We start from the raw sequence: 115343 nt of genomic DNA, 5'->3' as shown, positions 1-115343 counted from the left end.
CCGGGTCGTCCCGGCAGGTTGTCGTCGTCCACGCCGACCGCTCTCCGGCCGACCACGCGCACCGCGACGAACTGCGCCGCCTGGTCGGCACTCTGCCGCATGCCTCGCTGCACCTCTGGTACGAGGAAGCGGCTCAGCAGGCATCCGCGTCCGCGCCGCCGGTGGCGGTGTCCGCGGGCCGAGCCGACATCGGTGGAATGCCCCTGCCCGAGGGCATCACCGCCTTCCTCTGCGGCCCCCTGCCGTTCATGCGCACCCTGCGTGGCGACCTGCTCGGCCGCGGTGTCCCGCCCCAGGCGATCCACTACGAGGTGTTCGGCCCCGACCTCTGGCTGGCGGAGCAGTAGGGCCTGGCCGTGGGAATCGTGCCTACGGGCGAACGGGAAGAGGGGCCGATGATCCTCGGCCGTTCCCGACGGTCCGGATGCTCTGCGAGCGAAGCGAAGGGTGCGAAGGGTGAGCGTTTTCGTCTTGATTCCCGGGGCCGGGGGAGCGGCCTGGTACTGGCATCGTGTGGTGCCCGAGCTGCGGGCCAGGGGGCACGAGGCGGTGGCTGTCGATCTGCCCGGGGCCGACGAGTCCGCGGGGCTGCCTGAGTACACCGACGCGGTGGTCGCCGCGGTCGGTGACCGTGATGACGTGGTGTTGGTGGGCCAATCGATGGGTGGCTTCACCGCCCCGATGGTCTGCGCCCGCGTGCCGGTGCGCCTGCTGGTGCTGGTCAACGCGATGATCCCGCTACCGGGTGAGACGCCCGGACAGTGGTGGGGCAACACCGGAGCCCCGGCGGCCCGGGTTGCGGCAGCCGAAGCAGGCGGGTACACGACGGAATTCGACCCGGCGACCTACTTCCTGCACGACGTGCCGACCGAGATCGCCGCGGCCGGCGCGGAGCATGAGCGGCCGGAGGCCGACGTGGCGTTCGGCCAGCCCTGCGCCGTCGAACGATGGCCGGACGTGGCCACACGCGTGCTCGCCGCGGCCGAGGACCGGTTCTTCCCGCCGGAGTTCCAGCGCGGAGTGGCCCGCGACCGCCTCGGGATCGACGCCGACGAGGTCCCCGGCGGTCACCTGGTTGCGCTGTCGCGCCCGGTCGACCTGGCCGACCGTCTGATCGAGTATCTGCCCTGAGCGGTGCCGGACGCTCCCCGAGTGGGGGCACCGAGCACCCTGCGCGGCGCCCGTCGGGTCGCCCGACTTCGCTTGTGTGGCACGTAGGCTGCGCCCGAACTGACTATCCGTCATGAAAGGGGTGTTTTGTGGCCTCTCGTCTCAATCCATACATCAGCTTCGCGGGTGTGGCGAAGGAAGCCATGGAGTTCTACAAGGAGGTCCTGGGGGGCGATCTGGCCGTCCACACCTACGGCGACTTCGGCTCCGAGACCCCACCGGGATACGCGGACAAGATCATGCACGGCATGCTCGAGACTCCCAGCGGCTTCACGCTGATGGGCGCCGACAATCCTCCCGGGATGGAACACAGACCCGGAAACAACATCTCGATGAGCCTGAGCGGCGACGACGCGGACGAACTGCGCGGGTACTGGGACAAGCTGTCCGACGGCGGCACCGTGTCCGTCCCCCTGGAGAAGCAGATGTGGGGCGATGTGTTCGGCATGTGCACGGACAAGTTCGGTATCACGTGGATGGTCAACGTCAGCGAGCGGTAGACCTGGTCCGGACGTCGGCGCGTCGGTGGTTCTACAGGCGCGCCGACGCGCCCGGGTGCGGGAGCCTCGTCAGTGGATGACGTCGAAGACGTTCTTCTGCAGGCCGTTGGAGTAGGCCTCGTGCTCGACCAGCTTCAGCTTCTGGGTGTCCTTGTCCGTGGTGCTGAAGAGGCGCTTTCCCGCGCCGAGCAGGAGTGGGAAGACGAGGAGGTGGTAGCGGTCGATCAGGCCGGCGTCCGAGAGGCCCTGGTTCAGGGTGGCGCTGCCGTGGACGATGATCGGGCCGCCCTCGGTCTCCTTCAGTGCGGCGACCTCGTCGAGCGAGCGCAGGATCGTGGTCTCGCCCCAGTTCGACACCAGGTCGTCCTCGGTGAGACTGCTGGAGACGACGTACTTCGGCATGACCTTGTAGTCGGCGAAGTCCTCCATGGCCGGCCACACGTGGCTGAACGCCTCGTAGCTGACCCGGCCCATCAACATCGCCGTGGCTTCCTTCTGCTCCCGGCCCTTGATCTCGAACGCTTCGGGAAGGAACTCGACGTCCTTGAAGGTCCACCCGGAGTTCCGGTAGCCGGGCTCACCGCCCGGGGCCTCCACGACGCCGTCGAGCGAGATGAAAGCGGTGCTGATCAGGGTGCGCATCTTGAGGTCCTCGGTGTCTCGTGTCCGGTTGCGGGAAAGTTCAGTCGGTGCACGCTGTGGTCACACTCGCTGCTGCAGCGCACCGACCGTGGTCTTGACTGCCGACCACGGAGAAACTCATCGGTCGTTCCCGCCCCCAATAAAAGCGTCGGGCGGTTGACGGCCTCCTTGTGTGCGGTGTCCGTAACTGGAGGGTGCGTCGATCCGCGCCCCCGAGTGATCATTCAGGAGTCTAGGCGACCTAAGTGGATGCTGTCCACATTGGGGTTGGCGGCCATGGAAGCAGTCGGTGCTTGCCGGCCCCGAGTACGACCGGAAGACAGTGAGCCGCAGTTCGTCGACGAGGTCGTGCTCCATCAGCAACTGCGCCCATGTTTCGCGGTCCTTGTCGCCCATCTTGAGGAACCAGCCGCAGTCATGTCGAGGTAGCTCCAGAGGCTCCCCATCGCCTCGTCGCCGCGGGCGTTGATGAAGTACGTGCGGAACACACGGTCGCCGTCGCGGATGAACGCGTTCGTGCCGTGCCACTCGTCCACACCGAAGTCGGTGTCGAAACCGTCGGTGAGCGTGTACCAGGGCATCGCCCAGCCCATCCGCGCCTTCACGCGTTCGATGTCCGGCTGCGGCGCACGCGACACGAAGACGAGAGTGGTGTCGCGGGCGTTCACATGGGCAAGGTGGCCGACCTGGTCGGCCAGCATCGAGCAGCCGCGGCAGGCATGGTCGGGCCAGCCGAACACGCCGGCCTCGAAGAAGGCGCGGTAGATGATCAAAGGGGCGCTGCTCAGCAGGACCCCTGCGTCCGTCCGCGGTCGACCGCCACACGGCACGGTGTGCACACCGGGGCGGGTGCACGCCGGGACACCGGTACGTCGCACAGCTCTGGCAGGGCCTTGTCTCGGTCCGGCTTGTCGACCGTCACCTTTCCTGTCTACTCCTGCCCCCACATCGAGGCACCTCCTGGCAGGGCCCTTCAGCCCGGAAACGGGCACATCAGGGGGCAGGGTGGTCCGTGCAGGCCGGCTGCGGCACGGATCTCCGACACGGCCGATGTCAGGCTGTACGCCCATGCCGCGATTGCACTCCTGCCGAGTCTGCGCGGCGGCGCGCCACCGGGCGGACACGTTTCGTGATTCAGACGACCGGCGGCCCCGCTTCGATGCGGCGCAATACGGGGGGCAGGCGGTCCAGGTCGGGGCCCGTCTGGATCTGTCGCTCGTCCCACCAGGTGGCGCCGGCGTCGTGCAGCGGACCGATCACGTCCTTGGCCTTGGCCGCTTCCAGGGGAGTGGCACCGCCGAGCACGAACTCGAAGGGATGACCGGTCCGCTCGGCCTCGGCCGTACGGTGCTTGCGCACATACTCGACCAGCTCCCGTACGTCTGCCGCATCCGGCACATGACCGTGCCGGGCCGTCTCGAAGAGCGGCACCGCGCCGTCCCACCGCGCTGCCCGCCGCATGGGCGGACGACTCGGCCAGAACCCGCCGATCCACACCGGCGGACCGGGCCGCTGCACGGTGGCGGGCAACAGCGTCACGTCCCGGGCCTCGTAGTGCCGGCCGTGGTGGTTCACCGGCTCGCCGGACCAGAATCGCCTCAACAGCTCCAGTCCCTCGTCCAGCCGCTCGGCGAGGAGGCGTGGCTCGGCGGTGTCGCCGAAGCTGCGGTATTCGTCCTCGATGGGACCGCCGAGACCTGCGGCGAAGATCGCCCGGCCGCCGCTGAGGTGGTCCAAGGTGGCCACTTGGCGGGCGAGTTGCTGCGGACGGTAACGGGGGACCGGCGTCAGCAGGGTGCCCAGCCGGATCCGGGAGGTCGCCAGCGCGGCAGCGGTCAGCAGCATCCAGGGGTCGCCGAAGGGGCGCCCCTGGTGCTGTCGGTGCAGTACGTGGTCCCAGACGAACAGCCCGTCCCAGCCGGCCTGTTCGGCGGCCACGGCCGCGGTCGCGACGTTACGGGGGTCGGCGAAGTCACCGAAGTTGGGAACGTTGATGGAGAAGCGCATCACAGCAGGATGCGCAACTGGCCGGGAAGGGGCAATGGGGCGTTGAGCCAGGCACCTGCCGACGGCATAGCGGCAGCCTGACCGCCGTGCCCTGGGGGCTATTTCCCCCGGGGTGATCCAGCGCAGCGTCATTTCACCGGCATTTCATTCCCTGCGGCCAGGGTTGATGGGTCAGTTGCTGAGACCGCGCGACCGGAGTCAGGTCTGTCAGTGAGAAATGGATGGACGAATTCGAGAACTCTCAGCCTGGCAGAGCAGGTCTTTTGCCGGTCGTGGCCGAATCGTCCGCCCGTGTTGATCTGGAGGTGCTCACCATGAACGAGACACAGGACATCGAGACCGCTGACGTGTACGAGACCCCGCTGCTGACCGAGGTCGGCGACTTCGCCGAACTCACCCAGGGCAACACGGGGCTGTACCCCGAGGCGGGCGCTACCTGGTACGTCTGGTCGTGACCCGGTGTGCGGGTGCCGATGCGTGACCGCCATGCGGCGCGGGCCGGCACCCGCACGTTCCGGTAGGGGGGCCTCGCGGGAGAGCCGCCAGGGGGAGGAGTCCAGGGGCCGGCGGACCGGGCGGCCAGAGCCCGTTCGCCTTTCGGGGCAGGAGCGCCAGGTAGTGGGCGGGCCGGCGCGAGGCGTTAAGGGGGCTGCTGAGTGAGTGACATGGTGGCGAGCTGGTTCGTGGCGTTCCCGGATCGGGAGACGCGGCAGAAATGTGCGGCGCGGTCGCGGGAGAGGGCCGTCGATGTGGTGTGTCATCCGTCGGGCCGGCCGTGGCTGATGGGTTCCTGGCCGCCGGAGCGGATGGTGCTGGCTTCGCAGGGCGGGCGGATGCTTGCGGTCGTGGGCACCTCGTCAACGACGCCCGCGGACCTGACGGCTCGTCTGAAGAGGGTCCGTACGGTAGCGGACGTCGAATCCGCGCTGCATGGGGTGCACGGCAGTTTTCATGTGGCCGCCTCCGTGGACGGCCACATGTACGTGCGCGGGAGCGCCTTCGGGGCCCGGCGTCTGTACCGGGCGGCAGTTGAGGGAGTGACGGTGTGTGCGGACCGGGCCCGTACGCTGGCCCACCTCGCCGACGCCGACCTTGATCCGGTCCGAGTCGCCGCCCGACTTGCCGCGCCCTGCCTGCCGCACCCATTGGCCGACGCCGGGATGTGGACGGGGGTGGAGTCCGTCGAGCCCGGCCACGCCCTCCGCGTCGCTCCTGACGGACGGACGAGCACCATCGCGTGGTGGCGACCACCGTCCGCGCACCTGCCCATGTCGGAGGCCGCCGGCCTGTTGCGTGAGGCGCTGCGAGCCGCCGTGGCGCTGCGCGTGCGTCCGGGCCGGTTGCTGGCCGCGGATCTGTCCGGCGGTATGGATTCCACTTCGCTGTGCTTCCTGGCCGCGGAAGCCGGCGCCCATCTGGTCACCTCGACCCAGCACTGGAACAGGCCCGGCAACCAGGACCACCACTACGCCCGATTCGCCGCCGACCATCTGCCCCACGTCGAACCCCTGGTCTTCGCCTCCGCCGACCTGCCCGCGTGCTTCACCGGTCTCGACGAACGCCGCGAGCCCCTGGAGGAGCCCTCGGGGCTCCTTCGCGACCGAGCACGGCACTGCCACACGGCCGACGCGCTGCGCGCCCGGGGGGCCGCACTGCGCCTGTCGGGACACGGAGGCGACCACGCCATCGTGCCCCCCGACGCCTACCTCCACGCCCTGTGGCGCCGCAGCCCTCTCACCGCGCTGCGGGTCACGAACGGCTTCAAGGCCCGCGGCCGTTGGAGCCTGCCGGCCGCCGCGCGGACGCTGCTGGGCACCGGCTCCTATTCGGCTTGGCTCACCGGCGCCGCCGCACGCCTGCGCGAAGGCGCCGGGACGAACCAGGGCCCCGCCCCGTGGGGGCCCCGGCCGGCCCTGCCGCCCTGGGCGAGCGACCAAGCGGTGGACCTGGTGGCCACGGCGCTGCGTCACGCGGCCGAACACACCGAGCCGCTGGACGCCGACGCCGGCCGGCACGCCTGGCTGCTCCAGATGCGTGAGGCCGGTCGCGGTGCCGCCCTCCTCCATGAGGCATCCACCACTCACGGGTTGCCGACGGACAGCCCCTTCTGCGACGACGCCGTCCTGACCGCCTGCCTGACCGCCCGCCCCCATGAGGCGGGCCACCCCTGGGCCTACAAACCCCTGCTGGCCGCCGCGATGATCGGCCTGGTGCCCGAACACATCCTGCAGCGCACCACCAAGGACCACTGCGGCCCCGACTGGTACCTCGGCCTGCGCACCCACCGCCGCCACCTGTCCGACATCGCCGACGCCTCACATCTCGCCGCCGCCGGCCTCGCCGACCGGGAACTCCTGCGCCGCGCCCTGATCAGCCCCGACCTGAACATCGGCGGCGCCCCGGAACTGGAGAACACGCTGGGCGCCGAGGTGTGGCTGCGCGACCTCGCCGCCCACCCCGACCCCGCCCACCTCGTCCCCCGCCACCACCCACACGAGGGAGTACCCCGTTGACACGGCTGCGCACTGACGTCGCCTGCTGCCCCACCGACGAAGGCATGGTCCTGCTGGACGAACGCGACGGCCGCTACTGGCAACTCAACGCCACCGGGGCAACGGTCCTTCAGGCGCTCCTCGACGGCGCGAGCCCTCAGCAGATCGCCGACCGGCTCACCGCCACCCGCCCCGTCCCCCGCGATCGCGCCGCGGCCGACGTCGCCGCCCTGCTCGACCGCCTCACCCGCTGCGGACTGGTGGTCGACGCCCCGTGAGCCAGATCCTCGACACCGACCACAACCGTCCCCCGATCGGTCGCCGGGCCGCCGCCCGCACCGCTGTCGCCGGCGCACGGCTACTGGCCCACCTGCCGCCCAAGCGTCTCCAGGCCGTCCTGCGGGCCGCGCGCCATGGAGCGCGGCCCGCCGACCACGCCACGGCCCTGCGGGCCCGGCAGGACGTCACGGCCGTCAGCGTCCTGTGCTCCGGGCACTACTGTCTCCAACGCTCCCTCGCCACGGCCCTGTTGTGCCGCCTCGGCGGCACCTGGCCCACCTGGTCCACCGGAGTACGCACCCCGCCCTTCGCCGCCCACGCCTGGGTCGAGGCCGACGGTCGCCGCGTCGGCGAACCCGACGACGCCACCACCTACCGCACCCTGCTCACCATCCCCCCGCTCAACCGCCACCGCCCGTAGCGTGGGCCTGCAAGACGGAGTGCAGCTCGACCCTCCTTGCCCCCCTGAACTGCTGAAACACCCCCAGGGCAGGGCGTGTGCAAACGATCGACCGCCTGGCACCCACGTCACGGGATCGGCGACAGAGCCGTGTTTCGACTATTCCCATTGGTCATAGACTCGGCGCGTGACTGCTGAAGATTCCGCATTCGCGGTGCTGGGTGTGTTGGGTGATCCCGTGCGCCGTCGGCTCTATCGACACGTTGCCGCCGCCCCGGATGAGGTAGGGCGCGATGCGGCCGCGGAAGCGGTCGGGATCTCCCGATCGCTGGCCGCCTTCCATCTGGACAAGCTCGTCGAGGCAGGGCTGCTGGCCGTGTCCTTCCGGCGACTGTCCGGGCGCACCGGCCCCGGGGCGGGGCGGCCGGCGAAGGTGTACCGGCGCGCCGAGGGTGAGCACGCCGTGTCCGTCCCGCCGCGGTCCTACGACGCGGCCGGCCGGCTCCTCGCCGAGGTCGTGGAGAACGCCGGCCTGGACCGGGAACTGCAGGCCGCGGCGAAGGCTGCGGGTGCGGCACATCCGGATGCGGTTGCCGATGACCTGGTCGAGGTGCTGCGGGCCCGCGGCTACCAGCCCTTTTGGGACGGGGAGACGCTGCGGCTGCGCAACTGCCCCTTCCACGCGCTGGCCGAGGACTTCCCCGCCTTGGTCTGCGGGATGAATCTCGGGCTGCTGGAGGGACTGGCGCCCGAGCAGTGGTCGCCGACGATGGACCCGTGTCCCGGCGGATGTTGCGTGGCACTGTCTAAAACAAAGAATCATTGACTATAGAAGCAGGGGCGGGCCATGCTGGGCTCATGACTGCCTTTCACCTTGCGCAGGTCAACATCGGCCGCATCGTCGCTCCGCTGGACGGCCCCGAGTTGGCCGACTTCGTCGCCCAACTGCCCGAGATCAACGCGCTTGCCGAGCGCAGCCCCGGTTTCGTGTGGCGCATGGTCGACGATGAGGGCGAGGACGCGACCGGTTTCCGCCCCGACGAGCGTGACGACATGCTCCTGATCAACTGCTCGGTCTGGGAGTCGGTGGAAGCCCTGCGGAACTTCACCTACCACACCGATCACCTGCGCGTACTGAGTCGCCGCCGCGAGTGGTTCCATCGCATGGCCGAGGTGCACCAGGCCCTGTGGTGGATCCCGGCCGGCCACCGCCCGAGCATCGCCGAGGCGATGGAGCGGGTCGCGAGGGTGCGCGAACACGGCCCCGGACCGCTCGCGTTCACCTTCCGCGATCCCCACCCGGCACCTTCCACGACCGCGCAGGTCCAGGGGCATGTACTCGAATGCCGCGCAGCCGTCGATCTGCCCTGAGACGCAGCCGCACGACAACTCCCGCCGAGTGTCAGTCCCTCAGCGCCTGCCGGACGAGCCAGGCCCGGTCGGGTTCGTCGTCGCCGTCGGGCCAGGAGGCGACGAGGCCGCGCACGAGGTCGCGGTGCTGGTCGATCAGGTGGCCGTAGGTGAGGCCGAGCGCGCCCTCGACCTGGACGGGCAGGACGTGGGAGTGGGCGGCGCGCAGGAGCACGGCGGTGACCTGCGGTCCCGGCACGTCGAACAGGGCGATGACGGCGAGCGTGCGGTCGTCCATGGCAGCCGAGGGGTCGAAGATCAGCTCTTCCAGGGCGGCGACGACCCGGGCCTCCGGCTCTTCCCACCGGTCGAGGCAGTCCTGCGCCGCACGGAGCGCACGCTCACGGACCAGCGCTTCGACGTCACGGCGACGGAGCGCGACGGTGAGCGGCATGGCGTCCTCGGGCTCGGCGAGCAGCGCCAGGACATCCAGCGCGCTGGCGTGGCCGGCTCCGGTGCCGGTCTCGAAACCGCGCTCATCGTCCGGCCAGGAGGCGTCGAGATCTTCCAGCAGGGCGCGGTGGTCGTAGAACCGCTCACCGATCGACAACGCCCACGCCGCCTCCTGCTGGAAGCGGTAGTCGTCCTCCCGCGGCCTGCAACTCGGCGTCGTCGAATGCGCAGTCCCAGTACCAGGACTGGAACTCACGCAGGAAGGTCATCATGAACACCCGGGAATCAGATCATTCGAACTCCACCGCCGCCACCTGCTCTCGCGAATCGCGGTCCAGTAAGACCACCGACGCCGCCTCCCGAATCGGGGCACGGCCTGGGGTCGCCCCACCGAGCCCGGACAACGACCGCAGGAGCCGGTCGAGCCCCCTGCGGTGCCGGGCGAAGGCACTTTGCGGAGCCCACCGGCCCCGGGCCGCCTGGCCCGCCAAGGCCTCGGCCATCCCCACATCCAGGAGGACCAGGTGCAGTTCGCGTCCCTGGGGCCCGACCCTTCTGGCGAGCCAGCGGCGCATCCACGGCCGACCGCCGCAGTCGTGCACCAGCAATGGCCCGCCGCCGCGTACTGCGGAACGCAGCCACCGGAAGTACCTCCACCGTGCCCAGGGCCGGTACACCGCGTACGGCAACCACGTCGGCATCACCGCCTCACAGGCGACATGGACCACCCGCGGATCAATGACCGACGCGACTTTGGACCAGCGCCACAGCAGGGTGCTCTTACCGCTGCCCGGCAATCCGGAGACCACCACCACCGCGCCCACGGGATACGACAACACGGCCGGAACGTCCCCTGAGCCGCGCAGATCCACCAGCCCGCGCGGCCGGAGCGCCGCCCCCTCGCCCACGACGAAGGACGTCTCCGCCGTACGCGGCCCGACCGAACTGCCCACTACCCGCCCTCTGCCCCGACTGACCACCCGCACCCCGCGCCGAGCGAACGTTGCCTGGAACGTTCACCCGATCTCGGTTGACGTGTCCTCGCTCAGGCGGCGGCCGGAACTTCTACTCTACTGTAGAGGTTGTTCGTGATCGGACTCCGTGGACAGGTCGGCGCACGGCACGATCGGCCGTTCGGCCCTCCGCGGTGCCGGCCACTCCTCGCGGGCGGTTCTGGCGAAGGCCCCTCGCTCGCCGTCGAGGAGCACGGGTGGACCGCCAGGAGTGAGCCACGCCCCGGTCCACTACCGGCGGGGCGGCCCCGAACACCCCAGCCCGGGTCAGTGCCAGATGGCGACCGACGCCCGCCCGCATCGCGCTCGGGCGGATTCGGGACGGAGCGCGCACGGCCGCAGGCGATCCGGTGGGCCGTCCACGCGGCGGCGGCCGCGTCCAGCACATCGTCCGGCGGGGTGCGCCCGGCGTCCCCGAGGCCGTCGGGGAGGACCCCGGGCAGGAGGGAGCGCAGGGCGGTGACGACCCGTGCCGCCGCGAAGCGGCCGTCGTGGAGCTCGACCGCCAGCCATCCGGACGGGCACGCGTCGACGCCGATGACGGTCACCATGTCAGCCAGTGTCGTGGAACGGGGCCGTCGGGGGATAGCCGTACTCGCCGTAGAGGCGGACGAAATGAGCGAGGGCGACGGTCCGCCGGCACACGAGTCCCCGGTCGGTCTTCTCGTACAGCTCGACCCGCTCCTGGCCGCCCGGCCCGATCGGCTGCACCAGTCGGCCGCCCGCGCGCAGTTGTGCGGCCAGCGGCGGCGGCACCTCCGGGAACGCGGCGGAGACCACGATCGCGTCGAACGGACCCCGGTCGGCCGCGCCCAGGGTGCCGTCGCCGACGACGATCTCGGCGTTCCTGATGCGCTGGCCGGCGAGGTGGGTCCGGGCCTGCTCGGCCATGTCCGCGTACCGCTCGACGCCGACGACGTACCCCGCGAGGCGGGCCAGCAGCGCGGTCTGGAAGCCGTAACCACTACCGATCTCCAGCACGCGCTCGTCCCCCGTGAGGCCGAGTGCGGCGACCATCATCGCCACGAGGGAGGGCTGCGTCGTCACCTGGCCATGGTCGATCGCCACCGGCACGTCCGCGTACGCCGATGCGCGGCAGGAGGCCGGTACGAAGGCCGAGCGCGGGGTCACGCGCAGGGCGCCCAGCAGGCGCTCGTCCGTCACGCCGGCGGTCCGCGCGGCTGAGACCAGATTCTCGGGGCCCGGAGGCCGAGCGCCCGGGTCGTGGCGGGGATGGGACATCGTGACCGCCTCCCGTCCAGGCTAATCGGACGCCACCGGCCCCTCCAACCGTGGAGGGATCTGCCCTCAGGCAGCACGGCGGCACAGCGTGAAGTGACCGCCCAGGAGGGAGGCGGCCGTCCAGGCCACCAGGATCACCAGCGAGCCCCATGGGCCGTAGTCATGGCCGAAGCGTGGGTCACCCTGCGGAGGTGACGGCGGTCTTCCTGCGCGCGCGGTAGGCGGCGGCCTTGATCTTGTTGCCGCAGGACTCCATGCCGCACCACTGGCGCCGGCTGCCGCGCGAGCGGTCGAGGTAGACGCGGGTGCACTCGGGGTTGCCGCACTCCTTGAGCAGGGGTACGTCCGGGCCGCTCAGCAGTTCCACCGCGTGCCGGGCGACGGTGGACAGCGCCTCTCGCTGCGTCGCCGTCGTCCAACGGCCGGAGTGGGTCAACTGCGGTGCCGCGGGAGCCCGGCGAGCCGCGTCGTTGACCACGGCCAGCGCCTCGTCGTCGAAGTCCGAGTCGAGGCGCCGGGCCGTGATCAGCTGGTAGACGGCCTCGCGTACGGTCGTCGCCCGCTCCACGTCGGCCTGCCGGGCGGGCGAGACGGAGTCGACGATGCCGGACTCCCCGTACCACGCGTCCAGGCGGTCCGGTGCCGCGAACATCTCGAACCGCGCGCTACGGCGTGCCCGCAGCGTGGCCGCGAAGTCCAGGGCCGGATTGCCGCACACAAAGACATGATCCAGATTCACGTCACCATCTTGACGGGTGACTATGGCCCTCGCAAGGCTCGCCGCTCGTGGCCGCCAAGTCTCCCCTCCGTGGCGCTCAGCCGGGTCTCACGGCCCGGCCGGCGCCGCCGCAGCCAGTGGTCGTGGCCGGCCGGGACGATCGCGGCGCGCCGGTCGGCGTCCCACACCTCGCGCTGCTGGGCGGCTTCGAGCTGCCGCGAACGGCGGCACGGGGGCGGCTCAGGCGCGAGCTGCCCCCGTCTCCGTCAGCTCGCCGTCGGCGACCCGCAGCCACCGGTCGACGCCGATCCGTTCCAGGAACCGCTCGTCGTGGCTGACCACCACGAACGCGCCGCGATAGCAGGCCAGGGCGCTCTCCAACTGGCCCGCGCCGACCAGGTCGAGGTTGTTCGTCGGCTCGTCCAACAGCAGCAACTGCGGGGCCGGTTCGGCACACAGGACGCAGGCGAGCGTGGCTCGCAGGCGTTCGCCGCCGGAGAGCGCGCGCACGGGCAGGTGCGCCCGGGGGCCGCGGAACAGGAAGCGCGCGAGCAGATTCATCCGCTCCGCCTCCGACCGGTGCGGGGCGAACACCGCGAAGTTCTCGGCCACGGTGCGGTCGGGGTCGAGCAGGTCCAGGCGCTGCGACAGGGAGGCGATCCGTCCATCGGCACGCTTGATGTTCCCCCCGTCCAGGGCGAGTTCACCGCCGATCAGCCGCAACAGGGTCGTCTTGCCCGCACCGTTGGGGCCGGTGAGCGCGATGCGTTCGGGCCCGCGGATCGTGAGGTCGACACCGTCCCCCGCGAACAGGTTCCGCTCGCCGTGGCGGATCTGCATCCCCTCGCCCAGGACGACGGTACGCCCGGCGGGGACGTCGGTGTCGGGCAGCTCCAGGACGAGTCGCTGCTCGTCCCGCAGCGCGCGTCCCGCTTCGTCGAGCCGGGCCTGCGCCTCGTGGACGCGGGTGGCGTGCATCTGACCCGCCCGGCCGGCCGACTCCTGGGCGCCGCGCTTCATGTTCCCGGCGAAGATGCGCGGCAGACCGGCGTTCTTGAGGTTGCGGGCGGCGTTGCTCGCGCGGCGCTCGGCCCTTTCGCGGGCCTGCTGCCTCTCGCGCTTCTCCCGCTTCAGCTCCTGCTCGGCATTGCGCACGTTCTTCTCCGCGACCTCCCGCTCGGCCCGTACGGCCTCCTCGTACTGGGTGAAGTCGCCCCCGTACAACCGGAGTTCACCACGATCGAGTTCGGCGATGCGCTCCATACGGTCCAGCAGGGCCCGGTCGTGGCTGACGAGCAGCAGACTGCCGTTCCAGTCCGACAGCACGTCGTAGAGCCTGTGGCGGGCGTCGAGGTCGAGGTTGTTGGTCGGTTCGTCCAGCAGCAGCACGTCGGGACGCTTGAGCAGCTGCGCCGCCAGACCGAGGCTGACGATCTGGCCGCCGCTGAGCGTGCCCAGGGTCCGATCGAGAGCGAGATGGGCGAGGCCGAGCCGGTCGAGCTGGGCACGGGTGCGCTCTTCGACGTCCCAGTCGTCGCCGATGGCCGTGAAGTGCTCCTCGCTCACGTCGCCGGACTCGACGGCGTCGATGGCGCGGATCACCGTATCGACCCCGAGGACCTCGGCCACCGTCGGTTCACCGGTCAGGGGGAGGGTCTGCGGGAGATAGCCGATCGTGCCGTGCACGCTCAACGACCCTGCTGCGGGGCGCAGTTCACCGGCGATCAGCCTCAGCAGCGTGCTCTTGCCGGAGCCGTTGGGCGCCACGAGGCCGGTACGGCCGGCGCCGACGGTGAAGGACAGGCCCTCGAAGACGGGGGTGTCGTCGGGCCAGGAGAAGGACAGCTGGGAGCAGATGACGGAAGCGTCGGACATGGGGATGACCTCATGAGGAAGAGAGGGCAGAGCGCTCCCACGGCGAAAACCGCTGCACGAAAACCGCTGTACAAAAGCTGCTGTGCGGAAACCGCCGTGCGAAGGGCACTGCGCCTGAGACAGGGAAAAGGGGACGACGAGATCACCACAACGGCGGCACTGCCAAAGGGCCAAGGGTGCGCCTGCCGATGGTCGATCAGGTCCGGGTATCACCCGGAGATGTCGTCGTCACCCGCCATGTCTGGACTCCTCTACGAAGGATCACTACCGCGGTCACCGTACCAGGCTCCGCGAGGCCGTCCGAAAGCCTTTTCCTCCGCCGCGCGCCATGGGCCGCCGACACGAAGGCCCGCGGCTCGTGGCGCGCGGCGGAGGAAGGCACGCCTCAGAGCACCAGGTCCCACGCCAGGCAGGTGAGGAGATTCCTCGCCCCGGGGTCGCCGGTGTCCCGCTCCGGGGCCCTCGGCGAAGCCGGCTTCACCTCGACCATGTCCTCGTAGGCGATCCGCTCGGGCAGTGCGCCGAATCGCGCATGACGCACCGCCGAGTCGCCGTCCTGCGTACTGCGGTCCTGCATCGTCAGCCTCCCGCTCTCTCGAAGGGGATCCCGCGCGCACCGGGGTTCCGATGAGCGCCGTGGGCGCGCCAGATGACTGTGACACAGCATCCGTCACCGGTCAAACAGGTGACGTTCGGCAACTCGTCGCACATCAGGGGTGCTTGTCCTGGTCGACAGGCAGGGGAGTGGTGTGCCAGCGCCGGAGGCGGGAGGAGTTGGTGACCACGGAGAGCGAGGAGAGGGCCATGGCGGCCGCGGCGATCATGGGGCTGAGGCGGATGCCCCACAGCGGGTAGAGGGCACCGGCGGCGAGGGGGACGCCGACGGCGTTGTAGACGAGGGCGAAGAACAGGTTCTGGCGGATGTTGCGCATGGTGGCTCGGGAGAGTCGGATGGCGGTGACGACGCCGCCCAGGGAGCCGGAGACGAGCGTGATGTCGGCGGCTTCGATGGCCACGTCGGCTCCGGTGCCGATGGCGAGGCCGACATCGGCGGCGGCCAGGGCCGGGGCGTCGTTGATGCCGTCGCCGACCATGCCCACGGTGCGACCCTCCTGCTGCAGGCGGCGGATCTCATCGGCCTTGTGCTCGGGCAGGACCTCGGCCAGTACGCGGTCGACGCCGACCTGACGGGCGATGGCCTCGGCGGTGCGGGCGTTGTCGCCGGTGAGGATGACGACCTCCAGGCCGAGCCGGCGCAGTGCGGCGATGGTGGCGGCGGAGTCGTCCTTGACGGTGTCGGCGACGGCGAGGACCCCGGCCGGTCGGCCGTCGACGGCCGCGAGGACCGGGGTCTTGCCCTGGGCCGAGAAGTCGGCGGCGAGGAAGGTCAGTTGGGTGGTGTCGAGTCCGGCTTCGGCCAGGAGGCGCGCGGTGCCGACGTGGACCGTTCGTCCCGCGACGGTGGCCTGCACGCCCTTGCCGGTGACGGAAGCGAAGCCGTCCGCTCTTGGCGGCGTGAGGCCGTGGTCGTGGGCGCCCGTGACGATCGCCGTGGCGAGAGGATGCTCGCTCATCGCCTCGACCGCGGCGACCAGGGCCAGTAGGTCGTCCTCGTCGAAGCCGTCGGTTGCGCGTACGTCGGTGAGGACGGGTTCGCCTTTGGTGACGGTGCCGGTCTTGTCGAGGACGACGGTGTCGAGTTTGTGGGCGGTCTCCAGGGCCTCGGCGGAGCGGATGAGGATGCCGGCCTGGGCGCCCTTGCCGGTACCGACCATGACCGACAGCGGGGTGGCCAGGCCGAGCGCGCAGGGACAGGCGATGATCAGTACGGCCACGGCGGAGACGAGGGCGAGGGTGAGGGCGGGTGTCGGGCCGAGGGCGAACCAGAGGGCGAAGGCGCCTACGGCGATGGCGATCACCACCGGCACGAAGTACGCGGAGACCGCGTCGGCGAGCCGCTGGATCGGGGCCTTCGATGCTTGCGCCTGCTGAACGAGGCGGATGATCTGCGCGAGCATGGTGTCGGCGCCGACCTTGCTCGCGCGCACCGTCAGGGAGCCGGTGCCGTTGACCGTCGCGCCGACCACGGTGTCCCCGGCGCGTTTGGTGACCGGCATCGGCTCGCCGGTGACCATGGACTCGTCCACCGGAGAGGCACCCGAGAGGACTTCGGCGTCGACCGGCACCTTCTCTCCGGGACGGATCAGCAGTTCGTCACCCACGACGACGTCATCCACCGGGACCTCGGTCGGGGTGCCGTCACGGATCACCCGGGCGGTTCGGGCCTGTAGGCCCAGCAGGGCGCGGATGGCTTCGCCGGTGCCCGCTTTTGCGCGGGCCTCCAGCAGTCGGCCGAGCAGGATCAGGGTGAGGATGACCCCGACGGCTTCGAAGTACACCGCGCGTACCTCGCTCGGCAGCAGGCCCGGGGCGAGGGTGACGAGCAGGCTGTAGCCGTAGGCGGCCGTGGTGCCGAGGGTGATGAGGCTGTTCATGTCGGCGCCGCGGTGGCGCAGGGTCAGCCAGCCGGTGGAGTGGATCGGCCGGCCGGTGTAGAACATCACCGGGGTGATCAGGGCCAGTTGCAGCCAGTGGTTCAGCAGCCACTCCGGCACCCAACCGGCGCCGAACAGCTCGTGTGCCATCACCGCGAAGAGGACGGGAACGGTGAGGACCACGCCCACGGTCACGCGACGGGTCAAGTCCGCTATCTCCGCCCAACGTTCGGCTGTCTCGGCTGCCTCCTCCTCGGCCGCATCGCCTCCTCGTGTGGGCGCGGTGGCCGTTGTGGCGGAGGGCGGCGTGCCGGCACCGGTGTCCTGCACGGCGACAGAGGCCGCCTCCTCGACGCCGGTGCCGGCGTCGGGCTCCACCAGCAGCGTGCCGTGGATCATGTTCATCCCGCAGGCGAAGCCGAAGGTTCCGGCCCGGTCGGGGCTGACGCGTACGGTGGTCCGCGCGAACGCGGGCAGCCCCGCGTTGACCCGCAGGTCCGGGAAGACGACGCGGGAGGTGCACTCCCCGCTCTCCTGCCGGTCGAAGACCAGCTCGACGGGCACACCCTGGCGTACGCGGATCACGTCTGGGCGGTAGCCGCCCCGTACGGTCACCTCGACACGCTGCACTCCGCCTTCCAGCCGTGCGGTGTGGGCCCGGCGCGGGCTGAAGAAGAACCAGCCCAGCCCGGCGATCACCGCGGCCGCGGCGACGATCACGATGACATCGGCGACATCCATGGCGGACGTCCTCTCGTGCCCGCTCACGTGGGGATATTCCCAGCGTGTGCCCCGAGCCTGTACGCCGCTACCCCTAGGGGGCAGTACTGGGACGGCGCCGGCTGGGCCTGGATGGCCTTCATGCCCCTTGTCTGGATCGTGCTGCTCGGGAGGCGAAGAATCGGCTCGCCGAACATATAAGGGCTGTCCCGTAATCCCTGGCAGTCGCCGGCCAAAGCCCGGCGGCCGCACCCGGGAATCGCCGGGTGCGGCCGCCTCGTGCGAGCTTCCCTGCCTGCCGCCTACGTGAAGCGCCGGAGCCGGAGGCTGTTGGTGACGACGAAGACCGAGGAGAAGGCCATCGCCGCTCCGGCGATCATCGGGTTGAGCAGGCCGGCCGCCGCGAGGGGGAGGGCGGCGACGTTGTAGCCGAAGGCCCAGAAGAGGTTGCCCTTGATGGTGGCCAGGGTGCGGCGGGAGAGCCGGATGGCGTCGGCGGCCACGAGGAGGTCGCCGCGGACGAGGGTGAGGTCGCCGGCCTCGATGGCCGCGTCGGTGCCGGTGCCCATGGCCAGGCCCAGGTCGGCGGTGGCCAGGGCGGCCGCGTCGTTGACGCCGTCGCCGACCATGGCGACCGTACGGCCCTCGGCCTGGAGGCGCTTGACGACGGCCACCTTGTCCTGCGGGAGGACCTCGGCGATCACCTCGTCGATGCCCACCTCGCGGGCGACGGACTCGGCGACGGCCTTGTTGTCGCCGGTCAGCAGGACCGGGGTCAGTCCGAGGCGGCGCAGTTCGGCGACGGCCTCCGCGCTGGTGTCCTTCACGGCGTCGGCGACGGTGAGGATGCCGCGTGCTTCTCCGTTCCAGGCGACGGCCACGGCGGTGCGGCCCTCGGCCTCGGCAGCCGCCTTGGCGGCGGCGAGTTCGGCGGGCAGCTCGATCGCCCACTCGCTCAGCAGCTTCTCCCGGCCGACGAGCACCGCGTGCCCGTCGACGACACCCTGCACACCGAGGCCGGCGACGTTCTCGAAGCCTTCCGGTGTGGGCAGGGCGCCGGTGCGCTCGGCGGCGCCGTCGGCGATGGCGCGGGCGATGGGGTGCTCGGAGGCGTGCTCCAGGGCGCCGGCCAGTCGCAGCAGCTCCTGATCGGTCACGCCGGGGGCGGTGATGACGTCGTGGAGGGCCATCCGGCCGGTGGTGACGGTGCCGGTCTTGTCGAGGACGACGGTGTCGACGCGGCGGGTGGACTCCAGAACTTCGGGGCCCTTGATGAGGATGCCGAGCTGGGCGCCGCGGCCGGTGCCGACCATGAGGGCAGTGGGGGTGGCCAGGCCCAGGGCGCAGGGGCAGGCGATGATCAGCACGGCCACGGCGGCGGTGAAGGCGGCGGCCGCGTCGCCGGTGGTCAGCAGCCAGACGAGCAGGGTGCCGAGGGCGATGAGGAGGACAACGGGGACGAAGATCCCGGAGATGCGGTCGGCCAGGCGCTGCACGGCGGCCTTGCCGTTCTGGGCGTCCTCGACCAGCTTGGCCATCCGGGCCAGTTGGGTGTCGGCGCCGACGCGGGTGGCCTCGACGACCAGTAGGCCCGAGGAGTTGACGGTCGCGCCGGTGACGGCGTCGCCCACGGTGACGTCCACCGGCACGGATTCGCCGGTGAGCATGGCGGCGTCGACGGCCGAGCTGCCCTCGACGACCGTGCCGTCGGTCGCGATCTTCTCCCCGGGCCGTACGACGAACCGGTCGCCGACCACCAACTCGGCAGTGGGGATACGTACTTCGCGCCCGTCGCGCAGCACGGCCACGTCCTTGGCGCCCAGTTCGAGCAGGGCGCGCAGCGCGGCGCCGGCCTTGCGCTTGGACTTCGCCTCCAGGTAGCGACCGGCGAGGATGAACGTGGTCACCCCGGCCGCGGCCTCCAGGTAGATGGAGGAGGAGCCGTCGGCACGGGAGATGGTGAAGTCGAAGCCGTGGCGCATGCCCGGCATGCCCGCGTGACCGAAGAACAGGGCCCACAGCGACCAACCGAGCGCGGCGAGCGTACCGATCGACACCAGCGTGTCCATGGTGGCGGCCCCGTGCCGGGCGTTGGTCCAGGCGGCCCGGTGGAACGGGAGGGCTCCCCAGACGACGACCGGGGCGGCCAGGGTCAGGGACAGCCACTGCCAGTTGTCGAACTGCAGGGCCGGGACCATGGCCATCAGCACCACGGGCGCCGAGAGCACGAGCGAGACCAGCAGCCGCTGCCGCAGCGCACCGGCTTCCCCACCGTCGGCCTCCGGAGCCCCTACCGGGGCGGCCGCTTCCTTGTCCGCGTGGGGCGCCGGCTCGGGCGGCTCCTGAGCGGTGTAGCCGGTCTTCTCGACGGTGGCGATGAGATCGGCGACCTCGACTCCGGTGCCGTAGGCGACCTTCGCCTTCTCGGTGGCGAAGTTGACGGTCGCGTTGACCCCGTCCATGCGGTTGAGCTTCTTCTCGATGCGTGCGGCGCAGGAGGCGCAGGTCATACCGCCGATGGAGAGCTCGATCTCGGCGACGGGGAGGGCGGGTGTCGCCGTCTCTTCGGGGGCGATGCTGGTCATGCGGGTTCTCCAGGGAGGAGGGCCGAGGCGTACTGCGTCCATATCAGTGGAGCGGCGGGACCCGGCAGGGGTATGTGGGGAGGGCTTGCCTCAGATGCGGCCGGCGAGCTCGTAGCCCGCCTCGTCCACGGCGGCCCGGACGACCTCGTCGTCGAGCGGGTTGGTGGAGGTCACGGTGACCAGGCCGGTGGCGGCCACGGCCTGGACGGAGCCGACGCCGGATATCGCGGAGATCTCGGCGGAGACGGCGCCCTCACAGTGGCCACAGGTCATGCCGGTCACCTTGTAGACGGTGGTCGTGCCGGCCTGCACGTCGCCGGTGGCGGCGGTGCCGCGGGAACCGTCCGGGGTGCAGCAGGAGCCGGGCTTCGTCTGGGACGTCATGGCTACTTCCTTCGACTGTGGTGTGCGTACGAGCGATGCCTGGCGCGGGGGCGAGCCGATGGTTCCGGCGCTCCCGACGAGTGAGACCATATACCCCCGGGGGGTATATACGGAAGGGGGGTATCGGGCCCGACGCGTCCAGGGCGCGGGGGAGTGCGGGCGGCGCATCAGGGTGATCGGCGCGTCGGCCGGATGCTCCCGGGTCGATGATGCTGCTGCCCCTGTACTTTCAGCAGGTCCGCGGCGAGGACGCCCTCGGCGCCGGACTGCTGCTCATCCCGCAGGGGGTCGGCGCGCTCCTCGCACGCAGCCTGGCAGGCAGGTATACCGACCGCATCGGCTCCCGCCAAGTCGCCCTCGCCGCCTTCGCCTTCGTCGCCGCGGCCACCGTGCCGTTCGCCTTCGGCAGGCGGTCGTGCTCGACGCGCGCCCGGACGTGGTGTCGATCCTCGTCGGCGTCAACGACATGGGCTGGCACACTCTCGTCGCGGCGGACGGCATGTTCGCCGAACTCGCCGCGGCGACCGGGCCGGAGTACTGGGCCGCGGACGGCGTGCACCCGACGCCGGCCGGTCACGCCGCACTCGCGTCGGCCTGGCTGCGCCTGGTCGCGTGACGGTGTGCGCCTCACCTTGCTCCCGGCCCGGCCGTAGTGGTCCGGATCGACACGGATCGGCCGATCGCGTGGTCGGCACACGAGGTGTACCCGGTCGAGCTCGCCGACCGCCGCTCTCGCCCTCGCCGCGGTCTCGCCTGACGTGAGAGAAGACGGGATCGGTGTGAGACTGAGGACGGAAGGGGTGATCCCCTTGTCGGACCCACCGCATGCGCCCTTCGGTCCCGACACCGCCGTCGACGAGAATCGGCTGGAAGAGCTGATCATCGAGGCGCAGACGGCCCTGCCCTTCGAAATGCCCGACCTGGCGAAGCGGTGCGCCTCGGCCCTCGGCCTGGAGACCGCGCTGATCTACCTCGTCGACCTGCAACAACGGCTGCTCATCCCGCTCGACGAGGCCTTGGAACCGCTGCCGGTGGACGGCTCGCTGGCCGGCTGGGCGTACCGCACGGTCTCCCCGCGGGTGGCCGAGGCCGACGACGGCCTGATCGTCTGGATGCCGCTGGTCGACGGTGCGGAGCGGCTGGGCGTGCTGGAGGTACGGACCGCCTCGCTCGACGGGATACGGATGCGCCGGAGCCAGATCCTGGCCCATCTGTTCGCCATGCTGACCACCTCCAAGCGCGGCTACAGCGACTGGCTCGCCGCCCGCACCCGCACCGCGACCATGCAGTTGCCCGCCGAGATGCTGCGGGCCTTCCTGCCGCCCCACACCATCGGCAGCAGCAAGTGCGTCTCGACCGCGGTCCTCGAGCCCGCGTACGAGATCGCCGGCGACGCCTTCGACCACTCGGTGGTCAAGAACGTCCTGCACACCATGATCCTCGACGCCATGGGCCACGATCTGACCGCCGGCCTGACCACGTCGGTCGCCATGGCGGCGGCGCGCAACGCCCGCCGCGGCGGTGGCGACCCGGCCGACGTCGTCAGTTCCGTCGACCGGGCGCTCGCCCAGTGGGTGCCCGACCAGTTCTGCACCGGCGTGCTGTGTCGGCTCGACGCCGATACCGGGGTGCTGCACTGGGTCAATTGCGGTCACCCCCCACCGCTGCTGATCCGTGCCGAGCGGGTGCTCGCCGGGGCGTTGGACAGCCCCCCGCAGCCGCCGATCGGCCTGGCCGGCCCACTCGCCCCGGCGGCCCGGAAGGTCCACGAGACGACGCTGGAACCCGGTGATTGCGTCCTGCTCTACACCGACGGTGTCGTGGAGGCTCGTGACGCGGACGGCGCGGAGTTCGGCCTCGACCGGTTCACCGACTTCATCATCCGCTCCAACGCCGCCGGCCAGCGCCCGGCCGAGGTGCTGCGGCTGCTCATCCACGCCATACTCGATTACCAGCGCAACCGACTGCGGGACGACGTGACCATCCTGCTCTTCGAATGGCGCCCGCAGCTCCGGTGACGCGGTTGCGCCGAGCCTCGCTGCGCTGGTGGGCTGCCGTCGGCCTGGGTCGGGTACCCGACCGGTAGCTCCGCCCCTGGTGGCCCGGATGGGGAATCCGACGCCAAGTCGACGCGTCGTCGTGCGACGGACTCTACCTGCGGAACGGGACCGGCCGACCGAGCGGATCTGCAAAGATCAGGCACGGCCGCGCCCACGAACGCCCCTCCGTACGCGAGGCGTATCTCCTCGGGCCGACCGAGACGCCGCAAGAAGAACCGATGGCCCGGCTGACCATTCCCATCCAGGAGAACACGGCATGACGAAGGTGCTGGACATCGACGATGCCCGCGGTATGCGGCACTGCGAGACGACGGCTTTGGGGGTGCTGCTGCGGCACCAAGGAGTCGATCTGTCCGAGCCCATGCTCTTCGGCCTCGGCTCCGGTCTGTCCTTCGTCTACTGGGACGCCAAGAACATGGGCTTCCCCTTCCTCGGGGGACGGGTCAAGCCCTTCGAGCTCACCAGAAATCTGGCCACCCGACTCGGGCTGGAGCTACTGGTCCAGGAGACCACCTCCCCCCGCAGGGCATGGGAGCACGCGTCAGCCGCCGTCGACGCCGGCCATCCCGTAGGACTGCAACTCGACAGCTACTACCTGGACTACTTCACGTCGAGGGTGCACTTCGGCGGTCATGTCGTCGCCATGTACGGCTACGACGACCATGACGCCCACCTGGTGGACACCGACCAGCAGGGCGGAGCGGTATCGACCAGCCTCACCAGCCTTGCCCAGGCCAGGGCCGCGCGCGGCCCGATGACCGCCAAGCACCGCTCTTTCACGCTCACCGCACCGCAGAGCCCGCCCTCCCCACACGGCCGGATCGTTCCCGCGATCACCGCCTGCGCCGAGGCCTTCCTCAACCCGCCCATCGCCAACCTCGGCCACCGCGGCATCGAGAAGGCCGGCAAGCTGGTACGCACATGGCTCCAGCGCACCGACGTCCCACAACGGGATCTGCCTCGAGCCGCCCTCCTGATGGAGAAGGCCGGCACCGGCGGCGCGTTGTTCCGCAACCTCTACCGCGACTTCCTCGCCGAATGCACCCAACTGCACGACAGCAGCCACCTGCGCACCGGACACACGCTGTACACCGAGGCGGCCACCCTGTGGACGGAAGTCGCGGCATTGCTCACGAAAGCCGGTGAGTCAGGCGATGCGCAGTGCCTCGCACAAGCAGGCACCGTCCTCTGCGATCTTTCCCGCATCGAGCGTGAGGCCATGCAGGCGCTGAGCCGCCTGGGGGAGTAAGGCCCAGGCGGCTCAGCGGACTGACCCTCTCGCGGAGGAACGACCGCGTCAGGCAGATCACTTCCAGTCGGTGCACACGGTCCCGGCACCGGGGACGGTCATGCACGCGGCCGCCTTGATCCCCATGTCGTTGACCATGCGGGAGTGGGTATCGCTGCCGCGGTCGATCCTGGCCTCGTACGTGTTCTGCGGGTTGGCGGTGCTGGCGACGGTGCCGATCGTGCCCACTGGGCCGTGAATCATCACCCAGGCTGCGCGGCATCGTGCCTTGTAACGAAGCTCGACCAACTACCTGTATGCCTCGATCGGGGACTTCGACGCGAAGGTGAAGCCGCTGATCGACCGCCCCGACATCGCCGGTGTGCAGCTGGTGGTGCCGTGGAAGGCGCTTGAGAAGAAGAAGGGCCGGTACGACTTCTCGTCGATCGATCAGGCGCTGAAGTATCTGCAGGCCCGCCACAAGAAGCTGTTCATCCAGGTCCAGGACCGGTTCTTCGCACCGCCGAGCAGGCTCCCCGACTACCTGTTGTCCGACCCGAAGTACAAGGGAGGCGCGGCCCCGACGAAGAACGAGAGCGGCCTCGGCCCCGGTCGGCCCGGTACGGTCGCGGCGCAGTGGAACCCGGAGGTGCGGGGCCGCTTCCAGCATCTGTTGAAGGCGTTGGCACAGCGGTTCGACGGCCGCCTTGCGGGGGTGAACCTCCCGGAGACCGCTACCGAGGTGGACAGGAAGAAGGACCACACCGGGTACAGCGACGACGCCTATTTCTCCGCCGAGCTCGCCAACATGGCCTACGGCAAGAAGGTCTTCACCAAGACGCCGTTCATCCAGTACGTCAACTTCTGGCCGGGCGAGTGGAACAACAGCCGCAACTACATGAAGCGCACCTTCGAATTCGCCGCGTCGCACGGGATCGGCCTGGGCGGGCCCGACATCCTGCCGGACCGCCCGGCGCAGATGCAGAACTCGTACCCGTTCTTCAACAAGTACCGGGGGAGGCTGTCCCTCGTGGCCATGGCCGTACAGGAGCCCGACTTCCAGTACAAGAGCCCCAAGACGAAGAAGCCGTACACCCGGAAGGAGTTCACCGACTTCGGTAGGAACACCCTCGGCGTCGACGCCATCTTCTGGGCCACCAGCACGCCCTGGCTCCGCCAGCCGGCGACGCGATAGCAGAAGCCCCACTGTGCGAGCTCAATCTGTGGACGGTGCGTGCGTCAGGCTCGTGGCGCGGGCCTTCTCCTGCCCCTCCGAATCGCCGTCGTGCCGGCGCAGCGTCGCGGTGGCGATGTCCAGGAAGTCCCGTACGGGGCCCGGGCGGCTGCCCTCCGGTACCACCAGGCAGGTTTCGACGGGCAGGGCGTCGGTGACCGTCAGGTAGACGAGGTCAGGGCGGGAGTACGAGCCCGCAATGCTGACCGGGACGAGCGCGATGCCCTGGCCGGAGGCGATGAGCTCGAACTTCTCCTCCAGTGAGGACGTTCGCCGGGTCCTGCCGTCGAGGATGGGTTCACCGTCGAGATCGGCCGATGTGAGGGCGCGGCGGCCGGTCAGCGGATGCGTCACGGGCAGGCACGCCACCTTGGTCTCGTGACCGATGGGGACGGTGCGCAGTCCCGAGTCGTCGAAGGGGTGTCGGAGGTACCCCACGTGCGCACGTCCGTCGCGGAGCGGCGCGTCCCGCTCCCACCAGCGCAGCGGAAGGACGTCGATCTCGACTTTCGGATGGCTCAGAGTGAACGCCCGGATCGCGTCCGACACGTGCAGGCCGGGGGAGAAGCCCACGACGAGCCGCTCCTCGCCCCGCTGGGCCTCGCGCACGCGTCGCAGTGCCACGTCCACCACCGTGGTGATTCTTGACGCCTCGTCATACAGCTTTTTGCCCGCGGCGGTCAGCTCAACGCTGCGCGTGGACCGCGTGAACAGTGGACATCCCAGCTCCTGCTCGAACGCGTGGATCTGCCGGCTGAGGACCGGCTGCGCGATGAACAGCGCCTGTGCCGCCCGACCGAAGTGCCGATGCTCGGCCACCGCCACGAAATAGCGGAGCTTTCGCAGGTCCAGATCCATGCCGTAACGGTATCAATGCGGTCCGAAGGGTATTGGACGCCCGGCTGGGCCACTCGGAGACTTGCAGCGTGCCCGCCGCCCTCACTCCGGCGCTCGACATCGACAGCCAACTCCTGTGCTCCCAGGCGTCGCGACAGTCCTGACGCCCGCCCCTGAGACGAATCACGAGGAATCACATGAACGACACCCGCAAGACCGCCGTCATCATCGGGGCATCACGTGCTCTGGGCCTCGGGCTCGCCGCCGAATACCTCCGTCGCGACTGGGACGTCATCGGTACGGTCCGCGGCAGCCGGCGCACCGGCCTCCACGACCTGGCCGAAGCTTCCGGAGGGCGGCTGATCATCGAGTCGCTGGAGATGACCGAGCCGGAGCAGATCTCGGCACTGCGCGACCGACTGGCACGGCACACTCTCGACCTGCTCTTCGTCAACGCGGCCATTACACGCGGCGATTTACCGATCGGCGAGGTTCCGACGGACATGTTCGCCGAAGTCCTGATCACCAACGCGCTCAGCCCGATGCGTGTCGTGGAGACCCTCGGCCCGCTGGTCGCGCCGACCGGGACCATCGGCGTCATGTCCTCCGATCAGGGAAGCATCGCTCTGAACACCGAAGGCGGGCAGGACCTGTACCGGGCCAGCAAGTCCGCGCTGAACCAGTTGATGCGCAGCTACGCCGCCCGCCACGCCGAGGACACGCGAACGCTGCTGCTCATGGATCCGGGCTGGGTCCGCACCGAACTCGGTGGACCCGAAGCCGATCTCAGTGTGGAGGAGAGCGTTCCCGGGGTGGCGGAGACGATCGAGCGACACCAGGGGAAGCCTGGCCTCCACTTTCTCGACTATCAGGGGCAGGTCGTCCCCTGGTAGACCCGGGGTCCGCTGCGGCCGCACGGCTTCCCTCGGTGGAGGACCCGGGTGATGGGTGGGCACCCGGTCCGCACCTTCGAAGATCATCGGCACTGTCAACTACCCGCTCCACAGCCGCAAGCCGACCGCACCGGGTGTCGCGTTCGTCGGCGACGCCGCCCTGACCGGCGATCCCCTGTGGGGAGTGGGATGCGGGTGGGCTCTGCAGTCCGCGCAGTGGTTGGCCGAGGCGATCGCCTCGGCCGCGACCGGTCGGGGCGACCTCGACAGGTCGCTCGGGGTGTACGCACGCAGACACCGGCGCCGGCTGCGCGGTCACCAGTACCTGGCCGCCGACTTCGCCAAGGCCCGCCCGTTCAACCCCTTGGAGCGGCTGATGTATTCGGCGGCGGCGCGCGATGAGTCGGTGGCGCGGCACATGTATCTGTTTGCATCCCGCCTGATCGGTCCGCTGCGCTTCTTGAACCCCGTGGTACTGGCCAGGGCCACGGCCGTCAACATCAAGCATCGCGGGGCGGCCGTGCCACTCGCGCACCTGTCACGTACAGGGTCATGACCGGCTCCCTCTCAGACCGCCGATGAGGCGCAGCACTCGGCCACCTGGTGGTGCGGGAGTTGCCGCGAGGGCAGGATGCGGCATGTGACGACGACGCGGACGTGTGAGGCGTGCGGGACCGAGCTCTCCGCACGTGGCGGCCGGGCGCGAAACGGTGCGCCCCTGGGCGGCCGCCCCGCCCGGTACTGCTCCGGTGCCTGCCGACAGCGCGCGTTCCGGGAGCGTGCGGCACGGGAGCGCACGGCGGGACCCGTGCCGGACGGACCCGTGCCGGACGGACCCGCGGTGCAGGCCAGTGGACTGCCGTATGCGCTCGACTCGTTCGTGGGGCGGGAGCGAGAGCTGGCACGGCTGCGCACGCTGCTGAAGTCCGCGCGGCTGCTCACCCTCGCCGGGCCCGGTGGCGTGGGCAAGACGCGGCTGGCGGTCGAGTTGGCGAAGGGGGTGCGCGGCGGCCGGGACGGCCGCGCCCGGCTGGTGGAGCTGGAGGCGCTCCGTGACGGCGAGCAGCTGCCCCAGGCCGTCGCCGCGGCCCTGGGGGTGGGGGAGCGTGGCGGCCGGGCGGGCGTCGAGGCGCTCGTCCATGCGCTGGGCACCCGGACGCTGTTGATCGTCCTGGACAACTGCGAACACCTGGCACAGGCGTGCGCGCAGCTGGCCGCGACCCTGCTCGCCCGTTGCCCGGGCCTGCGGATTCTCGCCACCAGCCGGGAGACGCTGCGGGTGCCCGGCGAGGTGGTGTTCCGGGTGGGGGTGCTGTCGCTGTCGTCGGCCGGCGAGGGCGAGGACGCGAAAGCGCCGCAGCGTTCGGAGGCGGTCCGCCTCTTCGCCGATCGGGCCCGCGCGGCCGATCCCGGCTTCGCGCTCGGCCCCGGCAACATCCGTACCGTCGCCGAGATCTGCCGACGCCTGGACGGCCTGCCGCTGGCCATCGAACTGGCCGCGGGCCGCACCGGTTCCCTCCCGCTGGGCGACATTCTGCGCGGACTGGACGACCAGCTCACCCTGCTCACCGACGGCAGCAGAACGGGGCCGGGTCGGCACCGCGAGCTGCGCGCCGCCATCGACTGGAGCCATCGATTACTCGACCCCGTCGAGCAGGCGGTGTTCCGCCGCCTCTCCGTTCTCGGGGGCGGATTCGACGCCCGGGGAGCGGCCGAGGTCTGCGCGGACGGCGGGGGCGACGGCGCGGACACCGGGGTACGGCCGGAACAGGTGCTGCGGGTGGTCTGCGCCCTGGAGGCCAAGTCCCTGATCGTACGGATGCGGGACGGCGATCCGGACACCGCGAGGTTCCGGCAGCTCAGCGCGATCCGTACGTATGGGATGGACCGGCTCGGCGAGTCCGGGGAGCTGCATACGACCTGGGACCGGGCACTCGACCGGCTGGCCGGCCGGGCGGCCGGGCCTCCCGGGTCGGTGTTCGCCGACACCGCGGAGGGACCACTCGGCGGCGAGCGGGAGAACCTCGCGGCGGCCGTCGCGTACACCTCCGACCGCGGCGACGGCCGGTACGTCCCGCTCGCCCTCGCACTGGCCCGACTGCGGTACCACCAGGAGCAGTTGACGGCCGCCCGGACGCTGCTGACGGGGGTGCTGGAGCGGGCCTCGGGCGGTGTGCACCGGGGCGTGGCGCTGGCCCTGGCCGCCCGGTCGGCCTGTCTCCAGGCGGACCACACCGTCGCGCTGGCCTTCGCCGACGAGGCGGTGGCCGTCGAGCGCGCCGGGGAGCGCCCGGGCGGGCTGGCGAACGCGCTGGACGCGCTGGGGGCCGCGCGATTGTGTCGGAGCGAGTTCTGCGAAGCCGTCGCGGTCTTCGCCGAGTGCCTCTCCGTGGTCCGTACGCTCGGCCGCCCGCTGGACACCGCGCTCTGCCGGCATCACCTGGCCTGGGCGCTGCTGCACACGGGCCGGGCCACCGAGGCCGATGAGCTGATGGCGCGGTGTCTGCCCGAGCTCAGAGCGGGCGCCCCCTCGGGCCAGTTGATGGCGGCGTTGCACACCGTCGGCGCCATCCGGCTGGTGCAGCGGGACTTCGACGCCGCTGAGGACATGTTCGCGGAGGTACTCCACCGGGCATCCGGCGAGCCGGCGTCCGGGGAAACGACATCCGGTGAGACGGCGTCCGGAGAGAGCTTCCACGCGCTCTACCCGCTGGAAGGGCTCGCCATCGTGGCGGGCGAGCGGGGCGATATGCGGCGTTCGCTCCGGCTGTTCGCGGCAGCCGCGGCGGCACGACGGCGGCTCGATACGGAGCCCGAGGCGCACTGGCGGAGCCAGGTGGAGGCGGCGGCCGCGCGGGCGAGGGACCGACTGGCCCCCTCCGGGGCGGAGGCGGCGCTGACGGCGGGCCGGAGGCTGCGCGGGGGTGCGCTGGTCGGTTATGCGCTACAGGGGACGCGCGGCGGGCACCACGACCTCTCCGGTGTCGCTCGTACGGTGTGGGAATCCCCGCTGACCGAGCGTGAGTCGACGGTCGCCCGGCTGGTCGCCACCGGTTTGACGAACCGTCAGATCGGTTCGCACCTGGGCCTGTCCAAGAGCACCGTCGCCAGCCATCTCGACCGGATCCGGGACAAGCTGGGCCTCCGGTCCCGCACCCAGATCGCCCTGTGGGTCGCCGCGCAGACCCGTCCGCAGCACGGCCCCGGGGTTTCGTAACGCGCGCAAGTCGCCGGTCATCCGACCCATGTGCGGGGCCGTACGGCTACGGAGGCTGGTCGGGCGAGCCGAAGCACACGGCTCGGGACTGGACGACCGGACGACGACCGGACGGTGGGCGGACGACTGGACGAGGACCGGACGACCGGACCGCCGGCCCCGGCGAGAAGGAGACACGGATGCGTTACGGCGACGAGAAGAGCTCAAGGCGAGCGTTCATCAAGACCACTTCCGCGGGTGTGACATCGGTCGCCATCGGGGCGACGGCGCTGGCCGCCTCGGCCGGCCCCGCCGCCTTCGCGACCGAGCCGGCGACAGCACGCCGGCTCCCGCTCGCCGTCACCCCCGCCTGCTCGGGACACGAGACCCCCGCCTCCATCGAGGGCCCCCTCTTCAAGCCCCGATCCCCGGAGCGGTCGGACGTCCGCACCCCCGGCGTCCGCGGCGTACGACTGGACCTCGGCGGGGTCGTCTACGACACGGCCTGCACACCACTGCCGGAGACGCTGATCGAGTTCTGGCAGTGCGACCAGAACGGTGACTACGACACCTCGGGATTCTCGCTCCGCGGCCACCAGTACACCGACAGCCGGGGCGGCTACCTGCTCCGGACGATCATCCCCCGGGACTACTGGGGCCGTTGGGGCCAGCGGGCACCGCACATCCACACACAGGTCCAGTCACCCGGCGGCCCCGTGCTCATCACCCAGCTGTACTTCCCCGACGACACCGAGGCGTACGGCCGGGACTTCGCCGCCCTCAACGCCGCTGACCGGCTGTTGAACCGCGCCTGCACCATCGGGCTCACCGCCCAGGGGGATGCCCACTACAGCGGCACCTTCGACTTCGTCCTCAAGACCACGGCCTAGCCGCTCCCTCCCCCCCCCAACTCCCTCATCAGGAAAGGAAATGTGTGATGTCAGCGAGGTCAGCGAAGCCATCGAGTACGCCTTCGTCCCAGGGGCCGACCCGCGGCCGGGCGCCCCTGCTGGTGGGGCTGGCCGCCACCCTCGTGGCCGGGAGCCTGGCCGTGGCCGGCCTCGACGGTCAGCCGACCGCCACCGCCGCGCCGCCCCAGCCGGCGTCGTCCGCCGCATCCGCCGCCTCCCGCGCCGGTCAGTGGCAGCAGACCCCGGTACCCGTGACGAAGGGCGATCTGACCGCCATCGCCGCGTTGAGCGACAAGCAGGCCTGGGCCGTGGGATACCGCCTGAAGAGCGCGACCGAGCTCGACGCCATAGCGCTCCGCTGGGACGGCACGTCCTGGTCCCAGGAGTCCACGCTCCCGGAGAACAGCTTCCCGCAGGCCCTCACCGTCCGTTCCGCCGACGACATCTGGGAGGTCGGTAGCGCGACCGCGCACTGGGACGGCAAGAAGTGGACCACCCGCACCCTGGACCGTGATCCCGCCGGCAGGGTCGTCCCCGAAGCCGTGACGACGACCACCGACGGGCAGGCGTGGACGGTGGGCCGGGCGATGGGCCGGTCGATCAAGGATTCCGTGCCCGCCGTCCAGTCGTGGGACGGCAAGGGCTGGCACCGGCAGACCCTTCCCGACGTCGGCAAGGGCGAGTTGAACGGTGTGACGGCCCTGGCACCCGACGACATCTGGGCCGTGGGCGCGGCCTACGCCGCGGACGAGACGTCACCGCAGACGGCTCTGCTGCTGCACTGGGACGGCACGAGCTGGAAGCGGGTGGACGGGGGCGCCCCGCCGACCGGACACGCCTGGCTCGGGGGGATCACCGCGTTCGCCGCCGATGACATCTGGGCGGTGGGCGGCAGCACCACCGGGAGCGCGGAGCGCCCCTATGCCGTCCACTGGAACGGGGTGAAGTGGTCGGCCGCCAAGACCCCGGACGTCCCGGACGGGCGGCTGCGCGCCGTCGGCCGGACCGGCACCGGGGAGCTCTGGGCGGTAGGCGGCAAGGGCGCCGCTCCGGTCGCGCTGCGCTGGGACGCACAGCGCGGCCGGTGGGAGCGGGCAGCCGACCCGGGCGTGGTCGTACGCGGCTTCGCCACGGTGCCCAAGGGCGAGGAACTCTGGGTCGCCGGAATCGCCCGGCAAGGGGATCTCCGCCCGGTGATCACCCGGACGAAGAGCTGATCCGCTTCCCTCTTCGGCGATTCTCGGAGTCGGAACCATCGCCCGCCGTGCGCCCCGCGGCGGGCGATGTGTTGCCTCAGGCCAGCCTGCCCTGGTGGGGACGAGGCCTGTGAAAGTAACGGGCGATTTCGCGCCGAGAGGGCGCCCCGCACGTGTGCGTTCGCACCAGTGCGGGGCCCCCGTCGATCCAGCTGGAGAGTCAGTTCCCCTCGATTTCAAAGCTGCGCAGCACATCGGCAGCAACGCTCACGGCAATCGTCGCGGGTTCCTTGCCGGTGATGTCGGCCAGCCCGATCGGGGTCTTGATCCGATCGATGGTGGCCTCGTCGTGACCGCCCTCGGTGACGAGGCGTTTGCGGAACCGCACCCACTTGGCCGCCGACCCGATCAGCCCGATGAAGCCGAGATGGGTTGTGCGCAAGGCGGCGTCGCACAGAGCGGCGTCCTCGGCGTGATCATGGGTCATGATCAGGATGTGGGTGCCGCGCGGCAACTCCGCCAGCACCTCCTCGGGCAGCAGCGGCGTGTGATGCACGTGCACCTGCGCCACCGCGTCCGCCAGCACGTCGAGCCGCTCCTCGGTGAGGGTGTCGGAGCGGGTGTCGATCAGATGGAGGTCGAGGTCCTGACGTGCCAGGATGCGCGCCAGCTCCAGCCCGATGTGCCCGACGCCGAAGATCGCCACCGCCCGTGGCACCGGCAGCGGTTCGAGCAGCACCGAGACCGTGCCGCCGCAGCACTGCACGCCGTGCCGGTTGGTCACCTTGTCGTTGAGAGCGAAGTCGATCAGCTCCGGCTCCGGCTTGGACGCGGCGATCATCTCCCGGGCCCGATCGATCGCGACGGCCTCGACATTGCCGCCACCGATCGAGCCCCACGTCTCGGCCTGCCCCACAACGAGTTTCGCACCGGCGTCGCGCGGGGCATGGCCGCGCACGGTCGCGACGGTCACCAGCACGCCGGGCTCCCGGCGTGCCCGCAACCGTGCCACCGCGGTGAGCCAGGTCATGTCAGGCACCGCTCAACGCGTTTGCGTCGGCTCGGGTCCCGCCGTTGGCGGCGTGCCCGTTTCCGGTGTGGTCGTCGGCGGCGAACCCGTTGCCGGCGTCACCGTTCCGCGAGACATCGCCCTGGCGAGCCGCCTGGATCGCCCAGTACACCGCTTCCGGCGTCGCGGGTGAGGCCAATTCGACGCTGACCCCGCTCGGCCCGAACGCGGAGGCCGCCTGCCGCAAGGCCTCCCGCACCGAGAACGCCAGCATCAGTGGAGGTTCACCCACCGCCTTTGATCCGTATACCGCGCCCTCTTCGGTGGCGTTCTCCAGAAGCGTGACGTGGAACTCCTCGGGCATCTCCGAGAAGCTCGGTAGTTTGTAGGTGCTCGCGGCCTGCGTCAGCAGCCGGCCGCGGTTCGGCCCGTCACTCGCGTCCCAGCGCAGGTCCTCGAGCGTCAACCAGCCCGCGCCCTGCACGAAACCGCCCTCTACCTGACCGATGTCGATCATCGGGGACAGGCTGTCGCCGACATCGTGCACGATGTCCACCCGCCGGATGCGGTACGCGCCGGTGAAGCCGTCCACTTCCACCTCGGTTGCGGCGGCGCCATAGGCGAAGTACTTGAACGGCGAGCCCCGGAACGTCTTCGCGTCCCAGTGCAGACCCTCGGTCCGGTAGAAGCCGGCCGCCGACAACTGCACCCGCTGGAAGTACGCGGTGCGCACAAGGTCGTCCCAGGTCAGTTCCTTGTCATTGCCCAGGGCGCGCGCGACGCCCTCGGTGATGCGCACATCCGAGGCGTGCGAACCCAGCTGGGTGGCAGCCACCTGCAGCAGCCGCTCGCGCAACTGCTCGCAGGCGTTCTTCACCGCCGCACCGTTGAGATCCGCCCCGGCACTGGCGGCGGTGGCGCTGGTGTTGGGGACCTTGTCGGTTCGCGTCGGGGCAAGCCGCACCTTGTGCAGGGGGATGCCCAGTGTGGTCGCGGCCACCTGCAGCATCTTGGTGTGCAGGCCCTGGCCCATCTCGGTGCCGCCGTGGTTGATCAGGACCGAGCCGTCCTTGTAGATCAGCACCAGCGCGCCGCCCTGGTTGAAGGCGGTGAGGTTGAACGAGATGCCGAACTTGATGCCGGTGATCGCGAGGGCCCGCTTGCTGTACGGGTGCGCGGCGTTGAAGGCGGCGATCTCGCGCTTGCGGTCGGCCATGCCGGCGTTGTCCTGAACCTGCTGCCAGACGGTGGAGATCCGTTCGGGGTGGGCGACCGGCTGTCCGTACGGCGTGTACTGGCCCTGGCGGTAGAAGTTGCGCTCCCGCAGTTCCATCGGATCCAGGCCGAGCAGCGGCGCGCACCGGCCCATGATGTCCTCGATGACCAGCATGCCCTGCGGTCCGCCGAAGCCGCGGAAGGCGGTGTTGGAGACCTTGTTGGTCTTGGCGATGCGACCGGCGATGCGCGCGTGGGGAATCCAGTAGGTGTTGTCGATGTGGCACAGCGCACGGGCCACCACCGGCTCGGAGAGGTCCAGGCTCCAGCCGCCGTCCGCGGTCAGGGTGGCGTCCAGGGCCTGGATGCGGCCGTCGGCGTCGAAGCCGATCTTCCACTTGGCGTGGAACCCGTGCCGCTTACCGGACATGGTCAGATCCTGAGTCCGGTTGAGCCGCAGGCGGACCGGTCGGCCGGTCAGCTTGGCGCCGAGTGCGGCGACGGCCGCGAACCCGTGCGGCTGCATCTCCTTGCCGCCGAAGCCGCCGCCCATCCGCAGACACTGCACGGTCACTTCGTGGCTGTGCAGTCCGAGCACGTGCGCGACGATTTCCTGCGTCTCCGAAGGATGCTGGGTGCTGCTCTGGACGAACACCTGCTCGGCCTCGTCGACCTGGGCCAGCGCCGCGTGCGTCTCCAGGTAGAAGTGTTCCTGATCCGAGAACTGGAACTCGCCGGTGAACACGTGCGCGGAGTCGGCGAAACCGGCGTCGACGTCGCCGGTCAGCATCACGGGCTGAGCGCCGTGAAAGCTGTGGGCCGCGATCGCGTCCTGGAGCGTGACCAGGGAGGGAAGTTCGTCGAGTACCACCTCGACGGCCGCCGCACCGAGCCGGGCCGCCTCCAGGGTCTCGCCGAGCACCCAGGCGACCGCGTGGCCGTAGAACATGACCTCGTCGGGGAACAGCGGTTCGTCGTGCTTCATCCCGGCATCGTTGACGCCGGGGACGTCGGCACCGGTCAGCACGCGGACCACACCGGGCACGGCGAGCGCGGGCTCGGTGCGGAGGGCGGTGATCCGGCCGTGGGCCTTCATCACCTGGACCGGGTAGGCGTGCAGCACGTCCTTGGTGCGGTGGACCAGGTCGTCGGTGTAGAGCGCGGTGCCGGTGACGTGCAGGTTTGCGCTCTCATGTGGCATCGGGACGCCGACGACGGGCTTTTCGGGACGCTCGGACAGTTGGCTCATGACGACACCGCCTCGGTGGTCTGCGCGTACAGCTTCAACAGGCTCTGGCCGAGCATCGCGGAGCGGTACTCGGCGCTGGCACGATGATCGTTCATCGGCGTGCCCTGGGACCGCAGGACCTGGGCCGCCGCCTCGACGGTCCGCGCCGCCCACGACCTGCCCTCCAGGGCCGCCTCAGCGGCGAGCGCGCGGACCGGGGTGGCGGCCACGCCGCCCAGGCCGATGCGTGCCTTGCGGACGATGCCGTCCTCGATGTCGAGCGCGAAAGCGACTGCCACGCTGGAGATGTCGTCGAAGCGCCGCTTGGCGATCTTGTGGAAGGCCACGACCGGCGACAGCGGCAGCGGGATGCGCACCGCGCGGATCAGCTCGCCGGGACGGCGCACGCTCTGGCGGTAGCCGGTGAAGTAGTCCGCCAGCGGGACCTCGCGCTCACCGTCGGCGTCGGCGAGCACCACCGACGCCTCCAGCGCGAGCAGCGCCGGCGGGCTGTCACCGATGGGGGAGCCGGTCCCCAGGTTGCCGCCGAGGGTCGCACCGTTGCGAATGAGCCGGGACGCGAACCGCGGAAACAGCTCTGCCAGCAGCGGGATGTCGCCGTCGAGACGGCGTTCGATCTCGGTGAGCGTCAGCGCCGCCCCGATCTCGATCTGGTTCGATTCGACGCGCAGCTCCCGCAATTCGGCCAGCCGGTCGATGGCGACCACGCAATCCGCCCGGCGGGAACGGATGTTCACCTCGACGCCCCAGTCGGTGGAGCCGGCGACCACCACCGCGTCGGGCCGCTCGCGCAGCACCTGCAGCGTTTCGGACAGGGTGCCCTTCCGCAGGAACACACTGTCGTCCCGGGCGTATTCAGTGGCGACCGGTGCGGGCGGGGACTGCTCGCGACGCTGCGCCAGCGGGTCCGCGTCGGTGGGCGTCCCGACGGCGAACGCGGCATCCCGAATGGGGCGATAGCCGGTGCAGCGGCACAGATTTCCGCTCAGCGAGTGCAGGTCGAAACCGTTCGGGCCGTGCTCGGAGTCGGTGCTGTGGGCCGATTCCGCGTGCGCGCAGCGGTCGGGCCGGTAGTACTCGGCGGCCATGCTGCAGATGAATCCCGGCGTGCAGTAACCGCATTGGGAGCCGCCGCGGACCGCCATCTCCTCCTGCACCGGGTGCAGGCTGGGCGGCTTGCCGGGGCCGGCGTCGGCGTCGGTGGCCAGGCCCTCGGAGGTGATGATCTCCTGACCGTCCAGCGCCGCGACCGGGACCAGGCAGGCGTTGACCGCCACCCAGTCGGTGGGCTTGTTCACCCCGGGACGGGCCACCAGGACCGAACAGGCGCCGCATTCACCTTCGGCGCAGCCCTCCTTGGTGCCGGTGAGGCCACGCTCGCGCAGGAAATCCAGTGCAGTGGTGTGAGGCGCAGCCGGTGAAATCGGTGTTTCTTTCCCGTTGACCGTGATCCGCACTTCTACCATGACAGGCCTTCATTTCGGTACGCGATCGGTCGATTCATCATGTTCGCCAATTTCAGGCAGCTTTCTGTGTTCAGACGCGCCACGTGAGAGGAGCGGGCGCAAGGGCACGCAACAGCGACGTGCCGGAAGGTGGTGACGAGAAACCCGGAATGTGCCACGGACGCGGGCACATCAGAACGGCGTGCTCAGCAGCCGTGCGCGATCCGCCCCGGAACCCAGACCGTGCACTGGGCGAGGCGACCAAGATCAGAGCTGGTGTACATCCGCTGGTCGCCTCCCTTCGGCGGTCATGGGTCGAGGTCTACCGCAAAGTAGTGGCTGGGGCCACGGAGATCAAGAGGTCGCCCTCGTTCTCCCGAGTGCACGACGGCATCAGCCTCCAGCCGGTCGTGCCGGGTGGGCCGTCCCCGGGCGCTCGGATCGCACGGGGGACACGCTCCACTGTTGGCCGGAGCACCCCCGCCGCCCGAACGCCAATCGGTGCGGGCCCGTACCGGCTCGGGGGGCGCCGAACGCGGCCGTGCGGGCGTCCGGGACTCCCCTCATGCTGGAGACGAGGGGGACGTGGCGACGGAGGAAGTGGTGAGGATGCGGACCGTTGTGGACCTCACGCGCTGCCAAGGCTATGCACAGTGCGTGTTCCTCGCGCCGGAAGTGTTCCAGCTGCACGGGGAGGAGGGGTTGCTGTACGCCCCCGCGGTCCCCGACGACCAGGTCGAGCGCGTACGGCAGGCCGCGGCGGCCTGCCCTGTACAGGCGATTCTCCTCGGTGAGGAGGTGAACGCCGGTGTCCGGTGACCTCAGAGACGGCCATATCGTCATCGTCGGCGCGTCGCTGGCCGGGTTGAGGGCTGCGGAGGCACTGCGCACGGAGGGCTTCACCGGCTCACTGACCGTGGTCGGGGACGAGCCCCACCCGCCCTACGACCGGCCGCCGCTGTCCAAGCAGGTGCTCCTCGGCAAGGCGGCAGCGGACACCACCGGGCTGCCGATGCGGCGGGACCCGGGCGCGGACTGGCGCCTGGGGATACGTGTCACAGGTCTGGACCCCCTCGATAAGCGGGTGGTGCTGGACAACGGCGAGTCGCTGCCGTTCGACCGGGTGCTGATCGCCACCGGGACCCGCGCGCGGCCCTGGCCCAACCCGGAGGAGGCGGCCTTGGACGGGGTGTTCACGCTGCGCACCCGGGACGAAGCCGGGATCCTGGCCGAGCGGCTGGCGGCCGGGCCGCAGCGGGTGCTGGTGATCGGTGCCGGTTTCACCGGCTCGGAGATCGCCTCGGCGTGCCGGGAACGAGGACTGGAGGTCACGGTCGCCGAACGCGGCCCCGCACCCCTGGTGGGCGCGCTCGGCGGCACCCTGTCGAGACTCGCGGCCGTCATGCAGCGCAACCACGGCGTGGACCTGCGTTGCGGGGTGACGGTCACCGCCCTGCGCGGGGACGGGAACGGCCGGTTCACCGGTGCGGACCTGTCCGACGGCAGTCGGGTCGACGCGGACCTGTGCGTCGTGGCGTTGGGAGCGGTCCGCAACGTGGAGTGGCTCGCGGAGTCCGGGCTGGCCGCGGGACCGCGCGGGATCGCCTGCGACGCCGGCTGCCGGGCCTTCAACATGTACGGGATCGTCACTGATGACGTCTTCGTGGCCGGCGACGTCTCCCGCTTTCCCCACCCGCTGTTCGGATATCAGATGCTCGCCCTGGAACACTGGGGCAACGCGGTCGCACAGGCCGAGGTGGCGGCCCACAACATGGTCAATCCGGGGCCGATGCAGCGCCCGCACCTCGCCATCCCGACCTTCTGGTCGACCCAGTTCGGGTTCAACATCAAGTCGGTGGGCGTGCCCACCTACTCCGACCACGTGGTCATTGCCCAGGGCTCTCTGGAGGCGCGTCGTCTGGCGATGGTCTACGGCTACGAGGGGCGGGTCACCGCCGCGGTCACCGTCGACATGGCCAAGTCGCTCGACTACTACCGGTACCTGATCGAGACGGCTGCTCCGTTCCCGCCCCCGCTCGGTGCGGCCGACCGCGCGATCGCGGCCGACGTCCCGATTCCGTCCGACGTGCCGGATCCGAAGGGCCTGTCCCACGGCCCCACCGTGGCGCTCACCGGGTATCTGCCGGATCGCCGGCTGACCGTGGTGCAGCCCTGAGCCACGTCCCGCCCAACCACGAGGAGCCACCATGGACTCCGACACCTTGCTGGCACGGATCACCGACTACGGCAGTCGCCCCAATCCCTACCCGCTGTACGCGGAACTCCGCGAGGCCGGTCCCGTGGTGCGGCAGGCGGACGGCAGCTGTCTGATCGGCACCTACCACGAGATCGCCGCTCTGCTCCACGACCCGCGGATGAGCACCGATCCACGCTCCCGTGGCGAGACGACGCGCAAGCCGCCGTTCCTCCGGCTCGACGACCCCGAACACCACAGGCTGCGCACCCTGGCCATGCGGCCGTTCGGCCCGCCGCACAGCCCGGCCCGGGTCGATGCCATGCGCGGCGAGGTCGCCCGGCTCACCGAGGAACTGCTGGGGCCCTTCCAGGCAGGGCGCCAGGTCGACATCGTCGACGATTTCGCCTACCCGTTGCCCGTCACCGTCATCTGCCGCCTGCTCGGCGTACCCCGGCAGGACGAACCACAGTTGCAGGAATGGTCCAACACCCTGGTCGCAGCCGCCGACGTGCGGCCGGATGAGGACCCCACCGAGCGGGTCCGGGCGGGCGAGCAGGCGCAGATCCAGATGGGTGGGTACCTGATCGACCTCGCCGAGCAGCGCCGTGGGCACCCGACCGACGACATGCTTTCCGCCTACGTCAACGAACCGGATCCCGCCCTGCGGCTCACCCAGGAGGAACTCGCGCAGACCGCCATCCTCCTCTTCATCGCGGGACACGAGACCACGGTCAACCTGATCACCAACGGGGTGCTCACCCTGCTGCGCCACCCCGAGCAGTTGGACCACCTGCGTCGTGAGCCCGACCTGCTGCCGCGCGTGGTGGAGGAACTGCTGCGCTATGAACCTCCGGTCCACATACGGGAGCGCATCCCCCACGCCGACATCGACGTCACCGGCACCACGATTCCCCAAGGCACGTCCGTCGTACTGGTGCTGGCCTCGGGCAACCGCGACCCCATGCGGTTCCACGAGCCCGATCGGTTCGACCCCACCCGCCCGGACAACGAGCACCTCGGCTTCGGCGGCGGCATCCACCTGTGCTTCGGCGGACCCCTCGCCCGCATCGAAGCCCAGTCCGCGCTCGGTGCGTTGATCCCGTACCTCGATACGGCCCGTCTGGTCCAGGACCCGCCCCCCTACCGGCAGAACGCGATGCTCCGCGGGCCCCGCCACCTGGCCGTCCACCTATGAGGTTCCTGGAATGCGCGCAGCACACCAGGGGGCGGCCGCTCGGCGGACCGCCATCTGAGCCGCGTATGTGTCGGGCGGCCGGCCTTGCTGTCCGTCGACACTCCGGAAACAACAGCGGATACCGTCGAGGGGGCCAAGAGCGTCGACGAGAAGTTCAAGCAGCTCGGCGCGCGGATACGGGACGGCGTCGCGCCCATCTCCGACGCCCTCACGGAGTTCCTGCTGCCGAAGATCGAGACGGGGAACGCGGGCAGCTTGCAGTTCGGCCAGGGCACGGCGGCAGCCACGTTCAACACGGAGAACATCAAGAAGAGGCTGGCCGAGGGCAGGGAACCCGGCAAGGAGCGCGGCATCTTCATCCGCACCGCCGATGATTTCTTCGACGACAACAACCGCCTGCTCGCCTACATCGCGCCGAACTACTCGAAGAAGGAACTGGAGACCCTTCCGCGCGAGAAGAGGCCGACGTTCAACCTCGATCTCATCACCGAAGGATGGGCGGCACCCTTCGTCATCTACCCCTCCATCCCCGGCGAACTCGATCTGCCCCTCTTCCTCAAGGCCGCCGACAAGGCCGTCAAGGACAAGAAGGGGATCTGGAAGGATTCCCACACGTTGCTCGCCTACGAGTACCGGGCCCTCGAAAAGCTCCATGGCGTGACGAAGAAGAAGGCCGAGGGGAAGAAGCTGGAGCCCGACGAGGCATTCTCGTGGCGGACGCGGTACTGCGCAGATATGCGCGATCGTGAACTACACGGTCCGGAGGACTACTTCCGGGTCCCGCCGATCTACCGGTTGTGGCTCTGGCCGCAGGACGTGAACGAGGCTGTCGGCCATCTCAACCTGACACCGTCGCGACGGCTCACCGGAAGCGGCAGCCGCACGCGCTGAGATCACCTGGAAACGGGGCCGCCGGCGCGACTGGAGAGCGCTGTAAGCACGCCGACAGACGGCGCACCCCGGGCTCGAACGGCCCGGGGTGCGAGCGGATCAACGACGGGAGGCGGTGGCAGGTACTAGGGGAGCGGTCAGGCGGTCGGCGCCGGGCGGGATGGGAACCATTGCGAAGATCGCGTCCTGCTGTTCCTGGAGTTCCTTGGCGCGTTCGGGCGTGGTGGTGGGCAGCCGCTGCTCCTCGTACAGCTTGTGCGTCTCCTCCTGTGCCCACTTGCTGGTCGGCGTGTGGAACTGGATCTCGAACGGATGCCCGGAACGCGGTGCGTGCCAGCCGGTGTTGAGCCCCTTGTAGCCCTTCCCGCTGTTCCAGCGGTTCGTCCACTTGGTGCTGTCGTTGCCCCAGGCCGCGAGAGTGTGCGAGGCGATGGTGACACCGACGCTGTAGCGGTTGTCGGGCCACTGCAGGGTGTAGCGCACCGAGTCGCTGATCCTCGCCAGGGCCTCGCCGACGTTCTGCCCCGGGTTCTCCTTCATTGAGGTGGCGACCTTGCGCTTGAGTGAATCCGGGGACTTCAGGCGGCGGTCGAAGCCGATGACCTCGGCGGCGCTGAGTGCCGCGGCCGCTCGCACCTGCGGGCTGATGGACCGCTCCGCCTTTTTGGCCTGCTCCAGATAGGCGTCCACGCGCGCGTTGTCCGCCGGGTTCAACGACAGCCCGCCCTCGCCCTGCCACCCTCCGCCCTCGGTGGCCGACCGGGCACTGGGGTGGACCCTGTCGTCCTTCGCCGACGCGGTCTGCGCCCCGTTCGCCAGGCCCAGCCCCACAATGGCGCTCAGCGCGAGCGCGGTGACGGCCCGGGACACCTTGGCTGTGATCCTCATCGTCCGCTGCGTTCCTTCCTGGAAACGGCACCTGTACGAGTGCCACCTGATCCGGAAGGAATCCTGGCTTTTCCAGGGCGGAGTTATGCCGCGTACCGCGCAGAGTGTCCTGATTGCGCAGTTATTCACCCGGCTGGTGGCGGAGATCTCGCGTGGCCCAGTTGTCGATGACGCGCAGCACGGAAGGACTGCCCCACTGGCCGGCAGCTTTCAAGTTGGCGTCACGTCAATGAGGCGGCCGGGGTCAGGGGCGGTTCAGACCCCGACGGCCCCCGCGGGGCCCACCCTCCGCAACGGGCACGATCACGGCCGGCTCCGCAGGGCACGTAATCGTGTTCAGTCAAGAACCGCGAGGTGGTCGGCGGCGCCACCGCGCCACTCGACCATGAAGAGGGTGGCGTCGTCGCTGGTGCGCCCGCGTCCCCTCTGACGGCCCTTCCCCCAGGCGGTTGACGCAGGCGATGAGGCGTTCCTCGCCGAATGGCTCCCCTCCGGCCACGTGCTCTTCGATGATGCCGTCGGTGTAGCACAGCACTCGGTCGCCCTTCTGGAGCGTGTGTTCTCTGACCCGGGGCAGTTCACCTCCGAAGCCGACGGGCAGCGTCGTCGCGCTCTCCAACTGCTGAGCCGCCGCAGCAGGCGCCGGTCATCGTCGCTGACGGCGTCCAGGGGCAGCGCCATCACACCCACCTGATCGCTACCGTCCAGAAGCGGCAGATACATCCGGACACCGTCGGGGGCCTGCGGCACCTGTCCGGCCAGTTGGACCGCCTCGCGTCCGACCTCCGCGGTGCCCGCCTTCGCGTGTCACTGCTGCGCGAAGTGTTTCTCAAGCCAACCGAGCAAGGCGGCGAACGCCGGGGACATGGTGGTGTCCGACTGGGCGAGAACGGTGGAGCGGCCACCGTCCTCCACCGTGATCGTGTAGCTCATCGCGTCCCTGGCGCGGCCGGGCCGGTCCTTCTCGGCCGCCGGGGCGGCCGCCGCCACCAGCTGTGCCAGCTCCGCGGCGGCGTTCTTGGGCAGGGCATCGGTGTCCAGCACCTTGGGCGGGAGGCGGAGGAGGATCGCAGCCGCCTGCCCGCCGTGTCTCGCCAAAGTCACCTTCATCGTGCACAACCTCCCGGTCGACCGAGCGAGGTTCCTTGCCGTTGCGATCGTCCGAGGAGTGGCCCGTATCAACCGTTGACGGTCACTTCTCCTTCAGCGCGGTCACGTCCTTGGCCAGCCCCGACACCTGCGCGGTCAGTGCCCCGATCTGCTGGGCCAAGGCGGTCAGGCCGTCCTCCCGGCCGACGCCACCGTTCCGGGCTGCCGCGAGGCTCCGCGCCCGGGCGACCCCGGCCGGGACCCCACTGATCTGGATGCCCACCTCCTGCCATGCCGCCAACACGGCCAACTGTTCGGCGCTGCCGGCCCGGTACAGTTCCTCGGCCTTCTGGTAAGTGGTGTCCGCGAAATCCTGGAACGTCGTCTCGATGCTGGAGGCCTTGAGCGATTCGTACCAGATGAGACCGGGAGCCTCCCACGCGAAGCCGCCGATGCGCATCGCCGTCAGATAGAAGGCCTTGTTGGGAATGCCGGAGTTGAGGTGTACCCCGCCGTTGTCCCCTCTCTCGGTGTCCGGCAGGTTGAGGAATCCGCTCATGTGGTCGGGCTGGGGGTCCTTGCCCAACAGGGCGTTGTCGTACGCCTGCCCCGGGGCCTTCAGCGAGCGCAGGGCATCGGCGTCGATGCTCGGGGTGAAGACCTCGGCTCCGATCAGCCAGTCCGCCGTCTCGGCCGACTGCTTCAGCGACCACTGTTTGACCAGCGTCCCGAAGACATCTGAAATTGACTCGTTCAGAGCGCCAGGCTGATTGTGATAGGCGAGCCTGGCGGTGAACTCGGTTACTCCGTGTGTCAACTCGTGGGCGATCACGTCGATGGATCTGGTGAAGTCGGTGAATATCCTTCCGTCCCCGTCACCGAATACCATCTGTCGTCCGTCCCAGAACGCATTGTTGTAATTCGCGTCAAAGTGGACGTACCCATCCAGGCGCATCCCGCGGCCGTCGAGCGAATGACGCTGGAACACCTCGCCGTAGAAATCTCGTGTCGTGCCGAGTCCGTCGAACGCTCGCTTGACGGACTCGTCCGCGGATGCCGGCCCCTCCTCCGACTGGGCGAGAACAGCGAAGGGGAGAAACCTGCCCTTCCGACAGTCAAAGATGGTCCGCCGGCCGTTGCCAGGGGCGGCGGCGCCGGCGAAGGATGCCCGGACCGCTCGCTCACCCCGCAGCCGAGAGGTGGCCAGCAGGGTGTCCAAGGCTGCTTGGCGCACCTCACTGTCTTCGCTTTCCAAGAGCTTATGGAGAAGGTGCGGGGGGATGATGCAGTTGAGGCGGCAGGTCCTGCTCATGGGTACCTCCTGGGCAAGGGGAACGGCGGTGAACGCATCACGAACGTGATTGTCGGCTCGGGCTTTTCCGATAGCACCGCTCACTGCACTTCGCGGTCGAGATTGACGGGGCAGTGGTCTGACGCCTTGGGCTTGTTCTGCCCCACACCGAAGCGGTCGGTGACGATTTCCATCACTTTCCTGGCCTGCCGCTCTCGCATCTCCCGGGTATTTGCACGTCCGCCGAGCATGGATCGCATCGGTCAGCCGGGTGGCCATCGCGGAGAAACAAAGATATGCGCTGTCGTGGCAGCAGCGAGAGAAGTGTCGGCGCCTACCAGCTACGTTTCCAGCGGCAGGGCCACGCTGTCATCAACAGTTTCCTGCCGGTCATGGGGACTGGCAAACGCAGCGCCGATCATGCCGGAACCAGGCGCCGCACCCGGCCTTCCGCCGGTAGCGGCGGCGCCGGAAGCCCCTCTCCTCCCTCTTCCGAGGGACGGCGGAGATGGGTCATGTCGGCGATGCCGCGGGGGGCCGCCGCGGCGAGGATCGCGCCATGACCAAAACCATCGCCTTCACCGCGGCGCCGCTCCTCGTCACCGTCTACGCGGGCTGCCGTTCCCTGGACGGCCTGGACGGCGAGCGCGGACCGGGCCCGGCCTGGACGACCGGTCACCTCGCGTTCCTCGCCGCGTTGATCCTCTTCGTGCCGGTGTTCCTGGAGCTGCGCCGGCTGGCGGGCCGCGGCCTGTTCGCAACGGCCACGGCAGTCGTCGGCCTCGTCGGTGCCGTCTGCTCCATGGCTCAGATCTCCATCGACATCGTCGTCGGCGCACTCGCCGCGGACCACGAGGCCATGCGGGAAATGTGGGCCGACGTCCAGAGCGTCCCCGGGGTGAACCTCGTCGTCTACACGGTGGCACCCGTGCTGCTCTTCCTGGGTCTGCTCGTCATGTTCTGCCAACTCGCACTGGCCCGGGCCGTTCCCGTATGGCGGGCGGTGGCGGTGGTGCTCGCCGTGCTGGTCTCCCTCCTGGGACTGGACGCCCTGCCGGCCGTGGGCCTGTTGCTGGGTGCCGGACTCGCGCCGTTCCCCGGCCGCGGCACCGCTCCTGCCACGGCGCACAGCTGAGGGCCTGTCGAACACCCCTGTGGAAGAATTCAACCCCTATGCCCGCGCTGCCCATGTCCCCTTCGCTCCGCCGCCTCGCGGGTTCGCCGTGGTCGGAGGTCACCCTCGCCGTCGTCACCGCCGCCGCCCAGATGGCGCCCCTGCTGTTCGTACACAGCGACAGCGGACGTCCCTGGCACTGGTGGGGGTACGTCGTAGCGGTCGCGGCATCGCTGCCCCTGGCGGTGCGGCGGCGTGCACCGGCGCTGGTCCTCCTGGTCTGCGCCACGTTCTCCAGCCTCTACGACCTCGCCGCCCCGCTCGCTCCGCAGCCACTGTGGTACGGAGTCCTCATCGCGTTGCACGGGATGGCGTCCGTCTCCCCACCCCGGGTGCGGATACCGGTCTTCCTGGCGATCTGCGCGGGCGGCCTCGCCTCGGTCGGTTCGCCGGACACCGCGACGCGCGGCGTCGTCCTGTACGTCGCCGCGTACGCGCTCGGCCGGGCCTCCGCCGGCTCCCGTGCCGAGGCGGCCGCGCTGGCCGAACGCGCCGCCCGCCTCGAACGCGATCGCCAGGTGGACGAGGAGCGCGCCGCCGAACGCGAACGCGCCCAGATCGCCCGGGACATGCACGATGTGCTGGCCCATTCGATCAGTCTGATGGTCGTCCAGGCCGAGGCGGGGCCGGTGGCGCTGGACACGGATCCCACCCGTGCCTCCGCCGCGTTCGGCGCGATCGCCGGCACCGGCCGCGACGCCCTGGACCAGTTGCGCCGTATGCTGGCCGTCCTCAAGGACCAGGACGACCCACGCGCCCCAACGTGCTCACCAAGCTGGGACTCCGCGACCGGGTACAGGCCGTGATCGCCGCCTACGAGACCGGACTGGTGGTTCCCGGACGCCTGACGAACTAAAACCCCCGGGCGGGAGCCGGGGCACGATTCGTGCTCAGGCCGTTTCGGGGAAATGGCACGCCACCTGCCGCGCCGGGCCCGGTGCCGTGTTCCGCAGGGCGGGCGCCTCCATGCGGCAGATCTCCTGGGCCTTGGGGCAGCGGGGGTGGAAGGTGCAGCCGGGCGGGGGAGCGGCGGGGCTGGGAGGGTCCCCGAGCAGGGTGATCCGCTCGCGGCTCCGTTCGGCGGCCGGGTCCGGCAGCGGCACGGCCGACAGAAGCGCGCGCGTGTAAGGGTGGGCCGGAGCGGCGTACACCTCCTCCTTCGCTCCGATCTCGACGATCCGGCCCAGGTACATCACGGCGACCCGGTCGCACACCCGCTTGACGACCGACAGGTCGTGGGCGATGAAGAGGTAGGCCAGGCCGAGTTCACGCTGGAGCCGCTCCATCAGGTTGACGATCTGGGCCTGGACGGAGACGTCGAGGGCGGAGACCGGCTCGTCGGCGACGACGAGGCGGGGGCCGGTGGCGAGCGCTCGGGCGATGCCGATGCGCTGGGCCTGGCCGCCGGAGAACTCGTGGGGATAGCGGTCGATGTGCTCGGGGATGAGCCCCACCAGCTCCATCAGCTCGGCGGCGCGCTTGCGGCCATCCGCTGCCGAACTGCCCTGGACGAGCAGCGGATCCGAGACGATCCGGGCCACCGTCTGGCGTGGATTGAGCGAGGAGTGCGGGTCCTGGAAGACCATCTGGAGCTCCTTGCGGAGCGGTTTCAGCGCGCGCTGCGACAGATGGCTGATGTCCCGCCCGTCGTACGTGACGGAGCCGGCTGTGGGTTCCAGCAGCCGGACGATCGTGCGGCCGGTGGTGGACTTGCCGCAGCCGGACTCACCGACCAGGCCAAGCGTCTCGCCCTGGGCCACGTGGAAGGTGACGCTGTCGACGGCCCGGACCGGAGCGGATCGCCGCCTCCCGGGGAACGACATCGCCAAGTCGCGTACGGACAACAGGGGTTCGGTGTTCGTCATCATGAGGTCATGCCTTCGTACGCGGGAAAGTGGCAGGCGGCCATGGGGGTCCCCCCTGTTCGAGCGGAGTCGAGAACTTGGGGGAACCCGGTCGGGCCGTCGAGGAGGGGGAGTTCGCTCTCGCAGCGGGAGCGCTCCTCGGCGGGCGCGTCGGCCAGCCGTGGGCAGCGGGGCGCGAACGCGCAGCCGGGAGCCGGAGTGAGCAGGGACGGTGGGTTGCCGGGGATCGTCCGCAGCGGTTCCTCTTCGCTGTCGTCGAGGCGCGGAAGGGAGTCGAGGAGGGCGCGGGTGTAGGGGTGAGCAGGTTCGGCGAACAGGGCGTCCACGCCGGACCGTTCGACCCCTCGCCCGCCGTACATCACCAGGACCTCGTGGGCGACACGTGCGACCACGCCCAGATCGTGCGTGATCATGATGACGGCCAGTCCCCGCTCCTCCTGGAGACGGGCGATGAGCTCCAGGATCTGCGCCTGGACGGTGACGTCCAGGGCGGTGGTCGGCTCGTCCGCGATGAGCAGCTCGGGTTCGCAGGCCAGGGCCATCGCGATCATCACGCGCTGGCGCATGCCGCCGGAGAACTGATGCGGGTACTCCCGCGCCCGGCGCCGCGGCTCGGGGATACCGACCTCGGCCAGCGCCTCCACGGCCCGCTCGCGGGCGGCTCTTCTGCCGCTGCCGAAGTGCACGCGGTGGTGCTCGGCTATCTGTTCGCCGACGGTGTAGTACGGGTGGAGGCTGGAGAGCGGGTCCTGGAAGATCATGGCCATTCTCCGGCCGCGCAGCCGGTTCAGTTCGCGCTCGGGGAGGCCGGTCAGCTCCCGGCCGCCCAGGTTGATGGAGCCGGTGACCGTGGCACCGGTGTGCAGCCCCATCACCGCCAGGGAGGTGACGGACTTGCCGGAGCCGGACTCGCCGACGATGCCAAGGGTTCGTCCCCGGTGGACCTCGAAGCCGAGGTCGTCCACGGCACGTACCGGGCCGCGCGGGGTGGGGAAGGTGACCGTCAAGTCCCTGACCGAGAGCACGGGTTCGGGGACGCTCATCAGTACCTCACTCGGGGATCGACGACGGCGTAGAGCAGGTCGACGGCCAGGTTGGCGACGACGATGAAGGTGGCGGCCAGCAGCGTTACTCCGAGGATCACCGGCTGGTCGCCGCTGGAGAGCGCACCGTAGAAGAGCCGTCCGATACCGGGGAGGCCGAAGATGGACTCGGTGATCACCGCACCGGCGAGCAGTCCGCCCAGGTCCATGCCGAAGATGGTCAGGACCGGGGTCATCCCGGCCCGTAGTCCGTGCTTGACCACGACCGTGCGGCGCGGCAGGCCCTTGGCGCGGGCGGTGCGGATGTACGGCTCCGCCATCGTCTCGATCATCGAACTGCGGCTCTGCCGTGCGTACATCGCCGCGTACAGGACGGCCAGCGCCAGCCAGGGCAGCAGGAGGTTCGACGCCCAGTCGAGCGGGTCGTCGCCGAAGGGCACGTAACTCGGGTACGGCAGCAGTCCGGCGATCCGGATCACCCCGTAGAGCAGCATCATCGAAGTGAAGTAGACCGGCAGGGAGGCGGCGGCGACGGCGCCGACCATCAGCACCCGGTCGGTGAGGGTGTCCTTGCGCAGGGCCGCGGCGACCCCTGCGGACAGCCCGAGGACCAGCCAGATCACGGCGGCGCCGACGGCCAGCGAGGCGGAGACCGGAAGACGGTCCATCAGCAGGTCCCAGACGGCCTCGCTGTTCTCGTAGGAGTAGCCCAGGCACGGGAAGTGGCAGTGCAGCTCGTACTGGCCGGTGCCCATGGTGCGGCCGGTGAAGATGCCGGTGACGAAGTCGGTGAACTGCCGCCACAGGGGCTGGTCGAGGCCCATGTGCGCACGGATCGCCGTCAGCCGCTCGGTGCTGCACGACTTGCCGCAGGCCGCGGCCGCCGGGTCGGACGGCAGGACGTAGAAGATGACGAAGGTGATGGCGGCGATGGCGATCAGGACGCCGATGACGCCGAGTATCCGGCGCCCGAGGTAGAGGATCATCTGCGGCTGCCCCTCGGGTCGAGGATGTCCCGCAGCGCGTCACCGAGCAGGGTGAAGGCGAGCACGGTCAGGAAGAGGCAGGCGCTGGGAATGACGAAGTACATGGGGTCGGTGTCGTAGAAGGCGACGCTCTCGGCGATCATCTGGCCCCAGGAGGGGGTGGGCGGGCGGACGCCCACGCCCAGATAGCTCAGCGCCGCCTCGGTGGCGATCATCCCGGGGATGATCAGGGTGGTGTACGCGATGACGGGCCCGGCGACGCCCGGGAGGACGTCGCGGGTGAGCACCCGCCAGGGCCCGGAGCCGCCGACGCGGGCGGCGTCGACGTACTCGCGGTGCTTGAGCGAGAGGGTCTGGCCGCGCACCACACGGGCGATGCCGGGCCAGCCGAAGAGGCCGATGACGGCGGTCATCAACACGATCCGGTTGACGTCCTTGGCCACCGACATCATCGCGATCATGAAGATGAGGGACGGGAAGGACATGGTGAGGTCCATCAGCCGGCTCAGGACCGTGTCGGTGCGGCCGCCGAAGTAGCCGGCCGCGATTCCGGCCGCGGTGCCGGCGAGCACCACGATGGCGGTGGCCGTGAAGGCGATGAGCAGGGAGACCTGGGCGCCGTGCACGACCCGGGCGAACAGGTCGCGGCCGGTGACGGGTTCCACCCCGAGCCAGTGCTCGGCGGAGATTCCGCCGAGCGGGCCCAGCGGCTGACCGCCGAGATAGGGATCGACGGCGGTCTTGTCGAACTCGTCGGGTGGCCAGCCGCCCAGCGTGCTGAGCAGCGGGGCGGCTACCGCCATGAGCGCGAAGAGCGCGATCACGACGAGGGAGATCTGCACGCCGGTGCGTCGGCGCAGCTGCTGCCGGGCGAGCTGCCAGGGGCCGCTGCCCGCCGGGGCGGGTGGGGAGGTGGTGACCATGGTGGATGCGCTCCTCAGCCCTCGCCCTTGGCGGGGTCCTTGAGGCCGACCGAGGCGTAGTCGAGCTGGCCGCCGAAGGAGGTCTGCCCGTACGCGCCCGCGATGTTGGTCCCCACCACCAGTGGCCAGCGGCGCACCAGGACCGGTACCGACGGGGCCTGGGCGAGGATCTCGCCGTCCAGCTCCCGCCAGGCCGCGTTCGCCTTCTCGGCGTCGGTCATCGTGGCGATCTCGTCCATCCGCTTCATGGTCGGCCGGTCGCGGAAGAGGGAGTGGTTGCCCGTGTTGCCCTTCTCCTTGATGTAGCGGCCGTCGAAGACGAAGGGAAGGAAGGTGGAGCCGGACGGGTAGTCCGGGCACCAGCCGGTGTAGACCATGTCGGTGCGGCTGGTGGTGTCGCCGATGCTGGCGTAGAAGGCGGACGGGTCGACCGTCTCGATGGTGACCTCGATGCCGGCCTTGGCGAGCGACTGCTGGATCGCCTCGGCCCGCCCCTTGTCGCCGTTGGAGACCGTCATCTTGGTGGTGAAGCCGTTCGGCTTGCCGGCCTCCTTGAGCAACTGCTTGGCCCGGTCCGTATCGCCGGTGGCGGGGATCTTCAGCGTGTCGGGCTGCTTGCCGCCGAAGAGGGTCGCGGGCATGTACGCCGTGGACGCGTCATTGAAGGCGGGACCGCCGGAGGAGGTGATCACGGCCTCCTTGTCGAGGGCGTACTCCACGGCCTGACGGACTTTCACGTTGTCGAAGGGGGCCCGCCCGGTGTGCATCTGCACCATGTCGGTGCAGTTGGTCGACTCGGCGAGCAGTCGCTTGCGCACGTCGGCGTTGGGCAGCACCTTCGGCGCGCTCTCCGGCCGCAGCGCGTACCACGGGACGGCGGAGGCGTCCGCGCCCTGGCCGGCGATCATCCGGTCGTCGATCTGGTTGGGCTTGAGCCCCATCACCATGACGAGCTTGTCCGGGTACGCCTTGCGTATCTCGTCGGTCCTGGGGTCCCAGTGGGGGTTGCGGACCAGGATGAGCTTCTTGTTGCGCTGGTAAATCTGGATCTTGTAGGGGCCCGAGGAGAACGGCCGGCTGTCGTAGCGGGGCCCGGTGTCCTTCGCCTTCGGTACCGGGGCGAAGGTGGGCATCACCGTCGCGTTGGGGAACTCGGCGAAGGGCTTGCGCAGTTCGAAGACGATTGTCCGCTCGTCCGGCGTCCTGACGGAATCCAGATGCTCGCCCTTGGCCGGGCCCTGGTAGCCCTTGGCGTCCTTGAGGTAGCGGGCCGCGTAGTCGGCGCCGCCGGGCAGGTCCGGGGAGAAGGACCGTTCCACGTTGTACCTGATGTCCTGGGCGGTGACCGGCGTCCCGTCCTCGTACTTGATCCCCGGCTTGAGGTGGAAGGTCCAGGTCTTGGCGCCGTTCGAGGGTGTGCCGAGGTCGGTGGCGAGGTCGGGTACCAGCTTGCCGCCGGCGGTTCCGGGAGCCGCCTTGTACGACACCAGGGTGCGGTAGAGCAGCCGGGTCCCGAAGTCCATGTCGCTCATGGTCCAGTTGCGGGCCGGGTCGAGGTGGGAGAAGTCCTGATGGGACAGCACGGTGAGGGTGCCGCCCTTCTGCGGCGTCCCGCCAACCGCCCGGCCGCTGTTGGCCGTTGCCGGGTTCTTGCGGCCGCGGCTGCCGTCGGTCGACTGCCTGCCGGAGCAGCCGGCTGTGCCGAAGGTGAGGGCCGCCACCAGCGTGGCGGCCAGGCTGGTGCAGGTGCGCTTGTCCATGAGTGGTTACTCCGGAAGCAGTTGGACAGCCAGAGCTGGCTGGAATGTGACCGGTAACATAGTAATGTGAAATTGCACTGACAAGGTGTCGGTCGCTTCGTTACCCACCCGTGCCCGAGGGGTCGTCGTCAACGGCGCCCGCCGTCGAGCCAGGTCCTTGTCTTCGGCCGCACGGCCGATGTCCGCGTACGCCCGGCGTGATCGGGGGGTGGAGGGGAGGGGCGTTGGCGGGCGAGGGAGATCGACCGGACGCAATTGATCGCCGACCCTTGGCACGGCGAGTGCAATGTGAAATATTACTGACGTGCTCACAGGGAACTCCGCGGACGTCATCGTTGTCGGGGCCGGCGTGATCGGTGCGGCCTGCGCCTACTACGCCGCCCGGTCCGGCCTCCGCGTCACCGTGATCGACCGCGGCTCCGTGGCCGGCGGTACGACCGGAGCCGGCGAGGGCAACCTCCTGGTCTCCGACAAGGGGCCGGGACCCGAACTCGAACTGGCCCTGCTGTCCACGAAGTTGTGGCGGGAGCTGGTCGAAGAACTCCCGCCGGACATCGAGTACGAGCCCAAAGGCGGGCTGGTCGTCGCTGCCGGCGAGGCCGCAATGGCCGCGCTGCGGGACTTCGCGGACGGGCAGCGCACGGCAGGCGTCACGGCGGACGAGGTCCCGCCCGACCGCCTGCACGACCTGGAGCCCCATCTCGCCGCCGGCCTGGCGGGTGGTGTCCACTATCCCCAGGACGCGCAGGTGATGCCGGCGCTCGCCGCCGCGCATCTGCTGCGCGCGGGCGGCGACCGTGTCCGGCTGCGGCTCGGCGAGGAGGTCACCGGCCTGCTCACCGGGGCGAGCGGCGAGATCCGGGGAGTGCGGACGACGGCCGGGGAGCGCCACGCCCCGTACGTGGTGAACGCCGCCGGGTCCTGGAGCGGTGAGCTCGCCCGCCTTGCGGGTGTCGCGCTTCCGGTACGACCCCGCCGGGGCTTCGTCCTGGTCACCGAGCCGCTGCCGCGGGTGGTGCGCCGCAAGGTGTACGCGGCCGACTATGTCGCCGATGTGGCCAGCGGCTCCGCCACGCTGCAGAGTTCGGCGGTGGTGGAGGGCACCCCGGCGGGGCCGGTCCTGATCGGCGCCAGCCGGGAACGGGTCGGCTTCGACCGCACGCTGTCGGTGGAGGTGTTGCGGCGGCTGGCGTCCCAGGCCACCGCGCTCTTCCCGGTCCTTGCCGGGGTCCGGGCGATGCGCACGTACGTCGGTTTCCGCCCGTATCTGCCGGACCATTTGCCCGCCGTCGGCCCCGACCCGAGGGTCCCCGGTCTGCTGCACGCCTGCGGCCACGAGGGTGCGGGGATCGGGCTCGCCCCCGCCACCGGGTTGGCCGTCGCGCGGTCGCTGACCGGCGGTGAACCACCGCTCGACCTCACCCCGTTCAGACCGGAACGCTTCGCTCCGGCCATCTGAGACCGCCCGCGATGCCCGTCACCGCCGGAACGACCACCGCCATGACCGCCATGAGAGGAGTACCCGTGGTCCGTACCCCCGCCGACCTGGTCGGCGCCGAGCCCGGTCGACCCTTCCCGATCACCTTCGACGGCCGCCCGGTGACCGCGCTGCCCGGCCAGTCCGTCGCCGCCGCACTGTGGGGCGCCGGCATCCTGTCCTGGCGCACCACGCGCAACGGCGGGCGCCCACGGGGTGCGTTCTGCGGTATCGGACAGTGCTACGACTGCCTCGCCACCATCAACGGCGAGCCCAACCGGCGGGCCTGCCTGATTCCGGCCGCACCGGGGGACGCCATCACCACTCAGGAGGGACACGGCCGTGCCGCTCTCGGTGTCTGAACCGTACGACCTCGCGGTGATCGGGGCGGGCTCCGCCGGCCTCGCCGGCGCCGTCACGGCCGGTGAGCTCGGCCTGTCCGTCGTCCTGCTGGACACCTCCACCGACACGGGCGGGCAGTTCTACCGCACCCCGGCGCCCGCCCTGGGAGCCGTCCGACCCGAAGCCCTGCACCATGACTGGTCCGCCTACGCCGACCTGCGCCGACGCCTTGCGCGGAGCGAGGTCCGCCACCTCGCCGGGCATCACGTGTGGAGCGTGACCAAGGACGAAGAGGCTGCCGATGTGTGGTCCGTGCACGCCGTCACCGGGGCCGACGGCGGCGGCGAGCGCCCCGTGCGCGTACGGGCCCGCGCGATCCTCCTGGCGACCGGCGCGTACGAACGGCAGCTCCCCTTCCCCGGCTGGACGTTGCCCGGAGTCGTGGGTGCCGGGGGAGCACAGGCCATGCTGAAGTCCGGGCTGGTGCTCCCCGGCCGGCGGGTGGTGGTGGCGGGCAGCGGTCCGCTGCTGCTCGCGGTCGCCTCCTCGCTGGCGGCCGCCGGCGCGCGAGTGCCGGCCGTCGTCGAGGCGTCCGGCTATCTGCACTACGCCCGGCACCCCCGCGCGCTCGTCGCCAATCCGCACAAGGCGGCCGAGGCGCTGATCCACGGCGCGGCGCTGCTGTGGCACCGGGTACGGGTGCGGCAGCGCAGCGCGGTCACCGAGGTGCACGGCACCGACCGGGTGGAAGCCGTGACCGTCAGCCGCCTCGATCGCGACTGGCGCCCCGTACGGGGGACGGGGCGGCGGATCGAATGCGACGCGTTGGCGGTCGGGCACGGCCTGGTCCCGCAGATCGAGTTGGCCACGGCACTTGGTTGCGCCACCCGCCCGCTGTCCGACGGCACCAGGGCCCTGGCCCTGGACAGCCTCCAGGAGACCTCGGTACGCGATCTCTGGGCGGCGGGTGAGACCGGGGGAGTGGGGGGCGCCCAACTGGCCCGTATGGAAGGCGAGCTGGCGGCAGTCGCCGCGGCCGCCCGGCTCCTTGGCCGCCCCGCCCACGGTGGCAGGGTCCGGGAGCTGCAGCGGCGCAGGGACCGGATGCGCGCCTTCGCCGAGGCGATGACCGCCGCCCACGCGCCGGGCCCGGGGTGGGCGCGCTGGCTCGCGGACGACACCGAGGTGTGCCGCTGCGAGGAGGTCTCCGTCGGACGGATCCGCGAGGCGGTCGATGATCTCGGAGCCCGTGACGCCCGTACGGTCAAGCTGCTGACCCGGGCCGGTATGGGCTGGTGCCAGGGCCGGATGTGCGGTCCGGCGGTGGCCTGCCTCGCGGCCCGCGACCAACCCACCGAACCTCCGGCGGAGCGCCGCCCGTTCGCCGTACCCGTCCCGCTCTCGGCGCTCGCCGCGCTCGACGACCCTGTCGTACCCGTCGTCGACGAGCCCGGGGACCGGTCCGAGACCACATCCGAGCCCGGCGCCGCTCCCGGCGCCGACGGCTGATCCCGGTGACGGCCGGCCCGGAGCCGAAGGGCTTCGGGGCGCCGCACCGTACTAGTGAAATGTCACATTACGTAGAGAGGTTCTGTCGGCATGACCGCCACCACTTGGAACAACGCCCGCCCCTGGCGCGGCGTCATGGTCGCCACCACCCTGCCCCTGCGCGACGATCTCTCCGTCGACCACGACGCCTACGCCGATCATGTCCGCTGGCTGCTTGACAACGGCTGCGACGGCGTGGTGCCGAACGGCTCGCTCGGCGAGTACCAGACCCTCACCGACGAGGAGCGTGCCCGTGTGGTGCGGACCGCCGTCGAGGCCGCGGGCGACGGGGCGCGCGTCATGCCCGGCGTCTCCGCCTACGGCAGCGCCGAGGCCCGTCGCTGGGCGGAGCAGGCGGCGGAGGCGGGCTGCGGCTCGGTGCTGCTGCTGCCCCCGAACGCCTACCGGGCCGACGAGCCGGGTGTGCGCGCACACTACGCCGAGGTCGCCCGGGTCGGGGTGCCCGTCGTCGCGTACAACAACCCCATCGACACCAAGGTCGACCTCACCCCCGGCACACTGGCCCGGCTGCACCAGGACGGCAGCGTCGTGGCCGTCAAGGAGTTCACCGGCGATGTCCGCAGGGCGTACGAACTCGCCGAACTCGCCCCGGAACTCGATCTGCTGATCGGCGCCGACGATGTGCTGCTGGAGCTCGCCGTCGCCGGCGCCGTCGGCTGGATCGCCGGATACCCCAATGCCTTCCCCGCCACCTGCGCCGCCTTGTACCGCGCTGCCGTCGCCGGCGACCTGGCCACCGCCGTCCCGCTCTACAGGTCCCTGCACTCCCTGCTGCGCTGGGACTCCAAGACGGAGTTCGTCCAGTCCATCAAGCTGTCCATGGACATCGTCGGCCGGCGCGGCGGCCCCACCCGCCCGCCGCGCTTCCCGCTCGACGGGGAGACCGAGTCGGCGGTGCGAGCCGCCACCGAGAAGGCCGTCGCCGACGGCCACCGCTGACCCAAGGGAGGCACCCATGCGCACGCGTCACGTCTTCCACGCCGTCGACTCGCACACCGAGGGCATGCCCACGCGCGTGATCACCGGTGGTGTCGGGGTCATCCCCGGCGCCACCATGGCCGAGCGGCGGACGTACTTCATGGAGCACATGGACCACCTCCGGACGCTCCTGATGTACGAGCCGCGCGGCCATGCCGCCATGAGCGGCGCCATCCTCCAGCCGCCGACCCGCCCCGACGCCGACCACGGAGTCCTCTACATCGAGGTCTCCGGACTGCTCCCGATGTGCGGGCACGGCACGATCGGGGTCGCCACCGTCCTGGTCGAGACGGGCATGGTGCCGGTGACCGAACCGGTCACCACCGTCCGGCTCGACACTCCGGCGGGGCTCGTCACCGTCGACGTACAGGTGGCGGACGGCGCGGCCGAGTCGGTCACCCTCACCAACGTGCCGGCCTTCTGCGCCGCGCTGGACAGCAAGGTGACCGTGCCCGGATACGGCACGGTCACCTACGACCTCGCGTTCGGCGGCAACTTCTACGCCATCGTCGAACTCGACGCGCTGGGGCTGCCGTTCGACCGCGGCCGCAAGGACGACCTGCTGGCCGCCGGGCTCGCCATCATGGATGCGATCAACGCCTCGCCCCAGCGGCCCGTGCACCCCGAGCAGCCGGAGATCGCCGGAGTCAAACACGTCTACCTCGCCGCTCCCGGCTCCGGCGCCCGCCACTCACGGCACGCGATGGCCGTCCACCCCGGCTGGTTCGACCGCTCCCCGTGCGGCACGGGCACCTCGGCCCGGATGGCCCAGCTGTACGCACGCGGCCGGCTTCCCCTCGGCCGCGACTTCGTCAACGAGTCCTTCATCGGCACCCGCTTCACCGGCCGCCTGATCGAGAAGACCACCGTCGGCCCGTTTCCCGCCGTGGTGCCGACCGTCACCGGACGGGCCTGGATCACCGGCACCGCCCAGTACTTCCTCGACCCGACCGACCCCTTCCCCGGAGGTTTCCTCCTGTGACCGACCCGGTATCCCTCATCACCTCACGCAATCCCACCGACCCCTCCGACGTCGTGCTGCGGACCCCGGCGCCCGGTGCCTTCGCGGTCGCCGACGCCGTGGAGCGGGCCCGCGCCGCGCAGTCCGACTGGCTGCACGACGGCGCGGCCGCCCGCTCAGCCGCCCTCGGCGCGGTCGCCACGGCCATCGAGGCCGCCGGGGCCGAACTGGCCGCGCTCGCCGTACGCGAAGTGGGCAAACCCCTCACCGAAGCCCGCGCCGAAGTCGCGCGCACCGTCGCGATCTGGCGCTACTACGCCCAGGCGCCGTACGAACCGGCCGGTGCCGTCCACGAGCCCGCCGCGGGCCCCGGCCTGTTGCTCACCCGCCGGCGCCCGTACGGCGTGGCCGGGCTGATCACGCCCTGGAACTTCCCCTTCGCCATTCCGAGCTGGAAGGCCGCCCCGGCACTCGCGGCCGGCAACGCGGTCGTCCTCAAGCCCGCCCCCGAGGCCACCGCCTGCGCCGTCCGCCTGGCCGAGATCGTCCAGCAGGCCCTGCCGGCCGGGGTGTTCACCGTCCTGCCCGGAGCGGCGACGGAGGGCAACGCCCTCGTGTCCGCCGCCGATGTGGTCTCCTTCACCGGCTCGACCACCGTGGGCCGGACCGTCGCCCGCGCCGCCACGGCCCGGGGCGTTCCGGTCCAGGCCGAGATGGGCGGCCTGAACGCGGCCCTGGTCCTCCCGGACGCGGACATCGCGCAGGCCGCGGCCCACATCGCCGCTTCCATCGCCGGGTACGCGGGCCAGAAGTGCACCGCCACCAGCCGTGTCATCGCGGTCGGCGCGGCCCTCGACCCGCTGCGCGAGGCGCTGTGCGAAGCGCTGCGGGCGGTACCGGTCGGCGACCCGGCCGACCCGGCGACCGTGGCCGGGCCGCTGATCGACCAGCGCGCGCGTGACCAGGTCACCGACGCCTGGCACGGCCTGGACGCGCCGGCCGGCGCCACCGTGCCCGACGGACCCGGCTGGTACGCGCCCCCGACGCTGGTGGAGAAGGTCCCGGCGGGCCACCGCCTGCTGAACGCGGAGGTCTTCGGGCCGATCGCGGCACTGCTGCCCGCCGACGACCTCGCGCACGCCGTGCGGATCACCAACTCCGTGCCGTACGGACTGGTCACCTCGGTGCACACGACCGATCTGAACGCGGCGCTGGGCGGCCTCGACGGGCTCGACACCGGAATGATCCGGATCAACGCCCCGTCCACCGGCGTCGACTTCCACCTGCCGTTCGGCGGCAACAAGGCATCCAGCCACGGGCCACGCGAACAGGGCAGGGCGGCGCTGGAGTTCTACACCTCCAGCCGGACGATCACCCTCTCACCCGTTGGAACAACGTGACATTGTACGGTGGTGGTCCGCAGCAGACCGAAGGGACCACCACAGCCATGGGGCACCTCAAGCACCGCGACCTCAACGCCGGCCGGGAACGGCTGCGCGACCAGGTGAGCAACGCCCTGCGGGCCGCTCTGATCTCCGGTGAGCTGCGTCCCGGTGTGGTCTACTCGGCGCCCACGCTGGCCGAGGACTTCGGTATCTCCGCCACCCCCGTGCGTGAGGCGATGCTCGACCTGGCCCGCGAGGGCCTGGTCGAGCCGGTACGCAACAAGGGTTTCCGGATCACCGAGGTCAGCGAGCGCGATCTCGATCAGTACACCGAGATCCGCGCGCTGATCGAGATCCCCATGATCGGCCGGATCACCCGCAGCGCCACGCGAGAGCAGCTGGAGGCGCTGCGCCCGGTCGCCGAGGAGATCGTCCGGGCCGCCCGTGACCACGACCTCATCGGCTACCTGGAGGCCGACCGGCAGTTCCATCTCTCCCTGCTCGCGCTCTGTGGCAACGACCGTCTCGTCGAGACCATCGGCGACCTGCGCAAGCGCTCCCGCCTGTACGGGCTCACCGCTCTGGACGAGCGCGGTGAGCTGATCCCCTCGGCCGAGGAGCACCTGGAACTCCTCGACCTGATGCTCGCGGGCGACGCGAAGGGGGCGGAGCGGTGCATGGCCGAGCATCTGGGTCACGTCCGCTCCCTGTGGGCCGGCGGCAGCTCTTCCTCTGCCGACACCAAGGGAGCGGCGCGGCGTCCCGGGAAGCGGACCGCCTGAGGTTCTGCGGCCCTGGCGCGTGGCGGGCTCCATAACGCCGCGCCATGCCCGAGTACGAAACTCCTCGGAAGCGGACGGCTGAGGCACGCCGACGTCTGCACCCAAGTGCAATGTCACATCCCATACGGCCTCGTCTGCGCCTCCTCGACCGAAACCCTCGCTCGCCGTGCCTCGCTGTGAAAGGGCCCCATGAACCCCGCATACGCCACCACGGATCACTCCTTCACCGTCCCGCTGGACCACTCCCGTAGGGACGGGCCGACCATCGAGGTGTTCGCCCGCGAGGTCGTCGACCCGGGCCGCGTGGCCGACCGACTGCCCTGGCTGCTCTATCTGCAGGGCGGTCCCGGCGGCAAGGCGCCCCGCCCTTCGGCGGGTTCGCCGGGATGGCTGCCGCACGCGCTGAAGACCCACCGTGTACTGCTCCTCGACCAGCGCGGCACCGGCCGCTCCACTCCGGTCACCGCGCGCACCGCTTCCCGCTTCGCCTCCGCGTCCCAACTGGCCGCGCATCTCGCGCACTTCCGTGCCGACTCGATCGTCGCCGACGCGGAGCTGATACGCCGTCAACTATGTGACGGGGAACCCTGGGAGACGCTCGGCCAGAGCTACGGCGGCTTCCTCACCCTCACCTATCTCTCGCAGGCCCCCGACGGCCTGCGGGCCTGCTACGTCACCGGCGGCCTGCCCGGCCTCACCGCGACCGCCGACGACGTGTACGCCCGCACCTACCCCCGCGTACGGGACCGGGTCCTCGACTTCTACGCCCGCTACCCCGACGACGCCGCTCGCCTCCGCAAGATCGCCGACCTCCTCGCATCCGGTGACGTCCGCCTGCCGGGCGGCGACCGCCTCACCACCCGCCGTCTGCGCACCCTCGGACTCGCCCTCGGCATGGGCGACGGATTCGAGCGCATCCATTGGCTGCTCGACGAATCCCTGGACGCGGACGGCGAGTTGACCGACACCTTCCTGCGCCAGGTCGAGTCCCTGACCGGCTTCACCGACAACCCGCTGTTCGCCGTCATGCAGGAGACGCTGTACGGACAGGGGGCCGGTGCGACCGGCTGGGCGGCCTCCCGGGCCCTGGCCGACTTTCCCGAGTTCGCCGAGCAGGCGGACCCGCTCCTGCTCACCGGGGAAATGATCTATCCCTGGATGTTCCGGGAGATCGCGGGCCTGCGTCCCTTCGCGGACGCCGCGCGCCTCCTGGCCCAGCGGACCGACTGGCCCCCGCTCTACGACCGCCAACGCCTCGCCGCCAACGAGATCCCCCTCGCCGCGGCCGTCTACCACGACGACATGTACGTCGACGCGGACCTCTCCCTGCGCACCGCGCGCCACGTCGGCGCCACCCGCGTCTGGGTCACCAACGAATGGGAGCACGACGGCATCGCCGCCTCGAACGGCCGGGTCCTCGCCCGACTGATGGACCTGGCCGCGGGCCGCGCGTAACCCGATCGCTTTCCTTTCCGCCCCAAGCCCTCCCCTCCCCAAGCCATCCCTCCGACGGGAGTGACATGTCCGCCCGGAACATCTCGCCCAGCCGCCTACGCCGTGGTGCCGCGACCCTCACCCTCGCCGCATTCCTGGCCGCCCCCACGACGGTGCACGCGGCCCCCTCGCCCTCGGCCCACCGGCCTTCGACTCCCGCCGCCGCTTGCGCGCTGCCCGGGAAGACGGGCTGGACCGACGAAGGCCACGACACCGACCGCGTCCAGTTCCAGCCCACCACCGGAACCCGGCGCGTCCTGACGCTGTTCGTGGACTTCCCCGACGCCCGTGCCACCGGTTCCACGGAGGAGTACGCGGCTCAACTCGCCCCGGCCGCCGACTGGATGCGCACCGCCAGCCATGGCCGCACCCGCCTCGCCCTCACCTCCCTGCACCGCTGGGTCCGCATGCCGGCGGCTTCGGACACGTACGGCTTCGAGCGCGGCCTGACGTTCGAGGCCCACGAGAAGTACGTACGCGACGCGATCACCGCCGCCGACCCCTACACGGACTTCTCCCGCTACGACATGGTCTATGTCGTCCCCACCAAGGCGGCCTCCGCGATCTCCTTCTCCCCGACCTACCTCTACGACCCCACCACGTCCGGGGTGACCGCCGACGGCGCCCGCCTCAAGTGGGCCGTGACCTTCGGTCAGGACATGTGGCGCTGGGGCCCCAAGGTCGCCGCCCACGAAACCGGCCACACCTTCGGACTGCCCGACCTGTACTCCTTCACCGGCGACACCCACCAGTACGTCGGCGGTTGGGACGTCATGGGCAACATCGCCGGCCCCGCACCCCAGTACCTGGGCTGGCACTCCTGGAAGCTCGGCTGGACCCGCGATACCCAAGTCGCCTGCCTGGCCGCCCCCGGTCGGCGCACCGTGCGCCTGACCCCGGTGGAACGGCGCGGCGGCACCAAGATCGCCGTACTGCGCACCGGCGAGACGACGGCGTACGTCGCGGAGTCCCGCCGGGCCGAAGGCAACGACGGGCATGCGTGCTCCACCGGAATTCTCCTCTACAAGGTCGACTCCGCTTCCCCGACCGGCGAGGGACCGGTCCGGGTCATGAACGGCAACCCGACCGCCCGCCCGTCGCCCGACCTCCACCCCCAGAAGACGGCGCTACGCGCCGACCGCTCGCATGCCACCGGCTGCACCCCGCTCGACCTGGCGGCGTACACACCAGGCCAGACCTTCACGGACCCGGACAGCGGCGTGCGCATCGATGTCCTCGCGGGCGGCAGGAGGGGAGACGTGGTGCGACTCACCATGTCCTGACGCGGGCGCGGACAGGGAAGTACGTCCTGAGCCGCATGGCGCTCGGACCGCGGAGAAGGAGCCTGGCCGGGGGCTGCTCCGTGCCGGAGCGCCAACGGTTCGATCGCGCCCCCGAGCCGGGGAGACGAGCCGTCAGGGCGGGTTCGGCGGCACGATCCAGCCGAGCGAGCGCTCGACCGCCCGCTGCCAGTTCTCGTACTCCGACTGCCGCCGCTGGGGGTCCATGTCCGGCAGCCACTGGGCGGCCCGGTGCCAGTTGCGGCGCAGGACCTCCAGGTCGGGCCAGTAACCGGCGGCGAGCCCGGCGGCGTAGGCGGCGCCCAAGGAGACCGTCTCGACGGCCATGGGGCGCACCACGGGCACGTCGAGCACATCGGCCAGGAACTGCATGAGCAGGTTGTCGGACGTCATGCCGCCGTCCACCTTGAGCACCTTGAGGGCGAGCGAGGAGTCGGCGTTCATGGCGTCGACCACCTCCCGGGTCTGCCAGCCGGTGGCCTCCAGCACGGCTCGGGCCAGATGCTCCTTGGTGATGTACGAGGTGAGGCCGACGATGACACCGCGGGCGTCGCTGCGCCAGTGCGGCGCGTACAGGCCGGAGAACGCCGGGACGATGTAGCAGCCGCCGTTGTCCTCGACGGCGCGTGCGAGGGTCTCGATCTCGGGGGCGGTGCTGATCAGCCCCAGCCGGTCGCGGAACCACTGGACCAGCGCGCCGGTGACGGCGATCGGGCCTTCGAGCGCGTAGACCGCGGGCTGGTCCTCGATCTTGTAGGCGACGGTGGTGAGCAGCCCGTGCCGGGACCGTACGAGGTCGGTGCCGGTGTTGAGCAGTAGGAAGCTGCCGGTTCCGTAGGTGCACTTCGCCTCGCCCGGGGCGAAGCAGGTCTGGCCGAACAGCGCCGCCTGCTGGTCACCGAGTGCCGCGGTGATACGGACGCCCGGGAGGACGGAACGGGCGGCGCCGTAGGTCTCGGCCGAGGAGCGGATCTCCGGGAGCATCGGGCGGGGGACCCCGAAGAACTCCAGCAGCTCCTCGTCCCAGTCGAGGGTGCTGATGTTCATGAGCATGGTGCGGCTGGCGTTGGTGACGTCGGTGAGGTGCACACCGCCGGCCGGCCCGCCGGTGAGGTTCCAGATCAGCCAGCTCTCCATCGTGCCGAACAGCACCTCGCCGTCCTCGGCGCGCCGCCGCAGCCCCTCGACGTGGTCGAACAGCCAGCGGATCCGGGGGGCGGAGAAGTACGTGGAAGGGGGCAGGCAACAGCGCCGGAGGAAGAACTCGTCCCCGGGCCGGCTTCTGAGCTCCTCGACCAGCGGGGCCGTGCGGGTGTCCTGCCAGACGATCGCCCTGCCCAGCGGGGTGCCCGTACGCCGGTCCCACAGCACGGTCGTCTCACGCTGGTTGGCGATCCCGATGGCGGCGACCTCGCCGGGACTGACCTCGGCGTCGGAGAGCGCCTGCGGCACCACGCGCTGGAGGGTGTGCCAGATCTCGACGGCATCGTGCTCGACCCACCCCGGCTGGGGGAAGTGCTGCTGGTGTTCCCGCTGGGCGACCGACACCAGCCGCCCCTGGTGGTCGAACAGGATGCATCGGGTGGAGGTGGTGCCCTGGTCGATGGACATCACATACCGCTCAACCATGATCAGCCTTCCGTTGCGGTGCACAAGGGCGGTGGGGCTCACCAGCGGGCGGCCCCCAGATCTCTGGAGATCGCCCGGGCCGCGTGGCGGACCTGGGTCACCAGGGCCGGCTGTGGAACCCCTTTGGCGTCGCAGATCCGCTCGACCGTGCCGGAGATGCCGATGGCGCCCACCACGAGGCCACCGTGGCCCCGTATCGGCGCGGCGATGCCGGCCTCGTCCGTGATCATCTCTTGTACTTCGGCAGCCCACCCCAGCTCCCGGACCTCGGTGAGCGCCTGGGTGAGGCGCTCCGGGGCGACCAGGGTGTGCCGGGTGTACGCCTCCAGCCCGGCCTCCACGGCCGGCTCCAGGGGCACACTGCCGAAGGCCAGCAGCACCTTGCCGAGCGAGGAGGCGTGCAGGGGCAGCAGCGCGCCCACGTCCAGGGTCTGGAGGGTGTCGTCGGGGCGGAAGACGTGGTGGACGATGAGCACCTGGCCCTCCAGGGGCGCGCCCAGGCGGACCGCTTCCCCGCTGCGGGCGGCCAGGGCGTCGGCCCAGTTGATGGAGCGGGACCGCAGCTCGTTCACGTCGAGGTAGCTGGTGCCCAAGTGCAGCAGCGCGGCCCCGAGCTGGTACTTTCCGGTCGCCGGGTCCTGCTCGACGAAGTCGAGGTTCTGCAGGGTGCGCAGAATGCCGTGGGTGGTGCCCTTCGCCAGTCCGAGCGACGCGGCCACCTCACCCAGCCCGAGCCGACGGGGCCCGCTGGCGAGCAGACGCAGGATCGCCGCCGCCCGTTCGATCGACTGGACCGGGCCGGCCATGAGGCAATCGTAGTCCCGCGGTCGGCATCTGCTGGTACGGACGGCTTCTCCGTAGGCCAGCGTTCGGTAATGCCGACCACCGTTCATTGACCGCCTCCATCGGCCCCCATAGCGTCTCTCTCAAGCCCGGCGTCCAGCCGGTAGGGGCCTCGGAGGAGGCAGCATGACGGCACAGCTTGATGCGGTGGTTCGCGAGGCGGTCGAGTATGTCTTTCCGCTGCCGCACATCCCCGAGGCTGTCTCGGTCGTACGCCGACGGGCGCGTACGGTCCTGGCGGACTGGAACCTGGCCCCGGACCTCGCCGAGGACGCGCTCCTGGTGATCTCGGAGCTGATCACCAACGCGGTCGTCCACGCCCTGCCACCGGCGGTGCTGCGGCTGTCACTGGCCGTCGACGGGTGCAACGCGCTGCGGGTCGAGGTCACCGACGCGGGGCCTGCCGCGCCGGGCTGCCGGCCGGTGGTCGAGCCCTGCGCGGGTGAGCGCGGCCGCGGGCTAGGCATCGTCACCGCCCTGTCGGCGGGGTGCGGCACACGGGTCCATACGGGCGGTATCACACGGTGGGCGGAGCTCCCCGCAGCGTGAGCCGGTAGGCGCCGGCCGGTCCGGGGCAATGCGCGCCCCACGAGGCGCTTGCGGGCGGCGTCCCTCGTCCGTGGCGGGCGGTGCCAGGAGGCAAGCAGTCCGATGGCTCAGATCCGCAACATGCTGCGCGCACCGCTCTATGACCAGCGCACTCCGCCCGGCGCCGCCCTCGCCCACCTCGACCGAACGCTCCAAACGGAGGCACCGGAGCCGGTCAGAACCCAGCTGTCCACACGGATGTGATCAGCGCCGTCGTCCGTGTGGCGGCTGCGTGAACGCAGTGGCTGCTGCCGGGTGGGGGGCTGCCGACGCGGGGCGGGGCCTCGGCGTAACGACGGCGTCGCACCAGGCCGTTGTACTCCAGCCGCCGCAGCGCTTCGTTGAGCACCTTGGGGCTGACCCCGCCGATCCGGGCATGGTGGGGGGCCGCAACGCCGCTTCCGCCGCCGCCACGCCTTCCCCGCCCCGGCCCTGGCCCCCGGCGCCGTCGACGACCAGTGACCTTGCCGACCGGATGAAGACGGCTGCGAGGTGGAAGCCGGCGAGGTGGCCGGCGGCGGTCTTGTCGGAGCGGGTGGTCTGATCCCGGTCGGGCTTTCTAGCGCGACACGAGGAAGTGGACCTCGCGGGGCCTGACCTCCAGTTCGCTCAGGCCGTCGGGTGTCGCGCCCATCTCGCGACCGACTTCGGCCGCCGCCAAGAATGCCTCCTTGGACTCGTACGCGCCGGTGGTGACGACGGCGCTGCCGTCCGGGGTGACCCAGACCCCGACGGACAGGAAGCCAGGTTGGCGCCGCGCCGCCTCGGCGACCTGGTGGCAGTCGCGAACGAACTCCTCGAGGTGCTCGGGGGCGGGGTAGTGGAAGGCAACGAAACCGAATGACATGAGGGGTCCTCTCCCTGGTTATACGATGCCGTACAACGCGAACCTAGGCTGCTATACGGCTCCGTACAACAGGTCGGACAGGGTGAGGTGGGTCACGGATGGGTGCATTGCGTACACCGCGTGAGAAGTGGGTCGAGGCGGGGCTGCAGGCGCTGGCCGCAGGCGGGGTGGACACGGTGCGGGTCGAGGCGCTCGCCAAGGCGCTGGGCGTGACCAAGGGCGGCTTCTACGGGTACTTCGCCGACCGCGACGCGCTGCTGGCCGAGATGCTGGACACCTGGGAGCGCGAGAGCGTGGACGACGTCATCGACCGGGTCGAGCGGGAGGGCGGCGACGCGCGCGACAAGGTTCGCTTGGCCGGGCAGCTCACCTTCTCCAGCGACCGCCTGCTCCCCATCGACCTGGCCATCCGCGAATGGGCCCGCCGCGACCACGCCGTCGCCGACCGCCTGCGCCGCGTGGACAACAAGCGCATTCAGTTGGCGCGAGACGCGATCGCCACCTTCTGCGCCGACCCCGAAGAAGTCGAGGCCCGTGCCCTGCTCGCCTTCTGCACGGCCATCGGCAGCCACTTCCTCGCCGCCGACCACCCTGGCCGCACCCGCGCCCCGGTCCTCGCCCGCGCCGCCGACATCGTCCTCGACGTCCCGCGTGGCAAGCCCGTTGGATGACATCCCCAAGCCTCTAGGCGTGTTGTCCCGGCACCACGACACGGTTTAGCCGCCGGCCGCCGGCCCCGGTGGGCCGGCAGGTAGGCGTGGTCTCCTGAACGGCCCGGCCGGTGACGCCGGATAGGGTCGGGGCGTGGACCGCAGCAGCAGACAGCCCGACGACGCGTTCGCCGGGGAAGCGCGGGGCGAGCTGTCGCCCCGGGCGGTTCAGGCGCTGTGGCGGGGGTCCGCCGGTCTGGTGCTCGCCGTCCTCGGCACCTCCGTGCTCGTCGCCGGTGCGGAGCACGGTGGGCGACTGCCCGTGGCCGTGGTCCTGGTCCTCGTGCAGGTCTGCGCCCTGAGGTGGCAGGTGCGCGCCCCGGTCGCCGTACTGGCCGCGAACGCGGCGACGGGGCTCACGGTGTGGGCGCTGCTGCCCGCGGTGACCTTGACGGGTGCACTGCTCGCGGCGCAGGTCGTGTTGTGCGTGCTGTCGGCCACCAGGCCGCGGCGGGTGTCGGTGCGGGCGCTGGCGGCGATGTGCCTGCCGGCGCCGCTGGCGTTCGGGGCGGGCGGCCCCGCGGGACTGACGGTCTATCTGCTGACGGTGGTCCTGGCGTGGACCGCGGGGCAGTGGCGCAGGGCGCAGCAGGCGCGGATGAGGGCGGAGGCGCGCCGGGCTGTGGTGGAGGAGCGCGCGCGGATCGCGCGCGAGGTGCACGACGTCGTGGCGCACACCCTCTCGGTGATGGTCATTCAGGCGGGCGCGGCCGACGACGTGTTCACCGAGCGGCCGGATCAGGCCCGTCAGGCGCTGCGAGCCATCGAGACGGGCGCCCGCTCGGCGCTCGGCGAACTGCGCCTGCTGCTACGTGCGTTCCGGCCCGATGGGCAGGAGGACGGGGCTGGGGAGGAGCGGGAACCGGGGCCCTCGCTCGCGCGGCTGGACGAGCTGGCCGACGCCGTGCGTGCGACCGGGATGACCGTGCACGTGCACCGCGAGGGCGCCACCGACGGGCTGCCGGCCGCGGTGGACCTGGCCGCGTACCGGATCGTCCAGGAGGCCCTCACCAACGCGTTGCGCCACGCGACCGGCGCCGACGAGGTGAGCGTGCGCGTGACGGCCGAAGAGGGGTGCGTGAGGGTCACGGTGGTCGACAACGGGCTTACGGGGCGGGGCAGTTCGGCCGCGGCGCGAGCGGGGCGCGGTCTTGTCGGGATGAAGGAGCGCGCACGGCTGTTGGGCGGCAGCCTGCGCGCCGGTCCGCTGCCCGGAGGCGGGTTCGAGGTGGCGGCGCAGCTGCCGGTGGAGGGCGCGTCATGACGCTGCGCGTGGTGGTGGCCGACGACCAGGTCCTGGTCCGTACCGGATTCCGCATGATCATCGACGCCCGGGACGACCTGGAGGTGGTCGGTGAGGCGTCCGACGGCCGGGAGGCGGTGCGGCTGACACGGGAACTGTCGCCCGACGTGGTGCTGATGGACGTACGCATGCCCGTCGTGGACGGCATCGAGGCGACCCGGCAGATCGCGGAGTGCGGCAGTCCGGCCCGGGTGCTCGTGCTGACCACCTGGGACGTGGACGCGCACGTCGTCGCCGCCCTGCGGGCCGGGGCGAGCGGCTTTCTGCTGAAGGACATCCGCCCCTCCGAACTCGTCGACGCGATCCGCCTCACCGCCCGCGGCGACGCGCTGCTCGCGCCGACCGTGCTGAGCCGCGTCCTCGACCGGTTCCTGCGCACCACGCCCGACCCGGCGCCGCCGCCCTCGCTACAGGACCTCTCCGGCCGCGAGCGGGAGGTGCTCACCCTGATCGGGCAGGCGCTGTCGAACGCGGAGATCGCCGAGCGGCTGCGCCTTTCGGAGGCCACCGTCAAGAACCATGTCACGGCGGTGCTGCGCAAACTGGGCCTGCGCCACCGCGTCCAGGCCGTCGTCGCCGCCTACGACCACGGCCTCGTGCGGCCGCGCCGCCCCTGACGGCCCCGTCTCCTCCTTGAGGAGGAGATGCGGAGACGGTCCTCCTGTGTTCCCAGTCCCGGTCCGTTCCCGTGGCCGATCCGTGGCCGGGGTGCCCGGCCATAGCGTCGAGGTGTGATCGACGACCTGACCTGCCTCATGTATCTGCTCGCCCACGACGATGCGGCCGAAGGCCCTTACGACCGTTCCCGGACGGAGCTGCTGGTCCGTGCCGCCGCCCTGATCGACCTCGCGTCGCGCGGTTCGCTGGGGGAGGACGGCGGCACGGTCACCGTCTCCGGCACGGAACCGACCGGCGACCCCGTCCTGGACGGCGTGCTGCGCGACGCCGCCGCCGGGCACGGCTGGCAGCACCTCGTGCGCCGCCACCGCAAGCGGACCCTGACGGAGGTGGAGGACCGGCTCGCCGAGGCGGGACTCCTCACCGTGAAGCCGCCCCGCACCCGCTTCGGCACACGGCGGCTGACCGTGACCGACCGCGCCGTGTCCGCCGCACTCCGCGCCCGCGTGTCCGCGGCGCTGCACGGGGACGGCCCCGTGCGGGAGATCCCCGCCGCCGACGCCGCGCTGCTGGCGCTGGCCGCGGCGGGCGGCGTCCGCTTGGCCGTGTCACGGCAGGACCACAAGACCTTCCGGGCCCGTATCGACGCCTGCACGGCATCTCTCGCCGTCCTCGCGCCCGGCCTGGAGAAGGCCGTACGCACCCTGCCGATGACCATGATCGCCGCACAGGGCGGTATGGGCGGCAGCTGATCGGGTGAGGAGATCCGGATGAGGAGACAGAGGAGACAGGGGGAGACGATGAGCATGCACCGCGTCCTGACCACCCTGGGCTGCGCCCTGACCGCCGTGCTCGCCACGGCCTGTTCCGCAGGCCCACCGACAGAGCCCGCCCGGCCGGCCACCGCCACGACCGTACGCACCCACGACGGCCCCGTGCGGGGCGCCGCCCACGACGGCTACCGCACCTTCGAGGGCATCCCCTACGCGGCGCCTCCGGTCGGCCGGCTGCGTTGGGCGCCGCCCCGCCGTGCGGCCCCCTGGTCCGGGGCTCGGGACGCGACCAGGCCCGCGAGCGCCTGCCCGCAGCCGGCCGGCGAGGTGCCCGGCGGCAGCACCGACGAGGACTGTCTCCACCTGAACGTCACCACGCCCGAGGGCGCAGGACCGGCACGCCCCCGGCCGGTGATCGTGTGGCTGCACGGCGGCGGTTTCACCACCGGAGCGGGCAGCTCGTACGACACCCACCGCATGGCCACCCGCGGCGACGTCGTGGTAGTCACCGTCAACTACCGCCTCGGGGCCCTCGGTTTCCTCGCGCACGGCGGGCTGCCCGGTTCCGGCACCTTCGGCCTGGCCGACCAGCAGGCGGCGCTGCGCTGGGTCCGCGCCGAGATCGGCGCCTTCGGCGGCGACGCGCACAACGTGACGCTGGCCGGCGAGTCGGCGGGCGGCTACAGCGTCTGCGCCCAGCTCGCCTCACCCGCCGCCGCGGGGCTCTTCGACCGGGCGATCATCGAGAGCGGCCCGTGCACAGGCCGCCCCGACCGGCCGTTCGCCCCGTCCTCCGTCCCCCTGTCCACGGCGCGTGCCGCGGGTGCGGACCTCGCGGGAAAAGCCGGCTGCGGCTCCGCCCGCGACGTCCTGGCGTGCCTGCGACGCATGGACGTCTCCCGTCTGCTCGCGGCCCAGGGCACCGATCAACAGCCCGCTCACACCACCCCGTTGCTGCCGGGCGACCCGGCAGCAACGATCGCCGCCGGCCGCTTCCACCGCGTCCCCGTACTCCTCGGCAACAACCACGACGAGGGCAACGGCTGGGCCGCGGGGATCGTCCAGGCCGGCCACCCCGTCACTCCCGGCACCTGGCCCGACGTCGTGGCTTCCTTCTTCCCCGCCCCGGGGCAGGCGAAGGAGATCGTCCGCGAGTACCCGGTGCACCGCACCGACGGCGGCCCGGTGTTCGGCGCGGTCATCGGCGACGCGGACTTCGCCTGTCCGACGGCGCGCACCGACGGCCTGCTCGCCACCCATGTGCCCGTCTGGCGCTACGAGTTCGCCGACGAGCACGCCCCGCTGCTCGGCTCGGGCACACCGCCGTTCCCGCTCGGCGCACCGCACGCGAGCGAACTGCCCTACCTGTTCGACCTGGGCGGCCGCCCCCGCGACCTGACCACGGCACAGCACCGGCTGGCCAACACCATGATCGACTACTGGACCCGCTTCGCCCGCACCAGCGACCCCAACGGCCCGTCGTCGCCACACTGGTCCCGGCAGACGGTGCTGTCCCTGGCGCCGGACCACATCGTCCCCACCCGCACGGCGCAGCCCCGCCACCACTGCGCGTTCTGGAACGCCCTCGGGTGACGACGTTTTGGGCCAGGTCGAGGTCCGCGATTCCCGCTGAACCAGGGAGCCGTACCCGAAGACATGGTGCCGCCCCGTGGATTCCGACTTTTTCGCCGGTTTCGGCTTGGGAGGTACGGCATCACTGCAGCCGCCTGTGAGTGCGCCCCCTGCCCCGAGTGCAGCCACCCCTCCCAGCCGAATGGCTTCGCGTCGCCCGATGCAACGCTCGACATTCATGGGGACTCCCGGGGGAGTCGGAAGCTACGGACGGGGCTTCTCGACGTGGGCGGTCAGGGCAGGATCTCGATGTAGCCGTCGGTTCCGTGCACCCGGATCCGCTGCCCGTCCCGGATGAGCCGGGTGGCCTGCTCCACGCCCACTACGGCCGGCAAGCCGTACTCGCGGGCGATCACTGCGCCATGGGTCATCAGGCCGCCCACCTCGGTCACCAGGCCTGCGATTCCGACGAACAGCGGCGACCAACTGGGGTCCGTGAAGGTCGTGACCAGGATGTCGCCCGCTTCGAGATCGGCCTCCGCCATGTCAAGGATGACGCGGGCCCTTCCCTCGATGGTCCCGGCGGAAACCGGTAGGCCGACCAGGGCGCCGGCCGGCACGTCGTCGCGCCGGTACGCCCCCGTGACGGCCTCACCATCCGAGGTGAGCACCCGGGGCGGTGTGAGCGCGTGGTACGACCGGAACGCGTCCTTGCGCTGCTGGATGAGCTGGTCATCCACCTGGTGCGAGCGCACGACGTCGTGGAACTCCTGGAACGTGAGGTAGAAGACGTCCTCCTTCTCAGGAAGCACCTTGGCCCGCACGAGGCGCTCGGCCTCCGCCAGCAGGGCCTGCTTGTAGACGAAGTAGCGGCTGATGATGCCGTACTTCGGGTACTCCCGGTACCCGATGAAGGTTCGGACCCGGTCGATCATCCGCTTGGCCTCGTCGGCTTTCCGGTCCCCGTCCGGCAGGGCCCGCAAGCGTGACAGCACGTCCTGTTCCTTCTTCTGCGCCTTCTGCCGCCCTTGCTCGAAGCGTCGCTCGGCGGCGCCCGGCTCGAAGTTCCTGACGTTGTCGAGGATCACGGGCACGAGCGTGGTGGGGCGCTCGCGCCAACGCGGCCTCGTGATGTCGATCTCGCCGACGCAGCGCATGCCGTACCGGTCGAGGTAGGCCTCGATGGCGTCGCGCGCCTCGGGCCCGCCCGCGAGCTTCGCCAGCTCGTCCAGGAAGCCCTCGTCCTCGACGTCCTGCAGGAACGCCACCACTTCCGGCTGCGGGCGGATCACGTCCGCGACGTCGAGCAGCGCCAGTCCCATCTCCGACGTGACGTTGTCGGGGGCGGACAGCGTGAGGGTGTCAGCCGCGTTCTTCTCGCCCAGCCACTCCTGCAGCTTGTCGTTGAGCCACCACGTGGCCTCCATCCCCGCCATGATCGCCTGCATGCTCAGCGGATCACCGAGGACCCGCTTGTGCTCCTCGAAGGCCTCCAGCAGGAAGTCGAACAGCGCCGGTCCGGTCTTCGTCCGGATGTCGCGCTCCAGGGCGGCGATGGACGCCTGGCTGCGCTCGATCAGCTCGGTGACGATGGCCGGATCGGTCTCGATCGGGGCGGGCGCAGCGCCGGCCGGCGGCCCGCCGGGACCCGTGTCCGGGAGCGACGGGACGAAGTCGTCCCGGTCGAGGACGGTCTCCAGAGCGTCTCTGATCAGCGGATCGCCCCTCCCCAGGACGTCCAGGAGGCCGGCGCGGCTCGCGGGCGAGGCCAGACGCCGGGTGACGTCGACGAACAGCCTCCCGCCGGCCTCGTGCATCGGCACCATGGCCGTCAGCTGCCACATGGAGAGCCCCAGGGGCCTCATGGGGTCGGTCATCATCTGCCCATGACCGACGGAGACGTAGACGTGATTCTCCTGGTCGCCGTCGCCGGTCTCGGGGATGGGGAACAGTGTGGTGATCGGCCGGCTCTGAACGATCTGGAAGCCGTCATCGGCCAGGCCCCATTCGATGTCCTGCGGCCGGCCGAAGTGCGCTTCGATCCGCCGCCCGAGCCGCACGAGCCGCACGACCTGCGCATCCGTCAGCGCCGGCTGCTCCTGCCGCTGCGAGTCGATCGCCACTTCCTGCGTACCGCCGGCCGGCAGGGCGTGCACGGCACGCTGTTTGGCGGCGATCGTCTTGGATACGACTTCGCCGTCCCGCACCTTGAAGACGTCCGGGTTCACCAGGCCGGAGACCAGGGCCTCGCCGAGGCCGAAGCCGGCGTCCACGGTGGCGACCTCCCGGTTGCCCGTGACGGGGTCGGCCGTGAACAGGATGCCGGCCGCATGCGGGAAGACCATCTGCTGCACGACCACGGCCATGTGGACCGTACGGTGGTCGATGCCGTTGCGCTGACGGTAGGTCACCGCTCGCTCGGTGAACAGCGAGGCCCAGCACCGGCTGATGTGCTGGAGGATCGCCGTCGGCCCCACGACGTTCAGGTACGTGTCCTGCTGGCCGGCGAAGGAGGCCGTCGGCAGGTCCTCTGCCGTCGCGCTGGACCGGACGGCGTAGGCGGCCTGCTCGCCGAGCCGGGCGAGCGCGTGGGTGATCGCCGCCGCGAGATCGTCCGGGATGGCAATCGCTTCGATGGTCCGGCGAATCTGCGCGCTGAGCGTGCCGATCGCCTCCCGGTCGTCCGGGTTCAAGCGCGACAGCTGATCGAGCCGATCGTCGATCGACGGCGCCTCCGCCATGATCCGCCGGAAGGCGTCCGTCGTCACGCAAAAGCCCCTCGGCACGCGGATGCCTTCGATCCGCGACAGCTCGCCCAGGTGCGCGCCCTTGCCGCCAACGACCGTGACCCGCATCTCGTCAGCCTCTTGAAGATCCCACACATACTGCTTGATCATCGCGACCCCTCCGAGGCGGTCGTGCTCCCCTGCACTGTGGTGGCCGATCGCATCACCGGCGCCTCCAGCCCAGTCGAACCTCCGGAGGGGCACGTCCTCATCTCCCGCACTGCCATTCCCACCACTGGTTCGACGTGATCGCGTCCCCCATACATCGACAACAACACACGCACGTCGTGCCCTCATTTCCGCAGGTAGTGGCCTCGGCCGATGATTCTGCGCTGTGACCCGGGCCTTGCCGCAAGCCCCCCGGTGCGCTATATCTTGGTAGTGGCAGGGAGAGCGATCTCCCTGCCTTTGCCTTTTGGTGCCCGCTGGAACTGGCAAGCCTCTCGCCACGCCACGCGAGTGCTGAGCCAGGCTCGCCAAACGGACGCTTGGCGGTTCCCGTAGCTCGAATCGACCGCAAGTCGCGCCACCAGATCGGCGGGCGGGCCGGTGGCGGCCAGGCCCGCGACGGGCCCGGTGGCCGGCTCCTTGGTACCCGGGCGGAGCGCGGCGACGCTTCGCGGGCCAGCCGCTCGAACGGCAGGGTTCGGGAGTTGATGCCCTGCCCCCCCGGCCCGTTCGAGAAGCCTGGTGTCCCGCGCACGAACGATGCGCGGGACACCAGGCTCTTCCGGCTCAGTTCTTGCCGGTGGCCGAGGCCCCGGTCACCGGCCGCTCCGGGCCGGCAGTCGGCCGCAGTCGCCGCCGGCGCACTTGCTCAACCAGTCGGCGAAGTCGGCGTCGTACTTGGTGCCGATGGTGTCGCGGAGCAGGGCGTGGGCGGCGTCGTACTCGCCTGCGCGGTAGTGGCCGAGCAGGGTGGCCACGTCCTCGGGGTGCGACTGGAGCATGTAACGCACGCCCAGATAGCCCCACTGGTAGATACGGGTGGTGTCGGCGTTGTCGTAGGTGGTCTCGAAGAGCTGGCTGAGCTTGTAGGTGTTCTTGCCCGCCTCCTCGATCGCCCTGTCATAGGTGACGCCGCGGTACGAGTAGGAGACGTACTCGGCGAAACCCTCGACCCACATCACGGTCGGCGTGGTCTGCCCGGCGGCGAAGTCGCCGAACATGTCGAAGCGGCCGTCGAGGTAGTGGGTGTACTCGTGGTTGAGGTTCCAGATCTGGAAGGCGCCGTCCTGGGCCGGCTGCTCGTAGGCGATGAAGCGCGGCTGGTTGCCCTCAGCGGCCGGGTCGCCCTCCAGGTACATGCCGCCGTTGTTGGTGTCGATGCCGAAGACGACACCGGCGTAGGTCTTGTAGTCGGTGCTGGAGTTGAAGGCGACGATCTCGATGTTGGTGTTCTTGTCGTCCTTGACCGGACCGTTGTCCTTGACGATGCCGTGGAAGACCGGGTCCTGCTTGAGGATGCTGTCGCAGGTGGCCGAGAGTTCGGACGCGGACATCTCCTGTGCGAGGATCTTCGCGCTCGGACCGCATTCGTGCTTGACCTTCAGCACGGCGTCGCGCACGCGGTTCTGCAGGTCACAGGTGTCGTACTCGGCGCAGTTCGCCTTGTCGAACTGGTCCGTCATCTCGGCGAGGCCGACCCAGAGCGGGGCGGTGCGCCCGGTGATCTCGCTCCGGCCGAGCAGCTCCTTGACCAACGGCTTGACGGTGTCCTTGATGTCGGCGTGCTGCAGAAAGCGGCCGAGTTCGCGTCCGGCGTTGCTGGCCAGGTAGGACTTGTCGGTGCCGAGCAGATCGTCGTGGGCGACGGCGAAGTCACGCAGTCCGGTCAGGACACTCGGGTCGGCCTTCACGGCTTCCACGAATTCCGGCACCTGGTGGCCGCGGAACAGCACGGTGTAGGTGTTGTTGACCGCCGCGACCATCCAGTAGAACTGGTCGTACGACGAGTTGTAGTCCTTCTGCAGACGCTTGACCACGTCGAGGTAGCGGGCGTTCTCTCCGGAGCTGTCGATCAGGGTGACCGTCTCGGCCAGGGTTTCTCCGTTGGCCTCGGTGACGTCGAAGGCGTGGGATGAGCCGAAGAAGCCGTCCAGGGCGCCCTGAATGGCGCTCTTCAGCGTCGGGCCGTATTCGCCGACGTTCTCCGGCTGGTTGTACTGGATGTAGTAGCCGGCGCGCAGGTACAGCACCACCTGGGCTGCGGAAGTGCTGTTGTCCCCTGGGTAGTTGGTCGCGACGTCCTTGAGTGCGTTCGCCACCGTGACCATCTGTTCCTCGCGGAAGAGGGCCCTGGAGTCCTCGCCGGCCACGCTGAACAGCGTGTTGATACAGGCGGTTTCCGACTTCTTGATCTGCTCGACGAGGGCGGCACCGGTCTTCGAGGTGAAGTCGCTGACGTTACAGTCCGCCGCGGCCTTCGCCGCTGAGCGGGCCTTCTTGCGCTCTGCGGCGTTCTGGGTCGCGGGGAGCGGAGGACGATGCGCGGAGTTCGCGGTGTTCGTGGCCGATCGCGCGGGGGTGGCGGCGTGTCCGGGTGCGAGATCGGCGGCGAGCACGGTGGCGGAGGCGGGCTGCGGGGCAGCGGCCGACCTCGGTGCGGTCTTGGCTGCTCCGGCGCCGGCCGGTGCCGCTCCGCCGTTGGGGGCGAGCAGGGTGAGCCCCAGGCCGGCGGCGGCCACGGTGGGTATCAGCAGTTGGGCGAGTTTCTTGAAGGTGGGGGGTCTGCGCATAGCGATGGCCTCCAGGCCGGTCGGCAGCCGTGCGAGGGGCACGGTGGTGGGGGGTGCGGACCGTGATGGCACGGGGAGTTGCGCACTCCCGGAGCTGTCATGCTCGCGAAAGTGTGACCGTACAATTTCACACTTCACATGGCAGCGAAAGGGGATGGAGGGCAAAACAAATGAGACTGACGTTCCGTCAGGGATGGACTCTGTAAGGGGCCTTGAGGCTCTCGGCCGGCCCGGCCTCCTCAAGCGTGCGGCGGAGGCGCCAGTCCTGGCCGTAGAGTGCATCCGGAGTGTTGGTTAGGGTGACAACCAGAGGCTGATCCCGATGCGCTCGACACGACGCCGACGGGCGGCAACAAGGGGGCGGCGACGTAATCCCGCAACGCCCGACGCTGCGCACGGCAGGCAAGAAGGTAAAGAAGGTCACTACCGCAGGTCTACCGGACGCGGTGGGCGTGTGACCGGCCGGTCGGCCCCCACGGTGCTGCCCCCATCGCTGCGCGCGTGGCTCGGGCTGATCGCGGCGCTCGCCACGTTGGTGGTCGTCGTGATCGGGGTCCTGTACGCCGGTCACAGCCAGCCCGGCAGGGTGGACAGGTGGATCATCCAGCCGACGGCGGACAGCGTGCGGCCGCCGTGGCGTCAAGTCGCTCTGGCCGCCGACTTCTTGGGGGAGCCCGCCGGAGCGGCGATTCTGGTCGTGGCCATCGTGACGGGCTGCCTGCTGCTTCGGCGTCCTCGCGCAGCGGTGTTCGTCGTCGTCGGGCTCGGCATGGCCGTGGGGACGGCGACGCTGATCAAGTCCCTGGTGGGACGCACCATCCACGGCGGCGACAACCTGTCCTACCCGAGCGGGCACACCGCCTTCCTCACCGCGCTCGCCCTCGTGATGGCGCTGCTCGCGACCGGCCGGCTCGGCCTCGGCAGGCGGGCCGGCACGTCACTCGTGCTCGCCGCGGCGCTGGTTGCCGGTGCCGCCATGGGCTGGGCACAGGTCGCCCTGGGTGCGCACTACCCGACCGATGTCCTCGGCGGAGGGTGCACCGCGCTGGCGGTGGTACCGGCGACCGCGTGGCTGGTCGACGGGATGGCCGACCGGCTGGTCGACCGGATGGCCGACGCCGGTCGGCGGGAGCATCGCTGACGTCACGCCACGTCACGCCACCTCGCATCACGCCAAGCGGCGGAATACGGGTTTCACCGGTCGCCCGGCCAGCCAGGGGGTGGGGTCGGTGGCGTCAAGCGCCTTCCGGTACACCGCACATGCCTGGGCCACCACATCGACGGTGCGGTCGATGTCGGCGTCGCCGAGCGCGCTGCTCACCACGAACGACGGGGCCAGCACCCCGCCCGCGAGGAGCCGGCGCAGGAACAGGGTGCGGTACTGCTGCGACGGCTGCCGGTTCTCGTCGAGGGTGGCGAAGACCAGGTTGCTGGCCCGGCCCCGGACGACGACGTGGTCGCCGACGCCCATGCTCGCCGCGGCGTCGCGGACACCGGCGGCCAACCGCTCGCCGAGGGCGTGCAGTCGCGCGGTGACGCCCTCCTCGACGTAGGTGGTCTGCACGGCCATCGCGGCGGCCAGCGAGTGCGTTTCCGCCCCGTGCGTGGTGGAGAGCAGGAACACCCGCTCGCCGGAGTGGCGCAGCCCGCCCCGCTCCATCAGCTCGCGGCGCCCGGCCAGCGCGGAGACGGCGAACCCGTTGCCCAGCGCCTTGCCGAACGTGGAGAGGTCGGGGACGACGCCGTACAGGCCCTGGGCACCCGCCTCCGACCAGCGAAAACCGGTGATCATCTCATCGAAGATCAGTACACAGCCGTGCCGGTCGGCCAGCTCGCGCAGACCGGCGAGGTAGCCCGGCGGAGGCTCGGTGTGGCCGGCGGGTTCGAGGATCAGGCAGGCGATCTCGTCCTTGTACCGGGTGAGCAGCTCCTCCGTGGCGGCCAGGTCCCCGTACGGGAACGCCACGGTGAGCTCGGTGGTCGCCGTCGGAACACCGGCGGACATCGGTGTGGTGCCGATGAACCAGTCGTCGACGGAGAAGAACGGATGGTCGGCGCAGAGGGCCACCCGCGGGCGCCCGGTGGCGGCGCGGGCGAGGCGCACCGCGGCGGTGGTGGCGTCGGAGCCGTTCTTCGCGAACTTCACCATCTCGGCGGTGGGCACCGTGGCCAGGAAGCGTTCCGCGGCCTCGACCTCCACGACGGACGGCCGGACGAAGTTGCTGCCCCGGTCGAGTTCCCGCCGCACCGCCTCGACCACGCGGGGGTGGGCGTGACCGAGACTGACCGACCGCAGGCCGGAGCCGTACTCGATGTAGCGGTTGCCGTCGATGTCCCAGACGTGGGCACCGCGGCCGTGGCTGATGACCGGGGCCAGGTTCTCGGGGTACTGGTCGTCGCCCTTGGCGTAGGTGTGGGCGCCCCCGGGGACCAGGACGTGCAGCCGTTCGTTCGCCGCCCGCGACCGGGGCAGGACGAACTCCTCGGTCTCTTCGGTGTGTTCGGTGTCCACGCCGACCTCAACTCTCTCTTTGCTGAAGGACCTTGGCGAGGCTCGGCGCCTCCCGGTCCCGCTGGGACATCGATGTGACCGGCAGCGGCCAGGGGATGGCGAGCTCCGGGTCGTCGAAGGCGATCGTCATGTCCTCGGCGGGATCGTGCGGGCGGTCGATGCGGTACGAGGTGTCGGCGGTTTTGGTCAGCGCCTGGAAGCCGTGCGCGCACCCCGCCGGGATGTACAGGGTCGTCTGCATCTCGCCGGACAGCTCGAAGAAGGCCGCGTTGCGGTAGGTCGGCGAGTCCGTCCGCAGGTCCACGACGACGTCGAAGATCCTCCCGTACGAGCACCGCACCAGCTTGGCCTCGCCGGCGCCGGAGCGCAGGTGCAGGCCGCGCAGCACGCCCCGGACCGAGCGGGACACGCTGTCCTGGATGAAGGCGTCCGGGTCGAGGCCCACGGAGCGGACCATGTCGGCGTCGAAGGTGCGGCAGAAGAAGCCGCGTTCGTCGGTGTACGGGGTCGGTTCGAAGAGGTACGCGCCCGCGATCTCCGGGACTTCGGTCGCCTTCATGCGGATTCCTTCACGGTGCGGGTGGCGGTCTTCGTCGGGAACAGGGTCGTGGTCAAGGCGGTGAAGTGGTCCTTCAGTCGGCGGGCGGCGAGCTCGTTTCGCTCCGTGAGGGTCCGGCGTAGTTCCGCCGAGTTCTTCTCCAACTCCCGGAACTGTGCGAGCAGTCGGTCGGCGTCGACCTCGCGCGCCGGATGGCAGTACGAGGCGAGACCCATCCGATCCATGAGCGCGTCGCTCTTCGCCGCATAGCTGAGCGCGAGCGTCGGCGTGCCGACCTTCAGCGCGCAGATCAGGTTGTGGTAGCGGGTCGCCACCACGGTGTCGGCGGCCGCCGTCTCCTTCATCAGGTCGGCCAGCGAGCACGCCTCGGCAGCGGTGACCAGCGGTGAGTCCACCGCGTCGAGGATCGCGGCGGCCACCGGCGCGTCGCACTCGTCGCCGGTGAGCAACCGGACCGGCCTGCCGTCCTCGACCAGCGCGCGGACGAAGCGGGTCGTCCCGTCGAGGTAGCGCCGGTGGATCTCGTCGGCGCGGGCGCGGTCGTCGTTGCCGCCGTGGAAGTCCATGACGCCGACGCAGACCGGGCCTGGTGGACCCGAGGGTGTACTCGCCCGCGGCGTCGGCAGGGCGAAGGCGAGGTCCGGGTAGACCTCGTCGCGGGCGGTGTCCACGCCCATCTCCCGCATCGCGTCGCGGGATTGGACGTCCCGGTACGACCTGTAGGCGGCCAGCCGCGCCGACCAGCGCACCAGGGCCCGGGTCGGCCGGTTGGCGATCGGGGCGGCGCCGACGCCGACCAGCACGACCCGGGTGCGCAGCAGCCGGCCGGACGCGCAGAGCAGGAAGAGCGCGTACGGGAAGCCCCAGGGCCGCAGCGGTAGCGTGGCCTCCAGGACGCCCATGCCCGGCACGATCACCACGTCGTGCCGGCGCACCCAGGCGGCGGTGCGGACGGCGTCGACGAGTTTGCCCAGCCCCTTGCCCGCGATCGCGCCCGCACGGGACGCGGTCCGGTACTCCCCGCGGTACCAGTGCAGCCGCGTCGCGGGGATCCGGTACCGGGTCGCGACGACCTCGGGTCCGCCGCACAGCGCGTCCACGACCGCCTCCGGGTGCTCGGCGCGGAGGTACCCGAGCACGGCCTCCAGCGACCCGTCGTTGCCGAGATTGCCGGAGCCGAGCAGGCCGAACACCCCGACACGCACCGGGGTTTCGTCCGCGGACGTCATGCCTGCCCCCCTGTACGACCCTCACGGCCGGCGACGAGGGCGTCGACGGAGACGCTGAGCCGGGCCGGGTCGACCGGGGTGCGGTCCTCGACCCGCTCGCCGGCGCCCGGCCGGACCCGGCTCGTCATCCACGCGCCCAGGTGGCGGTAGCACGCGCGCCGGTCGGCCGGGGACAACGGCGCCCGCCGGATCGCCGAGGCGAAGCCCCGGACGTACTCGGCGAGCAGCCGGGGTGTCGGGTGCAGCGGGCCTGCCCGGCGCGGGTCCAGGTTGACGCACCGGGAGCGCTTGGAAGGGTTGGCCCGCTCGGCGCGGGTGGGGTGGTCGCGGCGGAAGTACAGCAGCTCCGGCACCTGATGGAAGGGCCCCTGGAGGACGATCTCGGCGACGAACGTGCGGTCCGCGTGGTGGTAGCTGTCGTGCGGCCTCACCCGGTGCAGCATGTCGGCACGCATCACCCCGTAGAAGTCGTCGCCACCGGGCTCGAACAGGAAGCTGCGGAAGCGCTCCGGCGCGCTCGGCGAGGCGGTGGCGAGCCCGTACTCGTACGTGACCTTCACCTGTCCTTCGCCGTCGATGACCGCCTGGTCGGAGTGCGCGAGGACCACGTCCGGCCGCTCGTCCAGCGCCTCCACACAGCGGCGCAGCAGGTCCCGGGCGTAAAGGTCGTCGTGCGAGGCCCACTTGAACAACTCGCCGCGGCACTCGGTGAACACGTAGTTGTGGTTCGGCGCGGCGCCGATGTTCCGGAGCAGCCGGAGGTAGCGGATGCGCGAGTCCTGCGCGGCGTACTTGCGGCAGATGTCCTCGGTCCCGTCGGTCGAGGCGTTGTCGGAGATGACCAGCTCGAAGTCCTCGTAGGTCTGGCCGAGGAGGGCGTCGAGCGATTCGGCGAGGTACTCCTCGCCGTTGTACACGGGCAGGCCGATGCTCAGCCTGGGTCGGGCGGTCATGGCGTCCTCACTTCGGGGATGGAGTCCTGGTGGTGCTCGCGTAGGGCGGAGCGCAGCTGGAGCCACCACACGGCGGAGGCGGCGAGGGTCGCGGTGGCGACGCCCCAGGCCGAGCCGACCGTGCCGGCCAGGGCCGCCCCGCCGAGCCCGCCCGCCACGTAGCAGGCGGAGGCGAACAGCTGGCAGCGCAGGCTGCGGCGGGCCGCGGCGAGCGCGCGCAGCCCGGCCGCCGCGCCGGTGCCGAGGCCGGCGCCCGCGACGCCGAGGGTGACCGGCACGATGAGCCGCGCGGCGGAGTGCCAGACGTCGCCGAGCACGAGCTCGCCGAGCCGGTCCGGCATCAGGAGCAGCGCCGCGCCCCAGAGCAGCGCGGCGACGGCCTGCCCCCCTCCCAGCAGGAGGCAGAACCTGCCGAGGCGGTGCGGGGCCCGCCGCAGCACCCGGGCCGCCTCCGCGACGGTGACCAGCGACAGCCCCATCAGCAGCGCGAGGAACGGGCCGAGCAGGAGCTCGGCGCCCCGGACCGCACCCACCGCGCCGACCCCGACGATCGCGCCGAGCCCGTACGCCCGCAGCTGGCTCGCGCCGCTGAGGCTGACGTTCTCGACCAGGTACCGGTAGCCGAGGTCGCGTTGCTCGCGAAGCCACGCGCGTGCCCGGGTCATCCGGGGCCGGATGCCGGACTGGATGCAGCCGTACCCCGCGGCCACCGTGGCGGACGCGCCCCAGGCGAGCACGAAGGCGGCCACGCTGCCCACGCGGGCCGCCACCACCATCGCCGGGACGAGCGCGACGCCCCACACGAGGTCGTTGACGAACGCCTTCCTCCCGTTGCCGGCGGCGAAAGACGCGTACCGCCAGGCGTCCTGCAGCAGCAGACCCGGCAGCACGATGCCGAGGCAGGCGAACGCGGTCCCCACGAGGCCGCCGAGACCCAGCCCGACCACCAGGCACGCCGCGCCGAGGGCGGCACCGACGCCGAGCGCGGTACCCGTCGACCGGGCCACCGCCCCGCGCCAGGACGCGTCCGACACACCGCTGAAGCGCACCACGAGCGGGTCGGTGGCAAGGCCGCGGGAGACGTTGAGGACCACGCCGTAGGTCACCCAGGCGAGGCTGAACACGCCGAACGCGGTCACCCCCAGCGAGCGGGCCACGTAGATCCCCACCGCGAAGTTGCTGATGCTGGAGGCCGCCTGGTCGGCCAGCCCCCAGGACAGCCGGCCGGCGAAGGCCCGCCGGGCGGATCCCGCCGGTGCCGTCGCCTTCTCCTCCTCGGTGGTCATTCGCGTCATGCCTTGATCAGACCGGCGCCGTGCAGGGCGTCGGCCGCGGTGGCGACGGCGCTGAACGGCAGCCCGGACCGCTCGGCGACGTCCAGCAGACTGTGCTCGCCGTCGGAGAGGCTGAGCACCCAGAGCATGGCCATCTGGGCCTGCTTGGTGTCGCTGCGGCCGCCGAGCGCGTCGTACAACCCGCGCCGGCCCAACTGCGGTTCGCCGTAGGGGCTGAGGTTGAGGTACCGCCGATTGCGGTCGAGGACGGCGAATGCCTCGCGGCAGACGGCGAGCGTGTCCGCCATCGCCTCCGGGGAGACGAAGTCGAGGTTGTCCGCCGAGGTGTGGTACTCGGGGTAGCCGGCGTACGGGGTCCGGCTGAGCGAGCCCACGCCGAGATCGAACCCGGGCGAGCAGAACTGCCGCTCGTCATAGCCGTACGGAGTGAACTCGGCGACGCGGTGCGGGCGTTCGGAGGCAGTGAGCACGTGCCGCATCACCCGGTCGATCTCCGCGTCGCCGCGCCTGCTCCGCTTGTACGTCAGCGAGCCCGAGTCGCCGGCGCAGGCCAGCACCAGTCCGTGCTTGACCTGCTCCACCCGCTCCGCGTTGCGGGCCAGCCAGGTGATCGCCCCGATGGTGCCGGGCGCGAAGATGAACCGGTAGGTGTAGTAGGGCGTCTGCTCGGCCAGCGCCCGGGCCAGGAACGTCGCCACCGCGATGCCGGCCAGGTTGTCGTTGGCCAGCGACGGGTGGCAGACGTGGCAGGAGACGATCACCTCGTCGGGGACCTGCCCGGGGACCACGTGCTCGGCGTAGGTGAGGTGGCCGTCCGCGAGTGTGGAGTCGATGCGCACCTCGTACTCGCCGTCCGGCAGCGCGTCCAGGGTCTCCTGGGCCAGGCAGAACCCCCATTCCGGCTTGTAGTAGCTGGTGCGGTACGGCACCCAGGTCGGGTGGTCCGGCAGGGTGTGCAGGTGTCCGCGCAGCTCGGCCAGCGGCATGGTCGCCGACACCGGCACGCTGTAGCCGAGCACGTGCAGGCTGGACGCGGCGAAGTCGACGACCCGCTTGCCGGCGGGGTCGGCGATGTACGCGTCCCGGATGTTCCACTCCTGCGGCACCGTCCAGTCGAGCACCTGCGTCCCGGTGGGCACCTCGTGCACCTGCAGCGGGATGTACTCGCCGACGATGTCCAGGGTGGCGCGCACACCGTCGCCGGTGATGCTCCGGCACAGCGGGTACAGCCGCTCCACCAGTGCGTGCATCTCTTCGCCGGCGCCTTCTCTTACACGCGTGGTCACCGGCGCCACCGCAGGGTGTCGTCGACGGCACCGGCGTCGGACGCCGCGCGCAGCACGGCCAGCCGGGTGAAGCGTCGCTCGAAGTCCTCCCGGGTCAGCCCGTGTTTCCGGTAGGCGTCGGCGAGTTCGAGCGCGCCCTGCTTCACCGTCCATTCGCAGTCGAAGCCGGGTATGGCCGTGCGGAACCGCGAGAAGTCCACGCGGTACGACCGCGGATCGGCACCGTTCTCCCCGGTGATCACCACCTTCGCGCCGGTCACCGCCTCGGCGACCTGCTCGGCGATCTCGGCGACCGTGACGTTGTTGATCTCGCTGCCGATGTTGAACGCCCGGTCGTGCACCGCTTCCGGCGGCGCGGTCAGCGCGGCCGCGAAGGCCCGTGCGATGTCGGCGGCGTGCACCAGCGGGCGCCAGGGGGTGCCGTCGGAGAGCACCAGCACCTCGCCGGACAGGAGCGCGTGCCCCACCAGGTTGTTCAGCACGATGTCGGCGCGCAGCCGGGGGGAGTGGCCGAAGGCGGTGGCGTTGCGCATGTACACCGGGCTGAAGTCGCCGTCGGCCAGCGCGTGCAGGTCGTCCTCCACGCGCACCTTGGACTCCGCGTACGGCGTCACCGGCCGCAGTGGGGCGTCCTCGGCCACCAGGTCGTCACCGCCGGCGGCGCCGTAGACCGAGCAGGTCGACGCGTACAGGAAGCGCCGCACTCCGGCGTCGCGGGCCAGCCGGGCCAGCCGCACGGACGCGTGGTGGTTGATGTCGTACGTCAGCTCCGGCGCCAGCGATCCCAGCGGGTCGTTGGACAGCGCGGCCAGGTGGATCACGGCGTCCACCCCGGCCACGTGGTCGGCCGTGACGTCGCGCAGGTCCACCCGATGCCCCGGAGGGTCCGCGGGCGTCGGGCCCAGCACGCAGTCGGCGAACAGGCCGGCGTCGAGTCCGACGACCTCGTGGCCGGCGGCCGCGAGTACCGGGGCCATCACGGTGCCCAGGTAGCCCTGGTGTCCGGTGAGTAGTACGCGCAAGGTTCATTCCCCCAGGTCGAGAGTGAGTTTGGTGACGGCGAACGCCTCGGCGTAGCGCGCGTGGCATTCGATGCCGCGGATCCGGGCCAGCCCGAGGAAGGCCTCCCGGTCGTACCAGGGGCGGTGCCGCTGCGAGGGATAGTGCTCCTGCAGCAGCCGCACCTTCCGCTCGGCGATCTCCGGCGACAGCGGCTGGTACGCCGACGGACGGCCGAGATCGCCGTCCCATTTGACGATCTCGTAGCCGAGCACGAGGTGGTCGCGGAACGCGGTCGTCATCAGCTTCGCCAGGCCGCGGTGATCCTGGTGCGCGTCATCGGTACGCGGGGCCAGGATCAGATCGGGCTCGGTCTGCCCGCGCAGTTCCTCGACCGCGGCCTTGGCCTCGTCCCAGTGCACGGGCATCCGCCCGTCCGGCAGCTTGAGCACGGTCAGCCGCAGGTCGGCGTCCGGGCAGAAGGCGGCGAGCGCGGCCCGCTCCTCCTGCTCGCGTTCGCTGCCGCCCCCGGAGAGCACCAGCGCGTCGACGCGGAGACCCGGCCGCGTGAGGCACAGCGTCAGCAGCGTGCCGCCGGCGCCGATGGCGATGTCGTCGCAGTGCGCGCCCACCGCGACGATCCGGTCCAGGCGCCCGGCCCCGAGCCGGATCACGCGCTCGCTCCGGCGCAGTCCCTGCCGCCGGTCGCGCTCGCCCCCGCGCCGTCCCGTTCCCACACGGCCCACGGGCGGTCGCCCCGGGCGTAGGCGGCGTCGAGCGCGGCCCGCTCCTTCACGGTGTCGGTCGGCTTCCAGAAGCCGCGGTGCTGGTGCGCCACCAACCGGCCGCGCTTGGCGAGTTGGGCGCATCCGTCGGCGACCAGGTCCCCGTTCTCCGGGATGTGGTCGAAGACCTCCTGGCGGAGCACGAAGTAGCCGCCGTTCTCCCACAGCGGCAGTTCGCTCACCGCGGTGATGCCCCCCACCAGGCCGTCCTCGCCCAGGTCCACGCAGTGGAACGAGGACTGCGGCGGCACCACCATCATCGACGCACCGGCGTCGCGCCTGGCGAAGGAGTCGATCATCTGTGGCAGCGGGGCGTCGGTGAGCACGTCGGCGTAGTTGGCGAGGAACATCTCGTCGCCGTCCAGATGGTGCCGCACCCGCCGCAGCCGCTCCCCGATCGGCGACTCGACACCGGTCTGTGCGAACGTGATCGTCCAGTCGGAGATGTCGGTGGACAGCAGCTCGGTCCGCCCGCCCCGCAGCACGAAGTCGTTGGACGTCGTCTCCTCGTAGTTGAGGAAGAAGTTCTTGATGTGGTGCGCCCCGTAGCCGAGGCACAGGATGAACTCCGTGTGCCCGAAGTGCGCGTAGTAGCGCATGACATGCCAGATCAGCGGCCGCGGACCGACCATCGCCATCGGCTTGGGCACGTCGTCGGAGGATCCGCTGCGCATCCGCATCCCGTAACCGCCGCAGAACAGTACGACCTTCACGACGTGACCTCGACAATGCTCAGTTCCGGGATGGGGAAGACCAGGCGGCCGCCCCAGTCGTGCACGAAGGACAGCTGCTCGACCAGCTCGGCCCGCAGGTTCCACGGGAGGACCAGGACGTAGTCCGGTTTGTCGGCGGCTATCTGCTCGGGCGGCAGGATCGGGATCCGGGTGCCCGGGGTGAACCTGCCGTGTTTGTAGGGGTTGCGGTCGACCGTGTACGCGAGCAGGTCGGGCCGGATCCCGCAATGGTTGAGCAGGGTGTTGCCCTTGCCGGGGGCGCCGTAGCCGACCACCGTCTCGCCTTGCTCGGCCGCCTCGATGAGGAACTTGAGGAGGTCCCGGCGGACCTTGGCCACCCGGGCGGAGAACTCGGTGTATCCGGACAGCTCCTGCAGCCCGGCGGCCTTCTCCCGGGCCAGCACGTCGGTCACCCGCTGGGTCGGCTCGCCGGCCACCTCCGTCGGCCGGGCCCACAGCCGGATGGAGCCGCCGTGCGTGGGCAGCAACTCGACGTCCACGAGCGCGAGTCCGCCGCTCGCGAGGGCCCGGATCGCGGCGGCGACCGTGTAGTACTGGAAGTGCTCGTGGTAGATCGTGTCGTACTGGTTGTCCTCGATCAGGGTCAGCAGGTGCTGCACCTCGATGGAGACCCAGCCGTCGTCGGCGACCAGGGCGCGCAGCCCCCGGGTGAACCCGACCACGTCGGGGATGTGCGCGTACACGTTGTTGGCCACGACCAGGTCCGCCGGGCCGTGCTCGGCGCGGACGGCCGAGCCGGTGTCGGGGGACAGGAACTCCGTGAGCGTGGGCACACCCGCGTCCCGCGCCGCGGCGCCGACGTTCACCGACGGCTCGATGCCGAGGCAGCGGATCCCCCGGTCCGCGACGTGCTTCAGCAGGTACCCGTCGTTGCTCGCGACCTCGACCACGAAGGCGTCGTCGCCGAGACCGAGCCGCGCTGCGGCATCGGCGACGAACGTGCGCGCGTGCTCCACCCAGGAGGTCGAGAAGGAGGAGAAGTACGCGTACTCGCTGAACGTCTCCTCCGGCGTGATCAGCGGAGGTATCTGCGCGAGCCAGCAGTCGGTGCAGACCCGCAGGTGCAGCGGGTACGCCGGTTCCGGCTTGTCCAGTTGGTCCGCGGCGAGAAAGCTCTCACATGGTGGCGTCGCCCCGAGGTCGACGACGCTCGCCATCGCTTCCGAGCCGCAGAGTCGGCATCGTGTCATCTACTGTCCCCATCCCCCTGTTCGCGCGGGTGTCCCCACCGCGAGCCAGTGTTTCCATCCCCTACCGGCGGCGGGCTGTCCCCGCCGCCGGACCGACCCGCGATCGCGGTGCGGTACCCCTCCACCAGGCGCTCAAGGCCGACGGCCGGGCTGAATCCCTGCTCGTAACGGCGTCGGGCCGCCTGGCCCATCTCTTGGTTGCGGTCCTGCTCGGCCGCGATCCGGCGCACGCAGGACGCGAGCGAGGCTGCCTCGCCCGGCCGGTGCAGCAGCCCGGTCACCCCGTCCTCGACGAGTTCGACGAAGGCGCCGTGACCGGCGGCGACGGCCGGGACCCCCGCCGCCATCGCCTCCACGACCACCAGGCCGAACGCCTCCAGCCACGTCGAAGGAGCCACCACGGCGACCGACCGCGCGACGGCCTGTCGGCACTGAGCCGGGTCCAACAGGCCGACGTACCGCACGTCGTCCCGGCCCGCCGCCCAGGCGGTCACCTCTCGCTCCAGCGGCCCCGCGCCGGCGATCACGAGCGGCACGCCCACACCGCCGCTCGCTGCGATCTCGTCCCACGCGGCCATGAGCAGCCGCACACCCTTGGCCTCGGCGAGCCGGCCGAGATAGAGCAGATGCTCGCCGGCGCCCTCTCGGCAGGCGCCCGGGTCGGGCACGAAGTTGTGCTTCACCACCAGCCGCTCGGCCGGCATGCCGGCCCGCACCAGGACGTCGCGCTGCGCCGCGGAGATGCAGAAGAACCGCGTAACGCCGGACCACCACCGCCGCCGGTTGACCGACAGGCTGACCGCGAGCGGCACCGTCGCAAGCCGGGAGCTGCGGTAGCAGCCGTGCCGGACGGCGGGCAGCGGCGCCGCCCCGACGCACTCGGTGCACGGCCGGCCGTCCCGTTGCAGCGTGCCGGGCGGGCAGACCTGGGTGTAGTTGTGCAGCGTGGCGACGGCGGGCACGCCGGCGTCGGCGCAGGCGGCCAGCACCGCGGGGGAGAGGAGCGGGAAGACGTTGTGGATGTGCACCACGTCCGGCCGCTCGGTGCGCAGCCGGGCGGCGAGCTCCGAGCGGACCGCCGGGTTCCACGGCACCAGCAGCGGCACCGCGACCTTGCCCGGCAGGGACCGGGCGGCGATGTCGTCGCTGCGCCGCTCGAACAGCTCGACCCGGTGGCCGGCCGCGCGCAGCAGCCCCACCTCCTGGTCGACGACCTTGTTCTCCCCGCTCGGCTGCGCCGAGGAGTAGCGGTTGTGCACCACGAGGACGTGCATGCTCAGGTCACCTCCCGATCCCGGGCCCAGCGCGGGATACGTCGTCGGGGAACTTCGGGCGTCGGGAGGGGCGCGACCGCGGCAGGTGCCGCCAGCAGCGAGGCGGCCAGTGCCAGATGCAGCAGATACGGCGAGGCGTCGCCCAGCCCTGCCTCGGTGTACGACGCGATCGCGCAGTAGCTGATCAAGAAGATCGCGCAGGCCCTCGGCAGCGACGGTGGCCGCAGCAACGCGACGCCGCCCAGCACGATGATGATCGCCGCCACGATGGCGATGCCGACCAGACCCTGCTCGTGGTAAACGGCCAGCCAGCTGTTGTCTATCGGCAGCCCGCCGAACGACTTGTCGCCCAGGCCCACGCCGAACAGCTGCTCCGAGGTCGACCGGGGGGCTGCCAGCAGGGCGTCCCAGACCTTGGCCCGACCGGTGAGGCTGGACAAGTACTCCTGGCTCTGTCCGCGCAGGAACCACGCCTGTAGCGCGGAGCCGAACCCCACCGTGGCCACGGCGGCGCACAGCACCGCCCAGGCGAAGAACCGGCGGGCGGCGCCGCTGGTCAGGACGAGCGAGCCGAGCGCCAACGCCAGCCCGATGAACAGGCCGAGCGTGGCCGTCCGGGTATGGGTCAACACGAGCAGGACGAGTGACGGCACGATGACCACCGCCGCGCCGGCCCTGTCGGTCCGGCGGCCCAGTACGAGCAGCACGGTGAGCCCGATGATCACCGCGGCGTACTGGCCGATCTGCGGCGGGGTGAGCGGCCACAACGCGCCGACCAGCCGACCGCCGTAGAGCTCGGGCAGGGCCGCGCCCGGTGAGATGACCGCGCCGGCGGCCACCGACCCGAGCACCGCGAAGTACATCCGGATGTGGTGCCGGACGAACGTCAGGCCGCCGTCCCACCATCGGCTGAGCAGCCACAGCGTCCCGACGAACAGAGCCAGCCGGGCGCAGCGGAACAGCGCGCCGAACCCGGACTCCAGGTGCGCGCTGGAGATCACGCTCGGCACCAGCAGCAGGGTGAGCAAGAAGACAAAGGCGGTGGCTCGGATGTGCAGCCGGAGATTGACTGCGAGCGCCAGCGCGAACGCGGCGGCCAGCGCGCCCATGGTGACCAACTGGATGAGGGAGCGGGGCAGCGGGATGATGGTCACCGCCCCGGCGGAGCCGAGCGTGTTGAGGATCAGCAACCCCCAGACGATCCCGACGATCCTCGGTGTGCCGGCAGGGCGCGGTTCGGCGCCGAGCGGCATGCCCGCCGTATCCGGTCCGCCCGCCGGCCCACCGCGCCTCAGGTCGCCGCCCACCTCAACCACCGGTCCGCGGGTCGAAGGTGCTGCCCGCGTCCTGTTGGTACGGCATGCCCTGCCACTGCCCGGAGTCGAGTATCCGGCTCGGGTCGTGGGCGACGAATTTCCATGGTCCGAGGTAGACGTTGTCGTGCCAGCGGTTGTGCTGCTTGCGGGTGATCGCCTCGGCCACCCGCTCACCCTGGTACGGCGACCAGTCCGGATAGGTGCCGTAGTTGGCCAGCATCGCCATGCGGTCGCACTTCACCGTGCAGTCGACGACGGACCTGTCCAGCACGAAGCGGTTGCCGTGGATGTCCACCCGCTGGGTCTTCCACCGGCAGTCGGCGTAGAGCGGTGCGTGGGCGATCGCCGGTCGCGCGCAACGGTCGGGGCGCCGCGCCAGCAATGTGCAGTCACCGGACGAGGTGTTGGCCGGGCTGTTGCAGAACCGGTCGGCGTTTTCCCACAGGGTGATCCCGTTCCAGTTGTTCTCCAGCACGTTCCGGTAGATCTCGATCTTGTCCGTGCGGGCTCGGATCCGTGGTTCGCCGCCGGACTCGGACAGGTAGACGGTCGCGAGCGGGAAGCTGTCGTCGCGGTCGGCGTACCTGCGGCCCTCGACCCAGTTGTTCCGCCGGATCGTGTTGTTCCGGATGACCGCGTTGTAGCTGGTCTCGTAGATCAGCGCGGCACCGTCGTTGGCCTCGAGCACGTTGTCCTCGATGCGGAAGTCGTTGTTGTTGGTGTCCGCCCACAACCCCGATCCGCGGTTGTCGTGCACCCAGTTGCCGCGTACGTCGGCGCCGTTGACGGCCCAGAACTTGACGCCTCCCGTGCAGCCGCAGCCCGGCTTGCGCCGCTCCCAGTCGTCGGTGTTGTTGCCCACGATCTCGTTGCCCTCGACCACCAGGCCGCGGATGGGGTCGCCGGCCTTGTACGCGTTCATTCCGTACTCTCCGTTGCCGCGCAGGCAGCTGGCGCGGACCCGCTGGTGGGCACCGGCCATCAGCCCGGCGCCGGAGTTGTGCTGGATCGTCGCGTGCTCGATCACCCACCCGTCGGCCGAGTCATGGTTGACCACGCCCTCGTTCTGCGGCGCGACGAACCCCTGCACGGTCAGGTAGCGGATGGTGACGTTGCGGGCGGTACCACCGAACGCGTACTGGTTGGTCTTCCGGCCGTCGAGCACCGCGCCGGGCGCGCCGAGATAGCGGTTCCCCTGCTTGGGGATGACCTGGGAGTAGCGATCCCGCTCAAGCCTGTGCTTGCCCGGTCGAAGCCAGAACGTGGTGCTCGGAGGGTTGCTCCGGGTCTTCGCAACCAGGTCGCCGACCACCGCGGGGTCGACCGTCACCGCGCCCGCCGGCGCCTTGGCCGGCCCGGCCGCGGGCTTGGCGCACACCCGGGCCCGGGCCACGGACGTGGAGGGCGCAACGGTCGGCTCCGCCGCCGGGGCGCCCGGCGTGCTCACACAGCCGGTCGCCAGCAGGGCCAGCGGTGCCATCGGTAACGCCCAGTGCCGCCTCTTGATCACCACGCGTCCTCCCTAGCCGCGGAACCTGAGTACGGTGGTGAACCCCTCCGCGCCGTCGGCGAAGCCGGTGCCGACCAGCGTGGTGGTGGGTTCCTTGCGCCCGAAGCCGGCGGAGTACCAGCCCAGCGGCGGGTCGCTCTCGCCGCGATGCGCCCGCCAGCTCAGCTGCCCGGGCAGGTCGAGCACCGCGGAGCGGGCCTCGCCGTCCCGGGTCCAGGTGAGCACCGCCCGGTTCCCCACCAGGTCCGCGGCGATCGCCGGGCCGAGGTGGAACGCCAGGTGCACCTTCGCTCGGTGCGGGCCGTGGACCTCGTCGACCACCCTCAACTCCCGGCTCGCGGCCGTCAGTTCCACCCGGCGGCGATGCACGGAGCGCTGGTAACCGTCGTGCTCGGCGCACCAGCGGGCCGTCCCCCCGTCGGAGGCGACGGATGTGTCCACGGCCAGGACGCGGCTGCGGGCATGCCGGGTCCACAGGAACGGGCCGCCGGAGACGGACTGGTCACCGCCGTCCAGCTGCAGGGTGTTGTGGCCGAGGGTCGAGCGGAAGTACTGCCGCCACTCGGGCTGCCCGTGGTAGCAGAACGTCCCCGGGTCGGCGAGCACGTCGACCCCGTCGTGCCGGACCTCCACGGACAGCGCGTCCGCGTGGGCATGCGCGGCGATGGACAGGAAGCCATGCGGACCGCCGTCGCAGCGGCACCAGATCTCTGCCGTCTCTTCCGGACCGCGCAGGATGGTCATGCCCGCGTCGGCGAAGTGGGCCGGTCGGCTTGCCGGGCGGGTCACGGCCGGTGCGGTGCTGTCCTTCGAGTACGGCCGGATGAGCGCGGCCAGCAGCGGGGTGCGCACATCGGTGCCGGTCACCGCCGGCCACCAGGCGAGCCGGCCGAACACGGCGTCCCCGGTGGCCAGCAGCGAGGCCCAGCGGTCGGTGCCCGCGCCGTCCACGACCAGACCGTGCCCGTCGTCCGCGTCCCCCTGGCGCGGGGGCCGTAGCCGGCTGTCCACGATGGCCGCGAGCACGTCGGTCATCCGCAGCAGCACCAGCCGGACGGACGCCGGGACCGGCACGCCGGCGGCATCCGCCTCGGCCACCGCGGCCAGGCCGAGTTCCAGCACCAGTCCGTGATACTCGGTGGCCAGCTCGCGGTTGAGGCCGGAGGCGAAGGTGTTGCCCCGCAGATGCCGCTCCAGCGACCGCAGCGCGTCGGCTCGCCAACGCGCCGAGGCGGGGAACCACCCGAACGCGCAGGCCGCTGCGAACTGCCCGGCGGCCTCTGCGATGACGTGGTTGTTCGCCGAGGACCCCCGGCTGGGGAAGGCGGCCAGCCAGCGCTGGTGATGCCAGATCTGGTTCAGCGCCACCGGATTGTCCTCGAACAGCCCGGCCGCGCCCGGCCAGTCGTCGAGCAACCGGCGGATCCACACCCAGGACAGCAGCCGGATCCCCAGCTCGATGCCGCTGGTCCAGTGCACTCCGCGCAGTGGCGCGTTGGCCGCCCACCACGACCGCAGGTGCTCGGCCACGCGCTCGGCGTACCGCTCGTCCCCGGTGATCGCGTAGGCGGCGGCGAGCACGGTGAGGTACTGATGCCGGGACAGCTCCCAGATCTGCTTGATGTCCCCGACCGCGTCCTCGTTCCGGTACGGCACGTCGAAGGCGTAACCCCACGGAGCCCGGCGCCCGGTCTTCGGGTCGTACCACCAGTCCGGGGCGGCCAGGTCGTCGCGGTCCACCCCGAAGAACTCGGCGTACCCGGCCATCAGCCGGTCCGCCTCGGCGATGAGACGTTTCGCGGCGTCCGGTGGCACCGCGGCGATCGTCCCGGCGGGCAGGACCGCGGTGAACCGGGCGCCGGTCACGCTCGGGCAGTCCGGCCGCGCCGACCGCCACCGCCGTCTGCGCACCGCGTCGCCCACCCGGCCCGCGACCTCCTGCGGTCCCATCCGGGACAGCCGCCGCAGGTACCAGCCCGGACTCCCCGAGCTCACAGTCATCGCGTCCTCGCCAACGTCACCGGCGCGCCGCCGGCCAGCCCGGCCTGCACGGCGAGGGTGGCCGCCGTGGTGGCGGCCAGCGACTCCAGCGGCACCGGCATCGGCCCGCCGGTCCGCACGGCCTTGATGAACGCGGCCAGTTCGGCGTTCTGGCCCTTGTCCCGGGCCTTGGGCAGCCGCGAACTGACCCACCGCTTACGGCCGTAGACCGAGGCACGGACGAAGTCGTCGAGCCGTAGCACCTTGCCGTCCGCGACCAGGTCCAGCGTCTCCTTGGGGAAGCCGGGCGAGCCGGTGGTGACGTAGCTGATGGTGGCCGTGGACCCGTCCGGGTAGCGCAGCACGACCTGGAGGTCCTCGTTGCCGGACGTGGCGGTCGCGTACACCGAGACCGGGTCGGCCTGGAGCAGCCAGCTCGCCGTGTCGATGAAGTGCCCGCCCTCGCCGGCGAACCGCGAGCCCTCGGTGCCCTGTTGGAGATACCAGCTGCCGTGCTGAAGTCGGCCCGCGTTGACCAGGTAGCGGAGGCTCGCCGGACCGGTCCGGTCGCCGAACCGCTTCCTCGCCTCCTGCAGCAGCGGCGCGAAGCGGCGGTTGAAGCCCACCTGGAGCCGGTCGTTGCCGGACTCCTCCACCGCCGCGAGCACGCCCGCCAGGTCGTCCTCGGTGAGGGCCAGGGGCTTCTCCACGAACACCGCCTTGCCGGCCAGCAGTGCCCGTCGGGTCAGTTCGGCGTGCGAGCTGTGCCGGGTGACCACGAACACCGCGTCGATGGACTTGTCGCCGAGCACGGCGTCGAGGTCGGTGGTCGCCTCGGCGAAGCCGAACTTCCGCTGCGCGTTGGCCGCGGACAGCGCCGTCGTGGTGACGACCGTCGACAACTCGACGCCGTCGCGCTGTGCCAGGTGCGGCAGCAGCATCGACGTCGCGTAGTTTCCCGCGCCGACGAACGCGAGGCGCACCGGCGAATTGGCCGACCGGGCAGGGGCGGACGCCTGGCCGCCGCGTCGCACCGCGGGAACCGCCACCTCCGGAGCCTGCGCCTCCCCCTTCTGTTCGGGGTACCGGAACAGCACGGCCACGGCCTTCAGGTCGCCGTCCTTCAGGCGCTGGTACGTCTCGACGGCGTCATCGAAGTCGGCGATGTGCGAGACCAGCGGCTCCACGTCGACGCGGCCGCGGGCGAGGAGATCGAGGAAGCAGGCCAGGTTGCGGCGCTCGGTCCAGCGCACATAGCCGATCGGGTAGTCGCGCCCCTCCAGCTCGTACTCCGGGTCGTAGCGCCCGGGGCCGTATGAGCGGGAGAACCGGACGTCGAGCTCCTTCTCGTAGTACGCGTTCCAGGGCAGGTCCAGGCGGCACTTGCCGATGTCGACGACCCGGCCGCGGTCCCGGCAGAGCCGGGCGGCCAGCTCGACGGGTTGGTTGCTGCCGCCGCCGGCCGCCAGGTACACCTGGTCCACGCCGTGCCCGTCGGTGAGTTCGGCGACGGCGGCTTCGACGGCCGCGGACTCGGGATCGCCGCAGGCCGCGGCGCCCAGCCGCTCGGCCAGCTCGCAGCGCGCCGGGTCGGGGTCGACGCCGACGACGCGGACTCCCGAGGCCGTGAGGAGCTGCACCACCAGCTGCCCGATCAGACCGAGACCGATGACCAGTGCCACTTCGCCGAGCTGTGGCTCGCCCTGGCGGACGCCCTGCATCGCGATCGACCCGACGGTGCCGAAGGCCGCGTGCCGCGGCGCCAGGCCGTCCGGCACCGGGGTGTAGAGGTTCTTCGGCACCCAGTTCAGCTCGGCGTGCAAGGCGTGCTCGTTGCCGGCGCAGGACACGAGGTCGCCGACCTTCACATCGTCGATCCCGGTGCCGACCTGCTCGACCACCCCGCACAGCGAGTAGCCCAGCGGTGTGTAGGAGTCCAGCTTGCCCATCACCTTGCGGTAGGTGGCGGGCACCCCGTTGGTGGCCACGCTCTGCATGACCTTGGCCACCTGGTCCGGCCGGGAGCGGGCCTTGCCCAGCATCGACATGCCGGCCTCGGACACCTTCATCAATTCGGTCCCGGTGGATATCAGCGAGTAGGCGCTGCGGACCAGCACACCGCCCGGCTTGCACCCCGGCACCGGCACGTCGAGCACCGCCAGCTCGCCGCTCTTGTAGTTCTGCACAACCTGTCTCACCCGAGCTCCTCTTGTTTCCACGCCGTCAAGCCGCCCGGCTCTGGCCGGAGCCAGAGGTCGCGCCGCGATACCAGTACTCGAGGGTCAGCACATGCCACAGATGTTTGGAGAAGTCCCGCTGCCCGGCGGCGTCCTCGGCGACCATGCGCGCCAGCGCCTCGCGGCGCAGGAGCCCGGAACGGACGAGCACGCCGTCGTTCACCACCTCGCGCACCAGCGGAGCCAGATCCCGGCTCATCCAGGCGCGCAGCGGTGCGCTGAACAGGCCCTTGGGCCGGTAGACGATCTCCCTGGGCAGGATCGAGGTGGCCGCCTCCTTGAGGACGGCCTTGCCCTGCCGTCCGACGATCTTGCGATCGCCGGGCACGGCGAACGCCGCCTTGACCACCTCGACGTCCACGTACGGCACCCGCACCTCGGTCGACGCGGCCATGCTCGACCGGTCCGTGTACGTGAGGTTCAGGCCCGGCAGGAACATCCGGGCGTCGCTCAGGCACATGCGGTTGACGAAGTCGTCGAGGTCGTTGTCCTGGTAGACGTCCGCATGCTCGGTCAGCACGTCCTCGACCGTCCCGGCCAGGTCCGGATCGACCAGGGCTAGCAGCTCGTCCTGGTCGTACATGGTGTAGCTGCGCCGGAACGCGGTCTCCTCCGGCAGATCGGCGAAGGAGAGGAACCGCTTCGCGAAGCGCACCGACCGGTACCCCCGGCGGGCCGAGGCGACCGGCAGCCGGTCCACGGCCCTGGACACCCCGCGCCGCAGGAGCCGCGGGACGCGCTGGTAGCGCAGCGCGATCAGGTTGGCCAGGTGCTTGCGGTATCCGGCGAAGAGCTCGTCGGCACCCATCCCCGAGAGCATCACCTTGACCCCGGCCTCCCGGGCGGCCGAGCAGATCAGGAACGTGTTGATCGCGGCGGGGTCGCCGATCGGCTCGTCCAGGTGGTACGTCATCTGCGGCAGCAGGTCGAGCACGTTCGGAGCGATCTCGATCTCGTGCAGGTCGACGCCGAACCGCTCGGCCACCTGCCGGGCATAGCGCAGGTCGTCCGGCATCGCCTCGAACTTGGCGTCCTCGGCGCGGAACCCGATCGTGTAGGCGGAGATCCCGGGCTGGTGGCGGGCCGCCAGTGCGGTCAGGTAGCTGGAGTCGAGACCGCCGGAGAGGAAGGTCGCCACGGGTACGTCGGAGAGCAGGTGCTGCCGAGTCGACTCCTCGACGATGGCGGCCAGGTCCGGCAGCTCGCCGGCCCGGGCCCGCTCCCGGCCCTCGGCGGCGACGTCCTTGAGGTTCCAGAACCGGCCGCGCTCCACCCGGCCGTCGGGTCGGCACCGCAGCCAGCTCCCCGGTGGCAGTTTCTCCGCCTCGCGGAACGCGCAGCGTGAGTCCGGCACCCAGTAGTACAGCAGTGAGGACACCAGCGCCGCATGGTCCACCTCCAGCCTGCCGCCGGTCGCGGCGGCGAGTGCCTTCAGCTCGGAGGCGAACACCAGGCCCTCCCCGCGCCGGAGCAGGAACAGCGGCTTGATGCCCAACTGGTCGCGGGCCAGGACCAGTTCACCGGTTCGCTCGTTGAAGATGCCGAACGCGAACATGCCGCGCAGTCGGGGCAGACAGTCCGTGCCCCAGCGCCGCCAGGCCTCCAGCAGCACCTCGGTGTCGGAGGTACCGCGAAAGCGCACCCCGGCGGCTGCCAACTCGGCACGCAGCTCGGGCGCGTTGTACAGCTCGCCGTTGTACGTCAGGGCGAGGCCGCCCGAGACCATCGGCTGGGCGCCGGTCCCGGACAGGTCGATGATGGCCAGCCGGCGGTGCCCGAGGTGCACGTCGCCGTCACCGGCGGGGTGGCTGTACCGGCCCGCTCCGTCCGGACCGCGGTGGGCGAGGGTATCGGTGAGCCGGTCGGTCACGACCTTCCCGTCCGGCCATCGGTAAGTACCTGCGATGCCACACATGTCCTACCGCGCCTCCTGGTTGCTGTCCGGGACCCGGGCCGCCCAGATCGGCGGCCGCTCCGTCCCCCGCCGGCCCGTCCCGTTCTGGCGGGCCTGCCGCTCGTTCTGGCCGCGCAGCGCGGTGTGCGGCCCGTCCCACAGCGTGCCGTCGGTCCGGTCACGCGGATCGGGGTCGATCAGCACCACACCGATCACCGGAATGCGCTGGTCCGCGAGCTGCCGCGCCACGGTGTGCAGCCATGCGGCACTGCCGTGCCCGGCACGCACGACGAGCACGGTCTGCGTACCGAGGTACTGGAGGTCGGTCCACGCCGCGCCGGGCGCGACCGAGCCGACGCCGATCCGGCGCGTGTGAGGAGGCACGTCCGCGGCACGCTCGCCGCTGACCACGGTCGGGTCTCCCGGCTTCGGGCGGCGGTTGGCGAGCTGCAGGCCGGGCAGGCCGTCGATGATGACCGCCGGCTCCTCCGCCGCCAGTGCCCCGGCGAGGTCCAGGGCGATCACGCTCGTGCTGCGCGCACACCCCAGTTCCAGCAGCGACACCGGTTCCGCGGAGCTGCGCACGGTGCGGGCCAGGGACGCGGTGAGCCGTGTCCGTGCCGCCCGGATCCGTCGGCGCTGCCACAGCCTGGCCGATCGGCGGGGCAGCTCCGCGATGACCGAGGCGCCGAGGTTCGCCGCGATGTCCCGGCGCAGCACGGGGCGGTCCGCCACCACCGTGCCGATCGCGGCCACCGCGAGCCCGAGGACGAGCCCGAGGACCGACCCGATCGCGGCGTTGGTGGCAGCGGCCTTGGGCAGGGAGTGCCGCACCGCGCGCGGGGCGTCCACGATCTGCGTGCCGGCGATGAGCTGGGGCGTGCCGATGCGCGCCTCCTTGGCGCGCTGGTCGAAATCGGTGATCCGCGAGGTGAGCTCGGCCCGGCGGGCGAAGAGCGCCTCGAGGCTCGCCGACGCTTTCGGGTCGCTGTCCGGCGATCGGTTTCCTATCGCCTTGTTGACCTGGGCGAGTTCGTCCCGCATGCGGTCACGCTGGTCGAGCAGGGACTTGGCCTCGGCGTTCGCGGCTTCCCGTATGCGCCTCACATGGTCCGCGACGAACGCTTCGGCCAGCGCCTTGGCGCGGGCCACCGCTTCCGTGTCGCTGTCACCGGTCACAGTGATCTGCAGCACGTTGTTGGTCAAGCCGATGCCCCCGTAGTCCTGCATGAAGTCCTCTGGTTTGTCAGGGGACTTGAGGGACTGCAGGGCCTTGCCGGCGATCCGCGTGGTCCCCAGCAGCTCGACGTCGGTGCGGATCAGGGTTCCGGGGTCGTTCGGCTGGTCCTCCTGATGCGCGACCAGCACCTTGGTCACCGCGGTCGGCGGCTGCGGCAGCAGGACCGCCACCGCCGCGCCGACGAGCAGCCCCAGCAGCGCCACGGAGCACCAGAAGAGGCGCCGCCTCCGCACCGCCACCACCAGCGCCTGCAGGTCCAGCAGGGGAGCGGCGGCCGACGACTCCGAAGTCGTACTCGTCGTCACGCCGAACCGCCCCTCGCGTCGTCGCCGACCGCGAAAGCCGGCGCGGCGTGCTGCGGGGGATGGCCGGCAGCCCGCGTCGGACGGGCCCGGACCGTGCCGGCGAGCACGATGCCGACGACCTCGTGCTTGGCGTCCGCACACGCCTCGGCGATGCCGGCGAGCTCCCCTGCGGTCCAGCTGCCCGCGCTGAGCACGACCAGGGCGCCGGACTCGTTGTCGCGGTCCGGCACCATCGGCCGTTCCACCGAAACCCCCACCACCCGCAGCATGGGGTATCCCCTGCTCGAAGAGCTCGGGGAAGGATCGCTCTCGGCCTCGGCGGCGAGCTGCCCGGCGGCCCGGCGGGCGATCTCGTCGCCGTCCGGGACGACGACCAGCAGCCGCCGGGGGACCGGCAGTTGGTCCCGGAGGCGGGCGCACACCCGCCGGTAGCGGAGCTGCCTGCCGGCCTCGTCGCCGGATGTCTGCGGGGTGGGTGTGTCCCACCGGGTGTCGAGGCCCAGCCGCCGGCGGATCCGGGCCTGCGGGCCACGGCCTTCCGGCCGGTGCGCGGCTCGTTCACCAGGTACCTCGACGGTACCCAGCAGTGCCGAGCCCAGCGCCGCGGCGATCTCCGGTTCGGTGCGCAGTCGGCGACTCATCCGTGCGGCGGTGAGATGGCCGATGACCGTGAGCAGGAAGAACAGCAGCGCCCCGGCGACGATGAGCTGCATCCTCGTCGGCGGGGCCTCGCCGGCCGGCCGGGCCGCCGGCCCCATGACGACCATGTTGGCCTTGTTGGCCGCCGGGTCGGCCTCGTCCAGCTTCTTCATGGCCTCCTGCAGCGCGGTGCGCAGCTTCTCGAGCTCGGTGCGGGCCTGCACGCCCTCCACGGTCCGCCCCGGATCGGCCGCATCGGCCAGCTCGGTGATGCGGCGGCCGGCCTGCTCCACCTTCTGCCGCAGTGCCTCGGGCCGGACCGCCGCTTCGGGGTCGGTGCTGTCGCCTGCGATCCGCGCGGCGAAGGTGACGAACTGCTGGGCCACTTGGTCGGAGAGCCGCCCTGCGCGCTCCGGGGTGTCGGCCGTACCCGAGATCTTGATGATGTTCCCGTCGGCGGCCTTGGCGCTCACTCGATCCCGCAGCTCGCTGCCGCCGACGCCGGTCCAGCCGAGCGTGGCGGCCGCGCGGTCGACCACTGCCGAACTGGCCGCGATCTCCGCCTGAGTCAGCAGTTCGCGCTCTCCCCACTGCCCCGCCAGCAGTACCGATGTCGACGTCGTGTAACTCGGCGGGAACAGCAGAGAGGCGCCGAAGCCGACGAGCGCGCCCACCACGGTGACGATGACGAGAAGCCGCCAGCGCCGACGGAAAATCCGCCCGATCGTGACCAGGCGTATCGTGTCATCGCTCAACGGCGCGGCCTCTTCCCAGCCCGGTACGGGTCGCCCGCCGACACCGGAGTGTGGCCACGGCAGGCAGCGGCGTAGGCGGCGAGCAGCGACGCTTGCGAATTCCGCCAGGACAGCGGCCCGCCGATCCGCTCCTGGCCGATCTTGCCCATCCGGGCCCGCATCTCCGGATCGTCCAGCAGCAGCGCGATGAGCCCGGCGAACTCGGCCTCGTCGTTGGCGGGCGCGTAGACGGCGGCGTCACCGGCGGAGACTCGCGCCTCCTTCAGGTCGAACGAGACGATCGGCCGGCCCATCACCATGTACTCCAGGACCTTGTTCATGGTCGACACGTCGTTGAGCGGATTGCGCGGGTCGGGGGAGAGGCACACGTCCGCGGTGGACAGGTAGCGCACCAGGTCGGCGTCCGGAATGCGCCCGGTGAACTGCACCTGCTCCGAGAGCCCGAGCCGCCGGGACAGCTCCACCATCGCGTCGAAGGCGTCGCCGGCGCCGACGAACACCGCATGCCAGTCGGTCCGCCCGAGCTCGTCACGCAGCTTCGCGAGGGCCCGCAAGGCGTAGTCGACGCCGTCCTGTGGGCCCATGACGCCGAGGTAGCACAGCAGATGAGGCTTGCCACGCTTCAACTCCGGCTCGGGCGGCACCGGGTGGAACCGCTCGATGTCGGGCGCGCTGCGCACCACGAAGACGTCCGCCGGCCGCCGACCGCCACGGCGCACCGCGACGTCCCGGTAGCTCTCGTTCGTGGCGAGCACGACGTCCGCGGCCCGGTAGGTCCGCCGTTCCAGCGCGCACACGGCGCGGTAGAGCAGATCCTCGCCGCGGTCGAACCGGGAGAGGTACAGCTCGGGTACCAGGTCGTGCTGATCGAAGACGAACCGCGCGCCGCGCCGCTTCAGCCACAGTGCAGGCAGGAACAGCAGGTCGGGCGGGTTGCAGGCGTGGACCACGTCGACCGGTCCGACCTTGCGGGCCAGACGGAGCGTATGCCACAACGCCGATCCGTACTCCCGCAGGTAGCCGGCCGGCCCTCCGGTGGCCGCGCGCAACGGGTAGCGGTGGATCCGCACCCCGTCGATCACCGCCTCCGGCTCAGTGTCCCGCTTGCTCCCCCGGGGACAGATGACGTGCACCGTCCATCCCGCGTCGCGCAGCGTCGTGCACTCCTGCCACACCCGCCGGTCGAACGGCACGGACAGGTTCTCCACCAGAATCAGCGCGCGCCGGCCCGAGCCGTCACCGCTGGTTGCGTTACCAAGCAAGTCCCATGTACCCCGGTTCGGCCCGGCGCGCCTCGGCGTCGGGAAGGCGGATGAGGTCGACAATCACCGGGCCGTCGCCATGGGGAAGCGCCGACAGCACGGCCGGATCCTTGGTTCCGACCAGGCACACCTCGGCGTGCTCTAGCACCTCGTCGACGGAATCGGCGAGCAGCTGCGCGAGGTGCGGCAGCCGGGTCTCGATGTACTCGCGGTTCGCGCCGATCAGCCGGGAGAGGCTCACGTTGGCGTCGTGGATCCGCAGGTCGTAACCCTTGCCGAAGAGCCTCTCCGCCAGCTCGACGAGCGGGCTCTCGCGGAGGTCGTCGGTGCCGGGTTTGAAGGACAACCCGAACAGGCCCACCCGACGCTTGCCGGTGCGCTCGACCAGCTCCACCGCGCGCTGCAGATGGTCGGAGTTGGAGGGCAGCACGTGGGCGAGGATGGGGACCGAGACATCGGCCCGCCGCGCCGCGTGGACCAGGCTGCGCAGGTCCTTGGGCAGGCAGGAGCCACCGAAGGCGAAGCCGGGCCGCAGGTAGGCGGGGCTGATGTTCAGCTTGCGGTCGGCCAGGAACACGTCGATCACCTGGTGCGAGTCCACCCCGAGCGCCTGGCACACCGCTCCCAGCTCGTTCGCGAAGCCGATCTTGAGGCCGTGGAACGCGTTGTCCGCGTACTTGATCGCCTCGGCCGTCGGGACCGGCACCCGGAACACCTCGCCGGGCAAGCCGTCGTACAGCGCCGCCACCACGTCGCCGCTCGCCGGGTCGAGCTCGCCGATGACGGTCTTGGGCGGGTCGAAGAAGTCCCGCACGCTCGTGCCCTCGCGCAGGAACTCCGGGTTGACCGCGACCCCGACGTCCACCCCGGCCGTGCCGCCGACGTTCTTCTCCAGGATCGGCACGAGCAGGTTCAGGCAGGTGCCCGGGAGCATGGTGCTGCGGAACACGACCGTGTGCCGGCCCCCCTGCTTGGCCCCCTCGGCCAGCGCGGCGCCGATCTGCTCGGTGACCCGCTCCAAGTACGTGGTGCACAGGCTGCCGTTGGGCTCCGACGGTGTGCCCACGCAGACCAGCGACACCTCGCTGTCCATGACCGCCTCGCGGACGTCGCGGGTGGCGCGTAACGCTCCGGTCCGCACGACCTCGGCGGTGAGCTCGCCGATCCGCTCCTCGACCACCGGGGCCTTGCCGTCGTTGACCAGGTCGACCTTCACCTGGTTCACGTCCACCCCGATGACCTCGTGACCCATGCTGGCCAGGCACGCGGCCGACACACAGCCCACGTAGCCGAGCCCGAAAACGCTGACTCTCATGACCCGTTCCTCCCCCCAGGCAGGCCCTTGTGGCCTGCGATCCGCGCGCCGGCGGGACCGCCCCGCCTCAGCCCCCCGCGCATCAGTAGGCCCCCTGGCCGTAGAGCACCGCACGCAGCGTCTTCCACAAGATCACTGTGTCCAGGGCGAGCGACCAGTCCTCCACGTAGCGCAGGTCCAGCCGGACCGCCTCCTCCCACGAAAGGTCGCTGCGTCCGCTGATCTGCCACAGGCCGGTGAGTCCGGGCTTGACCAGCAGCCGCCGCCGGATGTCCGGGCCGTACGCAGCGGACTCCTCCGGTAGCGGAGGCCGCGGACCGACGAGCGACATCGATCCGGTGAGCACGTTGAAAAGCTGCGGGAGCTCGTCGATCGAGTACCGGCGCAGCACTGCTCCCACCCGGGTCACCCGCGGATCCCGGCGGAGCTTGAACAGCAGCCCTGCACCCTCGTTGCGGTCGGCCAGCTGTGCACGGGCCCCGTCGGCCCCGGCGACCATGGTGCGGAACTTGAGAATGGTGAACTCGCGGCCGTCCTTGCCGACCCTGCGCTGGCAGTAGAACGCCCCACCCCGACTGTCCATCAGCACGAGCAGCCCGACGCACACCATCAGCGGCGCGAACAGCATCAGCAGGACCGCCGCGCCCATCCGGTCGACGACCCCTTTGACGGCTCGGCGGCCCCCGGTGAAGGTCGGCATGCTGACCCGCAGCAGTGGGATCCCGAGCACCGCGTCGACGTGCAGCCGCGGGCCGGCCACCTCCATCAGCACGGGGGCCACGACCATCTCGGCGTCGCTGCCTTCGAGGTTCCAGGCCAGCCGCTGCAGCCGGTCCGGTGACCAGTGCGGGTCCGGTGTTACCGCGACGACCCGGTAGCCGTCGCGGCGGACGTGGCCCGCGACGTCCGCCAGTCGGCCGACGACCGGCACTCCGTCCAGTTGGTCACCGTCGAGCCCGAGACCGTCCGTCGTGCACACCGCGTCCACCCGCCAGCCGAGGTGCGGGAACTTGCGGGTCCGGGTGATCAGGTCGTGCACGGTGGCCAGGCTCCCGGCAGCGAGCACCGGTCGCAGGCACCGTCCTTCCTTGCGCTGCTTGTGCAGTGAGAGGCGGAGCAGATACCGCTCGGTCATGATGACGAGCGCGATCGCGGGTATCGCGACGAATATCCAGAGTTTGATGTTGCGCGAAGTGAGGGCGATCCCGCCGAGCGCCAGAACGACGGTCGCCGTGAACAGTGAGCGTCCGAGTCGGCGGAACTCCTCGGCTCCTTGGCCGAGCACGGCCGGAGCCCACGCCCGGCTCACCGCAAGCGCTCCCAGCACCAGCAGCTCGGTGCAGAAGGCGAGAATCCCCCACTTCTCATGCCAGTTGGCCGCGTCCCGGGCCCCGAAGAAGTTGCCGATCGCCGCCACCACGAAGGCGGTGGCCACGGTATCGCTGGTGATCACGGTACGGCGGTACCGCTGCTCCCAGTCGATGGCGAGCCGACCGATCGCCCCGTTCAGCGGACGCCCGCGCGCCGACAGAAACGGGCTGACCAATTCCCCCTGCTGCACAGACCCCCCCAGGTCGCCAGTGGGCTCGACGTGTTCGCTCCACACGGTTCCTCCCCCCGGGAGGCGCCCCGCCCCCCGCACTGTTCCGCCCCTCGGGAGGCCCCCGCCCCCCGCGCCGCGCTGTTCCCTCCCTCGGGAGGCCCCCGCCCCCCGCGAATGACATCCCGCTATTGCAGCGCTACGTGAACACCCCACCCAGGCGGCAGCGGACTCGCATGTCCTGCCGAACTGTCGAGGTGCGCGGGAACCCGTCGAAACCTCGGGCTCCCCACCCAAGGCCCCCTCTCGGGCTCCAAGGATTGATCACCCCCACGTCTGGCGCCGGAGATGCGACTGCTGGCCGTCCATAGCGTCGGAGCCATAGATCATCATTTGTCGCCTCGTGTCCACATGTGAAGCACGGTCAATCTAGACCATCGGGGCCCGTCTGAAGAGGGGATGTGTGGAACTTGTGCTCAAGCTTTGAAGCTAGATCCACCGAACGGTCACCACCTGCGGGTGCTTGGCGACAATGACGCGCCTTGTGACCTGTGATGACGGGGGTTTTCCGGGTGCCGGCGCCGGCAAACCCGAGAGGCATCCAGGCCCTGCCAGCTGGGCCGTTGTCCTCGCGTCAGGAGATCGCGGTGAACTCTGCGTCGACGGTGGGGAGTTCGGGCGGCGCCCGGTAGGACAGCCCCCGCGTCAGGGCAGCCGCACGCCTCCAGCTCCTGCCGGAAACGGACGCTGCGGCCGTAAACCCCCATGCCCGCCGGCATGCTCCCGACCAGGAAAGATCGGCCACCTGACGAAGCGCTACTAGACATGTGGCTGATATGTGGAAGGCAGGCCGCCGCGCGGGTGAGGGTGACGTCTAGCGTGGATGTGGGTGGACCTTCGAAGCTCGCTCAGGCAGGCGGTGGTTGCTGCGGGCAGCTGACCGAGCGAGGAAGCCGATCGGCTGGGACCGACCTTCGATGTGTCCAACTCGTGAAGATCATTGCGCAGGTTCGACTACGGGCCCTCGTCAGGCCGGCTCCGCGCCCGCCGCCTCCGCACGCAACCGCTCCACCACCGGCCGGTAGTGGGCAAGGCCGTACGTCACCCAGCCCTCGGCATGCTCCCGTGCGGTACGCCCGTTGTACGGAACGTCGCGGACGCCGTGCCGCAGGATCTCCTCCACCAGCGCGAGCAGCATCTCGCCGGACACCTCGCGCTCGTGGTAACCGGTGTGGCCCAGCAGCACATGCAGGGCCGGTTCGCTCTCCCGCCCCACCGATGCGCCCGGCTCCTTGTCCGCACCCCGCGGATCGGTCCCCGGATCGAGAAGGAACCGCACACGGTTCAGATGCTCCGCCAGCTTCCGCGGGGAGCCGTGCGGCAGACGGTCCAGCAGCCGGCCGAGCGACATCCCTTCCAGGCACCCGCTCTCCGCGCCCGCGGAGACCAGGAACCGTAGCGTTTCCTCCGGATAGGGCAGGGTCGCAAGGGCCATGTCCAGCAGGGTGGCATCCAGCCGGTCCCGGACCCGGACGGGGGTGCCCGCCTCGACGAGCGCCCGGAGTATCCGCTCATGGCCGGCGTCCTCGATCACGGCGGCGCACGGCATCACCCGCCGCTTGCCGTCCAGCGCCGCAAAGTGCGGGGCGTTGCCGTACGCCGCCTGAAGTCCCGGGTCGGCCCCGGCGTCGAGGAGCGCGCGCACCGCGCCCAACTTCCGGTGGGCGACGGCGAGATGTAGCGCGCCCATACCGCGCTCGTCCAGCGCATCGACGCCCGCCCCTGCCTTCAGGGCCTGCGTCATGGCTGCGGTGTCGCCACGGCGGCTCGCCTCCAAGAGCGCGCGCTCGACTGCCGTTGGGGCACCCACCGGCTGGAGTTCGAGAATGCCGTAAGCCATCTCCTGGTGCGGCGGCGCCGCAGTGCTGAGGAATACGAAACGGGCGCCGGGGAAGAGCAAGGGCGCCGCGCCCACATAGAGGCCCTGGGAGAGCCGACCGGTCTCGGTGTCCATCGGCCCGGCGTACCCCAGCAGGACGGAGGCGACGAGGCGCCGCTCCGCCGAGCGGATGGGGGCCAGCCGTCGCCGGTCCTCCGCCGTCTCTTCCCTGCCGTCCAGGAGGACTTCGAGCGCTTCGGCCGCATCGTCGCACTCGAACGACTCCACGATGCCGGGAGCCAGTAGATCGAACGCATCGTAGAGCGAAGCGGCTTCGCCGAGCACTGCCACGTCCCGGAGCGCCTCCTCGGCGTCCTCGTCGAGGCCCTCGTCGTCGCAGTCCTCGTCGAAGTCCTCGTCCCGGGCGCCCTGCTCGTACGCCACGACCACATACCGCCCTCGGCAGAGCTCCGGGCGACGCCGGTCCTCCTCGGCCTCGGCCAGACAGCGCAGGGCAGCGTCAAGATCCAGTACGGCTTCCACGGCAGCATCCATGACCGCGAGTCTGACAGTGCCCACTGACAACCGGCCCCGCCGGAGGCGTCCCCGTCCCCCTTCAGCCGAACCACCGCGCCTCGGCCAACTCCTCGCCCCGCTCCGGGTCTTCGAGCAGAGCGGCCACTTCGAAGCGGCGGGGCCACTGGTCGGCGGCCCGGCCGGGGTCAGGGGCGGTTCAGACCCCATGTCTGCAGGGCGTAGGGCCGCCCCTTCTCCTCACCCGTGATCAGCGGCACATCGAGCAGGCTGAAGCCCGCCTTGGTTGCCACGGCGACACTCGCGACGTTCTCGGCCTCCAGCTCCAGGATCACCTGCCCCGCCCCCAGTTGCTCGAAGGCGTACGCGGCCATCATCCGGACCGCCCGCGCGGCCAGCCCCTGGCCGCGGTGCGCCGGGCCGATCGCGTAGCCGATCTCCGTGCCCTCGGGGGCACGCCGCAGCATCACCTCGCCGAGCGGTGTACCGCCGTCGACGGTGATGGCGAGCAGGATGGTCGCGCCCTCCGCCCGCAGCTGCCGGGCCCGGTCCAGCCGTGCACGGGCGGCCGCTTCGTCGAAGGGGGAGACGATCGGTGTCCAGTACGCGATGTCGGGGTGGTCGAACAGCTCCGGCATCGCGGCCAGGTCCGCCGCCGTCCAGTCGCGGAGGACGAGGCCCTCACCCGAGAGCTCGATCCGCTCGGGAAAGGACGGTGTGGTGCTGCTCATGGTGGGGGACCTCCCTGGCCCGTTCGGGACGAGGCAGGATATCCGGGGGCAGGCAAAGGCTCACCCGCGACGACGGCTCGGCGCGCTTCGTGGCGACACCCCGCCACTGTCCGTGTGCCGGTGGGTGCTCTGAGGGAAGGGCGGGCAGGAGTGACCAGGTCAGACGTTTGGTGTGGGGCTCGCCGCAGGCCCGCTCGGATGTTCCACCCTGATGTGGTCGTTGTTGACCGTGTCGTCACACGTCGATGCCCCAACAACCGCTGTGCGTCTCATGGATGGACGGAGTATCGTCGGTTTTGTCCGGATGCGCGACCCGCATCCTTGCGGGACGCGTATAGACCCGCACCAGAATTGGATTGGGTCGACATCATGACACGTAGATCAGTTACGGATTCCCCGAGGTGGACTCGCAGGCGCCGCCTCACGATCGCCTTGGTCGCGGCCGCCACAGCTGCAGGTGTCTCCTCGGTAGGCGCATGGTCTGCTGGCGGGCAATCCGCTGAGCACGGGGACTTCAGAGGGGCGGCCAAGGTCGCGATGGCCCCCCTGACTCCCGGCGCACCTGTGGACGCCCAGCATGTGACGATCAGCGACTTCGCCTTCTCGCCGTCAACCTTGACGGTCAGCAAGGGCACCACGGTGATGTGGACCAACAACGATTCGGCTCCGCACACGGTGACCAGCAGCGGCTCGGGCTCGCTGAATTCTCCGGATCTTGAAAGCGGCGATTCCTACACCTTCACGTTCAACTCCGCCGGCACGTTCAGCTACTACTGCGCGATCCACCCGTCCATGCACGGCACGGTAATAGTGAAGTGAGGTGAGACGTGGCAGTCGGCCCCTGTGGCCAGGCCCCGTTGGCTGCTGGAGCCGATGCTGCCGTGCGTTTGATGTGCGGTTGGTAGGCGGTCCCGTTTGCGTCATGGCGGGAGCGAGGCATGACGACGGTTCCCGGGTGGCAACCGGAAGAGATGCGACCATGAGCAACAGAGTCCCGCTGCGATGCGCACGACTGGTCGCGCTCGGCGCGGTACGCGTGCGACTCCTGCATGACGACAACGATTCCTGCATCGTGATGCAGGACATCGAAGGCAACGCAATTTGGCTGAGATCCCGGCAACGATAAGCCTGGCGATGGCATTGGCTTGAATCGTCGGCGGAATGAGGTCCCCGTCCGCCTCGAGTTCGGGGTGCGGGTTCACGTCGTGATCTCCTCAGCTCGTCATCGCTGATGGAGACGCCCAGGCGGTCGACGTTTCGCATCGGGTCCGTGGCCGCTCCCCGGAGGCCGTCCGCCTACGCCACTCGTGGCATCGATCACTGAAGTGGGGCTTCCGTCACCGCTGGAAGGGCCCGCCGCCTGCCGCGGCTCGCAACGCGGTTCGGCGGTCGGTCAGGGAAGGTTTGAGGGCGCAGAGAATGACGACGGCGGTCAGGGCGAAGGCCCAGGGGTAGCCGGCGCCGGCCGCGAACCAGCCGAACGTGGCGGCGCCGGCGCCCATGCCCGCGTCGTAGGCGCAGTTCCACAGCGCGCTGACGGTGCCGTACCCGGCGGTCGGAACACGTGCGTACATCAGCGTCAACGTTGCATTCTGGGCGATCCCGAAGCCGGCCCCGAACAGGCCGACTCCGACGATGACGGCCACCGGACTGCCCGTCAGGGCCGTCAGCAGCGTGCCGACGGCCGACAGCAGCAGACCGGGGAGCGGCAGAGCGGCGGAACCGCTCCGGTCCGAGTACCGTCCGGCGAGCCAACGAGCCAGCGTGGCCGCCGCGGGCTGAACGAACAGGGCCGCGGCGACGAGGCCCGTGGCCGACGCGGGGACGGCGAGCGGCAGGAACGTGACGATGATCCCGGCGGCAACGGCTGTGGCCGCGAAAACCACCGCAGGACGTAGCAGCTCCGGCCTACGCAACCCCTCGGTCATTCCGACGGGCCGCCCGGACACACGAAGACGGTCTGGCATGCCGGGCACCGCCGGGATGGCGGCGAGAGCGGCCACGGCCCCGGCGGTGAAGACCGCGCTGTGGCCCGCGTGCGCGGCCAGCCACACGCCCAACGGCAGTGCTACCAGAGAGGGCACGCCGCCGACGATGCCGACGAGCGCCAGCCCCTCACCGCGCCGTTCAGCCGGGATGAGCGCCGCCGTCAAGGCACCGCCCGCGACCACGGTGAACGCGAAGCCCAAGCCGCGCAGCAAGCAGACCGCGACGATGCACCACAGGTCCCGGGAGAACGTCAGCGCCAGCGCCGGCGCGCCCAACAGCCCCAGGCCGGCAGCCAGGACGACGCGGTAGCCGAAGTGGTTGACCAGGGCGGGGGTGGCGAGCTCGCCCACCACCGTGGCCAGCATCAGAGTGCCGGTGGCAAGCCCTGCCTGCCCGCCGCCCCCGCCGCTCGCGGCGTAGCCGGGGACGGCCGACAGCAGGAGGTAGAAGCTGGTCGAGGCACCCAGGATCGACACGAAGCGCAACAGCAACGGTCGGGTCATCAGCGGCGGACGCCGTGCAGGATCAAAGGGAATCGAATCGAGCGTATCGGTCATGGCAGGACGCTAAGAGCCCCACCGGCCCCCGGTAAGCTCCAGTTTCGTGCCTCTGGAGTGGTCCAGTTCCTCGCCGGATCTGCTGCTGGCCGTCGACCGGACCAGCGGCCGCCCGCTGCGCGCGCAGCTGGAACACGGCCTGCGGGACGCCATCCGCACCGGCCGCCTGGAGGTCGGCGAACGGCTGCCCTCCTCCCGGGAACTCGCCCGTGCGCTCGGCTTGTCCCGCGGCCTGGTACAGGAGTGCTACGCCCAGCTCCTCGCTGAGGGCTATCTGGTTACCCGCCCCGGTTCGGCCACCCGGGTGGCAGCCGGTGCGACGGCGACGTCCGTGAGTGCCCGGCCGCGGACCAGCGCCCCCCGTCTGGTGGCCGACTTCCGGTGGGGAGTACCGGACTTGGGATCCTTCCCGGTCCAGGACTGGTTGTGGGCCATGCGGGAGGCAGCGTGTCGCATGCCCACCGAGGAGTTCGACTACGGCGACCCGCGCGGCACCGAGGGCTTGCGCGAGGTCGTGGCTGGCTACCTGCGCCGGGTGCGCGCCGCCGCGGCCGACCCCGAGCACATCGTGGTCTGCAACGGCTACGCCCAGGGCCTCGGCCTCGCCCTGCGTGCCCTCGCGGACGCCGGCGTGCAGGCGGTGGCGTTCGAGGACCCCGGCTCACCCGCAACCGTTGCCGCGGCGGCCACCGCGGCCGGCATGCAGGCGGTCCCCGTGCCGGTCGACGAGCACGGCATCGACGTCCGTGCGCTGGCCGCCACCGACGCCCGAGCCGTCCTGGTCACCCCCGCCCACCAGTGGCCGACCGGCGTCGCCCTCGCACCGGAACGCCGGCTCGCCCTGATCGAGTGGGCCAGGGACCGCAACGCCTTCATCATCGAGGACGACTACGACGCCGAATTCCGCTACGACCGCGAACCCGTCGGCGCGCTCCAGGGCCTGGAACCACACCGGGTTGTCGGGCTGGGCACCGTCAGCAAGTCCCTCGCCCCCGCGTTGCGCATCGGATGGATGATCTGCCCGCCCGATCTAGCCGAACCCCTGGCCGAGCAGAAACAGCGCAGCGACCGCGGCACGCCCGCACTCGATCAGCACGCCCTGGCCAGACTGATCGAGTCCGGGCGCTTCGACCGCCACCTGCGCCGCATGCGCGCCACCTACGCGGCCCGCCGCGCCGCTCTGCTCGCCGCACTCGCCGAACACGCCCCCGAGCTGCCGGTCACCGGCCTCGCGGCAGGCTTCCACGCGGTCGCCCACCTGCCCGCCGATGCCGACGAACACCACGTCATCGCCGCTGCCCGCGCCCGCGCGGTGGGTCTCTACGGCATGAGCACCTGCCGCGCCTCGCACGCCGACACGCCCGCACAACTCGTCCTGGGCTTCGGCAACGTCAGCGAACGAGGCATCACAGCGGGCATCACCGCCATAAGCGATCTGCTCACCGGGCGGCCGAGAAGCACCCGCCTGTGACCTGTACCAACTGGCCCGCACGTCCGCGTGCGCCGGTTGGTGGTGGCCGGGCGGTCGCGGTCGCCGGTTTCTCTGCCGACCGTGCGCCGGCCGCCGCCTTCGGCGGGTGCTGCCGAGCTTCTTGATGTCGGCGTGGGCCGGTCTCGCCCGGCTGGGCTCGTGCGTAGTAGCTGAAAATTAGACGACAGTCGGGGTCCGGGCGCCCTAACGTCCGTAGGTATGGCACCTGTCCCCCCTAGCAGGCCGACGAGCGCACCGCGCTCATCGGGTGGCTGGATCTCCAACGGCAGATCCCGAGATGGAAGTGCGATGGCCTGAGTGAGGCGGACGCGCACCGGCCCGTCATCCCGACCTCGCCGGCGATGACGATGGCCGGGCTCATCAGCCGTATGCGGTGGGTCGAGCACACCTGGCTGGAGGTGCTGTTCCTCGGCGGTGACAAGACGCAGAACCCCGGCGGCCGGCCGCTGCCCACCGGCGGAAGGCGAGGAAGTGCGAGCCCTTTCGTTCAGACGCTTCGCTAGTTCAGCACCCACGACCGGCATCGTGCCGCACGAACATCACGTCACGTGAGACAACCTCTAAGCCTTGATTGGTGCGGCCGACCTGGCGGCCTGCTCGATCTTCGCGCAGTAGGCTGCGCGGGCTTCCTCGTCGATCTGCTGCTCGTATTCGGGGCGCACCCCGGTCCGGCCGTCGAGGCCCTCGCGCAGGATATCGGCGTGCCCGGCATGCCGGTTGGACTCGCCGAGGACATGGACCATGATGGCGAACAGGTTCGTGTTGGGATAAGGCTCCGGCCACCACGGCACGTGGCCGGGGGCGTCGAGGGGAAGCTCGTTGATCGTCGCGTCCGAGTGTTCCCACGTGCGCCGGTAGAACCCGATGATCTGATCGCGGGTCTCGTCCTCGGTCGCCCACAGATCGCTGCCGTTGGAGTCCTGCCACCGGGGCAGCGGTTCCGGGGAAGGGCGGTCGAAGACCTCGCCGAAGTACCTGGCCTCGACGGTGGCCACGTGTTTGACCAGGCCGAGGAGGTTGGTCCCGGTCGCTGTCAAAGGTCGGCGGGCGTCGTATTCGGACAAGCCGTCGAGTTTCCAGAGCAGCGCCTTGCGGTCCCGCCGCAGTCTCCCGTGCAGGTTGTCTTTCGCGAATTCATCGATCATGCGGCATGAGCCTGCCATGGGCTGCTCGTGGTCTCAAGATCCCCACCCGGCGGAGAGTAGTCGCCGCCCACGGTCTGTGGGTTCCCCGCAGCCGAACCGTTCATCAGACGCTTATCGGCGCCCTGTTTGATCTTGTGGAGGTCGCGAGACAGAGGAGAGAAGCGTGCTGAACGAGATGGTCTTCCGGAGTACGGATGCGCCGGCGGAGGACGGGTTGTCCTACTGGGCGGAGTGCCTTGGGAGGGCCTGTGCTCCCGCACGTTTGAGCAGCGACCGTGCACACGACTTCCGGGCGACCAAGCGTGTGCTGGCTCTCGGCGCCATGTCCATGTGGTCGGGCACGGTCGAGCAGTTGACGCTCCGCCGTACGTCGAACCTGATCCGGCGGTCCGACCCGGAGCAGCACCACCTCCTACTCATCGTGGAGGGGACCGGCGTAGGCACCTGGGACGACCACGAGGCCGTCTACCGGCCGTCGGACCTGCTCATCAACGACTCCTCGAAGCCGTGGGGGATACGCACCACAGGGTCCCCGGTTGTGACGGTGGGGCTTGAAATCCCCAAGACGCTGCTGCCGCTGCCTCGTGGAACAGCAGACCGCACGATCGCGCGGCCGATATCGGCTCGGGAGGGAATGGGCGCGCTGCTGGCGCAGTTCCTCACCCAACTGAGCACCGACACCACCGCATATGAGCCCTCCGACGGGCCCCGCCTGGGAACAGTGCTGATCGATCTGGTCGCCGCGCTCTTCGCCCACACCTTCGAAACCGACAAAGCACTGTCGACGGACACCCACCGCCGCACCCTCACCCTGCGCATCAAGCACTTCATCCAGCAGCACCTGCACGACCCCCACCTCACCCCGGCCGACATCGCGGCCGCGCACCACATCTCCCTCAGCTACCTCCACCGCCTCTTCCAGTACGAAGAGGCCACCGTCGCCGCCTGGATCCGCCTCCAACGTCTGGAAGCCGCGCGCCGCAACCTCACCGACCCGGCACTGCACTCCACCCCCATCCACGCCATCGCCGCCCGCTGGGGCTTCACCCACGCAGCCGACTTCAGCCGCGCCTTCCGCACCGCCTACGGACTTCCTCCCAGGGACTACCGACGCCAGGCACTCCAATCCTGAAGTGGACCCTCGTTAAGAAGCGTGGACTCACTGCTAACGACTCTCCAACCGAATCCCGGGATTCTTGGACGCATGCAGAGCTTCCCGCTCTGCGGCGAGTGAACTTGCCGGCGTCGCCTGCTCCGCCGAGCGAGCGAGGGCGCCCGACAGGAAAGCCAGCCCAGGCAACAACAGGGAATTTAGGGGGAAGCCCTTACAGTGCCGACGACCCACGGTTCCTGAAAAAGCGGAAGGCCGTCTCTCCCCATGCCGTCGCAT

General features: G+C 70.8%; 100 protein-coding genes and 6 pseudogenes (1 of these 106 only partly in view). 47 read left to right on the top strand and 59 right to left on the bottom strand.

Going from position 1 to position 115343, the window contains the following annotated elements; all coding sequences use genetic code 11:
• From WAB15_RS02700 to WAB15_RS02690, 3 genes are all read left to right on the top strand, one after another.
• Nucleotides 1-347, top strand: partial view of a globin domain-containing protein gene (locus WAB15_RS02700; RefSeq protein WP_407285154.1) — the end only. The gene continues 868 nt to the left of window position 1, outside the view; 347 of the gene's 1215 nt are visible here — the last part of the coding sequence; the start codon falls outside the window, past its left edge; its stop codon occupies nt 345-347.
• Nucleotides 348-456: 109 nt separating this feature from the next.
• Complete coding sequence (locus WAB15_RS02695; RefSeq protein ID WP_407285153.1) at nt 457-1131, top strand: alpha/beta fold hydrolase; 675 nt, start codon at nt 457-459, stop codon at nt 1129-1131.
• 128 nt (nt 1132-1259) lie between these two features.
• Complete coding sequence (locus WAB15_RS02690) at nt 1260-1670, top strand: VOC family protein (RefSeq protein WP_399145026.1); 411 nt, start codon at nt 1260-1262, stop codon at nt 1668-1670.
• A 69-nt stretch (nt 1671-1739) separates the two neighbouring features.
• On the opposite strand, the gene WAB15_RS02685 is transcribed toward WAB15_RS02690, so the two are convergent.
• The 3 genes from WAB15_RS02685 to WAB15_RS02675 form a co-directional block, all read right to left on the bottom strand.
• Nucleotides 1740-2312: a dihydrofolate reductase family protein gene (locus WAB15_RS02685; protein WP_407285152.1), complete on the bottom strand. Its 573-nt coding sequence runs from the start codon at nt 2310-2312 to the stop codon at nt 1740-1742.
• Nucleotides 2313-2668: 356 nt separating this feature from the next.
• Entirely contained in the window at nt 2669-3085 is a 417-nt protein-coding gene (locus tag WAB15_RS02680; protein ID WP_407285151.1) for a DUF899 family protein, read from the bottom strand.
• Between the two features lie 361 nt (nt 3086-3446).
• Nucleotides 3447-4319, bottom strand: coding sequence for an LLM class flavin-dependent oxidoreductase (locus WAB15_RS02675; RefSeq protein WP_407285150.1), 873 nt, complete (start codon nt 4317-4319; stop codon nt 3447-3449).
• A 314-nt stretch (nt 4320-4633) separates the two neighbouring features.
• Between WAB15_RS02675 and WAB15_RS02670 the strand changes: the two genes are divergently transcribed.
• From WAB15_RS02670 to WAB15_RS02645, 6 genes are all read left to right on the top strand, one after another.
• Nucleotides 4634-4774 (top strand): lasso RiPP family leader peptide-containing protein, encoded by a 141-nt coding sequence (locus WAB15_RS02670; protein ID WP_399145031.1) that lies wholly within the window; start codon nt 4634-4636, stop codon nt 4772-4774.
• A gap of 210 nt (nt 4775-4984) precedes the next feature.
• Entirely contained in the window at nt 4985-6832 is a 1848-nt protein-coding gene (locus WAB15_RS02665; RefSeq protein WP_407289143.1) for an asparagine synthase-related protein, read from the top strand.
• A complete protein-coding gene (locus WAB15_RS02660; RefSeq protein WP_399145032.1) occupies nt 6829-7089 on the top strand; it encodes a lasso peptide biosynthesis PqqD family chaperone in 261 nt (86 codons plus the stop codon). The genes WAB15_RS02665 and WAB15_RS02660 overlap by 4 nt, the downstream gene beginning before the upstream one ends.
• Nucleotides 7086-7511, top strand: coding sequence for a lasso peptide biosynthesis B2 protein (locus tag WAB15_RS02655; RefSeq protein WP_399145033.1), 426 nt, complete (start codon nt 7086-7088; stop codon nt 7509-7511). Before WAB15_RS02660 ends, WAB15_RS02655 begins: the two co-directional genes overlap by 4 nt.
• A gap of 166 nt (nt 7512-7677) precedes the next feature.
• Entirely contained in the window at nt 7678-8316 is a 639-nt protein-coding gene (locus tag WAB15_RS02650; protein WP_407285149.1) for a helix-turn-helix transcriptional regulator, read from the top strand.
• A 32-nt stretch (nt 8317-8348) separates the two neighbouring features.
• Entirely contained in the window at nt 8349-8861 is a 513-nt protein-coding gene (locus WAB15_RS02645; protein ID WP_399145036.1) for a DUF3291 domain-containing protein, read from the top strand.
• A 31-nt stretch (nt 8862-8892) separates the two neighbouring features.
• Here WAB15_RS02645 and WAB15_RS02640 read toward each other — a convergent pair whose 3' ends face one another.
• The 10 genes from WAB15_RS02640 to WAB15_RS02595 form a co-directional block, all read right to left on the bottom strand.
• Nucleotides 8893-9549 (bottom strand): hypothetical protein, encoded by a 657-nt coding sequence (locus tag WAB15_RS02640; protein ID WP_407285148.1) that lies wholly within the window; start codon nt 9547-9549, stop codon nt 8893-8895.
• Between the two features lie 34 nt (nt 9550-9583).
• Nucleotides 9584-10201 (bottom strand): AAA family ATPase, encoded by a 618-nt coding sequence (locus tag WAB15_RS02635; RefSeq protein ID WP_399145038.1) that lies wholly within the window; start codon nt 10199-10201, stop codon nt 9584-9586.
• 137 nt (nt 10202-10338) lie between these two features.
• A complete protein-coding gene (locus WAB15_RS02630) occupies nt 10339-10857 on the bottom strand; it encodes a DUF429 domain-containing protein (protein ID WP_407285147.1) in 519 nt (172 codons plus the stop codon).
• A 1-nt stretch (nt 10858) separates the two neighbouring features.
• Nucleotides 10859-11548: a protein-L-isoaspartate O-methyltransferase family protein gene (locus WAB15_RS02625; protein ID WP_407285146.1), complete on the bottom strand. Its 690-nt coding sequence runs from the start codon at nt 11546-11548 to the stop codon at nt 10859-10861.
• A 178-nt stretch (nt 11549-11726) separates the two neighbouring features.
• Complete coding sequence (locus WAB15_RS02620; RefSeq protein ID WP_407285145.1) at nt 11727-12287, bottom strand: CGNR zinc finger domain-containing protein; 561 nt, start codon at nt 12285-12287, stop codon at nt 11727-11729.
• Between the two features lie 219 nt (nt 12288-12506).
• Nucleotides 12507-14141: an ABC-F family ATP-binding cassette domain-containing protein gene (locus WAB15_RS02615; protein WP_407285144.1), complete on the bottom strand. Its 1635-nt coding sequence runs from the start codon at nt 14139-14141 to the stop codon at nt 12507-12509.
• 385 nt (nt 14142-14526) lie between these two features.
• The gene (locus tag WAB15_RS02610; protein WP_407285143.1) at nt 14527-14718 is read right to left on the bottom strand and encodes a hypothetical protein; all 192 of its coding nucleotides are present in this window, start codon (nt 14716-14718) and stop codon (nt 14527-14529) included.
• A gap of 133 nt (nt 14719-14851) precedes the next feature.
• Complete coding sequence (locus WAB15_RS02605) at nt 14852-17377, bottom strand: heavy metal translocating P-type ATPase (protein WP_407285142.1); 2526 nt, start codon at nt 17375-17377, stop codon at nt 14852-14854.
• A gap of 281 nt (nt 17378-17658) precedes the next feature.
• Nucleotides 17659-19941 (bottom strand): heavy metal translocating P-type ATPase, encoded by a 2283-nt coding sequence (locus WAB15_RS02600; protein ID WP_399148070.1) that lies wholly within the window; start codon nt 19939-19941, stop codon nt 17659-17661.
• Between the two features lie 90 nt (nt 19942-20031).
• Complete coding sequence (locus WAB15_RS02595) at nt 20032-20325, bottom strand: heavy-metal-associated domain-containing protein (protein ID WP_407285141.1); 294 nt, start codon at nt 20323-20325, stop codon at nt 20032-20034.
• 200 nt (nt 20326-20525) lie between these two features.
• Here WAB15_RS02595 and WAB15_RS02590 point away from each other — a divergent pair.
• The 4 genes and pseudogenes from WAB15_RS02590 to WAB15_RS02575 form a co-directional block, all read left to right on the top strand.
• Nucleotides 20526-20729 (top strand): annotated as a pseudogene (locus WAB15_RS02590) (MFS transporter); the annotation flags it as partial.
• Between the two features lie 11 nt (nt 20730-20740).
• Nucleotides 20741-20941 (top strand): hypothetical protein, encoded by a 201-nt coding sequence (locus tag WAB15_RS02585; RefSeq protein ID WP_407285140.1) that lies wholly within the window; start codon nt 20741-20743, stop codon nt 20939-20941.
• A 193-nt stretch (nt 20942-21134) separates the two neighbouring features.
• Complete coding sequence (locus WAB15_RS02580) at nt 21135-22343, top strand: PP2C family protein-serine/threonine phosphatase (RefSeq protein ID WP_407285139.1); 1209 nt, start codon at nt 21135-21137, stop codon at nt 22341-22343.
• A 298-nt stretch (nt 22344-22641) separates the two neighbouring features.
• Entirely contained in the window at nt 22642-23634 is a 993-nt protein-coding gene (locus WAB15_RS02575) for a BtrH N-terminal domain-containing protein (RefSeq protein WP_407285138.1), read from the top strand.
• Nucleotides 23635-23691: 57 nt separating this feature from the next.
• Here WAB15_RS02575 and WAB15_RS02570 read toward each other — a convergent pair whose 3' ends face one another.
• Complete coding sequence (locus WAB15_RS02570) at nt 23692-23862, bottom strand: hypothetical protein (protein WP_407285137.1); 171 nt, start codon at nt 23860-23862, stop codon at nt 23692-23694.
• 97 nt (nt 23863-23959) lie between these two features.
• Between WAB15_RS02570 and WAB15_RS02565 the strand changes: the two genes are divergently transcribed.
• Entirely contained in the window at nt 23960-24808 is an 849-nt protein-coding gene (locus WAB15_RS02565; protein WP_407285136.1) for a hypothetical protein, read from the top strand.
• Nucleotides 24809-24829: 21 nt separating this feature from the next.
• On the opposite strand, the gene WAB15_RS02560 is transcribed toward WAB15_RS02565, so the two are convergent.
• Nucleotides 24830-25705 carry a LysR family transcriptional regulator gene (locus tag WAB15_RS02560; RefSeq protein WP_407285135.1) on the bottom strand — a complete coding sequence of 292 codons (876 nt, stop codon included), beginning with the start codon at nt 25703-25705 and terminating at the stop codon, nt 24830-24832.
• A 176-nt stretch (nt 25706-25881) separates the two neighbouring features.
• Here WAB15_RS02560 and WAB15_RS02555 point away from each other — a divergent pair, with 176 nt between their 5' ends.
• The 5 genes from WAB15_RS02555 (at nt 25882) to WAB15_RS02535 (ending at nt 31901) form a co-directional block, all read left to right on the top strand.
• The gene (locus WAB15_RS02555; RefSeq protein ID WP_407285134.1) at nt 25882-26577 is read left to right on the top strand and encodes an SDR family oxidoreductase; all 696 of its coding nucleotides are present in this window, start codon (nt 25882-25884) and stop codon (nt 26575-26577) included.
• Nucleotides 26578-26632: 55 nt separating this feature from the next.
• A complete protein-coding gene (locus WAB15_RS02550) occupies nt 26633-27133 on the top strand; it encodes an NAD(P)/FAD-dependent oxidoreductase (RefSeq protein WP_407285133.1) in 501 nt (166 codons plus the stop codon).
• A gap of 267 nt (nt 27134-27400) precedes the next feature.
• Complete coding sequence (locus WAB15_RS02545; RefSeq protein WP_407285132.1) at nt 27401-29794, top strand: ATP-binding protein; 2394 nt, start codon at nt 27401-27403, stop codon at nt 29792-29794.
• Nucleotides 29795-29973: 179 nt separating this feature from the next.
• On the top strand, nt 29974-30663 hold the full coding sequence (locus WAB15_RS02540; RefSeq protein ID WP_399148059.1) for a dioxygenase: 690 nt from the start codon (nt 29974-29976) through the stop codon (nt 30661-30663).
• Between the two features lie 47 nt (nt 30664-30710).
• Nucleotides 30711-31901: a hypothetical protein gene (locus tag WAB15_RS02535; protein ID WP_407285131.1), complete on the top strand. Its 1191-nt coding sequence runs from the start codon at nt 30711-30713 to the stop codon at nt 31899-31901.
• A 199-nt stretch (nt 31902-32100) separates the two neighbouring features.
• Here the strand turns inward: WAB15_RS02535 and xdhC are convergent, their stop codons facing one another.
• Genes xdhC through WAB15_RS02520 form a run of 3 tightly spaced genes read right to left on the bottom strand, consistent with a single transcriptional unit; the run spans nt 32101 to nt 36819 of the window.
• Entirely contained in the window at nt 32101-32910 is an 810-nt protein-coding gene (xdhC, locus tag WAB15_RS02530) for a xanthine dehydrogenase accessory protein XdhC (protein ID WP_407285130.1), read from the bottom strand.
• 1 nt (nt 32911) lies between these two features.
• On the bottom strand, nt 32912-35353 hold the full coding sequence (gene xdhB / locus WAB15_RS02525; RefSeq protein ID WP_407285129.1) for a xanthine dehydrogenase molybdopterin binding subunit: 2442 nt from the start codon (nt 35351-35353) through the stop codon (nt 32912-32914).
• Nucleotides 35350-36819 (bottom strand): xanthine dehydrogenase small subunit, encoded by a 1470-nt coding sequence (locus WAB15_RS02520; protein WP_407285128.1) that lies wholly within the window; start codon nt 36817-36819, stop codon nt 35350-35352. The genes xdhB and WAB15_RS02520 overlap by 4 nt, the downstream gene beginning before the upstream one ends.
• Before the next feature lie 588 nt (nt 36820-37407).
• Here WAB15_RS02520 and WAB15_RS02515 point away from each other — a divergent pair.
• From WAB15_RS02515 to WAB15_RS02500, 4 genes are all read left to right on the top strand, one after another.
• The gene (locus tag WAB15_RS02515) at nt 37408-37617 is read left to right on the top strand and encodes a ferredoxin (RefSeq protein WP_399148054.1); all 210 of its coding nucleotides are present in this window, start codon (nt 37408-37410) and stop codon (nt 37615-37617) included.
• The gene (locus tag WAB15_RS02510) at nt 37607-38974 is read left to right on the top strand and encodes an NAD(P)/FAD-dependent oxidoreductase (RefSeq protein ID WP_407285127.1); all 1368 of its coding nucleotides are present in this window, start codon (nt 37607-37609) and stop codon (nt 38972-38974) included. The genes WAB15_RS02515 and WAB15_RS02510 overlap by 11 nt, the downstream gene beginning before the upstream one ends.
• Before the next feature lie 31 nt (nt 38975-39005).
• Complete coding sequence (locus WAB15_RS02505; protein ID WP_407285126.1) at nt 39006-40190, top strand: cytochrome P450; 1185 nt, start codon at nt 39006-39008, stop codon at nt 40188-40190.
• Between the two features lie 84 nt (nt 40191-40274).
• The gene (locus WAB15_RS02500) at nt 40275-41081 is read left to right on the top strand and encodes a thermonuclease family protein (RefSeq protein WP_407285125.1); all 807 of its coding nucleotides are present in this window, start codon (nt 40275-40277) and stop codon (nt 41079-41081) included.
• 99 nt (nt 41082-41180) lie between these two features.
• Here the strand turns inward: WAB15_RS02500 and WAB15_RS02495 are convergent, their stop codons facing one another.
• From WAB15_RS02495 to WAB15_RS02475, 5 genes and pseudogenes are all read right to left on the bottom strand, one after another.
• Complete coding sequence (locus tag WAB15_RS02495) at nt 41181-41969, bottom strand: ATP nucleotide 3'-pyrophosphokinase (protein WP_399148050.1); 789 nt, start codon at nt 41967-41969, stop codon at nt 41181-41183.
• A 336-nt stretch (nt 41970-42305) separates the two neighbouring features.
• Nucleotides 42306-42597 (bottom strand): annotated as a pseudogene (locus WAB15_RS02490) (SpoIIE family protein phosphatase); the annotation flags it as partial.
• A gap of 179 nt (nt 42598-42776) precedes the next feature.
• On the bottom strand, nt 42777-43079 hold the full coding sequence (locus tag WAB15_RS02485) for a protealysin inhibitor emfourin (protein ID WP_399148049.1): 303 nt from the start codon (nt 43077-43079) through the stop codon (nt 42777-42779).
• Nucleotides 43080-43161: 82 nt separating this feature from the next.
• Complete coding sequence (locus WAB15_RS02480; protein ID WP_407285124.1) at nt 43162-44370, bottom strand: M4 family metallopeptidase; 1209 nt, start codon at nt 44368-44370, stop codon at nt 43162-43164.
• A gap of 80 nt (nt 44371-44450) precedes the next feature.
• The gene (locus WAB15_RS02475; RefSeq protein ID WP_407285123.1) at nt 44451-44609 is read right to left on the bottom strand and encodes a hypothetical protein; all 159 of its coding nucleotides are present in this window, start codon (nt 44607-44609) and stop codon (nt 44451-44453) included.
• Between the two features lie 299 nt (nt 44610-44908).
• Here WAB15_RS02475 and WAB15_RS02470 point away from each other — a divergent pair, with 299 nt between their 5' ends.
• The 3 genes and pseudogenes from WAB15_RS02470 to WAB15_RS02460 form a co-directional block, all read left to right on the top strand.
• A complete protein-coding gene (locus tag WAB15_RS02470; protein ID WP_407285122.1) occupies nt 44909-45484 on the top strand; it encodes a hypothetical protein in 576 nt (191 codons plus the stop codon).
• Nucleotides 45485-45522: 38 nt separating this feature from the next.
• Nucleotides 45523-46257, top strand: a pseudogene (locus WAB15_RS02465) (histidine kinase dimerization/phosphoacceptor domain-containing protein); the annotation flags it as partial.
• A 26-nt stretch (nt 46258-46283) separates the two neighbouring features.
• Nucleotides 46284-46379: pseudogene (locus tag WAB15_RS02460) on the top strand (DNA-binding response regulator); the annotation flags it as partial.
• A 34-nt stretch (nt 46380-46413) separates the two neighbouring features.
• On the opposite strand, the gene WAB15_RS02455 reads toward WAB15_RS02460, so the two are convergent.
• The 5 genes from WAB15_RS02455 to WAB15_RS02435 are packed head-to-tail and all read right to left on the bottom strand — an operon-like array spanning nt 46414 to nt 52100.
• Nucleotides 46414-47391 (bottom strand): ABC transporter ATP-binding protein, encoded by a 978-nt coding sequence (locus WAB15_RS02455; protein ID WP_407285121.1) that lies wholly within the window; start codon nt 47389-47391, stop codon nt 46414-46416.
• Nucleotides 47388-48431: an ABC transporter ATP-binding protein gene (locus tag WAB15_RS02450; protein ID WP_399148043.1), complete on the bottom strand. Its 1044-nt coding sequence runs from the start codon at nt 48429-48431 to the stop codon at nt 47388-47390. The genes WAB15_RS02455 and WAB15_RS02450 overlap by 4 nt, the downstream gene beginning before the upstream one ends.
• Nucleotides 48431-49417 carry an ABC transporter permease gene (locus WAB15_RS02445; protein WP_399148042.1) on the bottom strand — a complete coding sequence of 329 codons (987 nt, stop codon included), beginning with the start codon at nt 49415-49417 and terminating at the stop codon, nt 48431-48433. Before WAB15_RS02445 ends, WAB15_RS02450 begins: the two co-directional genes overlap by 1 nt.
• On the bottom strand, nt 49414-50340 hold the full coding sequence (locus WAB15_RS02440; protein ID WP_399148041.1) for an ABC transporter permease: 927 nt from the start codon (nt 50338-50340) through the stop codon (nt 49414-49416). The genes WAB15_RS02445 and WAB15_RS02440 overlap by 4 nt, the downstream gene beginning before the upstream one ends.
• Before the next feature lie 14 nt (nt 50341-50354).
• A complete protein-coding gene (locus tag WAB15_RS02435; protein ID WP_407285120.1) occupies nt 50355-52100 on the bottom strand; it encodes an ABC transporter substrate-binding protein in 1746 nt (581 codons plus the stop codon).
• 304 nt (nt 52101-52404) lie between these two features.
• Between WAB15_RS02435 and WAB15_RS02430 the strand changes: the two genes are divergently transcribed.
• The 9 genes from WAB15_RS02430 (at nt 52405) to WAB15_RS02390 (ending at nt 62371) form a co-directional block, all read left to right on the top strand.
• A complete protein-coding gene (locus WAB15_RS02430; RefSeq protein ID WP_407285119.1) occupies nt 52405-53559 on the top strand; it encodes an NAD(P)/FAD-dependent oxidoreductase in 1155 nt (384 codons plus the stop codon).
• Nucleotides 53560-53624: 65 nt separating this feature from the next.
• On the top strand, nt 53625-53939 hold the full coding sequence (locus WAB15_RS02425) for a (2Fe-2S)-binding protein (protein WP_407285118.1): 315 nt from the start codon (nt 53625-53627) through the stop codon (nt 53937-53939).
• A complete protein-coding gene (locus WAB15_RS02420; RefSeq protein WP_407285117.1) occupies nt 53920-55428 on the top strand; it encodes an FAD-dependent oxidoreductase in 1509 nt (502 codons plus the stop codon). Before WAB15_RS02425 ends, WAB15_RS02420 begins: the two co-directional genes overlap by 20 nt.
• 90 nt (nt 55429-55518) lie before the next feature.
• Nucleotides 55519-56427 carry a dihydrodipicolinate synthase family protein gene (locus WAB15_RS02415; protein WP_399148036.1) on the top strand — a complete coding sequence of 303 codons (909 nt, stop codon included), beginning with the start codon at nt 55519-55521 and terminating at the stop codon, nt 56425-56427.
• A gap of 16 nt (nt 56428-56443) precedes the next feature.
• A complete protein-coding gene (locus WAB15_RS02410) occupies nt 56444-57448 on the top strand; it encodes a proline racemase family protein (protein ID WP_407285116.1) in 1005 nt (334 codons plus the stop codon).
• Complete coding sequence (locus WAB15_RS02405) at nt 57445-58827, top strand: aldehyde dehydrogenase family protein (RefSeq protein WP_407285115.1); 1383 nt, start codon at nt 57445-57447, stop codon at nt 58825-58827. Before WAB15_RS02410 ends, WAB15_RS02405 begins: the two co-directional genes overlap by 4 nt.
• 47 nt (nt 58828-58874) lie before the next feature.
• Entirely contained in the window at nt 58875-59594 is a 720-nt protein-coding gene (locus WAB15_RS02400) for a GntR family transcriptional regulator (protein WP_407285114.1), read from the top strand.
• A gap of 189 nt (nt 59595-59783) precedes the next feature.
• Nucleotides 59784-61049, top strand: a complete 1266-nt coding sequence (locus tag WAB15_RS02395; RefSeq protein WP_407285113.1) for an alpha/beta fold hydrolase — start codon at nt 59784-59786, stop codon at nt 61047-61049.
• 65 nt (nt 61050-61114) lie between these two features.
• Nucleotides 61115-62371 (top strand): M6 family metalloprotease domain-containing protein, encoded by a 1257-nt coding sequence (locus WAB15_RS02390; RefSeq protein WP_407285112.1) that lies wholly within the window; start codon nt 61115-61117, stop codon nt 62369-62371.
• 132 nt (nt 62372-62503) lie between these two features.
• Here WAB15_RS02390 and glpK read toward each other — a convergent pair whose 3' ends face one another.
• Nucleotides 62504-64018, bottom strand: coding sequence for a glycerol kinase GlpK (gene glpK / locus WAB15_RS02385; protein WP_399148030.1), 1515 nt, complete (start codon nt 64016-64018; stop codon nt 62504-62506).
• A gap of 38 nt (nt 64019-64056) precedes the next feature.
• A complete protein-coding gene (locus tag WAB15_RS02380) occupies nt 64057-64824 on the bottom strand; it encodes an IclR family transcriptional regulator (RefSeq protein ID WP_399148029.1) in 768 nt (255 codons plus the stop codon).
• Nucleotides 64825-64987: 163 nt separating this feature from the next.
• Between WAB15_RS02380 and WAB15_RS02375 the strand changes: the two genes are divergently transcribed.
• Together WAB15_RS02375 and WAB15_RS02370 are read left to right on the top strand one after the other, a co-directional pair.
• Complete coding sequence (locus WAB15_RS02375) at nt 64988-65410, top strand: ATP-binding protein (RefSeq protein WP_407285111.1); 423 nt, start codon at nt 64988-64990, stop codon at nt 65408-65410.
• A gap of 102 nt (nt 65411-65512) precedes the next feature.
• On the top strand, nt 65513-65653 hold the full coding sequence (locus WAB15_RS02370) for a hypothetical protein (RefSeq protein WP_407285110.1): 141 nt from the start codon (nt 65513-65515) through the stop codon (nt 65651-65653).
• 64 nt (nt 65654-65717) lie between these two features.
• Here the strand turns inward: WAB15_RS02370 and WAB15_RS02365 are convergent.
• Together WAB15_RS02365 and WAB15_RS02360 are read right to left on the bottom strand one after the other, a co-directional pair.
• A pseudogene (locus WAB15_RS02365) lies at nt 65718-65822 on the bottom strand (winged helix-turn-helix transcriptional regulator); the annotation flags it as partial.
• A gap of 186 nt (nt 65823-66008) precedes the next feature.
• Nucleotides 66009-66296: an antibiotic biosynthesis monooxygenase gene (locus WAB15_RS02360; RefSeq protein ID WP_399148027.1), complete on the bottom strand. Its 288-nt coding sequence runs from the start codon at nt 66294-66296 to the stop codon at nt 66009-66011.
• 98 nt (nt 66297-66394) lie between these two features.
• Between WAB15_RS02360 and WAB15_RS02355 the strand changes: the two genes are divergently transcribed.
• From WAB15_RS02355 to WAB15_RS02335, 5 genes are all read left to right on the top strand, one after another.
• Complete coding sequence (locus tag WAB15_RS02355) at nt 66395-66967, top strand: TetR/AcrR family transcriptional regulator (protein ID WP_399148026.1); 573 nt, start codon at nt 66395-66397, stop codon at nt 66965-66967.
• 133 nt (nt 66968-67100) lie between these two features.
• Nucleotides 67101-68270: a sensor histidine kinase gene (locus tag WAB15_RS02350; RefSeq protein WP_407285109.1), complete on the top strand. Its 1170-nt coding sequence runs from the start codon at nt 67101-67103 to the stop codon at nt 68268-68270.
• Complete coding sequence (locus WAB15_RS02345) at nt 68267-68926, top strand: response regulator (protein WP_407285108.1); 660 nt, start codon at nt 68267-68269, stop codon at nt 68924-68926. Before WAB15_RS02350 ends, WAB15_RS02345 begins: the two co-directional genes overlap by 4 nt.
• 114 nt (nt 68927-69040) lie before the next feature.
• The gene (locus WAB15_RS02340) at nt 69041-69679 is read left to right on the top strand and encodes a GPP34 family phosphoprotein (RefSeq protein WP_407285107.1); all 639 of its coding nucleotides are present in this window, start codon (nt 69041-69043) and stop codon (nt 69677-69679) included.
• A 48-nt stretch (nt 69680-69727) separates the two neighbouring features.
• The gene (locus tag WAB15_RS02335) at nt 69728-71293 is read left to right on the top strand and encodes a carboxylesterase/lipase family protein (protein ID WP_407285106.1); all 1566 of its coding nucleotides are present in this window, start codon (nt 69728-69730) and stop codon (nt 71291-71293) included.
• Nucleotides 71294-71565: 272 nt separating this feature from the next.
• On the opposite strand, the gene rph is transcribed toward WAB15_RS02335, so the two are convergent.
• Together rph and WAB15_RS02325 are read right to left on the bottom strand one after the other, a co-directional pair.
• Complete coding sequence (gene rph, locus WAB15_RS02330; RefSeq protein ID WP_407285105.1) at nt 71566-74169, bottom strand: rifamycin-inactivating phosphotransferase; 2604 nt, start codon at nt 74167-74169, stop codon at nt 71566-71568.
• Between the two features lie 653 nt (nt 74170-74822).
• Nucleotides 74823-76796 carry a collagenase gene (locus tag WAB15_RS02325; protein WP_407285104.1) on the bottom strand — a complete coding sequence of 658 codons (1974 nt, stop codon included), beginning with the start codon at nt 76794-76796 and terminating at the stop codon, nt 74823-74825.
• Between the two features lie 454 nt (nt 76797-77250).
• On the opposite strand from WAB15_RS02325, the gene WAB15_RS02320 reads away from it, so the two are divergent.
• Nucleotides 77251-77937 carry a phosphatase PAP2 family protein gene (locus WAB15_RS02320; protein ID WP_407285103.1) on the top strand — a complete coding sequence of 229 codons (687 nt, stop codon included), beginning with the start codon at nt 77251-77253 and terminating at the stop codon, nt 77935-77937.
• Nucleotides 77938-77964: 27 nt separating this feature from the next.
• Here WAB15_RS02320 and WAB15_RS02315 read toward each other — a convergent pair whose 3' ends face one another.
• From WAB15_RS02315 to WAB15_RS02205, 23 genes are all read right to left on the bottom strand, one after another.
• Nucleotides 77965-79308, bottom strand: coding sequence for a glutamate-1-semialdehyde 2,1-aminomutase (locus WAB15_RS02315; RefSeq protein WP_407285102.1), 1344 nt, complete (start codon nt 79306-79308; stop codon nt 77965-77967).
• 7 nt (nt 79309-79315) lie between these two features.
• Nucleotides 79316-79867 carry a dTDP-4-dehydrorhamnose 3,5-epimerase gene (gene rfbC, locus WAB15_RS02310; RefSeq protein ID WP_407285101.1) on the bottom strand — a complete coding sequence of 184 codons (552 nt, stop codon included), beginning with the start codon at nt 79865-79867 and terminating at the stop codon, nt 79316-79318.
• Nucleotides 79864-81096, bottom strand: coding sequence for a polysaccharide pyruvyl transferase family protein (locus WAB15_RS02305; protein ID WP_407285100.1), 1233 nt, complete (start codon nt 81094-81096; stop codon nt 79864-79866). The genes rfbC and WAB15_RS02305 overlap by 4 nt, the downstream gene beginning before the upstream one ends.
• Nucleotides 81093-82049, bottom strand: coding sequence for a glycosyltransferase family 2 protein (locus WAB15_RS02300; protein ID WP_407285099.1), 957 nt, complete (start codon nt 82047-82049; stop codon nt 81093-81095). Before WAB15_RS02300 ends, WAB15_RS02305 begins: the two co-directional genes overlap by 4 nt.
• A complete protein-coding gene (locus tag WAB15_RS02295) occupies nt 82046-83335 on the bottom strand; it encodes a hypothetical protein (RefSeq protein ID WP_407289142.1) in 1290 nt (429 codons plus the stop codon). Before WAB15_RS02295 ends, WAB15_RS02300 begins: the two co-directional genes overlap by 4 nt.
• A gap of 5 nt (nt 83336-83340) precedes the next feature.
• Nucleotides 83341-84594 (bottom strand): DUF4910 domain-containing protein, encoded by a 1254-nt coding sequence (locus WAB15_RS02290; RefSeq protein ID WP_407289141.1) that lies wholly within the window; start codon nt 84592-84594, stop codon nt 83341-83343.
• A gap of 32 nt (nt 84595-84626) precedes the next feature.
• Entirely contained in the window at nt 84627-85652 is a 1026-nt protein-coding gene (locus tag WAB15_RS02285; RefSeq protein ID WP_407285098.1) for an NAD-dependent epimerase/dehydratase family protein, read from the bottom strand.
• Nucleotides 85653-85655: 3 nt separating this feature from the next.
• Nucleotides 85656-86303: a PIG-L deacetylase family protein gene (locus WAB15_RS02280; RefSeq protein WP_399148013.1), complete on the bottom strand. Its 648-nt coding sequence runs from the start codon at nt 86301-86303 to the stop codon at nt 85656-85658.
• A complete protein-coding gene (locus WAB15_RS02275) occupies nt 86300-87127 on the bottom strand; it encodes a glucose-1-phosphate cytidylyltransferase (protein WP_407285097.1) in 828 nt (275 codons plus the stop codon). Before WAB15_RS02275 ends, WAB15_RS02280 begins: the two co-directional genes overlap by 4 nt.
• On the bottom strand, nt 87124-88359 hold the full coding sequence (locus WAB15_RS02270; protein WP_407285096.1) for a class I SAM-dependent methyltransferase: 1236 nt from the start codon (nt 88357-88359) through the stop codon (nt 87124-87126). Before WAB15_RS02270 ends, WAB15_RS02275 begins: the two co-directional genes overlap by 4 nt.
• Nucleotides 88356-89633 (bottom strand): glycosyltransferase, encoded by a 1278-nt coding sequence (locus tag WAB15_RS02265; protein ID WP_407285095.1) that lies wholly within the window; start codon nt 89631-89633, stop codon nt 88356-88358. The genes WAB15_RS02270 and WAB15_RS02265 overlap by 4 nt, the downstream gene beginning before the upstream one ends.
• 2 nt (nt 89634-89635) lie before the next feature.
• On the bottom strand, nt 89636-90886 hold the full coding sequence (locus WAB15_RS02260; protein WP_407285094.1) for an O-antigen ligase domain-containing protein: 1251 nt from the start codon (nt 90884-90886) through the stop codon (nt 89636-89638).
• 55 nt (nt 90887-90941) lie between these two features.
• Entirely contained in the window at nt 90942-92462 is a 1521-nt protein-coding gene (locus tag WAB15_RS02255) for a right-handed parallel beta-helix repeat-containing protein (RefSeq protein ID WP_407285093.1), read from the bottom strand.
• A gap of 9 nt (nt 92463-92471) precedes the next feature.
• Entirely contained in the window at nt 92472-94460 is a 1989-nt protein-coding gene (locus tag WAB15_RS02250; RefSeq protein ID WP_407285092.1) for an alginate lyase family protein, read from the bottom strand.
• Nucleotides 94457-96637 carry a bi-domain-containing oxidoreductase gene (locus WAB15_RS02245; RefSeq protein WP_407285091.1) on the bottom strand — a complete coding sequence of 727 codons (2181 nt, stop codon included), beginning with the start codon at nt 96635-96637 and terminating at the stop codon, nt 94457-94459. The genes WAB15_RS02250 and WAB15_RS02245 overlap by 4 nt, the downstream gene beginning before the upstream one ends.
• Before the next feature lie 25 nt (nt 96638-96662).
• Complete coding sequence (gene asnB, locus WAB15_RS02240; RefSeq protein WP_407285090.1) at nt 96663-98591, bottom strand: asparagine synthase (glutamine-hydrolyzing); 1929 nt, start codon at nt 98589-98591, stop codon at nt 96663-96665.
• Between the two features lie 3 nt (nt 98592-98594).
• Nucleotides 98595-100115 carry a Wzz/FepE/Etk N-terminal domain-containing protein gene (locus WAB15_RS02235; protein ID WP_407285089.1) on the bottom strand — a complete coding sequence of 507 codons (1521 nt, stop codon included), beginning with the start codon at nt 100113-100115 and terminating at the stop codon, nt 98595-98597.
• On the bottom strand, nt 100112-101509 hold the full coding sequence (locus tag WAB15_RS02230) for a Wzz/FepE/Etk N-terminal domain-containing protein (protein WP_407285088.1): 1398 nt from the start codon (nt 101507-101509) through the stop codon (nt 100112-100114). Before WAB15_RS02230 ends, WAB15_RS02235 begins: the two co-directional genes overlap by 4 nt.
• On the bottom strand, nt 101506-102771 hold the full coding sequence (locus tag WAB15_RS02225) for a glycosyltransferase family 4 protein (protein ID WP_407285087.1): 1266 nt from the start codon (nt 102769-102771) through the stop codon (nt 101506-101508). Before WAB15_RS02225 ends, WAB15_RS02230 begins: the two co-directional genes overlap by 4 nt.
• Nucleotides 102761-104086, bottom strand: coding sequence for a nucleotide sugar dehydrogenase (locus tag WAB15_RS02220; protein WP_407285086.1), 1326 nt, complete (start codon nt 104084-104086; stop codon nt 102761-102763). The genes WAB15_RS02225 and WAB15_RS02220 overlap by 11 nt, the downstream gene beginning before the upstream one ends.
• Before the next feature lie 82 nt (nt 104087-104168).
• The gene (locus WAB15_RS02215; RefSeq protein WP_407285085.1) at nt 104169-105647 is read right to left on the bottom strand and encodes a sugar transferase; all 1479 of its coding nucleotides are present in this window, start codon (nt 105645-105647) and stop codon (nt 104169-104171) included.
• 1006 nt (nt 105648-106653) lie between these two features.
• On the bottom strand, nt 106654-108060 hold the full coding sequence (locus WAB15_RS02210; RefSeq protein WP_407285084.1) for an ankyrin repeat domain-containing protein: 1407 nt from the start codon (nt 108058-108060) through the stop codon (nt 106654-106656).
• Between the two features lie 167 nt (nt 108061-108227).
• Nucleotides 108228-108770, bottom strand: a complete 543-nt coding sequence (locus WAB15_RS02205) for a GNAT family N-acetyltransferase (protein ID WP_407285083.1) — start codon at nt 108768-108770, stop codon at nt 108228-108230.
• Nucleotides 108771-109349: 579 nt separating this feature from the next.
• Between WAB15_RS02205 and WAB15_RS02200 the strand changes: the two genes are divergently transcribed.
• The gene (locus WAB15_RS02200) at nt 109350-109589 is read left to right on the top strand and encodes a cupredoxin family copper-binding protein (protein WP_407285082.1); all 240 of its coding nucleotides are present in this window, start codon (nt 109350-109352) and stop codon (nt 109587-109589) included.
• A 518-nt stretch (nt 109590-110107) separates the two neighbouring features.
• Here the strand turns inward: WAB15_RS02200 and WAB15_RS02195 are convergent.
• Nucleotides 110108-111316 carry an MFS transporter gene (locus tag WAB15_RS02195; protein ID WP_407285081.1) on the bottom strand — a complete coding sequence of 403 codons (1209 nt, stop codon included), beginning with the start codon at nt 111314-111316 and terminating at the stop codon, nt 110108-110110.
• A 46-nt stretch (nt 111317-111362) separates the two neighbouring features.
• Here WAB15_RS02195 and WAB15_RS02190 point away from each other — a divergent pair, with 46 nt between their 5' ends.
• Both WAB15_RS02190 and WAB15_RS02185 read left to right on the top strand, forming a co-directional pair.
• The gene (locus WAB15_RS02190; RefSeq protein ID WP_407285080.1) at nt 111363-112787 is read left to right on the top strand and encodes a PLP-dependent aminotransferase family protein; all 1425 of its coding nucleotides are present in this window, start codon (nt 111363-111365) and stop codon (nt 112785-112787) included.
• A gap of 263 nt (nt 112788-113050) precedes the next feature.
• Nucleotides 113051-113242 (top strand): annotated as a pseudogene (locus WAB15_RS02185) (DUF664 domain-containing protein); the annotation flags it as partial.
• A 126-nt stretch (nt 113243-113368) separates the two neighbouring features.
• Here WAB15_RS02185 and WAB15_RS02180 read toward each other — a convergent pair.
• Nucleotides 113369-113953 carry a DinB family protein gene (locus WAB15_RS02180; RefSeq protein ID WP_407285079.1) on the bottom strand — a complete coding sequence of 195 codons (585 nt, stop codon included), beginning with the start codon at nt 113951-113953 and terminating at the stop codon, nt 113369-113371.
• A 163-nt stretch (nt 113954-114116) separates the two neighbouring features.
• On the opposite strand from WAB15_RS02180, the gene WAB15_RS02175 reads away from it, so the two are divergent.
• Nucleotides 114117-115085 carry a helix-turn-helix domain-containing protein gene (locus WAB15_RS02175; protein WP_407285078.1) on the top strand — a complete coding sequence of 323 codons (969 nt, stop codon included), beginning with the start codon at nt 114117-114119 and terminating at the stop codon, nt 115083-115085.
• Nucleotides 115086-115343: the final 258 nt, after the last annotated feature.

Origin of the sequence: Streptomyces sirii (assembly GCF_045690365.1) — a bacterium.
GTDB classification, from domain to species: domain Bacteria; phylum Actinomycetota; class Actinomycetes; order Streptomycetales; family Streptomycetaceae; genus Streptomyces; species Streptomyces sirii.
The sequence above is the reverse complement of the archived record's forward strand: the minus strand, read 5'-3'. Positions and strand labels throughout refer to the sequence as shown.

Bases quoted from the DNA above. Each gene is read 5' to 3' on its own strand.
- WAB15_RS02685 (WP_407285152.1), bottom strand. From the start codon at position 2,312: ATGCGCACCCTGATCAGCACCGCTTTCATCTCGCTCGACGGCGTCGTG.
- WAB15_RS02675 (WP_407285150.1), bottom strand. From the start codon at position 4,319: ATGCGCTTCTCCATCAACGTTCCCAACTTCGGTGACTTCGCCGACCCC.
- WAB15_RS02670 (WP_399145031.1), top strand. From the start codon at position 4,634: ATGAACGAGACACAGGACATCGAGACCGCTGACGTGTACGAGACCCCG.
- WAB15_RS02665 (WP_407289143.1), top strand. From the start codon at position 4,985: ATGGTGGCGAGCTGGTTCGTGGCGTTCCCGGATCGGGAGACGCGGCAG.
- WAB15_RS02645 (WP_399145036.1), top strand. From the start codon at position 8,349: ATGACTGCCTTTCACCTTGCGCAGGTCAACATCGGCCGCATCGTCGCT.
- WAB15_RS02630 (WP_407285147.1), bottom strand. From the start codon at position 10,857: ATGGTGACCGTCATCGGCGTCGACGCGTGCCCGTCCGGATGGCTGGCG.
- WAB15_RS02625 (WP_407285146.1), bottom strand. From the start codon at position 11,548: ATGTCCCATCCCCGCCACGACCCGGGCGCTCGGCCTCCGGGCCCCGAG.
- WAB15_RS02615 (WP_407285144.1), bottom strand. From the start codon at position 14,141: ATGTCCGACGCTTCCGTCATCTGCTCCCAGCTGTCCTTCTCCTGGCCC.
- WAB15_RS02610 (WP_407285143.1), bottom strand. From the start codon at position 14,718: ATGCAGGACCGCAGTACGCAGGACGGCGACTCGGCGGTGCGTCATGCG.
- WAB15_RS02605 (WP_407285142.1), bottom strand. From the start codon at position 17,377: ATGGATGTCGCCGATGTCATCGTGATCGTCGCCGCGGCCGCGGTGATC.
- WAB15_RS02600 (WP_399148070.1), bottom strand. From the start codon at position 19,941: ATGACCAGCATCGCCCCCGAAGAGACGGCGACACCCGCCCTCCCCGTC.
- WAB15_RS02595 (WP_407285141.1), bottom strand. From the start codon at position 20,325: ATGACGTCCCAGACGAAGCCCGGCTCCTGCTGCACCCCGGACGGTTCC.
- WAB15_RS02575 (WP_407285138.1), top strand. From the start codon at position 22,642: ATGACGAAGGTGCTGGACATCGACGATGCCCGCGGTATGCGGCACTGC.
- WAB15_RS02560 (WP_407285135.1), bottom strand. From the start codon at position 25,705: ATGGATCTGGACCTGCGAAAGCTCCGCTATTTCGTGGCGGTGGCCGAG.
- WAB15_RS02555 (WP_407285134.1), top strand. From the start codon at position 25,882: ATGAACGACACCCGCAAGACCGCCGTCATCATCGGGGCATCACGTGCT.
- WAB15_RS02540 (WP_399148059.1), top strand. From the start codon at position 29,974: ATGCGTTACGGCGACGAGAAGAGCTCAAGGCGAGCGTTCATCAAGACC.
- WAB15_RS02535 (WP_407285131.1), top strand. From the start codon at position 30,711: ATGTCAGCGAGGTCAGCGAAGCCATCGAGTACGCCTTCGTCCCAGGGG.
- xdhC (WP_407285130.1), bottom strand. From the start codon at position 32,910: ATGACCTGGCTCACCGCGGTGGCACGGTTGCGGGCACGCCGGGAGCCC.
- xdhB (WP_407285129.1), bottom strand. From the start codon at position 35,353: ATGAGCCAACTGTCCGAGCGTCCCGAAAAGCCCGTCGTCGGCGTCCCG.
- WAB15_RS02520 (WP_407285128.1), bottom strand. From the start codon at position 36,819: ATGGTAGAAGTGCGGATCACGGTCAACGGGAAAGAAACACCGATTTCA.
- WAB15_RS02515 (WP_399148054.1), top strand. From the start codon at position 37,408: ATGCGGACCGTTGTGGACCTCACGCGCTGCCAAGGCTATGCACAGTGC.
- WAB15_RS02505 (WP_407285126.1), top strand. From the start codon at position 39,006: ATGGACTCCGACACCTTGCTGGCACGGATCACCGACTACGGCAGTCGC.
- WAB15_RS02495 (WP_399148050.1), bottom strand. From the start codon at position 41,969: ATGAGGATCACAGCCAAGGTGTCCCGGGCCGTCACCGCGCTCGCGCTG.
- WAB15_RS02485 (WP_399148049.1), bottom strand. From the start codon at position 43,079: ATGAAGGTGACTTTGGCGAGACACGGCGGGCAGGCGGCTGCGATCCTC.
- WAB15_RS02480 (WP_407285124.1), bottom strand. From the start codon at position 44,370: ATGAGCAGGACCTGCCGCCTCAACTGCATCATCCCCCCGCACCTTCTC.
- WAB15_RS02475 (WP_407285123.1), bottom strand. From the start codon at position 44,609: ATGCGATCCATGCTCGGCGGACGTGCAAATACCCGGGAGATGCGAGAG.
- WAB15_RS02470 (WP_407285122.1), top strand. From the start codon at position 44,909: ATGACCAAAACCATCGCCTTCACCGCGGCGCCGCTCCTCGTCACCGTC.
- WAB15_RS02455 (WP_407285121.1), bottom strand. From the start codon at position 47,391: ATGATGACGAACACCGAACCCCTGTTGTCCGTACGCGACTTGGCGATG.
- WAB15_RS02450 (WP_399148043.1), bottom strand. From the start codon at position 48,431: ATGAGCGTCCCCGAACCCGTGCTCTCGGTCAGGGACTTGACGGTCACC.
- WAB15_RS02445 (WP_399148042.1), bottom strand. From the start codon at position 49,417: ATGATCCTCTACCTCGGGCGCCGGATACTCGGCGTCATCGGCGTCCTG.
- WAB15_RS02440 (WP_399148041.1), bottom strand. From the start codon at position 50,340: ATGGTCACCACCTCCCCACCCGCCCCGGCGGGCAGCGGCCCCTGGCAG.
- WAB15_RS02435 (WP_407285120.1), bottom strand. From the start codon at position 52,100: ATGGACAAGCGCACCTGCACCAGCCTGGCCGCCACGCTGGTGGCGGCC.
- WAB15_RS02415 (WP_399148036.1), top strand. From the start codon at position 55,519: ATGACCGCCACCACTTGGAACAACGCCCGCCCCTGGCGCGGCGTCATG.
- WAB15_RS02410 (WP_407285116.1), top strand. From the start codon at position 56,444: ATGCGCACGCGTCACGTCTTCCACGCCGTCGACTCGCACACCGAGGGC.
- WAB15_RS02400 (WP_407285114.1), top strand. From the start codon at position 58,875: ATGGGGCACCTCAAGCACCGCGACCTCAACGCCGGCCGGGAACGGCTG.
- WAB15_RS02395 (WP_407285113.1), top strand. From the start codon at position 59,784: ATGAACCCCGCATACGCCACCACGGATCACTCCTTCACCGTCCCGCTG.
- WAB15_RS02390 (WP_407285112.1), top strand. From the start codon at position 61,115: ATGTCCGCCCGGAACATCTCGCCCAGCCGCCTACGCCGTGGTGCCGCG.
- glpK (WP_399148030.1), bottom strand. From the start codon at position 64,018: ATGGTTGAGCGGTATGTGATGTCCATCGACCAGGGCACCACCTCCACC.
- WAB15_RS02380 (WP_399148029.1), bottom strand. From the start codon at position 64,824: ATGGCCGGCCCGGTCCAGTCGATCGAACGGGCGGCGGCGATCCTGCGT.
- WAB15_RS02375 (WP_407285111.1), top strand. From the start codon at position 64,988: ATGACGGCACAGCTTGATGCGGTGGTTCGCGAGGCGGTCGAGTATGTC.
- WAB15_RS02370 (WP_407285110.1), top strand. From the start codon at position 65,513: ATGGCTCAGATCCGCAACATGCTGCGCGCACCGCTCTATGACCAGCGC.
- WAB15_RS02360 (WP_399148027.1), bottom strand. From the start codon at position 66,296: ATGTCATTCGGTTTCGTTGCCTTCCACTACCCCGCCCCCGAGCACCTC.
- WAB15_RS02355 (WP_399148026.1), top strand. From the start codon at position 66,395: ATGGGTGCATTGCGTACACCGCGTGAGAAGTGGGTCGAGGCGGGGCTG.
- WAB15_RS02345 (WP_407285108.1), top strand. From the start codon at position 68,267: ATGACGCTGCGCGTGGTGGTGGCCGACGACCAGGTCCTGGTCCGTACC.
- WAB15_RS02335 (WP_407285106.1), top strand. From the start codon at position 69,728: ATGAGCATGCACCGCGTCCTGACCACCCTGGGCTGCGCCCTGACCGCC.
- rph (WP_407285105.1), bottom strand. From the start codon at position 74,169: ATGATCAAGCAGTATGTGTGGGATCTTCAAGAGGCTGACGAGATGCGG.
- WAB15_RS02325 (WP_407285104.1), bottom strand. From the start codon at position 76,796: ATGCGCAGACCCCCCACCTTCAAGAAACTCGCCCAACTGCTGATACCC.
- rfbC (WP_407285101.1), bottom strand. From the start codon at position 79,867: ATGAAGGCGACCGAAGTCCCGGAGATCGCGGGCGCGTACCTCTTCGAA.
- WAB15_RS02305 (WP_407285100.1), bottom strand. From the start codon at position 81,096: ATGACGTCCGCGGACGAAACCCCGGTGCGTGTCGGGGTGTTCGGCCTG.
- WAB15_RS02300 (WP_407285099.1), bottom strand. From the start codon at position 82,049: ATGACCGCCCGACCCAGGCTGAGCATCGGCCTGCCCGTGTACAACGGC.
- WAB15_RS02295 (WP_407289142.1), bottom strand. From the start codon at position 83,335: ATGACCACCGAGGAGGAGAAGGCGACGGCACCGGCGGGATCCGCCCGG.
- WAB15_RS02290 (WP_407289141.1), bottom strand. From the start codon at position 84,594: ATGCACGCACTGGTGGAGCGGCTGTACCCGCTGTGCCGGAGCATCACC.
- WAB15_RS02270 (WP_407285096.1), bottom strand. From the start codon at position 88,359: ATGACACGATGCCGACTCTGCGGCTCGGAAGCGATGGCGAGCGTCGTC.
- WAB15_RS02265 (WP_407285095.1), bottom strand. From the start codon at position 89,633: ATGCACGTCCTCGTGGTGCACAACCGCTACTCCTCGGCGCAGCCGAGC.
- WAB15_RS02260 (WP_407285094.1), bottom strand. From the start codon at position 90,886: ATGCCGCTCGGCGCCGAACCGCGCCCTGCCGGCACACCGAGGATCGTC.
- WAB15_RS02250 (WP_407285092.1), bottom strand. From the start codon at position 94,460: ATGACTGTGAGCTCGGGGAGTCCGGGCTGGTACCTGCGGCGGCTGTCC.
- asnB (WP_407285090.1), bottom strand. From the start codon at position 98,591: ATGTGTGGCATCGCAGGTACTTACCGATGGCCGGACGGGAAGGTCGTG.
- WAB15_RS02220 (WP_407285086.1), bottom strand. From the start codon at position 104,086: ATGAGAGTCAGCGTTTTCGGGCTCGGCTACGTGGGCTGTGTGTCGGCC.
- WAB15_RS02210 (WP_407285084.1), bottom strand. From the start codon at position 108,060: ATGGATGCTGCCGTGGAAGCCGTACTGGATCTTGACGCTGCCCTGCGC.
- WAB15_RS02205 (WP_407285083.1), bottom strand. From the start codon at position 108,770: ATGAGCAGCACCACACCGTCCTTTCCCGAGCGGATCGAGCTCTCGGGT.
- WAB15_RS02195 (WP_407285081.1), bottom strand. From the start codon at position 111,316: ATGACCGATACGCTCGATTCGATTCCCTTTGATCCTGCACGGCGTCCG.
- WAB15_RS02180 (WP_407285079.1), bottom strand. From the start codon at position 113,953: ATGATCGATGAATTCGCGAAAGACAACCTGCACGGGAGACTGCGGCGG.